Origin of the sequence: Streptomyces sp. NPDC050085 (genome assembly GCF_044460595.1) — a bacterium.
GTDB lineage: Bacteria > Actinomycetota > Actinomycetes > Streptomycetales > Streptomycetaceae > Streptomyces.
In genome coordinates, this window is record NZ_JBITJZ010000004.1 from 168,342 (window position 1) to 283,131 (window position 114,790).

A 114,790-nucleotide genomic window follows, 5' to 3' on the forward strand; every position below is an offset into this window, starting at 1 on the left:
GTCGACATCTCGTACGTGCCGGCGGCGAGGGCGCTCTCCCACAGGGCGCGCTCGGTGAGGTGAAGCAGTTCGGTCATGCCCTCAACCTAGCCGGGCCGCCCCTGACCGAGTCGGGCCGCCCGCAGGCGCAGACAGCGCTGTTCGGGCGCGCTGAGCGTGCCCGCGGCGGCCTCCTGAGAGGCGGCGCGGGCCGCGTCCCTGTCCCCCGCGCGCTCCAGCAGGTGCGCGCGGACGGCGGCGAGCCGGTGGTGTCCGGCGAGCGCGCCGGCCAGTTCGTCGGCCGCGGCGAGTCCGGCGGCGGGGCCGTGCACCATGGCGACGGCGACGGCCCGGCCGAGCGAGGCCATCGGGTCCCCGGCGGGCGCGACCCCGACCAGCAGGTCGTACAGGGCGAGGATCTGCGGCCAGTCGGTGTCCTCGGCGCGCCGGGAGGCAACCCGGATCAGCCGGCCGCGCGGCTTGTCCGGAATCCCGTCCGCGGGCCACTGCCGGGCGGCGGCGAGCACCGCGTCCTCGGCCGCGTACGGCGGTGGCGGTGGCGGTGTCAGCACACGTCGCCGCCGCCTTCCATGATCTGCCGGAGCACGATCGGGTACTGGGACGCGCCCTCGGGGCCCGGGCACTGCAGGACCCGCCCGGCGATCTCGGTGACGCGCTCCAGGCTCGCGCACTCCAACACCCAGTAGCCGCACAGGAGTTCCTTGGTCTCCGGGTACGGGCCGGCGCTGACCACGGGCCGCCCACCGTGTGCGGGCGGCTTCACCTGAGACGTCGGAGCGTCCCGAGCGCTCTCGACACCGCCCGCGCATCTTCTTCCCGGGTTCTTTCGGGGCCGGGTGACCGGGCCTCCAGTGTGGCAGCGGAGCGCTACCGCTTCCTGGTGTACCGGCGGACGATCACACCGTTGCCGAAGGTGCGGTTCTCTTCGAGCGAGAACGCTTCGAAGCTGTACTTGCGGCCGCCGAACATCGGCATGCCGCCACCGAAGAGCACGGGGTACGTCTTGATCACGAGCTCGTCGACCTCGTCCGCGAGCAGCCCGGCCAGCTGCGCGCCGCCACACAGCCAGATTCCCAACTCGCCGTCCTCCGACTTGAGTTCGCGGATCTTTCCGACGACGTCGTCGCGGATCAGCTCGACGTTCGGGTGCGGCGACTCGGTGAGGCTGCGCGTCGCGACGTACTCGCGCAGATGCCCGTACGGGCTGGTGAGGCCGGCGTCGAGGCCTACCTGATAGCTGGCGCGCCCCTGGATCACGGTGTCGAACTTCTTGTTCTCGACCCCCGCGATGCCGAAGGCCTCGCGGCCCGGGGTCGACAGGGTGTCGGGGTACTCGCCCATGAGGAACTCCAGGAAGTCCGCGTCGACGTAGGGCATGAACATGTTGCCGTCACCGGACTCGTCCCCGATGAAGCCGTCGATGGAGACGGCGACGAAGTACGTGAGCTTGCGCAAGCTGGTCTCTTTTCGTAGGTGACTGGTCCGTCGGGCACCCCCTGCGCCCGAACCACTTCAGTTATAGTGCTTCATCTGTAGTGGTTGCAAGGGGTTTACCGGGACGCACCCGGGACGGTGTGAGAGGAGTCGGGACGATGGTGAGGAATCCGGAGCGCAGAGCGGCCCTCGTGGACGCGGCCGTGGACGTGCTCGCGGCGGAGGGTGCGCGCGGTCTGACGTTCCGCGCGGTGGACACGGCGGCGGGCGTGCCGACGGGCACGTCGTCCAACTACTTCGCCAACCGCGACGACCTGCTCGCCCAGATCGACAGCTGGCTGCACGAGCGGCTCGCGCCGGACCCCGAGATCGTCGCGGAGCTGCTCGAGCGGCCCAGGAACCGGGCCCTGGTCAGGGCGTTCATGCACGATCTGATGGGCCGCGCCCAGCGCGACCGCACCGGGTTCCTCGCACTGATGGAGATGCGCCTGGAGGCCGGACGCCGGCCCGAGCTGCGCGCGTCCCTGATGAAGTCGCTGCGCGGCGACCTCGACGAGGGCATCGCCTTCCACGCCGCGTCCGGCCTGCCCGGCGGCGCCGAGGAGGTCACCCTGCTCTACCTGGGCATGCTCGGCCTGATCCTGGAACACCTCACGATGCCGGGGATGCTGGACGGTGCGATCCCGGGCGCGAGCGTGCCGGACGGTGTGGTGGAGCGGCTGGTGGAGCGGATCATCCCTGAGGGGTGAACGCGGGCCCGGTGATGCCGCCTGAGGGCGGGTGCCTCAACTGCCCTGCGGCTCCCGCCACATGGGCCACATCGTCGGACCGCCGGGGAGCTCGACCGCCGTACCGGTGAAGACGAAACCGAGCCGCTCGTACAGGGCCCGGCTGCGGGCGTTGCTGGCCTCCAGATATGCGGGCAGCCCCTCGCGGTCGCAGCGCTCCAGGACGGGCGCCATCAGCGCGGTGCCGAGGCCCTCGCCCTGCCGACCGGGACGTACGCCGATCATCCACAGGTAGACGTGCGCGCGGCCCACGGGATGCGCGGCGGCCGTCAACCGGGCTATCTGCTCGACCCGTTCGTTGTCGGGGTCGACGGCGGCGCGCAACTGAGCGGCGTCGTCGCCCTGTTCATCCTGCTCATCCTCGGTGTGCGGGGCGCCTTCGGTGTGCGGGTCACCCTCGACATGCGGGTCGCCCGGCATGTCCATCCACAGCGCGACGGCCGCACCGTCCTCGGCGAGGTCGATGTACCCCTCGTCGAACGTGATGTCGGTGAACGCCCCCATCAGGCCCGCGTGCCGGGCCCGCCGGTGCTCCTCCCCGGGGAACACCCAGCTGCTGACCGGGTCCTCCCGGAACGCCTCGTCGAGCAGCGCCACGACCAGATCCCGCTCGCCCCGCCCCGCTCTGCGCATCGCCACGCCCATCTCGGATCCCCCCTGGCCGATGCGGCCCAACTCGCTTGCCCTGTCCGGTGGTCGGCAGCCTAAGCGATCACTCCCGTACGCGGGCACGGGCCCCGCGCTCCGCCCGGATCGCGGCGGAATGCGGGGCCCGTGCCCGTGCCCGTGAAGGCGGTGCGGTGGAGCGCGGTCGGCTCAGCCGCCGGCCACGGTCTGGTGGACCTGGTCATTGCGGCTCATGGCCAGCTTGTCGAGCACCTTGGTCATGGCGTCCGGCACGGACCTCAACTGGGCCGTGTCGATGGGCTGGTTGACCTTGGCCATCGCCGGGACGTACGTCTCGGTGAGGTTGTCACCGCCGTCGGCGTGCGCGAGGGCAGGGGTGACGAGGACGGCAAGCGCGGCGGAGGCGACGACCCCGATGGTGGTGCGACGGGTGGACATGGGATTCCTTCCGGAAGGTGCGGGGGGGTTACGGCAATCGCGGCTGTTCTAGCGGCTGGACGATCGCCGCACCCCCCTATGGGCCTCCCGTGGGCGCGCCGGGCCCACTTCCCCGTCATCATCTCGTCGGGCCGGTACGCCCGGTCAGTCCTGCATCGCGAAGACCGCACCGGGAAGGTGCCCCGGGGCCCACCCGGGGGGCCACTCTGGAGAAGCCGTATGAGAAGCCTCCGCCAGGGAGGCCGTACGGGCAGCTCCCGCCGGAACGCCGGACCAGCAGATCCCGCCGGAATACCGGACCAGCAAGCCCCGCCAGAACGCCAGGCCAACAGGCCCCACCGGAATACCGCACCAGCAAGCCCCGCCGGAATACCGGAACGCCGGACCAGCAGATCCCGCCGCAGAAGCCACACCGGGAAGGCCCCGCCAAGAAGGCCGCGCGGGACGAGCCCGCCGGGAGAGCCCGCCGGGAGAGCCCGCCGGATTGCCGGGCCAGCAGGCCACACCGGGCAAGCCGCACAGGAAGACCTCGCCTGGGAGCCCGTACAGGAGGCCCCCGAGGCCACACGAGAAGCCCCCGCCGGAAAGGGCCTCAGTACCCGCGCCTCGTCACGAACTCCGCGAGGGAGAGCAGCCCGCCCGCCGCCTCCGGGACCGGGACCGCCTGGGCGAGGCGGTGCAGGGCCCGTGCCATCTGGTCCGCCGCCTGCTCCTGCGCCCAGTCACGCCCACCGGCGCGCTCGACGGCCAGCGCGATCGCCTCGAGCTCGGCCGCGGTCTCCTTGCCGGCGCCCGGCGGCCCGTACAACGCCGCCAGTTCGTCCGCCGCCGGGCCGCCGGAGGCCAGCGCCGCAACGACCGGCAGGGACTTCTTGCGTACGGCCAGATCGGCGCAGGCCGGCTTGCCGGTGCGGGCCGGGTCGCCCCAGATGCCGATCACGTCGTCGATGAGCTGGAAGGCGAGGCCCGCGGCCCGCCCGAACGCGTCGAGCGCCGCCACCTCCGCCTCGTCCGCGCCCGCGTAGAGCCCGCCGAGCGCGCAGGCACAGCCGAGCAGCGCCCCGGTCTTGGCCTCGGCCATGGTGAGCGTCTCCTCGAGGGAGACCTGTGCGGGGTCGCGGCGCTCCAGGGCTATGTCCGTGGACTGGCCCGCGCACAACTCCACGACACAGGCGGCGAGTCGGGCCGCGGCGGCCGGGGCCGCCGGGTGCGCGTCCTCGGCGAGCAGCCGCTGCGCCTGCGCCTGCAGGGCGTCGCCCGCGAGGATGGCATCGGCGTCCCCGAACACCGTCCACGCGGTCGCCCGGTGCCGGCGCGTGGCGTCGCGGTCCATCACGTCGTCGTGCAGCAGTGTGAAGTTGTGGGTCAGCTCGACGGCGGCCGCCGCCCGTACCGCCCGGCCCTCGTGCCCGCCGAGGGCCCGCGCCGCGGCCAGGACCAGGGCGGGCCGCACCGCCTTGCCCGCGTTCCCCGCGGCGGGTGTGCCGTCCGCGTGCTCCCAGCCGAAGTGGTACAGGGCGACGCGGCGTATGGACCCCGGCAGTGACTCGACCGCGCGCCGCAGCTCGGGGTCGACGAACGCCCGGGCCCGCGCCAGGATCGCCGACGCCTCGTGCGCCTCCGGTGCCCCCGGCCCCCTCTTCCCCGTTCCCTCGCTGTGCGCCCCGGCAGGCTCGACTGCCGCTCGCGTCTGTGTCGTTGAGGTCGGCTGCGTCATGGACTCACCCCGGTCAGGGCGCGGGCGGTGGCGGTTCCGCTGCTGCTGGGCGCGTACCCCTTCGGTGTACCCGCCCTTTCGGGCGGGGACACGACATTCCGGACGCGGTTCGTCACCGCCACCGGCCGATCTCGACGTTCTCCAGGACCCCCAGTGCGTCGGGCACCAGGACCGCCGCCGAGTAGTACGTCGTCACCAGGTACGAGATGATCGCCTGCTCGCTGATGCCCATGAACCGCACCGACAGGCTCGGCTCGATCTCGTCCGGGATGCCCGACTGGCGCAGGCCGATGACGCCCTGGTCCTCCACTCCCGTACGCATGCAGATGATCGACGTCGTCCGGGCGTCCGAGACCGGGATCTTGGCGCACGGGTAGATCGGCACACCGCGCCAGGTCGGGATGCGGTGCCCGCCCACGTCGATGCTCTCGGGGACCAGACCCCGCTTGTTGCACTCCCGGCCGAACGCGGCGATCGCCTTCGGGTGCGCCAGGAACAGCTTGGAGCCGCGCCGCCTGCTGAGCAGCTCGTCCATGTCGTCGGGTCCCGGCACTCCGTCGTGCGGCTGGATGCGCTGGTCGTACTCGCAGTTGTTGAGCAGACCGAACTCGCGGTTGTTGATCAGCTCGTGCTCCTGGCGCTCCTTCAACGCCTCGACGGTGAGCCGGAGTTGGTGCTCCGTCTGGTTCATCGGCTGGTTGTAGAGATCGGCCACGCGCGTGTGGATGCGCAGCACGGTCTGCGCGACGCTCAGCTCGTACTCGCGCGGCGCCGACTCGTAGTCGACGAACGTGCCCGGCAGGACCGCCTCGCCGACATGGCCCGCGGAGAGGTCGATCTCCTTCTCGCCGTACGTGTTCGCCCGCTGCGCCGGGATGGAGCGCAGCTGCCGGAGGTGGTCGCGCAGCGTCTCGGAACGCTCGGCCACCTGCTCGAGCTCACGGCGCGGCAGCGTCAGCACGGTGCACGCCGTCACCGCACGTGCCGTGTACTCCCAGATGCTCTCCGCGTCGAGCAGCGCCTGGTCACCGAAGTACGCGCCGTCGGCGAGGACGCCGAGCACCGCGTCGTCGCCGTACGGCCCCGTGCCGATCTTCTCCACGCGGCCGTGCGCGAGCAGGAACACCTCGTCCGCCTGGCTCCCGAACGAGGCGAGCACCTCGCCGGCCGCGAACTCCCGCTGCTCGCACCGCTCGGCCAGCTCGCCCAGGACGTCCAGGCCCTCGAAGTCCCGCAGCGCGGGCAGCTCCCCCAACTCCGCCGGAATCACCCGGACTTGATCGCCGGTCTTCACGAAGGTGATCCGCCCGTCACCGACCGAGTAGCTCAACCGCCGGTTCACCCGGTACGTGCCGCCCTGCACATCCACCCAGGGAAGCGTCCGCAGCAGCCAGCGGGAGCTGATCTCCTGCATCTGCGGCGCGGACTTGGTGGTGGTGGCCAGATTCCGCGCGGCGGCCGTCCCGAGGCTCTTCTGCTGCCCCGGCTGCTCCGCGCGGACCTCTTCGCCTACCGACATGTCTATGCCCTCCCGATCATGAACTGGCCTGGGCCCGCAAGCCTCCATCACCGGACGTGGCCGCGCCATTACACAAATGAGCGGGAATGGATCTCGTCCGGACGGGGCATTGGCGGCGTTTTCCGGAACTCGGGGCTCCCGGCGCGCGTTGATCGGAAAACGGCCGACGACAGACATCGACTGAGCGGAGTGAGGACCATGGCGGGCTTCCTGGACCGTGCCAAGGAGCAGGCGCAGCGCGGGATGGCGCAGGGCAAGCAGAAGCTGGACGAGGTGCAGGCGCAGCGCGCGGGCACCGACCTGCTCAAGAAGCTGGGCGCCGCGTACTACGCGGAGCGCAAGGGCAGCGGCACCCCCGAGGCCACGCAGGCGGCGGTGCAGGCGCTGGAGGCGCACATCGCGGCGAACGGGGACGGGTTCCTGCACAGCTGAGAGGCCCCTGGGTCCATCACCCCAGGTCGCCGGTGTCCGGAACGGCTCGCACGGGATCCGAACGAGTAGTCCCCGTAGGGCAGTTCCGGTACAAGCAAGCGGTACGAGACGGCACGCGACCGGCGGCCGTCGCGCCCGCGAAGGAGGCGGCCATGGCCCCACCCATGTCCGCGAGCAGCTTTCTCGCCGCGCTCAGGCACGAGGGACTGACGGTGGTCGAGGTCGGCGACTGGCAGCATCACAATCGCAACCACAAGGGGGCCTGGGGCCCGGTCAACGGCGTGATGATCCATCACACGGTCACCGAGGGCAGCGCGGCGACCGTCCGCATCTGTCGCGACGGGCACGCCGATCTGCCGGGACCGCTGTGCCACGGCGTGATCACCAAGGACGGCCGGGTGCACCTGGTCGGGTACGGGCGGGCGAACCACGCGGGCCTCGGCGACGACGACGTCCTGCGTGCCGTGATCGCGGAGAAGGCGCTGCCGCACGACAACGAGGCGAACACGGACGGCAACCGCCACTTCTACGGCTTCGAGTGCGAAAACCTCGGCGACGGCGAGGACCCCTGGCCCGCGGCCCAGCTGGAGGCCATCGAGAGGGCGGCCGCGGCGGTCTGCCGTCACCACGACTGGACGGAGCGCTCGGTCATCGGCCACCTGGAGTGGCAGCCCGGGAAGATCGACCCGAAGGGCTTCACGATGGCGTCGATGCGCGAGCGGATCAGGGACCGGCTGAAGTAGCCCGCGCCCGCACCAGGGCGCGACCACGGACCCGACGTGAGCGCGGGCCGTTGCGACGGGCACCCGGACACATGTCCGACAATGACCGGGTGCCCCACCCGACCACCGCCGAGTTGCTCCCGCGCCTGCCGTCGCCCCTCACCGCGATCGACGACGACCGCTTCACGCGGCACGGCGTACGCGTCCTCCTCAAGCGGGACGATCTGATCCACCCGGATCTGATCGGCAACAAGTGGCGCAAGCTCGTCCCGAACCTGGAGGCGGCCGGGGGCCGGGCGCTCGTCACCTTCGGTGGGGCCTACTCCAACCACCTGCGTGCGACGGCCGCCGCCGGCCGCCTCCTGGGCGTGCCCACGCTCGGCATCGTCCGCGGCCACGAACTCGCCGACCGCCCGCTCAACCCCTCTCTGGCCCGCTGCACGGCCGACGGCATGCGCCTGCACTTCGTCGACAGGTCGACGTACCGCCGCAAGGCCGCCCCGGACGTCCTGGCCGCGCTGCTCGAGGCCGCCGACGCCCGGGACGCGTACGTGGTCCCGGAGGGCGGCAGCAACTCCCTCGCGGTTCAGGGCTGTACGCGGCTCGGCCACGAGCTGCGGGGTCACGCGGACGTCGTCGCCATCGCCTGCGGCACCGGCGGCACGCTCGCCGGCCTGGCCGCCGGGCTCGCCCCCGACCAGCGGGCACTCGGCGTCTCCGTCCTCAAGGGCGGCTTCCTGACGGCCGAGATCCGTGCGCTGCAGGAAGCGGCGTTCGGCGGCCCGCGCGGCGCCTGGCACGTCGAGGACGGCTTCCATTTCGGCGGCTACGCGCGCGTGCCCACCGAACTCGCTTCGTTCGCCGAGGACTTCGAGGACCGGCACGGCGTCCCGGTGGAGCATCTCTATGTCGCCAAAATGCTGTACGCCCTTGTCGCCCTCACAGAGGCGAGCAGGTTCGCACCGGGCACGACGATCGCCGCGGTCGTCACAGGCGCCCCCTTCGGGGACGGCTGAGCGCGCTCAGTCGTCCACCTCCCGGTAGGCCGCGGCCTCCTCCAGGTCCAGCTTGCGCAGCAGCGTCCGCATCATCTCGTCGTCGATCCGCCGCTCGTCCCGCATCCGTACGAAGACCTCGCGTTCGGCCGCGATCGCTTCGCGCGCGAGCCTGCGGTAGGTGTCGTCGGCGGACTCCCCCGTCACCGGGTTGGGCTGGCCGAGCCGCTCCCACACGGAGTTGCGGCGCCGCTCGAGGACGGTGTGCAGACGGTCCTGGAGCGGCTGTGGCAGGCAGTTGCGCTCGTCCCGCATCAAGTCGTCCACGCGCTCCTCGGCGGCCGTGGAGGCGACGTTCTGCGCCTGCGCCTCGGCGAGCGTCTCGGCCTGCACGTCCCGGCCCGGCAGCTTGAGCGCCTTGATCAGCGGCGGCAGCGTGAGCCCCTGCACGACGAGGGTGCCGATGACGGTGGTGAAGGTCAGGAAGAGCACCAGGTTGCGCGCGGGGAACGCGTCGCCGTCGTCCATCTGGACCGGGATGGAGAACGCGACCGCCAAGGACACCACTCCGCGCATCCCCGCCCAGCTCACGATCAGCGGCCGCTTCCAGTCGGTGTCGCTCTCCCGTTCCCTGATGCGCGACGACAGCCACAGCGGCAGGTAGGTCGCCGGATACGACCACACGAAGCGGATCACGACCACGAGCACGAACACCGCGACCGCGTACCAGACGGCCTGGGCCACGCTGTACTCGCCGAGATCCGAGAGGACGACGCGCAGTTGGAGCCCGATGAGCGCGAACACCGACGACTCCAGGATGAACGAGACGACCTTCCACACCGCGGCTTCCTGCAGCCGCGTCTCGAAGTCGACCTGCCAGGACCGGTGCCCCAGATACAGGGCCACGGTCACCACGGCGAGCACTCCCGAGGCGCCTACTTGTTCGGCGGCGGCGTACGCGACGAAGGGGATGAGCAACGAGAGGGTGTTCTGCAGGATGGCCTCGGTGAGGTGCTTGCGCAGCCAGTGAAGCGGCACCATCAGCAGCAGCCCCACACCGACCCCGCCCACGGCCGCCATCAGGAACTCGCGGATGCCGCCGCCCCAGCTCGCGCCTTCGCCCACGGCCGCGGCGAGCGCGACCTTGTAGGCGGTGATCGCGGTCGCGTCGTTCACGAGGGACTCGCCCTGAAGGATGGTGGTGAGCCGCGACGGCAGCCCCACCTTGCGGGCGATCGCCGTGGCGGCGACGGCGTCCGGCGGGGCGATGACGGCGCCCAGGACGAGCGCGGCGGTCAGCGGCAGGTCGGGGATCAGCTCGTACGCGAGCCAGCCCACCGCCACCGTGGCGAACAGGACGTAGCCCACCGAAAGCAGCGCGACGGGCCGGATGTTGGCCCGCAGGTCGAGGTAGGAGCTCTCCAGGGCGGCGGTGTGCAGCAGCGGCGGCAGGATCAGCGGCAGCACGATGTGCGGGTCGAGCGTGTACTCCGGAATCTTCGGCACGTAGGACGCGGCCAGGCCGATCGCGACAAGAAGGAGGGGTGCCGGCACCGGCGTCCGGCGTGCCGCCCCCGCCACCGCGGCACTCGCCGCGACCAACCCCACCAGTGGCAATACGTCCATGACCAGCCTTCCGCCGTCCTCGTCGCCCCAGCCGACGTAACCTGGCCATCATGAACGAGTGCCCGCACGTCGACGCGCTGCCGCACCCCGAGCCCGCTCCGCTCAGTGAGACCTGTCTGGAGTGCCTGGCCGTCGGCAGTCACCCTGTGCAACTACGCCTGTGTCTGGTCTGCGGGCACGTCGGCTGCTGCGACTCGTCCCCGTACAAGCACGCGACGGAGCACCACAAGGAGACGGGCCATCCCGTGATGCGCACCTTCGAGCCTGGTGAGAGCTGGCGCTGGTGCTTCGTGGACGCGGTTCTCGTCTGATCCGGACGGTCGTGGGCCCCATCGGGGTTCGACCGACGGACGCCTGGGTACGTCAACCCGGCGCCCCCTCTTTCCAATTGGGCCCGCACACCCTCTAGCCACTGTCCGTACCCGTAGGCTTACTATGAGTGACAGCAACGGGCCGGGGGTCCCCGGGACAGGAAAGTCGGGCGCGCGGTAGCGTCACCGCAGATATATGTGGCGCATCACCCGGGGGAGCACCTCCGGAGCCCGAAAGTGCTTGTACCACCTTGGAGGTGAGGGTGTCCCAGTTCGCAGGCGAGCCCGGGAATCAGGACTTCGTGGAAGTCCGGCTGCCGGCTGCGGGTGCCTACCTGTCGGTGCTGCGGACGGCCACGGCCGGTCTCGCAGCGCGTTTGGACTTCACCCTCGACGAGATCGAGGACCTGCGCATCGCGGTCGACGAGGCCTGCGCGATCCTGCTCCAGCAGGCCGTCGCCGGCTCCGTGCTCAGCTGCGTGTTCCGGCTCGTCGACGACTCCTTGGAGGTGACGGTCTCCGCACCCACCACCGACGGCCGGGCCCCGGAGCGCGACACCTTCGCCTGGACGGTCCTCTCGGCCCTCGCGGGCCAGGTCGACTCCACGGTGGCCGACGACAAGACCGTCTCGATCAGCCTCTACAAGAAGCGCGGCGCGGGCCCCGGCCCGGCGTGAGGAACGGGGACGGTCCGGTGCGGGACGACAAGCGCGGCACACGGGATCTCCCGGCCGACGGCACGGACGGGGTGCGGCGGCTGGCCGCGGGCATCCCCGAGCAGCAGGCCCGGCCACATCCGGAAGACACGGCGGCCCCGGCGGCCGACGCTCCACAGCAGGCAGCGCCGGCTTCCGGGACCGAGCTTCGCGGGGGCCCTGGGGGATCGGACGCGCGACGGGCGGGATTGATGAGCGACCACCAGCGACACGGTGAGCACCACGGCCGGCACGATCCACAGGACCGCAGCGGTGCGCGTGCGATGTTCATCGAGCTGCGCACCCTGAAGGACGGCAGCCCGGAGTACGCGGAGCTGCGCAATCAGCTCGTGCGCATGCATCTGCCCCTGGTCGAGCACCTGGCCCGGCGCTTCCGCAACCGCGGGGAGCCGCTGGACGACCTGACGCAGGTCGCGACGATCGGCCTGATCAAGTCGGTCGACCGGTTCGACCCGGAGCGCGGCGTGGAGTTCTCCACGTACGCCACCCCGACGGTCGTCGGCGAGATCAAGCGGCACTTCCGCGACAAGGGCTGGGCCGTGCGCGTCCCGCGCCGCCTTCAGGAGCTGCGTCTGGCCCTGACGACGGCGACGGCCGAGCTGTCCCAGCTGAACGGCCGCTCCCCCACGGTCCACGAGCTCGCCGAGAAGCTGGGCATCTCCGAGGAGGAGGTCCTGGAGGGCCTGGAGTCGGCCAACGCGTACTCCACGCTGTCCCTGGACGTCCCGGACACGGACGACGAGTCCCCGGCGGTCGCCGACACCCTCGGAGCCGAGGACGAGGCGCTGGAGGGCGTCGAGTACCGCGAGTCGCTCAAGCCGCTCCTGGAGGACCTGCCGCCGCGCGAGAAGCGCATCCTGCTGCTGCGTTTCTTCGGCAACATGACGCAGTCGCAGATCGCCCAGGAGGTGGGCATCTCCCAGATGCACGTCTCTCGCCTCCTTGCGCGCACGCTGGCGCAGTTGCGCGAAAAGCTCCTCGTGGAGGAGTGAGCGCGCTTTATGCAGGCACGCTTTTCCGTACGCATATGAAGGCGCCCGGTGCGGTCATTGCACCGGGCGCCTTCATGTCGCTTGTCTGCACGCCTACTTGGGCCCTATTCGGGATCCTGCACACTGCCCGGCGTGCGAATGCCGAGCGCGCGCGTGGTCTCCCGATTGACGAGCATCACCAGCGCGACGACCGCCACCACGCCCAGCACGATCCCGGCCGGAATGGCCATGCTGTCGGCCTGCAGCAACGTGTAGGCGACGGGCAGGGCCATGATCTGCGTGATGATCGCGGGGCCGCGGCTCCAGCTCTTGCGCGCCAGCAGTCCGCGCGCGGCGAGCAGCGGCAGCAGGGCGAGCACGAGGAGCGTCACGCCGCCGGTGACGGCCTGCTCCGGGTTGTCGGGGTGTCCCGCGAGCCCGGCGACCAGCAGGTAGCCACCGGCCACGACGAGGGCGACCCCCTCGAACCCGGCCAGGGCAGCGGCGGCGGTCAGCCGGCCGGGGCGCGGGCCGTCTTCTTCGGAGGTGTCGGGGGTGGGGTTCTGCTCTGAGGTCACCTTTGCAGAGTAGCTCTCGCCCGCCGCGCCACCGCAGGCCGTACCCGGGGCACGCGCGCCCCGGACTCTTACCTGATCCCTACCTCGGTCTGGGCCGGATCAAGAGCGCTAGGTACTCTGCTTCGCATGCGTGCACTTCTTGTGGTCAATCCAGCGGCAACCACCACCAGTGAGCGCACGCGTGATGTCCTCATCCACGCCCTGGCGAGCGAGATGAAACTCGAGGCCGTCACCACCGAGTACCGCGGCCACGCCCGGGACCTGGGGCGCCAGGCCGCCGAGAGCAAGGACATCGAGCTGGTCGTCGCCCTCGGCGGCGACGGCACGGTCAACGAGGTGGTGAACGGGCTGCTGCACGGCGGCCCCGACCTCGACCGGCTGCCGGGCCTGGCCGTCGTCCCCGGCGGTTCCACGAACGTCTTCGCGCGTGCCCTCGGCCTGCCGAACGAGCCCGTGGAGGCCACGGGCCAGCTCCTGGACGCCCTGCGCGAGGGCCGCGAGCGCACGGTCGGCCTGGGCCTCGCCGCGGGCACCCCCGGCACCGAGGACGAGGCGGTGCCGTCCCGCTGGTTCACCTTCAGCGCGGGCCTCGGCTTCGACGCGGGTGTGGTCGGCCGGGTCGAGCAGCAGCGCGAGCGCGGCAAGCGTTCGACGCACGCCCTGTACGTGCGACAGGTCGTACGCCAGTTCCTCGGCGAACCGGACCGCCGGCACGGCACGATCACGCTCGAACGGCCGGGCGAGGACCCGGTCACGGATCTGGTCGTCTCCATAGTCAGCAACACGTCCCCGTGGTCCTTCCTGGGCAACCGGCCGCTGTATCCGACGCCCCAGGCGTCCTTCGACACCGGCCTTGACGTGCTCGGACTCAAGAAACTGTCGACCCCCGCGGTGACCCGCTACGGCACCCAGCTGCTGATGTCGACGCCCGAACGCGGGCCCCACGGAAAGAACGCGGTCACGCTCCACGACCTGACCGACTTCACCTTGCATTCGAAGGTGCCTCTGCCCCTTCAGATGGACGGTGACCACCTGGGGCTGCGCACTAGCGTGACGTTCACAGGCGTACGCCGTGCACTGCGTGTGATTGTGTGAGTGGAAGGGCCCAAAGTCCTTTATCTCGAACGTTTGGGCCAGCCTCCACCCCATGGAAGTACGGCTGTGACCTAGCCGACACCGAGGAATCAAAAAAAACTTTCCTGAAGGGGTTGTATCCGCCGCCGAGGTTTGCGAATCTCTACATGGCGCTCGGGACGGCCCGCAACATCGGCCCCACAGAGAGCCCGAATCCCCTCCTCAAAGCAACGGACCACCGTCGCGTACGTGACGTTCGGCCCTTCACTTGTTGAGGGATTCGTGAAAGCGTTCACATTCACAAGCAACCTGCACGTAATACCAAGGAGAGGTAGCAGCCATGGACTGGCGTCACAACGCCGTTTGCCGCGAGGAAGACCCCGAGCTCTTCTTCCCCATCGGCAACACCGGTCCTGCGCTGCTGCAGATCGAGGAAGCCAAGGCCGTCTGCCGCCGCTGCCCCGTCATGGAGCAGTGCCTGCAGTGGGCGCTCGAGTCCGGCCAGGACTCCGGCGTCTGGGGTGGCCTCAGCGAGGACGAGCGCCGCGCGATGAAGCGCCGCGCCGCTCGCAACCGGGCCCGTCAGGCCTCCGCCTGATTCCCCACCCCGTTCGAGCCTGAGCCCGGCGGCGCGTACAGCGAGTACGCATCTCCCGCCCCCGAGCCGCAGCGCGCAGTACCCCCGATGCTCCCCCAGGCTCAGCCCGGGACATGACCCGAGCAACGCGAGCAGTGAGCCCCGGACCGTCCAACGGTCCGGGGCTCACTGCTGTTTGCGTCTGCGCAGTGTCTACGCCTTTGGAGACGCGGCCACTCGTGGGGCCCTACTGGTGAGGCCCCACAAACAAGGCCCCTACTTGTGGGGGCGTACCGGGATGTCGAGCACGACCTGGGTGCCGCGCTCGGGTGCGGGCACCATGTCGAACGAGCCGCCCAACTCGCCCTCCACCAAGGTGCGTACGATCTGCAGGCCCAGGTTGCCGGCACGCTTCGGGTCGAAGTTCTCGGGCAGGCCGACGCCGTCGTCCTGGACGGTGATCAGCAGCCGGGCGTCCTTGCTGGTGCCGCCGCGGACGGCCGAGACCTCGACGGTGCCGGTGTCGCCCTGGCGGTAGCCGTGCTCCAACGCGTTCTGCAGGATCTCGGTCAGGACCATCGACAGCGGGGTCGCCACCTCGGCGTCCAGGATGCCGAACCGGCCGGTGCGCCGGCCCGTCACCTGCCCCGGCGAGATCTCCGCCACCATGGCGAGCACCCGGTCGGCGATCTCGTCGAACTCCACGCGCTCGTCCAGGTTCTGGGAGAGCGTCTCGTGCACGATCGCAATGGAACCGACGCGCCGGACGGCTTCCTCCAGCGCTTCACGCCCCCTGTCCGACTCAATGCGCCGGGCCTGCAGCCGAAGCAGCGCGGCCACGGTCTGCAGATTGTTCTTCACCCGGTGGTGGATCTCCCGGATGGTCGCGTCCTTGGTGATCAACTCGCGCTCGCGGCGCCGCAGTTCGGTGACGTCGCGCAACAGGACCAGCGAGCCGATGCGCGCGCCCTTGGGCTTGAGCGGGATCGCCCGCAGCTGGATCGACCCCTCCTCCCCCTCGATCTCGAACTCGCGCGGCGCCCAGCCGCTGGCCACCTTGGCGAGCGCCTCGTCCACCGGGCCGCGGGAGGGGGCGAGTTCGGCCGTGGTCCTGCCCAGGTGGTGACCGACCAGATCGGCCGAGAAGCCCAAGCGGTGGTACGCGGACAGGGCGTTGGGAGACGCGTACTGGACGACGCCGTCCGCGTCGAGCCGGATCAGACCGTCGCCCACGCGCGGGGAGGCGTCCATGTCCACCTGCTGCCCCGGGAAGGGGAACGAGCCGGCGGCGATCATCTGCGCCAGGTCGGAGGCCGACTGCAGATAGGTCAGCTCCAGGCGGGACGGCGTACGGACCGTCAGCAGGTTGGTATTGCGCGCGATGACACCGAGGACCCGCCCCTCCCTGCGTACGGGAATGGACTCGACCCGCACCGGGACTTCCTCGCGCCACTCGGGATCGCCCTCGCGCACGATGCGTCCCTCGTCGAGCGCGGCGTCCAGCATCGGGCGGCGGCCGCGCGGCACCAGGTGGCCGACCATGTCGTCCTGGTAGGACGTGGGGCCGGTGTTCGGCCGCATCTGCGCCACGGAGACATAGCGCGTGCCGTCGCGCGTGGGGACCCACAGGACGAGGTCGGCGAAGGAGAGGTCGGAGAGCAGCTGCCACTCCGAGACCAGCAGGTGGAGCCACTCGAGGTCGGAGTCACCGAGGGCGGTGTGCTGGCGTACGAGATCGTTCATGGAGGGCACGAGGCGAGCGTACCTGCCGGTCGATCGGGCCTCGAAAAGTCCCGAAAAGACCGACGGGCCGCGGCGCCGGGGGTCGGGACCCTCAACCCTTTCCCAGGCACCGCAGCCCTTCAGGTGCATCGGCTTCCAGGTGTGCGGTCCCGGGTGCCGATCGAGGATCCGGCGCAGTCAGGGCAGAGAGCGCGGTTCCTCTGTCCGTCCTCCTGTGCGGGGAGGACGGAGGCCTTCATGACGCATTGTGGACTAGACCATTCTCCGATGTCTATGCGTCGCCGGAGGTTTGTTGTCGTCTCTTCCTCCGACTCCTATGAGTCCTACGCCCTCCAAGGCGGGCGCGTCCACCCCGCATCCACCCCTATTCACGCACGCCCGTACCCGCCGGTTCACGCGCGGGCCAGGCCGTCATCGCGAGGTCGGCGATCGCCTCCAGCTCCGCCCGGCTCGCGCCGTCCCGCGACTGCTGCGACATGCCCTGGAAGACGGCCCCGACGAAACGGGCGAGCGCCGCCGGGTCCGTACGCTCCGGCAGTTCGCCCACGGCCACGCCCTGGCGGATCCGGTCCTCGATGGCGGCGAGGCTCGCGCCGCGCTGCTCGCGCAGGGCCTGCTCGACCTCGGGCGTCGTGCAGTTCGTCGCGGCGTGGATCACCAGGCAACCGTGCGGGTGGGCGGGGTCGGTGAACTCGTCGGCCGCCTCCCGCAGCAGCCGCTCGACGGCTCCGCGCGCCGTGGGCTCCTCGGTCAGGGCGCGGCCGGGCCGGGAGCCGTGGGTGATGCCGTAGACCCGCACGACCTCCTCGAACAGCGAGCGCTTGTCGCCGAAAGCGGCGTACAGGCTCGGGGCGCCGATGCCCATCTCGCGGGTCAGGTCGGAGACGGAGGTCGCCTCGTACCCGTTCTCCCAGAAGGCCCTCATGGCCTTCTCCAGGGCGGTCTCCCGGTCGAACGAACGGGGCCGCCCACGCTGCTTGGTCGCCATGGGGTGAATTCTATAGCGCCCACTAGAAAACGGGGGCGGGTGTGCGCTACGGTCATTTTCATAACGAGCGCTACAGATTTGAGGAGGGGCGTCGGCATGGGCGTACTCACGGGCAGGACGGCACTGGTCACGGGCGCGAGCCGGGGCATCGGGCGCGGCATCGCGGAGCGGCTCGGCCGGGACGGGGCGCGGATCGCGGTGCACTACGGGGTGAACGAGGAGGCGGCCAAGGACACGGTCGCCGCGATCGAGGCGGCGGGCGGATCGGCGTTCTCGATCGGGGTGGACCTCGGATCCCCGGGCGCGGCGCGGGAGCTGTGGGAGAAGTTCGACGCGCGGGCGGACGGCGTGGACATCCTGGTGAACAACGCGGGGATCGGTACGACGAGCGCTTTCGCGCAGATCGAGGAGCCGGAGTTCGACCGGCTCTTCACGGTGAACACCAAGGCACCGTTCTTCCTCACCCAGCTCGCGGCGGAACGGCTGCGCGACGGGGGCCGGATCATCAACGTCTCGTCCGGCGCCGCCCGCGTCACGGCGCTGCCGGACCTCATGCCCTACGCGATGACGAAGGGCGCGCTGGATGTCTTCACCCGCTACCTGGCCCGGGTTCTCGGCCCCCGGGGCATCACGGCGAACACGGTGGCACCGGGCATCGTCGACACGGACACGAACGCGGAATGGCTGCGGGGGAACGACGAGGCGTGGGCCGGGGCCGCGGCCCTGTCCGTCCTGGGCAAGGTGGGGACGCCGGCGGAGATAGCCGACGTGGTGGCGTTCCTGGCGTCGCCGGACGGAAGGTGGGTGACGGGCCAGTGGGTGGATGCGACCGGGGGGTCCTTGATCTGACCCATCGGGACCACCCACGCGCGGGACCGGGACCCACTCCCGGGCCCCCACTCACAGGCCTCTGGGGTGTCCTGGTCTGGGACTCGGGGGGCTCCAACCTCTGGGTCTCTTGGGTCTCTGGGTCTCTGGGACTCTGGGACTCTGGGTCTCGGCGACTAGGTGACTCCGGGCCACCGGGCCACCGGGCCACCGGGCTTCCGGGCTTCCGGGCTTCCGGGCTTCCGGGCTTCCGGGCTTCCGGGCTTCCGGGCTTCCGGGACACAGTGACGCGGTGACTCGGCGACTCGGTGACTCGGTGACTCGGTGACTCGGCGGCAAGGTCAGCCCGGGACACCGCCGAAGACGCCGAGACTCCGTGCTTACGTGACACCGGGACCTACGTGACACCGGGACCTACGTGGCACCGGAACCTACGTGACACCGGGCCACCTGGACCCGGCGACTACGTAAGTCTGGGACACCGGATCCTGGCGCCTCCGCGACACCGCAACCACCACCCATAGCCCCACCGTCAGCCGAACCCCGAGGCAAAACGCTGACACCAGGCGCCCGTCATGCAACACCTCCCCGAGCCGTGCCGAGCCCCAGCACCCAGCACCCAGCACCCAGCACCCAGCACCCAGCACCCACCCGAACCCCCACGACTCGGGCCCAGTCACAACTCCCGTTCCCGCGGAGCGGTCACCGCGTTTCCGTGACCTTCGCGAGAGCCCGCGGCGCGTCCGGGTTCTGGCCTCGGGCGATGGCCACCTCGTAGGCGAGCAGTTGGAGCGGCAGGATCTCCAGGAGCGGCTGCACCTCTTCCGCCACCCCGGAGGTCGGCAGGACGAAGCCGGCGCTGGCCCGGTCGACCTGGGCCTGGGGGCCGATCACCACGAGATCGGCGCCGCGGCCGCGCAGCCGGTCGAGCACGGGCTGGAGTGCCACACCGCCCTGACCGTCCGTCACGACGGCGATGACCGGGGAGATGTTGTCGACCATGGCGAGGGGTCCGTGCAGCAGGTCGGCGCCTGAGTAGGAGAGGGCCGGGATGTAGCTGGTCTCCATCAGCTTCAGGGCCGCTTCCTTGGCGGTCGGATAGCCGTAACCACGGGAGGTGATCACCATGCGCTCGGCGAAACGGTAGCGGGAGGCGAGCGTGCGGACCTCGTCCTGTCGGGCGATCAGGTCCGCGGCGAGGTCGGGCAGCACTCGGGCGGCCGAGCCGTCGCCTCCGCGCAGCCCCTCGACGAAGAGGTACAGCGCGAGCAGCGACGCCGTGTACGTCTTGGTTGCCGGGAGGGCCTTCTCCGGGCCGGCCAGGATGTCGATGTGGTGTTCGGAGACGGCGGCCAGCGGGGAGTCCGGGTTGTTGGTCACGGCGAGGGTGATCGCGCCGGCCTGCCGGGCGGCCTTGGTCGAGGCGACGAGGTCGGGCGAACCGCCGGACTGGCTGACGGTGATGACGAGGACGTCGCGCAGATCGGGCCGGGCGCCGTAGGCCGTGGTGGTGGACATGGAGGTGAGGCCGCAGGGCAGGCCGAGCTGGATCTCGAGGAGGTACTTGGCGTAGAGCGCGGCGTTGTCGGAGGTGCCGCGGGCCGTGAGCAGGACGAAGCGGGGGCCGCGGGCGGTGACCTGGCGGGCGGCCTCTTGGATGCGCGGGGCGCCGACGTCGAGGAGGCGGCGCAGGGCGTTCGGCTGCTCGCGGATCTCGCGGGACATGATCCGCCCGGGCCGCTCCTCCCCCACCTCCCCGCCCTGCCCCTGCCCCTGCCCCTGCCCCTGCCCCTGCCCCTGCCCCTGCGCACCCTGCTCCGGGTCCCGCTGCCCGGTCGGCGGCTGCTCGGAAGGCGGCTGCCAGGCCCGCCGGACCTGCGGGTCCTGTGGGGAGGGGGCGTCTGGCGTGGCGGACATGCGGGCACCTCCGGGTGAATGGGCGGGCCCGGACCCCGGCGGCTCGGGCGTCCACGGCCTTCTCCCACTGTGACCGCCGACGCCCGGATGCGCCCCCTCAACAGCACGGACCCGGCGCGAACGCAGCACGGGCACGGGGGTCGGTTCTCGCTCGACGTGCCGACGTGGAGTGCAGCGCGGAGCATGGACGCATCGGGTCCGTGGAGGGCCTGACCGGCAGAGGTCCGCTCTGCTAGATTGGTCTATACCACCGATCTCTTGCGGTTTTTCTCTCCTGAAGCTCCTCTGACCAGAAACGGCAGGCCCAGCGTGGAAGTTGTGATCGTTCCGGACGCCAAGGCGGGTGGCGAGATCATCGCCGAGGCCATGGCCCAGTTGCTGCGGCGCAAGCCCGACGCACTGCTCGGCGTGGCCACCGGCTCGACCCCGCTGCCCATCTACCAGGCGCTGACCGCCAAGGTGCAGGCCGGCGAGGTCGATGCCTCCAAGGCGCGGATCGCCCAGCTGGACGAGTACGTGGGACTGCCGACCGGGCACCCCGAGTCGTACCGGGCGACTGTGCTGCGCGAGGTCGTCGAGCCGCTCGGGCTCGGTGAGGGGTCCTTCATCGGGCCCGACGGCAGTGCCGAGGACGTGCAGGCCGCGTGCGTGGCGTACGACAAGGCGCTGGCCGAGGCGGGCGGGGTCGATCTGCAGCTGCTCGGGATCGGGACCGACGGGCACATCGGGTTCAACGAGCCGTGCTCGTCGATCGCGTCCAGGACCCGGATCAAGACGCTGACGCAGCAGACGATCACGGACAACGCGCGGTTCTTCGACGGGGATCTGAGCCAGGTTCCGCGGCACGTCATCACGCAGGGCATCGGCACCATCCTCGAGGCGCGACACCTGGTGCTGCTCGCCACGGGTGAGGGCAAGGCGGACGCGGTGGCGGCGACCGTCGAGGGGCCGCTGGCCTCCGTGGTGCCGGCGTCCGCGTTGCAGCTGCACCCGCACGCGACCGTCGTCGTGGACGAGGCGGCCGCGTCCAAGCTGAAGCTCGCGGACTACTTCCGTCACACGTACGCCAACAAGCCGCAGTGGCAGGGTCTTTAGGAATCCAGGCACGACAGGCACGGAGCCGGTCACCCCGGGCGGGGTGACCGGCTCCGTGTCGTGGTGACGGGCGGCGTCAGCCGCCGGTGATGACCTCCGCCGCGGCGACACCGCAGACGCGGGCCGCTCCGTGCGTGGCGATGTGCAGGGCGCCGCGCGGCGGAGCGCCGGGCACGCCCATTTCCACGACCACGGTGTCCGGGCGCGCGGCGAGCAGGGTGTCGAGGGCCGCGGCCATCCAGCCGTGGCGGTGCTCGTCGCGGACCACGGCCACGATGCGCTGCTCCCCCGCGGCCGCGAGGGCGGCGGTTCCGGCGTCCGGGCCCGTGTAGGAGCCGGTGGTGGTGCCGGGCAGCAGGCGCTGGAGTTCGGCGGCGACGCCCCAGGGGGTCTCGTCGCCGACCGCGATGTTGGCGACCGGCGAGAAGGCGGCGACGTGCACGGGCCCGCTGACCGGCGGGGCTGTGTCCTCGACGTCGCCGCGGGTCACGGTGATCGCGCGGCGGGCCGCGACCAGGCCGATCCCGTCGCCGGGCGTGCCCCCCGACGCGCCCGGCGCGGTCTCGGCGGGGCCCGCCGTCGTGGTCCACTCGGCGAGGGCGCGCACCCGGGCGGCGGCGTCCGCGAGCCGCTCCTCGGGCAGTTCGCCCGCGCGTACGGCGGCGACCAGGGCGTCGCGCAGCCGGGTCACCGTCTCCTCGTCGGCGAGCCCGCCGCCCACGCAGATGGCGTCGGCGCCGGCCGCGATGGCGAGGACGCTGCCGCGCTCGATGCCGTACGTCGAGGAGATGGCCTGCATCTCCATGCCGTCGGTGACGATCAGGCCGTCGTAGCCCAGCTCTTCGCGGAGCAGGCCCGTGAGGATGCGGCGGGAGAGCGTCGCGGGGCGGTCCGGGTCGAGGACCGGGACCAGGATGTGGGCGCTCATCACGGCCCGGCTGCCGGCCGCGATCGCCGCGCGGAACGGGGCGAGGTCGCGGGCGTGCAGCACGTCGAGGCCGACGTCGATGAGCGGCATGTCGTGGTGCGAGTCGACGCCCGTGTCGCCGTGCCCGGGGAAGTGCTTGGTGCAGGCGGCGACCCCGGCGGACTGCATGCCCTCGACGTACGCGGCCGTGTGGCGGGCCACGAGTGCGGTGTCGGCGCCGAAGGAGCGCACGCCGATGACCGGGTTGTCGGGGTTGGCGTTGACGTCGGCGGACGGCGCCCAGTTGAGGTTGACGCCGCACGCGGCGAGGCGGCGGCCGAGCTCGAAGGCGACCGAGCGCGTGAGCTCCACGTCGTCGACAGCGCCGAGCGCGTGGTTGCCGGGGAACGAGGAGCCCGTACGGACCTCGAGGCGGGTGACGTCGCCGCTCTCCTCGTCGATGGCGACGAGGATGTCGCCGCGTTCCGCCCTCAACTGAGCGGTCAGGGCGGCGAGTTGCTCGGCCGAGTGGATGTTGCGGCCGAAGAGGCCGACGGACGCGAGGCCCTCCCCGAGGCGGCGCAGCAGCCAGTCCGGCGCGGTGGTGCCGGTGAAGCCGGGCTGCAGGACGGTGAGCGCGTCGCGGGTCAGCGTGTCGGTGCCGCGGGTGACAGTGGTCATCGGGTGGCGTTATCCCTTCACGGCGCCGGAGGTGAGGCCGCTGACGGCCTTGCGCTGCAGGAAGACGAAGAGGATGAGGATCGGGATCGCGAAGATGGAGGCCGCGGCCATGGTCGCACCCCAGTCGTCGCCGAACTGGCTCTGGAACTGCGACAGCCAGAGCGGGAGGGTCTTCGCGCCCGGCTCCTTGTTCAGGACCAGGACCAGGGGGAACTCGTTCCAGGCCGTGATGAAGCCGAACAGCGACGTGGCCATCAGGCCCGGCGCGAGCAGCGGCAGGATCACCTTGACGAAGGCCTGCGGGCGGCTGCAGCCGTCGACCATGGCGGACTCCTCCAGCTCCTTGGGCACCGCGGCGACGTAGCCGCGCAGCGTCAGGACGGTGAAGGGCAGCACCATCACCATGTAGAAGAGGGTCAGCGGGACGAGGCTGTTCAGCATGTCGTTGTCCCGCACGATCATGTAGATCGCGATGACCATGACCTCCCACGGCGCCATCTGCGCGACCATGAAGACCAGGATCATGCCCTTGCGGCCCTTGAACCGCATGCGGGCGAGGGCGAACGACGCGAACAGGGCGATGACGAGCGAGAGCAGCACCGCGCAGACCGTGACGGTGACCGAATTGACCACCAGCTGCCAGAAGTTGGGCGCGTTGATCGCCGCGCTGAAGTGCTCGAAGGTGATGTCGGTCGGGAACCAGACCGGGTTCTCCGTGATGATGTCCGCGGTCGGCTTGAAGGCCGTCGAGAACATCCAGTACACGGGGAAGACCATCATCACGAACAGCACGATCGCCGTGGCGTTGGGCCAGATGCGGCCGAGCAGTGAGCGCTTCACAGCTCGTCCTCCTCTTGCTTGAGAACGATGCGGAGGTAGTACGCGGTGAGGATCAGCATGACCACGATGGTGAGCAGCGCGATCGCGGCGCCCATGCCGTAGTGCTGGTTGCCGACGCCTTCGACGAAGGCGTAGACCGGCAGGGTCTCGGTGAGGCGGTCCGGGCCGCCTTCGTTGATCGTGAACACCTGCGTGAACGCCTTGAAGACCCAGATGACCTCGAGGAACGTCGTGGCGTAGAGGAAGGGGCGCAGGAAGGGGAAGGTCACCGAGGTGAACTGCTTCCAGACGCCAGCGCCGTCCAGGGCCGCGGCCTCGTACAGCTCGCGCGGGATGGTGGTCGTGGCGGCGTACAGGTTGATCGCGACGAACGGGATCGAGCCCCAGACGATCAGCAGACCGATCACGAAGAACGTGGACAGCTGCGAGCCGGTCCAGTTGTAGTCGGCCATCGAGTGCCAACCGAGCTTGTCCAGCACCCAGTTGACGATGCCGAAGCGGGACGCGAACAGCCACTGGTAGACGGTCGACGACGCGACCACCGGCATCGCCCAGGCGAGCACGAGGCCCAGCAGGAGCAGCAGTCGCATCTTCTTGCCGAGGCGTGCGATCAGCAGCCCGACGAGCGTGCCCGCCACCATGATCACGACGACGTTGATCGCCGTGAAGACGATCGAGCGCAGCGTGACGCGCCAGAAGTCCTCGCCGGTGAGGATCTCCTTGTAGTTCTCTACGCCGTTCCACTCGGTGACGTGCTGGATGAGCTGGCCCATGTTGAGGTTCTGGAACGACAGCATGCCGTCCTTCACCAGGGGCCAGCCGAGGAAGATCGCCGTCACCACGAGGGCGGGGAGCAGCAGCAGGTACGGCACGGCGCCTGCCGCACCCTTCCGCCCGTCCCCCCGCGGCCCGGGTGCGCGACCGCTGCGCTGCCCGCCGGATGCGACCTTGTCGACCGCGTCCGCCGGATTGGTCTGCACTGCCATGCTCGCCATCTCTTCCAAAGCCGTACTGGGCAAAGCCGTACTGGGTCAATGCGTCGGGCCGGGGCGGCGGGCGGGGTCAGGACCCGCTCCGCCGCCCCGGCCCGGGCGACTACTGCTGCTGGCTCAGGCGCTTGTTGAGCTCGCCCTCGACCTGCTTGGCGGCGTCGGCCGGCGACTTACCGTTCAGGACCGCGGTCATGTAGGTCTTGATCGGGTTCGGCGGGTTCTCCACCGGCGCCCACTCCGGGATCAGCGGCGTGGTGCCACCGGACTTGGCGGCGGCGGGGGCACCGGCCTGTGCGGCCGGCTGGTCCTTGGCGTAGGACTCGAGGGCCGGGGACTTCGGGACCCAGCCCACCTCCTTGACCAGCTGGCCGTCGTTCTCGACGGAGAGCGCGACCTTCAGGAACTCCTTGGCCAGGTCCTGCTTCTTGGAGCCCGCGGCGACGGCGAGGTTGGAGCCGCCGAGGAAGACGCCCTCGGGCTTGTCGGCCGTCTCACCGGGGATGGTGAAGAAGCCGATGTCCTCCTGCTTGAGCTTCTTGGCCTGCAGCGCGGTGCCGGCCTCGTAGCCCATGGCGATGATCGCGCCGGTGTTGCCCTTGCCGAAGACGGTGGCCTGCTGCGGCGTGGCCTCGTCCTTGTCCTTGGGCGCCTTGGAGAAGGCCTGGTACTGCTTGTAGACGTCCATGGCCTTGGCGACCTTCGGGTCACCGAGGTTGGAGACCCACTTGTCGCCGTCCTTCTTCACGGGCTCGACGCCCTGGCCGACGAGCAGGCCGTCGAAGAAGTACCAGTTCTGGCCCGGCAGGTAGAGCGGCTCGGCCTTGGTCTTCTCACCGATCTTCTTGAAGTCGGCGAACAGCTCGGCACGCGTCTTGGGCGTGTCCGTGATGCCGGCTTCCTTCCAGATCTTCTTGTTGTACATGACCGTGCGGTTGCCGAAGTACCACGGCAGCGCGTACTGCTTGCCGTCGTAGATCGACGGCTTGTTGACCGCGTCCGCCCAGTCCTTGCCGATCTCGCTCTTGAGGTCGGACAGGTCGGCGAGGCCGCCTGTCTTGGCGTACGCAGGGGTCTGCGTGTTGCCGATCTCCAGGACGTCCGGCGGGTTCGACTCCGAGAGGGCCGTGGTGACCTTCTGCTGGATGCCGTTCCACTCCTGGACCTGGATGTCCAGCTTGGCCTTGGTCTTCTTCTCGAACTCGGCCTTGACCTTCTTGGTCCACTCCGGCGGGTTCGAGCCGGACATGGTCCAGACGGTCAGCGTCTGTCCCTTGTAGCCGTCGGCTCCCGCCTTGCCCCCACTGTCCTTGTCGTCGTCGCTGCCACAGGCCGCGATCGAGACCAACATGCCCGCGACGCCGATGGCCGCAATGAGCTTGCGCTTCACGTCACCCTCCTCAGGGATGCCAGCAACCCCCCACCCACAGCGACGCATACGACGAGTAGTGCTCGTGGGACTGGGACCCGGTCTCCGTTTAATGGTGTAGACCAGTACCGGGAGCTTGGCCCAGACCAATAGACGTGTCAAGGGTGGCCAAGAAAGGACTGTGCGTCCGTTATCGGAACGACACCCGCCCGCCGTGACAAGGGTGTTGGGCGTCCACGCGGATCGGTCCCGTCCGCCTCGGCCGCACCGCGGCGTGGACTAGACCAGACGGTCACCGGACGGTATAAGGAGGGATCACGGAGCGTGCGGGGTCTCCCCCGCAGCGAGCCGTGCCACGATGTGAGCCGTGGCCGATGGATGCGTCGGTCGCATCGGCACCGAAGCCGGGAAGGCGGAGCATGAGCACCGACGTCAGCAGTGCGGAGAACGAGAGCGGGGCGCCCGTCCGTACCGCACGCGTGCCCAAGTACTACCGCCTGAAGAAGCACCTCCTCGACATGACGGAGACCCTCCCGCCGGGTACGCCGGTACCGCCGGAGCGGACGCTGGCCGCCGAGTTCGACACGTCCCGCACCACGGTGCGTCAGGCGCTCCAGGAGCTGGTCGTCGAGGGCCGGCTCGAGCGCATCCAGGGCAAGGGCACGTTCGTCGCCAAGCCGAAGGTCTCACAAGCCCTCCAACTCACCTCGTACACCGAGGACATGCGGGCGCAGGGCCTGGAGCCCACCTCGCAGCTCCTTGACATCGGCTACGTCACCGCGGACGACTCGCTCGCCGGGCTGCTCGACATCACCGCAGGCGGACGCGTGTTGCGCATCGAGCGCCTGCGCCTGGCGAGCGGCGAGCCGATGGCGATCGAGACCACCCACCTTTCGGCCAAGCGCTTCCCGGCCCTGCGCCGCAGCCTCGTCAAGTACACGTCCCTGTACACGGCGTTGGCCGAGGTGTACGACGTGCATCTCGCCGAGGCCGAGGAGACCATCGAGACGTCGCTCGCAACGCCGCGCGAGGCGGGCCTGCTCGGCACGGACGTGGGCCTGCCGATGCTGATGCTGTCGCGGCACTCGATCGACGGCTCGGGCCAGCCGGTGGAGTGGGTGCGTTCGGTGTACCGCGGCGACCGCTACAAGTTCGTGGCGCGGCTCAAGCGGCCGATGGACTAGGGCGTGTCGGCTGGGGGGCCGGGGGTTACCCCCCGGGACAACACAGCGTGGCGCGGCTCGAGCGGCCGATGGACTAGGGCGTGTCGGCTGGGGGTCCGGGGGTTACCCCCGGGACAACACAGCGTGGCGCGGCTCGAGCGGCCCATGGATGAGCGACCCCGGGTCCAACTCGCCGTATCGCACACCGTGTTCGCGCTGTAGCGCACATCACCTTTCTGCCCTACGGTCCTCTCGTCGCCGCATGGACGGGAGGGCACACCCGTGCGTACCGCAACTCCTCGATCCCCTGGAAGATCCCCTCGAAGCATCGCGCTGTGGACCGTCGTCGCGCTCGTGGGCGCGGCCGGCTGGTCCGTGCTCGCGCTGTCCCGCGGGGAGGACGTCTCCGCCGCGTGGATGGTGGCCGCGGCCCTCGGGTCGTATGCCATCGGCTATCGGTTCTACGCGAAGTTCATCGCGTACAAGGTCCTGAAGGTCGACGCGAAGCGGGCCACGCCCGCCGAGCGCCTGAACAACGGGATGGACTTCCATCCGACCGACCGGCGCGTGCTGCTCGGCCACCACTTCGCCGCCATCGCCGGGGCCGGGCCGCTGGTCGGGCCGGTGCTCGCCGCGCAGATGGGCTATCTGCCGGGGACCATCTGGATCATCGTCGGCGTGATCTTCGCGGGCGCCGTGCAGGACATGGTCGTGCTGTTCTTCTCGACGCGGCGCGACGGGCGCTCGCTCGGGCAGATGGCGCGCGAGGAGATCGGCCCGTTCGGCGGGGCCGCGGCGCTGATCGCCACCTTCGCCATCATGATCATCCTGCTCGGGGTGCTCGCGCTGGTGATCGTGAACGCGCTCGCCGCCTCGCCCTGGGGCACCTTCTCCATCGCGATGACGCTGCCGATCGCCCTGTTCATGGGCTTCTACCTGCGCGTCCTGCGGCCGGGCCGGGTCAGTGAAGTCTCCCTGATCGGCGTCGCGCTGCTGCTGCTCGCGCTGGTCGCGGGGCGCTGGGTCGCCGAGTCGTCGTGGGCCGACACCTTCACCCTGAAGCCCTCCACCCTGGTCGTCTGGATGGTGGCGTACGGCTTCATCGCCTCCGTGCTGCCGGTGTGGATGCTGCTCGCGCCGCGCGACTACCTCTCCACGTTCATGAAGCTCGGCACCATCGTGCTGCTGGCGCTCGGTGTGGTGGTCTCGCTGCCGACGCTCAAGATGGACCCCGTCACCGACTTCGCCTCGCGCGGGGACGGGCCCGTCTTCGCGGGGTCCCTGTTCCCCTTCGTGTTCATCACCATCGCGTGCGGCGCGCTGTCCGGGTTCCACGCGCTGATCTCCTCCGGCACGACGCCGAAGATGATCCAGAAGGAGACCCAGATCCGGATGATCGGCTACGGCTCCATGCTCATGGAGTCGTCGGTCGCGATCATGGCCCTGGTCGCCGCCTCGATCATCGACCCCGGTCTGTACTTCGCGATGAACGCACCGTCCGGTGTCATCGGCACCACCGTGCAGTCCGCGTCCCAGGCCGTCGGCCACCTCGGGTACTCGATCTCGCCGGACGACCTCGCGCGAGCGGCCCAACGCGTCGAGGAATCAACCCTGTTGTCCCGTACGGGCGGTGCGCCGACCCTCGCCGTCGGCGTCTCGGAGATCTTCTCCAAGGTGACCGGCGGCGGCCTGCGCGCCTTCTGGTACCACTTCGCGATCATGTTCGAGGCGCTGTTCATCCTGACCGCGCTCGACGCCGGGACGCGCGTCGGCCGCTTCATGCTCCAGGACATGCTCGGCAACGTCTACAAGCCGTTCAGGAACGTGAGTTGGAAGCCCGGGCTCCTCCTCACCAGTGCCGTGGTGGTCGCCCTGTGGGGCTACTTCCTCTGGGTCGGCGTGCACGAGCCGCTCGGCGGGATCAACCAGCTCTTCCCGATCTTCGGCATCGCCAACCAGCTGCTCGCGGCCGTCGCCCTCGCCGTCTGCACGACGCTGCTCGTGAAGTCCGGGCGGCTCAAGTGGGCCTGGATCACCGGGGTTCCGCTCGCCTGGGACGCCACGGTCACCCTGACCGCCAGCTGGCAGAAGGTGTTCTCGTCCGACCCGCGCGTCGGGTTCTTCCAGCAGCGCGCGAAGTACCAGGACGCCATCGACGCGGGCAAGGTGCTGCCGCCCGCCAAGACCATGGACGACATGCACACCGTGGTCACCAACTCCACGGTGGACGGCGTCCTTTCGGCCGCCCTCGCCGTGCTCGTCGTCGTGGTCATCGCGGACGCGGCGCGGGTCTGCGTCAAGCACGTACGGGATCCGCTGTCCTCGAGGCTCAGCGAGGCACCGTACGTCGAGTCCCGGCTCGTGGCACCGGCCGGACTCGTCCCCACCCGGCGTGAGAAGGAGGAGGCGCGCGATGGCAGCGGCGTCGGTGCTGCTTCGGATGGTTAGACAGGTGCGCTGGTACGTAAGGGAGTTGACGGACGAATCGGCGTACGAGCGCTATGTCGCGCACGCGCGGGCAGCGCATCCCGGGACGTCGGTCGCCTCGCGGCGCGAGTTCGAGCGTATGCGGACGGACCGGCAGGAGACGGACCCGCGGCAAGGGTTCCGCTGCTGTTAGGGGCACGTCCGGCCCGACCGAGGCTCGTCCGTTATCCGGACAGGGGTTCCATAGAGCAAGACTCTCGCTTAGATTTCCCGCACGTTAAGCATGAGATAAGTGGGACCAGCGAGGGGACGGAGCCGCGTCATGTCTGATGCGCCAGCAGGTGCGCCTGAAGTGAAACCACCGGTGATCACGCCGGTGCGCGTGATCATCGCGATCTGTTTGGTCGCACCGTTCGTGGCGATGCTCTGGGTCAGCTCCTACGCCAAGATCGACCCGACGTTCATCGGGATCCCGTTCTTCTACTGGTACCAGATGCTCTGGGTGCTGATCTCGACCGCGCTCACGATGACCGCGTACAAGCTGTGGCAGCGCGACCAGCGCGGCCGTAAGTCCTCCCAGGAAGGGGCCGGCGCGTGAACGGCGGCGTCAACGGTGTCGCGCTCACCGTCTTCATCATCTTCTTCCTGGCCGTCACGGTCATGGGCTTCCTCGCCGCGCGCTGGCGCCGCTCCGAGAGCGACTCGCTCGACGAATGGGGCCTCGGCGGCCGCTCGTTCGGCACCTGGATCACCTGGTTCCTGCTCGGCGGCGACCTCTACACCGCGTACACCTTCGTGGCCGTCCCGGCGGCGATCTACGCGGCCGGTGCCTCCGGCTTCTTCGCGGTTCCGTACACGATCCTGGTGTACCCGCTGATCTTCACGTTCCTGCCGCGCCTGTGGTCGGTCTCGCACAAGCACGGGTACGTGACCACGTCGGACTTCGTCCGCGGCCGCTTCGGCTCCAAGGGCCTGTCGCTCGCCGTCGCGATCACCGGCATCCTCGCCACGATGCCGTACATCGCGCTCCAACTGGTCGGCATCCAGGCCGTGTTGGACGTCATGGGCGTCGGTGGCGGCGAGGGCACGAACTGGTTCGTCAAGGACCTGCCGCTGCTCATCGCCTTCGGCGTGCTGGCCGCGTACACGTACTCCTCGGGCCTGCGGGCCCCCGCGCTGATCGCGTTCGTCAAGGACACCCTGATCTACATCGTCATCGCGGTCGCCATCATCTACATCCCGATCAAGCTGGGCGGCTTCGACGACATCTTCGCCGCGGCCGGGAAGAAGTTCTCGCAGATCAACCCCGCGACGGACAAGCCGGTGGGGGCGCTCGCACCCGGCTCGACCGGTACGTGGACGTACGCGACGCTCGCCCTCGGTTCGGCCCTCGCGCTGTTCATGTACCCGCACTCGATCACGGCGACCCTGTCGTCCAAGAGCCGCGAGGTCATCCGCCGCAACACCACGATCCTGCCGCTGTACTCGCTGATGCTGGGCCTGCTCGCGCTGCTCGGGTTCATGGCGATCGCGGCCGGAGTGAAGGTGCAGAACGGGCAGTTGGCGATTCCGCAGCTGTTCGAGGACATGTTCCCCGACTGGTTCGCGGGTGTGGCCTTCGCGGCCATCGGCATCGGCGCGCTCGTGCCCGCCGCCATCATGTCCATCGCCGCGGCGAACCTCTTCACGCGCAACATCTACAAGGACTTCATCAAGCCCGACGCGACGCCCGAGCAGGAGACCAAGGTCTCCAAGCTGGTCTCGCTGCTGGTGAAGGTCGGCGCGCTCGCCTTCGTCCTGACCATGGACAAGACCGTCGCCATCAACTTCCAGCTGCTCGGCGGCATCTGGATCCTGCAGACCTTCCCGGCCCTGGTCGGCGGCCTGTTCACGCGCTGGTTCCACCGGTGGGCGCTGCTCGCCGGCTGGGCGGTCGGCATGGTCTACGGCACGGTCGCCGCGTACGGGGTCGCCTCGCCGACGCAGAAGCACTTCGGCGGCTCCGCCAAGGAGATCCCGGGCATCGGCGAGATCGGCTACATCGGCATGACGGCGTTCGTCCTGAACGTGGTCGTGACCGTCGTCCTCACCTTCGTCCTCAAGGCGCTCAAGGCCCCCGAGGGCGTCGACGAGACGTCGCCGTCGGACTACACGGCCGACGCGGGCGACAAGGGCGTGCAGGTCGAGCTGCCCACCGTGGGAGCGGGCGCGGGCCACTAGCGACACCGCTCAGCTCATGGGACAAGCCCCACCGACCGGTGGGGCTTGTCCTTTCTCGTCCGCTTACGGTGTTCCCGTAACCCACGATCAACGGAGGAACCATGGCCGCCGCCCCCATCGTCCTGGACAGCGACCCCGGCATCGACGACGCCGTCGCGCTGCAGTACCTGCTCGGCACCGGCCTGTGGGACCTCAAGGCGTACACGACCGTCGGCGGCAACGTGCCCGCCCCGCAGACCTTCCGCAACGGCCGGGCCCTCGCCCGCGCCTTCGGCATCGACGGGGACGTCTCCGTGCACCGGGGCGCGGGCCGCCCGCTCACCCGGCTGCCGTACGCGGCGGCCGGCGAGTTCCACGGCGCCGCCGGCCTCGGCGACGAGGTACTGCCGGACTCGGCCGTGCCCGAGCAGAGCGAATCCTCCACCCAGGCCCTGCTGCGCCTGTCGCGCGAGTACGAGGGCGAGCTCACCGTGTGCGCGACGGGCCCGCTGACGAACGTGGCGCTCGCGCTCTCCGAGGACCCGGACTTCGCGCGGCGCGTGAAGCACCTCGTCTTCATGGGCGGGGCGGCGGAGGTGCCGGGGAACATCACGCCGGTCGCCGAGTTCAACGCGTGGGCGGACCCGGACGCGGTCGACCTCGTCGTCTCCTCCGGCATCCGCTACACGATGGTCGGGCTCGACGCGACGCACGGCTGGCGCTTCGGCCCCGACGAGCTCAAGACCCTGGAGGCGGCGGGCGAGGGCATGGGACTCTCCGCCCGCCTGATGCGCTTCTACCTCGGCGCGTACGAGGAGACCGGAGGCAGCCCGCTGCACGACCCGCTGGCCGTCGGGGTCTGCGCCGACGAGTCGTTCGTCACCGCTGCCGAGGGCACGGTCGTCGTGGAGTGCGCCTCCGAACTCACCCGCGGCAAGACGGTGTTCATCCCCTACGACGCCGACTACCCGCGCCCGTACTACTCCGAGTCCCCGCTGGTCGCCGCGCGCACCGAGCACCGCGGCCGCATCGCGCTCGGCACCGGCCCGCGCAACTTCACCGAGGACTTCGTCGCCACGCTGCTCAAGTGGCCCTCGGCCGCATGAGCGGGAGCGTCGGCGTCCGGGGCGTACGGCCCGAGGAGTACGCGCGGCTCGGCGAGATCAGCGCCGCCGCGTATCTGGACAGCGGGCTGCTCGTGTTCGGCGAGGCCGACTGGTACGCGGCCGAGCTGCGGGACGTCGCCGCACGCGCCCGGCAGGCCGAGGTGCTCGTCGCCGTCCAGGGCGACGAGGTCCTCGGCGGGGTCACGTACGTGCCCGGGCACGACCATCCGTACGCCGAGCTCGCCCGGCCGGGCGAGGCCGAGTTCCGGATGCTGGCGGTCGCCGCCGAGGCCCGGGGACAGGGCGCCGGTGAGGCGCTCGTGCGGGCCGTCGTGGAGCGGGCGCGGGCGGCCGGCCTGGACGCCGTCGTGCTGTCGACGCAGCCCGTCGCGACCGCCTCGCACCGGCTCTACGAGCGCGTCGGCTTCGTCCGCGCCGCCGCGCGCGACTGGGCCCCGGTCCCCGAAGTGACGCTTCTCGCCTACGTCCTGGATCTGACGGCCTGACAGCCGTGGTACCGCCCGACGCGGCAGGCCGACACAAGATGTGGGCCTGCCACGAAGACCCGGCACAAGATGTATGCTCACTCTCGCCGTCACCACAGGGGAATCCGGTGCAAATCCGGAACTGTCCCGCAACGGTGAACGTACCCGCCCATAGCGGAGCGCGTACGTGAGTCCGATGACCTGCCGACGGCACGCCCGAACCGTCCGGTTCGGGCGTCGACGACGTCCGGGCCTCGCGGAATGGGCCGGTGACGACGGCGCCCCCGCGTGCCGCCCGAGCCACTTCCTCCCCGCAGGCCCCGAGCCGAGCGAGGGAGAGCCTCCACGTGACCATCGCGCCTGCTGATCCTGCCTCAGTGGTGACCGATGCCCCGGGCACCGCGCTGCTGCGCACCCTGACCGGGCTGACCGCCGACCTCCAGGGCGCCGACCCGGGCCGGGTCGCGGCCGCCGCGCTCCGGGGCCGCTCCGCGCGCGCCGACGAGGCCGAGCTGCGCGAACTCGCCACCGAGGCCGCCGCGGGACTCATCTCCGAGGACCCGGTCTACTCCCGGCTCGCCGCCCGTCTCCTCACGCTCTCCATCGCCGCCGAGGCCGCCACCCAGGGCGTCACCTCGTTCACCGGCTCGGTCGCAGTCGGCCACCGCGAGGGGCTGATCGCGGACCGCACCGCCGCGTTCGTCCGCGTCCACGCCGCGCGGCTCGACTCGCTCGTCGACACCGGCGCCGACGACCGCTTCGGCTACTTCGGCCTGCGCACCCTGTACAGCCGCTATCTGCTGCGCCACCCGATCACCCGCAAGGTCGTCGAGACCCCGCAGCACTTCATGCTGCGCGTCGCGGCCGGTCTGGCGGAGGACGAGTCGGCCCGCGCGCTCGACGAAGTCGCCGCCCTGTACGGCCTGATGAGCCGCCTCGACTACCTGCCGTCCTCCCCCACCCTCTTCAACTCCGGGACCCGGCACCCGCAGATGTCGAGCTGCTACCTGCTCGACTCCCCGCTGGACGAGCTCGACTCGATCTACGACCGGTACCACCAGGTGGCCCGGCTGTCGAAGCACGCGGGCGGCATCGGCCTCTCGTACTCCCGCATCCGGTCCCGCGGTTCGCTGATCCGGGGCACGAACGGGCACTCCAACGGCATCGTCCCGTTCCTGAAGACGCTGGACGCGTCGGTCGCCGCCGTGAACCAGGGCGGGCGCCGCAAGGGCGCGGCCGCCGTCTACCTGGAGACGTGGCACTCCGACATCGAGGAGTTCCTGGAGCTGCGCGACAACACCGGTGAGGACGCGCGCCGCACGCACAACCTGAACCTGGCGCACTGGATCCCGGACGAGTTCATGCGCCGGGTGAACGAGGGCGCCGACTGGTCGCTGTTCTCGCCGGCCGACGTGCCCGAGCTGGTCGACCTGTGGGGCGAGGAGTTCGACGCCGCGTACAAGAAGGCCGAGGCGGACGGGAAGGCCCAGAAGACCATCCCCGCCCGGGACTTGTACGGCCGCATGATGCGCACCCTCGCGCAGACCGGCAACGGCTGGATGACGTTCAAGGACGCCGCCAACCGCACCGCCAACCAGACCGCGGAGCCCGGCCACACGGTCCACTCCTCGAACCTGTGCACCGAGATCCTGGAGGTGACGGACGACGGGGAGACGGCCGTCTGCAACCTGGGCTCGGTGAACCTGGGTTCGTTCGTGGACACGACGACCGGTGACATCGACTGGGAGCGGCTCGACGAGACCGTCCGCACCGCCGTCACCTTCCTCGACCGCGTCGTCGACATCAACTTCTACCCGACCGAGCAGGCGGGCCGCTCCAACGCGAAGTGGCGCCCGGTCGGCCTCGGCGCGATGGGTCTGCAGGACGTCTTCTTCAAGCTGCGCCTGCCCTTCGACTCGCCGCAGGCCAGGGCGCTCTCGACGCGGATCCAGGAGCGCATCATGCTCGCCGCGTACGAGGCGTCCGCCGACCTCGCCGAGCGCAGCGGCCCGCTGCCCGCCTGGGAGAAGACCCGGACGGCGCGCGGCGTCCTGCACCCCGACCACTACGACGTACAGCTGACCTGGCCGGAGCGCTGGGCCGCGCTGCGGGAACGTATCGCCGCGGTCGGCATGCGCAACTCGCTGCTCCTCGCCATCGCGCCCACGGCGACCATCGCCTCGATCGCCGGTGTCTACGAGTGCATCGAGCCGCAGGTCTCGAACCTCTTCAAGCGCGAGACGCTGTCCGGCGAGTTCCTCCAGGTCAACTCGTACCTGGTGGACGAGCTCAAGGCGCTCGGCGTCTGGGACGCGCAGACCCGGGAGGCGCTGCGCGAGTCCAACGGCTCGGTGCAGGGCTTCACTTGGGTCCCCGAGGAGGTGCGGGAGCTGTACCGCACGGCGTGGGAGATCCCGCAGCGCGGCCTCATCGACATGGCGGCGGCGCGGACCCCGTTCCTCGACCAGGCCCAGTCGCTCAACCTCTTCCTGGAGACGCCGACCATCGGCAAGCTCTCCTCGATGTACGCGTACGCCTGGAAGTCGGGCCTGAAGACGACGTACTACCTGCGCTCGCGCCCCGCGACGCGCATCGCCCGCGCGGCCGCCCGCGCCACCGTCCCCGTCCAGGTGGCCGAGCCCGACGCGGTCGCCTGCTCCCTGGAAAACCCCGAGTCCTGCGAGGCCTGCCAGTGACCACCGAAAACCGTCCCAAGAACCTGCTCGACCCGGGCTTCGAACTGACCCTGCGTCCCATGCGCTACCCGGACTTCTACGAGCGCTACCGCGACGCCATCAAGAACACGTGGACGGTGGAGGAGGTCGACCTCCACTCCGACGTGGCGGACCTGGCCAAGCTCACGCCCGGCGAGCAGCACATGATCGGCCGCCTGGTCGCGTTCTTCGCGACGGGCGACTCGATCGTCGCGAACAACCTCGTGCTCACGCTCTACAAGCACATCAACTCCCCCGAGGCGCGGCTGTACTTGAGCCGCCAGCTCTTCGAGGAGGCCGTGCACGTCCAGTTCTATCTGACGCTGCTCGACACCTACCTCCCCGACCCGGAGGACCGCGCGGCGGCGTTCGCGGCGGTGGAGAACATCCCCTCCATCCGTGAGAAGGCCGAGTTCTGCTTCAAGTGGATGGACTCGGTCGAGAAGCTCGACCGCCTGGAGACGAAGGCCGACCGCCGCCGCTTCCTGCTCAACCTCATCTGCTTCGCGGCGTGCATCGAGGGCCTGTTCTTCTACGGTGCCTTCGCGTACGTCTACTGGTTCCGCAGCCGGGGCCTGCTCCACGGCCTCGCCACCGGCACGAACTGGGTCTTCCGCGACGAGACGATGCACATGAGCTTCGCCTTCGAGGTGGTCGACACCGTCCGCAAGGAGGAGCCCGAGCTCTTCGACGACGCGCTTGAGCAGCAGGTCACCGACATGCTGCGCGAGGCGGTCGAGGCCGAGCTGCAGTTCGGCCGTGACCTGTGCGGCGAGGGCCTGCCGGGCATGAACACCGACTCGATGCGCCAGTACCTGGAGTGCGTCGCCGACCAGCGCCTGCAGCGCCTCGGCTTCGCACCGGTCTACGGCTCGGAGAACCCGTTCTCCTTCATGGAGCTGCAGGGCGTCCAGGAACTGACGAACTTCTTCGAGCGCCGCCCGTCCGCGTACCAAGTCGCGGTCGAGGGCTCGGTCGGGTTCGACGAGGAGTTCTAGACCGGGGCTTCCCGATCCTACGAAGTCCAGGGCCCGGCGGTGTTCACACCGCCGGGCCCTGCTCGTACTGGCGCGCACGCCCCCGCGCGGCGCCCGGATCAGGCCGCCCGCCCATAAGCGGCGCGCAGGTCCTCCGCCTTGCGGGCCGCGCGGATCTGCCGGTCGATCCGGCGGTCGTGGGCCATTCCGTACAGGGAGGGGGCGGCGACGAGGAGGAAGACGAAGAGGACGGTGAGGTAGTTCATCGCTGTGTTCATGCCTCTACTTTCGCGCCGGACGACACTCCGCAGCAGTGGCAGTACTGTCACTGACCCTCGAATTACTGCCAACTCTGCGGCACACTGGACGACATGCTGAAGAACGTGGCCGCAGTGCTGCTCGACGGTGTCCATCCCTTCGAACTCGGCGTCGTGTGCGAGGTGTTCGGCCTCGACCGCAGCGACGCCGGGCTGCCCGTGTACGACTTCGCGGTCGCCTCGGTCGAGGGGCCCTCGCTCACCACGCACGTGCCCGGCATGACGGTCTCCACCCCGCACGGCCTCGAACGGCTCGCGGAGGCCGACCTCATCGCGATCCCCTCGGCGGGGCGGCGGTTCGGCCAGTACCCGCCGGAGCTGCTCGACGCGCTGCGGCAGGCGGTCGACCGGGGCGCACGCGTGCTCAGCCTCTGCGCGGGGGTGTTCGTCCTCGGCGAGGCCGGGCTGCTCGACGGCCGCCGGTGCGCGGTCCACTGGCGGTACGCGCACGAACTCGCCGTCACGTACCCGCGCACCCGGGTGGACCCCGATGTGCTGTACGTCGACGAGGGCCCGGTCATCACCTCCGCGGGCACGGCCGCCGGCATCGACGCCTGCCTGCACATCGTGCGCACGGAGCACGGCGCCGAGGTGGCCAATGCGATAGCCCGGCGGATGGTCGTGCCGCCGCACCGGGACGGCGGCCAGGCGCAGTACGTGGAGCGGCCGTTGCCCGCGGCGCGCTGCGACACCGTCGGCGAGGTGCTGGTGTGGATGGAGCAGAACCTGCACGCCCCGGTGACCGTGGAGGAGCTCGCGGCGCGGGCGCACATGTCCCCGCGCACGTTCGCCCGCCGCTTCCAGCAGGAGACGGGCACGACCCCGTACCGCTGGCTCCTTCGCCAACGGGTGCTGTTCGCGCAGGAGTTGCTGGAGGGCACGGACGAGACGGTGGACGCGATCGCCTACCGCGCGGGGTTCGGCAACGCGGCGGCGATGCGCCATCAGTTCATGAAGGCGCTGGGCACGACGCCCAACGCCTTCAGGAGGACCTTCCGGGTACGGCTCGCGAGCTAGGTCAGTCGCGGGCCGACAGCTTCAGCAGCGCCCGGCGCGGTTGCAGCGTGATCCCTATCCGCGGTGTTCCGTCCGTCTCCGCGACCGGGGTCACGCGCCACTTCTGCACCACGGCCCCCAGCACCAACGACAGTTCGGCCATGCTGAAGTGGTCGCCCGGGCACTTGCGGTTGCCGACGCTGAACGGCGCGTGCGCCGCGGGCGTGACGTCCGCGGCGCGCTCGGGCAGCCAGCGGTCGGGGTCGAAGGTGAGATGGTCGGCGAATGCACGCGGGTCGCGCTGCATGGCCAGCGGGCTGTAGACGATGTCCGAACCGGCCGGAATGCGATACCCGCCGAGCGTCGTGTCGACGACGGCAAGCCGCGTCAATATCCAGACGGCGGGGCGTATCCGCATCGCCTCGGTGAGGAGATTCCGCATATATGCGAGTTTCCCGAGGTCCGCGAAAGCGATCGGCCTGCCGCCCGTCACGGATTCCACCTCCTCGCACAACCGCCTTTCGTGCTCGGGGTGTTCGGCGAGAAGCTGGAACACCCATGTCAGGGTCTTCGCCACATTCTCGGCACCGGCGACGACGAGGGACACGACTTGGTCGTGCACCTCCTGCTCGTTGACCGTTTCACCATTCTCGTCGCGGTCCTCGAGCAATGCGGCAAGAAGGTCGTCCGGATTGCTTCCCGAAGCGGCCTGGGACCTGCGCTCGGTGATGATCTCGTCGACCAGGCGGTGCAAATCGGCCAGCGCGCTCTCGAATCGCCGATTGGCCGGCGAAGGCACTCGGTACAGCGGGCCGAAGGACAGGATCATCCTGCGGTACAGGCCCTCGAAGACCGTGTGCAGCGCCGCGCTGAGCCGGTCGGCCCGCTCGTCGATGGAGTCGACCCGGAGCACGGAGCGGGCGACGATGCGGGTCGCGGTGCGGAACACCTCGGCCGCCATGTCGACGGTCTGCCCGTCGTCGAAGCGGTCCGCCATGCGACGCGCCTCGTCCTCCATCACGGCCGCGTACTCATGGATCTTGTCCATCCTGAACGCGGGCTGGATCGCCCGGCGTTGACGCCGGTGCAGCGGGCCGTTGCTGGTTGCCACCCCCTTGCCGAGCAGCACCCCCATCGTGTCCCACAGCGGCCCGCCGACCAGAAAGTCCGGGCTCTTGAGCAGCTGTGCGACCAGCTCCGGGTCGCACACCGCGTACGCCTCCTTCGGCCCGAGCTTCAGCCGGACGACGTCGCCGCCGTCGCGCAGCCCGGCCAGGAAGCCGAGCGGGTCGCGCAGCAGGTTCCAGGCGTGGCCGAGCAGCGGCGCACCGCCGGGGGCGGGCGGCGGGGCCTGCGGCTCCGCGCCCGGCACCGGCGCCGGTGCCGGAAGGGTCGATTCGACGGTCATGCGCACTCACCTACTTGATCCGTCTGTTCGCTCATGTCACCCATGTCGCTCATGTCAGCGAGGTCGCCGAGGTCGGATCCGGCGTCGACGTCGGTGCCCGCGCCGGTGTCCGTGATGTACGGCGGTGTCGCCCGGTCGTCCCAGCTGTCCACCGCGTAGCGACCTGATTCGTGGTGGAACCAGTACACGGAACTGAACCAGTTCCGCATATTGCCGACGCACGACCTGATGGCCGTCGCGAGTTCGATGCCGTGTGGCCCGACATTTTCCGTCGCAATCGCCAGCTGTTCCACCTCCGCCTCTGCGGCGAGGAATTCCTGAATGGTTCCCTCGACCCTTCGGCGTACTTCCGTGATGGCCTCCTGGAGAGAAAGGCCTTCGTGTTTGATGAGGCTTATCCCGAGGTTGTGCAATTCCTCGCCCGCGAGTTCCTTGGGCAGGGAGCACAGGTCGTTGTACCAGGCGGCGAAATCCTGGCAGGCGAGCGCGGCCCGCACGAACGCCTCGTTCTTCCGCACCCAGGCCGGGAGTTCGTGCTGTGCGGTCGGCTCCAACAGATCGAGCCAGATCCAGTGCGCGAACGTATTCCGGCGCAAAGCGATGTACTCGTCGACGGTCGGCACGGCCCCCGTCATTCGGTTGTGGAACTCCTGGTCGTACGCGTCGATCACCTCGTGGAAGTGCCGCGCGAAGCGGACGTTCCACGTCCGGCTGAGCGAGCCGTACAGCCGGCCGACACTCTCCGCGAACGCCGCGACCAGCGGATCCTTGTGGTCCAGGTGAAGCTGTGGGGCTTCGGTGGCCGCGTGCAGCTGGACGGCGAGCCGCCGCCAGCTCGCCGTCCTTCCGTGGATCACGTCGCGGTCGTGCCGGTCGTCCCACACGAAGAACCACGCGCTGTAGTCGCAAATCGCGGACAGCACGTCGTTGGGCGCACCGATGTAGTAGCCAGCCATCAGGTCCGTGTAGCACAGACCATCGGCATATTTGGCGACCTTGTCGGCGGGCATCAGACGCTTTTCGAGCAGCCAGGACCGCGTCTTCTCCTGGAGCTTCGGCCAATACGGATGCAGATTGCGAGGAAACGCGTCCTCGATCACCGGAAGCGCCAGCGCCGGTGGGACCGCTGTCTGTGGATAAGCAGGCACGAAAAGACCCCTCTCTGCCGCCTGATGGCGTGCGCCCCTCCCGCAGTGCCGGGCGCGCGCCGTTGCGTATCCCCGCGCTTTCTATTCAGCACCACAACTGACCGTTCTGGGAACGGATTTGCTCCCCTCACTACCCCTGCCCGCCGGAATCGTCCCCTTACATGACCGAATCTGGGTCACGTTCGGCCGGTCCTGTTCGCACACGCGGCCTACGCGGTGTGGTCCGCGTACATACGAGAGCGGCGCCTGGCCGGAATCATCCGTACCAGGCGCCGCTCGACGCATCAACTGCCCAAGGGGGCTCAGGCGTTGGGGACCACTGGGTAGCGCGGGGTCCCCTCCTCCATCTGCTTCAGGGCGTTCTTCCGCTCGCGCTTCGAGAGCCGGTCGATGTACAGGTAGCCGTACAGGTGGTCCGTCTCGTGCTGCAGGCAGCGCGCGAAGTACCCGGTGCCGCGCACGGTGATCGCGTTGCCCTTCTCGTCCTGCCCGGTGACCACCGCGTAGTCGGGGCGGGCGAGTTCGGCGTACGCCGTCGGGACGGACAGGCAGCCCTCGTTGGAGTCGTCGAGGCGGCGCTGGTCGGCGGGCAGCTCCTGCAGGACCGGGTTGCACACGACACCGGTGTGGCGCACGCCCTCGTCGTCCGGGCAGTCGTAGACGAAGACCTTGCGGTCGACGCCGATCTGGTTGGCGGCGAGGCCGACGCCCTCGGCGGTGCGCTGGCTGGCGAACATGTCGTCGACCAGCTGGGCGAGCTCGGCGCCGAACTCGGTCACGTCCTTGCACTCCTTGTGCAGGACGGGGTTGCCGACAACGGTGATCGGCCGCGACGTGCCACGCTCCCGGTACGCCGCCTCGCGCGCCTCGCAGTCCTCGGTGTCGACGACGAAGCCCTCGTCGTCCACGGGGAGCACGCCCGGGGCGTTCTGCTGATCGGTGTCCTGCTGCGCCATGACGGACGTAAGCCTTCCTGGGAAATACGGGGAACCCTTACAGGGTACGGGGAGCTTGGCAGCCGCCCGTCAGGAGCGCCCCGTCAGGGGCGCGGGGAACGGCGCGAGCAACCACGACGAGTTCGCGGACAACAACGCACTCAACACACCTCTTCAAGATCCCGCCAGTCACGAGAATCCGGCGAATCCGCAACCCACCCGTCCAGCAACCCCCGGACCAGCGAAGCCGGCGCAGCCACCCCGCACTCGCGCTCCGGCACCCACAGCTGACCGTCGGTCCGGTGCCCGAGCGGCCCGGGGTGCCCCGGCTCGCTGTGGTCGTGCGGGTCCAGGTGCTGCTCGTCGCCCTCGTCGGACGGCATCCGCGACTCGGAGCACATCCGGCACAGCAGCCGCACCGAGGACGACCAGTCCTCGGCCGCGAACCCGGCGTCGGCGGCGAGCCGCTCCAGCGCGTCCCGATCGGCCTCCGTGGCGGCCTCGAGGAGCACGACCCAGGTCGGCACCGGCGACGGCGCCCACAGCTCGATCTCGTCGAAGACGGGGTACGAGTGCCCGGCCGCGGTGGTCCGCTCCCCGTGCGGCACCCCGTCGTGCAGGACGACCTCGCCCCAACGGCGCCCGGACGACGGCAGCGGAATGGACAGCACCTCGATCCGCGCGGGGTCCAGCCTGCGCCCCCACACGACCTCGGCCTCGCCCTCCGGCGACAGCCGCACGGCCGCGCTCCCGAGGTCCATGCCCGTCGGCTCGCCGGCGGCAGCGGCGCCGCCGGGCACCTTCAGCCCGTACGCCTGCCAGGCCCGCCGGGCCAGCGGCCAGTCCTGCAGGGCGGTGGCCGCGATCCCCACGTTCCACCAGTCAGGGGCACCGGTCTCCCGGTCGAGCAGCGCGACGGCCCGCAGGCCCGCGGTGCGCGCCTGCTCCCAGTCGTGCCGGAACTTGTGCAGCAGCGCGAGGTTGAACCACGACTCCGACAGCCACGGCTCCAGGTCGGCCGCACGGGTCAACAGGGCCCCCGCGTCCTCGTACCGACCATCGCCGATCAGCGTGAACGCACGATCCGTGGCCTGCCGCCACGAGGCGGAGGGCCGGTGCCGTCCCTTGCCGAAGATCCTCACGATTCCCGCCTGCCGATACTCGAGGCCTGTGCCCCCGGACACCCTCTTTGGTCGTTCCTTCGCATCCAACCACGTACGGTCGGACGCCCGCTCATTACCCATGGGTTACCCAGCCGACCCCAGGGCCAGACCCCTGCCCGCCCGTCTCCCACCACCGCCCTACCCGAGGCCCTTCGGGCCGCCCCTCATGTGCGTGACCACTCTGGCCAGGGCTTCCACGACCTCCGGCTGGTAGTCGTGGCCCGTGGCCAGACGCAGCCTCTCCAGGGCCGCGAGCGGCCCCTGGGGGCCCTCTTCCCTGGCCATTTCGTCGTACGCGTTCGCCGTCCGCACAATCCGTGCGGTGAGCGGCTGCTCACGGTAGGGATCCGCCTGCCGCTCCACGACCACGGCCACCTGTGCGTCCACTCCGGTCTGCCGTACGACGGCGCCCCCGAGCAGGGCGATCCGCCGCTGCTGGGCGGTGGGCAGCGCCGCGGTCGCCCCTTCCGCCACGGGGTCGACGAGCGACAGCTGCCCGATGTCGTGCATCAGCGCCGCGTACTCCAGAACGGTCAGATCCGGCCCGGAAAGCCCCAGGTCACGGCCGACGGCCCGGCTCAGCGCCGCGACCCGCAGGGCGTGCCCGTGCGGGGTGTACCCGGCGATCTCCGTGGCGCGGGCCAGCGAGGCGATGGTCTGGCGGTACGTGGCCTTCACCGCGGAGTAGCGCCGGAAGGCCAGTTGGGTGAGGAGCAGCGGCAGGCTGATGACGGGCAGCGCCCACAGACCCGCGACGGCGACCGCCAGCGCCATCACCGCTCCGGTCGCGCACACGGCGGACCCGATCCCGAGCATCGCCCGCAGCTCGTCACGGAGCAGCGGTCCGAACGGCCAGCCGGTGCGTGCGTACGCCATCGCCGCGGCGACCACGGCATCGCACAGCGCGGTCAGCGCGAGCAGCCCCGCGATGAGCAGCGCGTAGTACGCCCCGTCGCCGAACCACTCCTCCAACTTGCCCTGGTTGTACAGCGGTTGGAAGCACACCGCGGCGAACGCGACGGTCAGCACCCGGCGCGCCATGTGATCGAGCGAGGGCCCTTTCCCCCTGGCCACATGCGGTACGCACCCGACGAGCGCCCCCGCGACCCCCACGGCGACGACCTGCAGCACCCCGTGGTGGGTGGCCCGCCCGGCGTCCTCCCCGAGCAGCGCGTAGGCCAGCGCCCCCGCGGCCCCCAGCGGCGCGGGCTCCCGGTCCTCACCCCCACCCCACCGGGCCAGCTCGCCCACGGCAACGAGCACCCCGAAGGCAAGAGCAACCCCACGGTCGTCGAGCCCGTGCCAGGCGGTGCCGCCGAGGGCGGCAAGGGTCAGACCACCGGCGAGAAGGTAAACGGTCACTACCGCTGTGGGCAGGCGTTCCGCAGGGGGTCCCCCCGCGCCTTTAGGGCTGCGGGGGAGGAACGGGCGGGCACAGCCCCCGACCCCGGGCACCGGTCCACGAGGCCTCAGCCCCGTCACAGGCGGGCCGCCCCAGACACGGCCGCACCTTCGAGAAGCGGCACCACAGGCACGGCCTCGTCAGCGGTCACCACCGGATGCCACCCCTCCCGCCCGAGAACCCGCCCCAACGCCCCCACCATCACCGGATCGAACTGCGACCCGGCACACCGCTCCAACTCCGCGAGGGCGACCTCGACCGGCCGCGCCCTGGAATACGTACGGGTGGACGTCATCGCATCGAACGCGTCGGCCACCGCCACCACCCGCGCGAACTCCGGAATCTGCGCCCCCGCGAGCCCGTACGGATACCCGCTCCCGTCGAGCCGCTCGTGGTGGTGCAGGATCGCCGCCCGCGCCTCGCCGAGGAACCCGATCCCGCGCACCATCTCGTGCCCGTACTCCGGATGCAGCTGGATGACCTCGCGCTCCTGAGGCGTGAGGGGCCCGTCCTTCCTCAACAGGCGGGTGGGGACGCCGAGTTTGCCGACGTCGTGCAGGATTCCGGCGAAGCGGAGCACCTCCACCCGCTCCTCGGCCATGCCCAGCTCGCGGGCGATCATCATGGACGCCTGACCGACCCGCTCGCTGTGCCCGCGCGTGTACCCGTCCTTGATGTCGACGGCCTGCACGAGGGCCCGGATGGTGGCCTGGTGGGCGGCGCGCTCGCGCTGGTACTGGGCGAACACCCAGCAGGAGATGTACATCGGCAGCAGGACGAGCAGCGAGGCGACAGGGCCGTACGAACTCGCCCACAGGACGGCCATCAGCAGCCCCGCGAGCCCGTGCACGGCGACCGGCGCCAGCGAGCGCAGGAAGAGCCCGCGCCAGGCCCCGCGCAGCGGCACGCGCTCGGCGGCGGCGAGGATCCCCCCGTCGAGGACGGTCAGCGCGAGGCAGAAGGCGACGACGGCGGCGGCCACGGGCGCGAGCGCGGGGCCGAGGCGCGGCTCGGAGACGGCGGCGGGTCCGCCGAGCGCACCGAAGACCCGGGCCGACACCCAGACGGCGAGCGCGAGCTGGGCGGCCCGCCACAGCCGGCGCAGCCACATCGGCCGCTGCTCGACCCTGCCGAGGAGCGCCCCGGGCACGGCGACGAGCGCGGCGGCCGCGGGCGGCAGCAGAAACGCTCCTGCAAGGAGGACCGGGAAGAAGGTGCCCATGCCCTGGGGCGCGCGGCGGCCGATGATCCGGCACCGGCCCACCTGCCCGCAGCCCGCGTACACGCACGCGAGCAGCGCCACAGCGGGCCAGGAGGTGTCCGCGGAGAGGGCGGGGGCGGCGCACACGAGGGCGCCGCCGACCGTCAGGAGTACATACGCACGAGCCACCGGCGGAACCGCTCGCATGCCCAACTCCCTCCCCGTGGCGTTCAGTTCACGGAGAACAGAGATTAGGACGGGAGTCGCGCCGCCCGGGCGGCATCGGGGGGATTGCCGGGGCACAGGGCCCCGGATTAGCACGATCGGGTGAACCAGGTGGCGAACGGGGTGAACGCCCGCCAGCGATACGGAAGTTGCCCCGCAGGCGTCACGGACAACGCCGCGGAGGACACCGTCAGGCGAGAGGCGTGCCCTCGTCGGGCATCGCCTGCCCCGACCGGATGACGTCGATCCGCCCCATGACCTTGGCCCGCAGGTCACTCGGCACGTCGTCGTGTCCGCAGCACCGCTTGACCAGCTTCTTCACTGCCTGCTCGAGGCCGTACTTCTCCAGGCACGGGGAGCACTCCTCGAAGTGCACCTCGAACTTGGTGCAGTCGGAGTCCGGCATCTCATGATCAAGGAACTCATAGAGATGGTCGAGGACCTCACTGCAGTCCGTCTCGTGCGGCTCTCCGCAGCTCATGAGCCCGAGCCTTTCGCTTCGTCCGACTCTCCGGCGCCGGCCGGGACGAGCCCGCGGTCACGGGCGTAGTCCTCCAGCATGCCGCGCAGCTGGCGGCGTCCCCGGTGGAGCCGGGACATCACTGTCCCGATGGGTGTCCCCATGATGTCCGCGATCTCCTTGTACGCAAAGCCCTCTACGTCGGCGAGATAGACGGCGATGCGGAATTCCTCCGGGATCGCCTGCAGGGCCGACTTCACGTCCGAGTCGGGCAGGTGGTCGAGCGCCTGCGACTCGGCGGAGCGCAGACCGGTCGACATGTGCGACTCGGCGCGCGCCAGCTGCCAGTCCTCGATCTCCTCGGCGGCACTGCGCTGGGGCTCGCGCTGCTTCTTGCGGTACGAGTTGATGAAGGTGTTCGTCAGGATCCGGTACAGCCACGCCTTGAGGTTCGTGCCCTCACGGAACTGGTGGAACGACGCGTACGCCTTGGCGTACGTCTCCTGCACCAGGTCCTCGGCGTCCGCGGGGTTGCGCGTCATGCGCAGCGCGGCCGAGTACATCTGGTCGAGGAATTCCAGCGCGTCCCGCTCGAAGCGCAGATTGCGCTCGGCAGTACTCTCCGCGGGCTCCGGGCGCTCGTCCGCCTGGCCGTGTTCGGTCCCTGCGTCGGTCCCTGTGACCGGACCCACCTCCTCAAACGACGTCGTGCGACCCAAAGAGGTCACACCCGAATCGGAGGATAGACGACGATCCGGTCCGCCCGCCGCCCGAATAGGAGCGGTCTTGGCCGCGCTCAGCATGCTCCACTCCAGGTCAGGAGTGGTGCTGCGCTGCGGGCAGATGGTGGAACCCATGCGGCGGACTTCCTCTCGTACGAACTGTGTGCACCGACATCCGCCACAACAGTCGTCCGGTGCTCAACATTCCCTGGACTCAGCCGAGTGATCCGCTCCACTTCACGACGGCCCCGGTGAGCACCTCCAGGGCCTCCTCCTGAGTGATGTCCGCCCGCTTCGGCACGGCGAACCCGTGGTCCCCGAAAGGGACTTCGACGAGTTCGTACGCACCGGAGCCGGGGAACTCGGCCGGCTTGCCGAACGGGTCGTTGCCGCCCTGGACGACCAGGGTCGGCACCCCCGCGCCCAGCAGTTCCTCGGCGCGGGACTTCTCCGGCTTGCCCGGCGGGTGCAGGGGGAAGCTCAGCGCGAGCACGGCGGCGGCCCCGAGCTCCTCGGCCGTGCGGCAGGCGACGCGGGCCCCGGCGCTCCTGCCTCCGGCGATCACGGGCGGTCCGGCCGCGGCGAGGGCGGGCCAGATGCCCCGCCACCCGGCGTCGAGGGTCTTCGGCGCGGGGGCCACCTTCTTGCCGGCCATGCGCCAGGGCTGCTCCACGAGAGCGACGGTCACCCCGTGGGCGGGCAGCACCTCGGCGAGGGCCTGCAGGTCACGGGCCTCGATGCCGCCGCCCGCGCCGTGGCTCACCGCCAGGGTCAGGGCGGGCTTCTTCGCCGGGTGCCAGGTGATGCGGGCGTCGCCGGTCTCGGTGGGGACGGTTTCGGTTCGGGTCACGCGGACATGGTGCCCTGGAGCCTTGCCCGGACCCGTTCAGGCCTGTTCAGAACAGCGTGCCCTCCTCCGGGCCCTCCAGTTCCGTCAGGAGTTCGGGCCCGTTGTTGCGGACGTTGCTGACGGCCGTCGACACCGGGTACGCCCGCATCAGGCCCTCCGGCGGCGGGGCCAGCAGGCCGCGCAGGTCCGTCACGTCCGTGCGCGACGGGTCGAGCCACGCGTCCCAGCGGTCCGGGGTCAGCATCAGCGGCATGCGCGGGTGGATGTCCGCCAAGGAGCGCGGGCCCTCCTTCGGCGCGACCCCGAGCGGAGCGGTCTCCGCCTCCAGGGTGAGCACCGAGCACGTCACCCACCAGGCCAGCGGATGCTCGTCCGGCAGCGTGCGGTCGCGCCAGAACTCGTAGAGCCCTGCCATGGCGAACACCGATCCGTCCGCCGGCGTCACGAAGTACGGCTGCTTGCGCGGCCGCTTCTTCTTGCCCTCGACCTCGAGCTCGCGCTCCCCCGTCGCGGTCACCCACTCGTAATAGCCGTCGGCGGGGATGATGCAGCGCCGCGTGGTGAAGGCCTTCCGGTACGACGGCTTCTCGTGGACCGTCTCGGAGCGCGCGTTGATCATGCGGGCGCCGCCCTCGGGCGTCTTCGCCCAGGACGGCACGAGGCCCCACTTCAGCTTGCGCAGCTGGCGAACCGGACGCGGGTCATCGGCGTCTCTCACCGGACGGTCGAGTACGGCGTAGACCTCCTTAGTAGGTGCCACGTTGAAGTCGGGCTCGAACGCCTCCTCCGGCTCCCACTGCTCGACTTCAAAGACTCCTGCGAGATCCTCGGGCCTACGACTCGATGCATACCGTCCGCACATACGTGCCACAGTGCCAGAAGCAAGCCGCCCATCGAACGGGAGCCCGGAAACACATGGACGCCAGCCTCTGGGACCGCCTCGTCGGCACCCAGTCCGACCCCGATCAGTGGGTGGTGATCGCCACCGGCGTCGTCGCGCTCGCCGCGATCGTCCCGCACAGCATCTGGCGGCTCTCGCGCAACGCCATCACCATCGCCCACGAGGGCGGCCACGGCCTGATCGCCCTGCTGATGGGCCGCCGCCTCGATGGCATCCGGCTGCACTCGGACACCAGCGGCCTGACGGTGAGCCGCGGCAAGCCGCACGGCCTCGGCATGATCCTGACCGCGGCCGCCGGGTACACGGCCCCGCCGCTGCTCGGCCTCGGCGGCGCCGCCCTCCTGGCCAGCGGTCACATCACGCTGCTGCTCTGGCTGGCGACGGCCCTGCTGGTGGCGATGCTGGTGATGATCAGGAACGCGTACGGGGTGCTGACCGTCGTCGTCAGCGGCGGTGCCTTCCTGCTGGTCTCCTGGCTGGCGGGCCCCCAGGTCCAGGCGGCGTTCGCGTACGCGGTGGTCTGGTTCCTGCTGCTCGGCGGGGTGCGCCCGGCCTTCGAGCTGCAGTCGAAGCGGCGCCGTGGTGGCGCCGGGGACTCGGACGCGGACCAGCTCTCGCGCCTCACGCACGTCCCTGCGGGCATGTGGCTGTTCTTCTTCCATGCCGTCTCACTGTGCGCACTACTGGGCGGGGGTCGCTGGCTGCTCGGGCTGTGAACCTGTGAACAGGCCCGTCCTGTGGGGCGCACTAAAGTAAAGGCATGACCACGAACCCCGCGCACACCGCCCTGTGGCCCGCCCCTCTCGCGAGCGGAGCCGTCGACGCCACCGTTTCCGTGCCGGGGTCCAAGTCCGTCACCAACCGCGCTCTCGTCCTGGCCGCGCTCGCCGCGGAGCCGGGCTGGCTGCGCCGACCGCTGCGCTCCCGCGACACCCTCCTGATGGCGGGCGCCCTGCGCGCGATGGGCGTCGGCATCGAGGAGGGCGTCGGCCCCGACGGCTCCGGTGAGGCCTGGCGCGTGATCCCGGGCCAGTTGCAGGGCCCGGCCACGGTCGACGTGGGCAACGCGGGCACGGTCATGCGCTTCCTGCCGCCGGTCGCGGCGCTCGCCGACGGGCCGATCCGGTTCGACGGCGATCCCCGTTCGTACGAGCGTCCGCTGCACGGCGTCATCGACGCGCTGCGCGTCCTCGGCGCCCGGATCGACGACGAGGGGCGCGGCGCGCTGCCGCTGACGGTGCACGGCGGGGGCGCCCTCGACGGCGGTCCCGTCGAGATCGACGCCTCGTCCTCGTCCCAGTTCGTGTCGGCGCTGCTGCTGTCCGGGCCGCGCTTCAACCAGGGCGTCGAGGTCCGCCACACCGGCTCCTCGCTGCCGTCCATGCCGCACATCCGGATGACGGTCGACATGCTGCGCGCGGTCGGCGCCCAGGTCGACACCCCGGAGTCGGGCGGCGAGGCCGACGTGTGGCGGGTCACGCCGGGCGCGCTGCTCGGCCGGGACATCGTCATCGAGCCCGACCTGTCCAACGCCCAGCCGTTCCTGGCCGCCGCCCTGATCACCGGCGGCACGGTCACGATCCCCGACTGGCCGGCCCGCACCACGCAGCCCGGCGACGCGCTGCGCGACATCTTCACGCAGATGGGCGGCAGCTGCGAACTCACCGGGAACGGGCTCGAGTTCACCGGTTCGGGATCGATCCACGGCATCGACGTGGACCTGGGCGAGGTCGGCGAGCTGACCCCCGGCATCGCCGCCGTCGCGGCGCTCGCCGACGGCCCGTCCACGCTGCGCGGCGTCGCCCACCTGCGCCTGCACGAGACGGACCGGCTGGCCGCGCTCACCAAGGAGATCAACGAGCTGGGCGGTGACGTCACCGAGACGGCGGACGGCCTGCACATCCGCCCGCGCCGGCTGCACGGCGGGATCTTCCACACGTACGACGACCACCGCATGGCGACGGCGGGCGCGATCATCGGCCTGGCCGTGGAGGGCGTACAGATCGAGAACGTCGCGACGACCGCCAAGACGCTGCCGGACTTCCCCGACATGTGGACCTCGATGCTCGGGACCGACAGGCCGTAGGGGACACACCGCGATGCGCCGCTACAGCAAGAACACCGACGAGGACGACATCCGCCAGCGCCCCGGGCGCAAGGGCACGCGTCCCCGTACGAACATCAGGCCCAAGCACGAGGACGCGGCGGAGGGCATGGTCCTCACCGTCGACCGGGGGCGGCTCACCGTCCTCATCGACGGCACGCCCGTCCACGCCATGAAGGCCCGCGAGCTGGGCCGCAAGGCCGCCGTGGTCGGGGACCGGGTCGCCGTCGTCGGGGATCTGTCCGGCAAGAAGGACACCCTCGCGCGCATCGTCCGCATCGAGCCGCGCAGCTCGGTGCTGCGCCGCACGGCGGACGACGACGACCCCTACGAGCGGGTCGTCGTCGCCAACGCGGACCGGCTCGCCGTCGTCACCGCCCTCGCCGACCCCGAGCCGCGCCCGCGCATGATCGACCGCTGTCTGGTGGCGGCGTACGACGGCGGTCTCGAGCCCCTGCTGGTCCTGACGAAGTCGGACCTCGCCCCGCCGGACAAGCTCCTCGACCTGTACGGAGCACTCGACATCCCCTACGTCGTGACGAGCCGCGAGGAGCTGGAGGACGGCACGGCGGTCGCCCGGGTGCGCGAGCAGCTGGACGGGAAGATCACCGCGTTCGTCGGGCACTCGGGCGTGGGCAAGACGACGCTGGTCAACGCGCTGGTGCCGATCGACAAGCGGCGCAGCACCGGCCATGTCAACGCGGTCACGGGCCGCGGCCGCCACACCACCACCTCGGCGCTCGCCCTGCCGCTGCCGGACGACGCGGGCTGGGTGGTCGACACCCCGGGCGTGCGCTCGTTCGGCCTGCACCACGTGGACCCGTCGCGGGTCATCCACGCCTTCCCCGATCTGGAGCCCGGCACGGAGAACTGCCCGCGCGCGTGCAGCCACGACGAGCCGGAGTGCGCCCTGGACGCCTGGGTCGAGGAGGGCCACGCGGACCCGGCCCGGCTCTACTCGCTGCGCCGTCTGCTGGCCACGCGCGAGCGCCGTGAGGGCGACTGACCTCTGTCTTGTTTGCTGCCCCCGCGCTCCGGTAAAGGCATAATCGCACCAAGCCGGAACCAAGATCGATCAGTGGAACGCGGGAGGCACAACACATGGCGTGGCTGCTGGTCATCGTCGCAGGGATCCTGGAGACCGGTTTCGCCGTCTGTCTGAAGCTCTCGCACGGCTTCACCCGGCTGTGGCCGACGGTCGCGTTCGCCAGCTTCGCGCTGGGCAGTTTCGGTCTGCTGACGCTGTCCCTGAAGAAACTCGACGTGGGCCCGGCCTACGCGGTCTGGACGGGCATCGGCGCGGCCGGCACGGCGATCTACGGCATGGTCTTCCTCGGCGACGTCGTCTCCACCCTGAAGATCGTCTCGATCAGCCTGGTGGTGGCGGGAGTGATCGGCCTCCAGCTTTCGGGCTCGGCGCACTGAGACGCCCCGCAAGGGGCGCGGGGAACTGCGCGACCGGCCACGACGGACGCGCACGCGCCGACGCCACGGCCGGCACCGAGCTCTTGGGCGCACCGCTCAGACGACCTCCCGTACCCGGGCGAAGTGACAAGCGGCCCCGTGCTCCGAGGCCCCCGGAGCAGCAGGCACCTCCCCCGCACACCGAGCCCGCTCCGCCTCCCCCAACCCGGCATACACAAAGCACCGCCCCCGAAACCGGCACCCCGCAACCCGCTCGGTAGGGCTCGGCGGGTCCCCCGCCAACAGAATCCGCCCCCGCCGTCGATCCCGCTCCACGCCGGGATCCGGCACCGGCACCGCCGAAAGCAGCGCCTGCGTGTACGGATGCAGCGGCCGCTCGAAGACGTCCGCGACGGGGCCCGACTCCACGGTCCGCCCCAGGTACATGACGCTGACCCGGTCCGCGATGTGCCGGACGACGGACAGGTCGTGCGAGACGAAGAGGTACGCGAGCCCGAGCTCCCCCTTCAGCCGCTGGAGCAGGTTGAGCACGCCCGCCTGCACGGACACGTCGAGCGCGGACACCGGCTCGTCGAGCACCAGCAGCTCCGGGTCGACGGACAGGGCGCGGGCGATGCCGATGCGCTGGCGCTGCCCGCCGGAGAACTCGTGCGGGTAGCGCTCGGCACGGTCGGGGTCGAGCCCGACGAGTTCGAGGAGTTCGGGCCCGCGCCGCGCGGCCACGGCCCGCCCCGCGCCCTGGGCCCGCAGCGGCTCGGTGACGATGTCGCCGACGGGCATGCGCGGGTCGAGCGAGGCCATCGGGTCCTGGAAGACGATCTGCACGCGCCGCCGCACGGCCCGCCGCCCGGCGGGGTCGAGCGTGCTCACCGACTGCCCGAACAGCTCGATGTCGCCGCCCTCGGGCCGCTTCAGTTCGAGGAGTTCGAAGAGCGTCGTCGACTTTCCTGACCCGGACTCGCCGACCAGGGCGAGGGTCTCGCCGCGTGCGATGTCGAGGTCTACGCCGTCGACGGCGTAGACGCTGCCCACGCGCCGCTTGAAGGCGGAGCCCTTGTGGACGGGGAAGGTCTTGGCGAGGTCGCGCACCTTCAACACCGGTGCGCTGTCGGCCGGTTGCTCTCGGACGGGCGGAATCTCCGGCACCGGGAACACGTCCCGCGGCGCGGCCCCCGCCAGCTCCGACACCTTCAGGCACGCCGCACGGTGCCCCGCGCCCACCTCCCGCGCCTGCGGTACGCCCTTCTCGCACCGCTCGTCGGCCAGCGGGCAGCGCGCCGCGAAGGCGCAGCCGGGGCCCGACTCCCCTGCCCCGGGCGCCACCCCGGGCACGGGCACGAGCACCTCGGCGGCCCCGTCGATCCGCGGGACGGCGCCGAGCAGCCCCAGCGTGTACGGCATGCGGGGCGCCCGGAACACCTCGTCCACGGGGCCGCTCTCCACGACCCGGCCCCCGTACATCACGGCGACCCGGTCGGCCGTCCCGGCGACGACGCCGAGGTCGTGGCTGACCAGCACCACGGCGGCGCCGGTCTCGCGCTGAGCGGTGCGCAGCACGTCGAGGACCTGGGCCTGGATGGTCACGTCGAGGGCGGTCGTGGGCTCGTCGGCGACGATGACGTCCGGGTCGTTCGCGATGGCCATGGCGATCATCGCGCGCTGGCGCATGCCGCCGGAGAACTCGTGCGGGTAGGCGTCCGCCCGCTCGCGCGCCCGCGGGATGCCGACCAACTCCAGGAGTTCCACGGCCCGTTGGCGGGCCGCATCCCGTGAGACGTCCCGGTGGGCGCGGACGGCCTCGGCGATCTGGTCGCCGATCCGGTACACGGGCGTGAAGGCGGACAGCGGGTCCTGGAAGACCATGCCGATGCGCGCACCGCGCACCCGCGACAGCTCCCGGTCGGACGCGCCGACCAGCTCCTGTCCGTCGAGGCGTACGGAACCTCGTACGGAAGCATTGCCCGGCAGGAGTCCGAGGAGGGCGAGCGCGGTGGCCGACTTGCCGGAGCCCGACTCCCCCACGAGGCCGAGGACCTGGCCGCGCTCCAGGCTCAGGTCCACGCCGCGCACCGCGGCCTTTCCGTCGAACTCGACGTGCAGGTCGGTCACTTCAAGCAGCACGGCGCGCGCCCTTTCCCGAGGCGGTCGGGTCGAGCGCGTCGCGCAGCCCGTCGCCGACCAGATTCACCGCGAGGACGAAGACGATCAGCAGGCCCGCGGGGAAGAAGAACATCCACGGGTAGGTGATCGCGGCCCCGGTCGTCGACGCGATCAGCGTGCCGAGCGAGACGTCGGGCGACTGGACGCCGAACCCGAAGTAGGACAGGGCCGTCTCGCTCATGACCGCGCCGCCGACCGCGATGGTCGCGTCGATGATGAGGAACGAGGCGATGTTCGGCAGCACGTGCCGGCGGATGATCGTGAACGGGCCGACGCCCATGTACCGTGCCGCGCGCACGAATTCGCGTTCCTTGAGCGAGACCGTCATGGAGCGCACGACGCGCGCCGTGATCATCCAGCCGAAGACGGCGAGCAGTCCGACGAACGCGAACCAGCCGAGGCCCCGCAGCCGCGGCGAGACGATCGCGATGATGAGGAACGACGGGAAGACGAGCAGCAGGTCGACGAGGAACATGAGCGCCCGGTCGGCCCAGCCCCCGAAGTACCCGGCGCACGCCCCGACCAGCGCCGCGAGCCCCGTCGCGAACAGGGCCACGAGCACCCCGATGACCAGGGACTTCTGCAGTCCGCGCACGGTCTGCGCGAAGACGTCCTGGCCGATGCGGTTGGTGCCCCACCAGTGGTCGGGCGACGGCGCCTCGCGCAGCGCCGTGTAGTCGACCGTCTCGTACGACCATGAGGTCAGGTGCGGTCCGAGCACGGCGAGGGCGACGAGCAGGAGGAGGACGCCCGCCCCCGCGAGGGCGCTCCGGTTGCGCAGGAAGCGGCGCGCGACGACCGCGCCTCGGCCCCGGGGCCTGGCGACGGGCGGTGTCGTCTCAACAAGGGTGGCAGTCATGGCAGTTGGTCACTCAGGCGCGGCGGACGCGCGGGTCGAGGGCGGCGTGCAGGACGTCGGCGAGGAAGCCCGACAGGAGCACGACCACCGCGGCGAAGACGTTGACGGCGACGACGGAGTTGACGTCGTTCTTGCCGATGGAGGAGACGAACCACTCGCCCATGCCGTGCCAGCCGAAGATCGTCTCGGTGAAGGTGGCGCCGGTGAACAGCGCGAGGAAGCCGTAGGAGAAGAAGGTGGACATGGGGATGAGCGCCGTGCGCAGCCCGTGTCTGAGCAGGGCCGTGCGGTGCGTGAGGCCCTTCGCGCGGGCCGTGCGCAGATAGTCGGCGCCCAGGACGTCGAGCATCGCGGAGCGCTGGTAGCGGCTGTAGCTCGCGATCGCGCCGAGGGCGATGGAGACCGTCGGCAGCAGCAGGTGCACCGAGCGGTCCTTGAGGATCGGCCAGAAGCCGGAGTCGACGCCCGGGCTCTTCTCGCCGGTGAACCGGATGACGTCCGTGCCGGTCCGCTGGTTGAACCAGATCGCGCCGATCTTGAGCAGAACGGCCAGCAGGAACACGGGAGTCGAGAGCAGCGCGAAGGACGTGATCGTCAACGCCCGGTCGGACAGACGGTATTGGCGCACCGCCGTCCAGGCCCCGGCGAGGACGCCGAGCACGGTGCCCGCGATCGTGCCGAGCAGCAGCAGGCGCAGGCTCACCCCGATCCGCCGCCCGAACTCGGCGCTCACGGACGAGCCGTCGATGGTCAGCCCCAGGTCGCCGTGGACGGCGTGTCCGGCCCAGCTGAGGAAGCGGGCGGGCAGCGCCCTGTGATCGTTGACGCCGATCGCGGTCAGGTGGTGGTCGACGGCCGCCGGCGACAGCGGCGGCTGGCGGCCCTCGTAGTACGCGCGCGGGTCCAGGGCCAGCGAGGCGATCAGATACGAGAGGGCGATGGCGACGGCGAGCAGGACGACGTAGTAGCCGACCCGCTTGCCCAGATAGCCCCACACCTGTTCCGCCTCCATTTGTGCAGGTCATCGGCTTGTTGCAGTAAGCATGATCGCGACTTGTTGCCACATCATGAAGAGCGCATGTCATCTCCGGGGAACCCTTCCGCGGGCGTCGTCGACCGGCTTACGGTCACGCCGACCGCGGCCGCGGATCCGGCCGCGCACGACACGACGCGTACGACTCGTGCGACTCGTACAACCCGGAGGAAGACCCACCATGCGCAGAACCACCGTCACCGCCACAGCCGCCGCTGCCCTGTCGGCCACTCTGGTGCTCGCGGGCTGCGGCTCCTCCGACGACGGCAAGCCGGTGAAGAAGCAGGCGGCTCCCGCGGTCGACGGGCAGAACGTCAACGCCCGTCCGCTGAGCGACCTGAAGCAGGGCGGGACGCTGAAGATGGGCCTGTCGACGTGGCCCGCGAACTTCAACTGGAACACCCCGGACGGCTTCCAGGGCGACGCCACGGAGGTCGACGGGGCGCTGCTGCCCGACCTGTTCGACAACGACGCCAAGGGCGCGCAGCACATCAACCCGAACTTCCTCACCTCGGCGAAGGTCGTCTCCACCGAACCCCAGGTCGTGGAGTACGAGCTCAACCCGAAGGCCAAGTGGTCCGACGGAAAGCCGCTGAGCTGGAAGGACTTCGCCGCTCAGTGGAAGGCCCTGAACGGCCGGGACAAGGACTACGAGGCGGCCGTCACCGACGGCTACGAGGAGATCTCCAAGGTCGAGCAGGGCAAGGACGCGCACGGCGTCCGGATCACCTTCGACAAGCCGTACGCGGAGTGGCAGAACCTGTTCGACCCCGTGTACCCGGCGGCGTACATCGACACCCCGGAGAAGTTCAACACCGGGTGGACGCAGAAGCTCCCGGTCACGGCGAACGCCTTCAAGGTCAAGGAGATCGACAGGACGGCGCAGACCATCACGATCGTCCCGGACCCCGACTGGTGGGGCCCGAAGCCCAAGTTGGACTCGGTGGTCTACCGCATCGTCGACTTCACGGCGACCACCGAGGCGTATCTCAACAAGGAGATCGACCAGGCCACCGCGCTGCTGCCCGAGGACTACAAGCGTCTGGTGAAGGCGCCCGGCACCGACATCCGGCGCGGCGCCCGCTGGGACGAGGTGCACATCGCGCTGAACGGCGCGCGCGGCCCGCTCAAGGACGTCCGCGTCCGCCAGGCGCTCGGCAACGCGATCGACCGCAAGGGCATCAACACCGCCTTCAGCAAGGACCTCTCCTTCGAGCTGAAGCCGCTCGACAACCACCTCTTCATGCCCAACCAGGAGGGCTACCAGAGCAATTCGGGCGAGTACGGGAAGTACGACCCCGAGAAGGCGGGCAAGCTGCTCGACGCGGCCGGGTGGAAGTCGGCCGGTGCGGGCAAGCCGCGCACCAAGGACGGCAAGCAGCTCACGCTGGAGTACACGCTGAGCGCGGGCAGTTCGTCGGCGCAGGTCGACCAGGCGGAGCTGGTGCAGCAGCAGCTGGCCGCGGTCGGCATCAAGATCACGCTGAAGAAGGTCCCGGCGAACGACTACTTCACGAAGTTCGTGAACACCGGCAACTTCGACCTGACGAGCTTCCGCAACGTCGACGCGGTCTTCAAGAGCGTCGTCACCCCCACCTTCGTGCAGCCGCAGGGCAAGAACCTCTTCCAGAACTACGGCTCCATCGGCTCCCCGAAGATCGACGCGCTGCTGAAGAAGGCGCAGCAGACCGTCGACACGACAGAGGCGAACAAGCTCTACAACGAGGCCGACAAGGAACTGTGGAAGCTCGGCCACTCCATCGAGCTGTACCAGCGCCCGCAGATCGTCGCCGTCCGCTCGGGCCTCGCGAACTACGGGGCCGAGGGCCTCGCCAGCCGGGACTACACGAAGATCGGCTGGCTCAAGTAGCCCGCCCCTGGCGGACCGCCTCCCGCACGAGGCGCCCGACGCCGCCGTCCCCCGGCGGCACCATCACGCAGGACAGCGCGAGGCGCACCGCCAGCTCGCAGTCCCTGGCGAGCGCCTCCGACTCCGTCTTGGCCGCGCCGGCCGTGCCGAGCGCGGCCAGGGACCGGTCGCGTACGGCGGCGACGAGGTCGGCGGGGGCGGGCAGCGGCCCGTCCGCGCGGCGCTGCGCGGGCACGGCCGAGGACGACGGCACCGCGGACAGCGTCGGCGAGGGCAGCCGCTCGCTCCAGCAGCCGGTGAGCGCGGCCCGCACCAGCGGGTTGCGGCGGGCGCTGGCCACGGTCCACTCGGCGACGGTGTCGAGCCCGCCCTCGCGCAGCGCCCGGTCGACCCCGGCGAGATAGGCGTCGGCCTCGCGCCGCACGAGGGCTCTGGCCAGGCCCTCCTTGCTGCCGAACTCGTTGTAGAGGGTCTGCCGGGAGACCCCGGCGACCGCCGCGACGTCGACCATCCGCACCCCGCCCCAGGGCCGCCGGGCGAGCGCCGTGTAGGCCGCGTCCAGTAGGGATTCCCGCGCTGCAGGCATCGTCGCCTCCCCGGGCCGCCGGGACCGTACGGCTTGTTTCGCCAGAGTTGACGGGCTTGTCCGCACTGTCAATAGTCCGCGTGACCCCCCGGCCCCGGCCAGGGCCCTGTAGCAGCGGACCGAGCGCGATCGATACTGTGCACTCATGCCCGACTACCACGATGATCTGCGTCTCGCCCACGTCCTCGCGGACGCCGCCGACGCCGCGACGATGGACCGGTTCAAGGCTCTCGACCTGAAGGTGGAGACCAAGCCGGACATGACGCCGGTGAGCGAGGCGGACAAGGCGGCGGAGGAGCTGATCCGTGGCCATCTGCAGCGGGCGCGGCCGCGCGACGCGGTCCTCGGTGAGGAGTACGGCGTCGAGGGCACGGGCCCGCGCCGCTGGGTGATCGACCCGATCGACGGCACGAAGAACTACGTACGCGGAGTGCCGGTCTGGGCGACCCTCATCGCGCTGATGGAGGCGGGCGAGGGCGGCTACCAGCCGGTCGTCGGGGTCGTCTCGGCGCCGGCGCTCGGACGGCGCTGGTGGGCGGCCAAGGGCGCGGGCGCGTTCACGGGCCGCAGCCTGACCTCCGCGTCCCGGCTGCACGTGTCCCAGGTGAACCGCCTGTCCGACGCCTCCCTCGCGTACTCCTCACTGACCGGCTGGGAGGAGCAGGGGCGCCTCGACGGGTTCCTGGATCTGACCCGGGCCGTGTGGCGCACGCGCGGATACGGCGACTTCTGGCCCTACATGATGGTCGCCGAGGGCTCGGTGGACCTGGCCGCCGAGCCGGAGCTCTCCCTGTGGGACATGGCGGCGCCCGCGATCGTGGTGACCGAGGCGGGCGGCTCCTTCACCGGCCTCGACGGCCGCGCGGGCCCGCACAGCGGCAACGCGGCGGCGTCGAACGGACTGCTCCACGGCGAGCTGCTCAGCTACCTCAACCAGCGCTGACCGGCGGCTGTTCGCCGTGCACCGGCACTGACCAGGGGCGCGACCGAAGTTCTTACGATCTTTGGGCGCCCCTGAAGTCGCTTCACGCGCCCCCTTGTTGGTACTCCCTTTACCTGCAACTCTGAGAGTCCCCCCACTTGTGAACTTGTGAATCGCTTCACGCCGACCGTGCGGCGACCGGCAAGTGACTCCACAGGAAGGTGGCTCCATCCATGCTCGTCCGTGACGCCATGAGCACGATGGTCCTCACCATCGGACCCACCCACACCCTGCGCCAGGCGGCCCGCCTGATGTCCGCGCGCCGCGTCGGAGCGGCAGTCGTCCTCGACCCGGACGGCAGCGGCATCGGCATCCTCACCGAGCGCGACATCCTCAACTCCCTCGGCATCGGCCAGAATCCCGACTTCGAGACCGCCGACACCCACACCACGACCGACGTCGTCTTCGCGGCCCCGGCCTGGACCCTGGAGGACGCGGCCGAGGCGATGGCGCACGGCGGCTTCCGCCATCTCATCGTGCTCGACGGGCAGGAGCCGGTCGGCATCGTCTCCGTGCGCGACATCATCCGCTGCTGGGCGCCGTCGCGGCGGCACGCGGCGACCCTGACCGTCTGAGCCCGAGGGCCTCGAAGGAGCCCACGCAAAGAGGGCCGGCTCCCTCAGGGGAACCGGCCCTCCCGCCGTACGGCGGGCGCAGGGTGATCAGCCGCGAAGGGCCATGACCGCGGTGCTCACCCGGCGCTCACCGGGCTCAGTGACCGGCCAGGTCGAACCGGTCGAGGTCCATGACCTTGGCCCACGCCGCGACGAAGTCCTTCACGAACTTCTCCTTGGCGTCGTCGCTCGCGTACACCTCGGCGACGGCACGCAGCTCCGAGTTCGAGCCGAAGACCAGGTCGGCGCGGGTACCGGTCCACTTGACGGCACCGGACGCGTCGCGGGCCTCGAACTCGTCCTGCGCGGAGGAGGTCGACTTCCACTCGGTGCCCAGGTCGAGCAGGTTGACGAAGAAGTCGTTCGTCAGCGTGCCCGGCCTGTCGGTGAAGACGCCGTGCTTTGAACCGCCCGTGTTGGCGCCGAGGACGCGCAGACCGCCGACGAGGACGGTCAGCTCGGGCGCGCTCAGGTTGAGCAGGTTCGCCTTGTCGACCAGCAGGAACTCGGCGGGCAGGCGGTTGCCCTTGCCCGCGTAGTTGCGGAAGCCGTCGGCGACCGGCTCGAGCGCGGCGAACGACTCGACGTCCGTCTGCTCCTGCGAGGCGTCCACACGGCCCGCGGAGAACGGCACCTCGACGGCGACGCCGCCGTCCCTCGCCGCCTTCTCGACGGCCGCGGAGCCCGCGAGCACGACGAGGTCGGCGAGCGAGACCTGCGCGCCGCCCTTGGCGTTGAAGGACTCCTGGACGCCCTCGAGGGTGCGCAGGACCTGCGCCAGGTCGTCCGGGTTGTTGACCTCCCAGCCGCGCTGCGGCTCGAGGCGGATGCGGCCGCCGTTGGCGCCACCGCGCTTGTCGCTGCCGCGGAAGGAGGAGGCGGCGGCCCAGGCGGCGGAGACCAGCTGCGCGACCGTGAGGTCCGAGCCGAGGATCTGCTCCTTGAGCGCGGCGACGTCCGCGGCGCCGATGACCTCACCGGTGGCCTGCGGCAGCGGGTCCTGCCACAGCAGCTCCTCGGAGGGGACCTCCGGGCCGAGGTAGCGGACGACCGGGCCCATGTCACGGTGCGTCAGCTTGTACCAGGCACGGGCGAAGGCGTCCGCGAACTGGTCCGGGTTCTCGTAGAAGCGCCGCGAGATCTGCTCGTAGCTCGGGTCGAAGCGCAGCGAGAGGTCGGTGGTGAGCATCGTCGGGCGGTGCTTCTTGGTGGCGTCGAAGGCGTCCGGGATGACCTCCGGCGCGTCCTTGGCGACCCACTGGTTGGCGCCGGCCGGGCTCTGCGTGAGCTCGTACTCGTACTCGAAGAGGTTCTTGAAGAACCCGTTGCCCCACTGGGTGGGCGTCTCGGTCCAGGTGACCTCGAGGCCGGAGGTGATGGCGTCCTTGCCGACGCCCGTGCCGTACGAGCTCTTCCAGCCGAGGCCCAGCTGCTCCATCGGCGCGGCCTCGGGGTCGTCCGCCACGTTGTCCGCGGGACCGGCACCGTGGGTCTTGCCGAAGGTGTGGCCACCGGCGATGAGGGCGACGGTCTCCTCGTCGTTCATCGCCATGCGGCGGAACGTCTCGCGGATGTCGCGGGCCGCGGCGATCGGGTCCGGGTTCCCGTTGGGACCCTCGGGGTTGACGTAGATGAGGCCCATCTGGACCGCGGCGAGCGGGTTCTCCAGCTCACGGTCACCGGTGTAGCGCTCGTCGCCCAGCCACTCGGTCTCGGGACCCCAGTAGACGTCCTCGTCGGGCTCCCACTCGTCCACGCGGCCGCCGGCGAAGCCGAAGGTGTCGAAGCCCATCGTCTCCAGCGCGACGTTGCCCGTGAGGACGAAGAGGTCGGCCCAGGAGATGGACTGGCCGTACTTCTTCTTGACCGGCCACAGCAGACGGCGGGCCTTGTCCAGGCTCGCGTTGTCCGGCCAGCTGTTGAGCGGGGCGAAGCGCTGCTGACCGCCGCCGGCACCGCCGCGGCCGTCACTGATGCGGTACGTACCGGCGCTGTGCCAGGCCATGCGGATCATCAGCGGGCCGTAGTTGCCGAAGTCGGCGGGCCACCAGTCCTGCGAGGTGGTGAGCACCTCGGCGATGTCCTGCTTCACGGCCGGAAGGTCGAGGGAGTTGAACGCCTCGGCGTAGTCGAAGTCGCCGCCCAGCGGGTTCGCCACCGGCTGGTTCTTGGCGAGGATCTTCAGATTGAGCCGCTCCGGCCACCACTGGCGGTTTCCACCGCCCTGGGTCGGGTGCGCCGCACGACCGTGCGCGACCGGGCAGCCTCCCGTCCCCTCCGCCTTCGGGTCGGTGACGATTGCATCGTGATTCTCGGACATTGGGGGCCCTTCCGGAGTCGTCCTGTCGCTTGGCCTGAGCCGTTTGTGATCCTACAATGGACAATGTCTAAGTCAAGTAAGGCTCCAAAGTCACACCCGTTCGGGATCTAGGTCCCCTTGCTGTTAGGCTGGTTTTATGAGTGACCTTCTGGAACGACTGCGCGGACGCGGCTGGCGCATGACCGCGCAGCGGCGCGTCGTGGCCGAGGTCCTCGACGGGGACCACGTTCACCTGACGGCCGACGAGGTGCATGCCCGCGCCGTGGCCAAGCTGCCCGAGATCTCCAGGGCCACCGTCTACAACACCCTGGGCGAGATGGTTTCGCTCGGCGAGGTCATCGAAGTCGCCACGGACAAGCGCGCGAAGCGCTACGACCCGAACGCGCACCGTCCGCACCAGCACCTGGTCTGCGCCCAGTGCGGCCAGATCCGCGACGTCCACCCGACGGGCAACCCGCTGTCGACGCTCCCCGATTCCGAGCGCTTCGGCTTCACGATCTCGGACGTGGAGGTCACGTACCGGGGCGTGTGCCCGAACTGCGCGACGGTCTAGGACCTGTCCTAGCCACACCACGGTTCCGCAGTACTCCCGAAGGGGCCCGCACCGCAAGGTGCGGGCCCCTTCGCGTTGCCCCGCCCCGCCCTCCGTCCGCCGCCGCGCAACGGCCCACCCCCTTCCAGAATCTGACGACCCGTCATATTCTCGCGGGCGCCCACCACAACCCCGCACCCCGGAGGGCCCATGCACCCCAAGCTCCGCGCCCACGACCTCACCCGCACCTTCGGTGCCACCCACGCTCTCGGCCTCCTCGACCTCACGGTCGCCCCCGGCGAATTCGTCTGCGTCGTGGGCCCGTCGGGCTGCGGCAAGTCCACGCTGTTGCGCATCGCCGCGGGCCTGACCCGCCCCTCGACCGGCACCCTGGAGATCCGCACCGCCGATCCGCGCCCGGCCGCGATGATCTTCCAGGACTACGGCATCTACGACTGGAAGACGGTCCTGGCCAACGTCCGCTTCGGTCTCGACATCCAGAAGGTCCCGCGCCGCGAGGCGAACACCCGCGCACGCGACTGGCTGGGCCGCATGGGCCTGGCCGACTTCGCCGACGCGTACCCCTCCGCGCTCTCCGGCGGTATGCGCCAACGCGTCGCGATCGCCCGGGCGTTGGCGGTGGAGCCCGAGATCCTCCTCATGGACGAGCCCTTCGCCGCACTCGACGCCCAACTGCGCACGATCCTCCAGGACGAACTCCTCGAACTCACCCAGTCGACCCGGACCACCACCCTCTTCATCACGCACAGTCTGGAGGAGGCGATCGTCCTCGGCGACCGCGTCCTCGTGATGTCGGCCCGCCCGGGCCGGGTCATCGCCGAACGCCGCCCGCCGTTCCCCCGCCCCCGCACCGGAGACATCCGCTCCACCCCCGAATTCACCTCGCTCAAGGGCGAGTTGTGGGACCTGCTGCGCGGCGAGGTCAGCCAGGACCAGACGAACCAGGCGGTCCCGGCATGACGACGACCACGCCCGCCAAGACCACCGAGGACGTCCTGGTCCGCGCCCCGGGGCCGCAGGAACTCCATCCCGTCCGCACCCGCCGCAGGCGCCGCGCCCTCGAACTCGCCCTCGCGATCGCGGTCCCCCTCGCCCTGGTCCTCCTGTGGCAGCTGGCGGCCACCCAGTCCTGGATCGACGACCGCGTCTACCCCGCCCCGTCGACGATCCTCGCCGACGGCTGGAACCGGGCCGCCGACGGCGACCTGTGGCCGGACGTGTGGGCCACCCTCAAGCGCGTCCTCGCGGGCTACGCGATCGGCACCCTCGCGGGCTATCTCCTCGGCCTGCTCATGGGCTCGATATCCCTGATCCGTGCGGCACTGGAACCCCTCCTCGACGCCCTCTACGTCGTCCCGAAACTCGCCCTGCTCCCCGTCTTCCTCAACATGTTCGGCCTCGGCGAAGGCCCTCAGGTCGCACTCGTCGCAGCGACCGTCTTCTTCTTCGTATGGATCTCAACGATGGCGGCAGTGCTCTCGGTTCCCGCCGGCCACACAGACGCGGGACAGGTTTTCGGCGCGTCCCCGTGGCAGATGTTCCGCCACGTCCTGCTCCCCGCCTCACTGCCCGCGGTCCTGGTCGGCGCGCGCATCGCGGCGGGCGTCGCGGTCCTCGTGATCGTCGCCTCGGAGCAGATCGCCGCGACGAACGGCCTCGGCCACCTCATCTTCGACGCCCGCGCCCTCTTCCAGAACGACGTCATGTTCGTCGGCATCGTCTGCGTGGCCGTCCTCGGCGTCCTCTTCTCCGAACTGGTGCGCCTCGCGGGCCGGTTGCTCACGCCGTGGGCCCCGCGCGACCGCGGCCGCGGCCAGTCCTGACGCCGCCCCTCACCCGGTCCATCTTGTACGGAGGTTCCATGCGCACCAGAAACACGGGTACGGCCCTGCTCCTGACCGGCACGCTCATCGCCGCCGCGAGCGCCTGCGCCAAGAACGACACCCCGTCCGACACCGCCGCGAAACCCCGCACGATCAAGGCGGTCGACGGCTGCGGCAAGGGCAGCTGGACCGACCCGTCCGACCTCGCCCCCGACCGGAAGCCGGCCCGCTGCGCCAAGGGCGCCCCCGCCCCGGTCAAGCTCGCCAGGACCCGGAAGCTGACGATCGCGACGGGCACGCTGGCCGCCGAGTACGTGGCGCCCCTCGAAATGGCCGTCGAGAAGGGCGAGTTCAAGAAGGAGGGCCTGGATGTGACCTTGAAGGTCCTGCCGACCCCGGACGCCCTCCCCCTCCTGGCCAAGGGCGACATCGACGCCCAGTGGGCCGCGCCCGAGGCCGCCGTCATGAACGGCATCCTCGGCGGCTTCGACATCAAGTGGGTCGCGGGGAACTTCTCCCCCGACCCGAAGTCCAAGAGCGGCCTGTGGGTCCACCTGAAGGACGGGCAGAGCGCGGCCCAAGTCTCCATGGCGGGGCGGAAGATGGGCACGATGATCGGCAAGGGTTCCGTCATCTCGTACCCCATGAACACCGCGCTGGAGAAGCACGGCGGCGGCCTCGACAAGGTCCAGTTCCAGCAGCTCGGCTCCGCCGACGTGCTGACCGCACTGCAGAACGGCGGCGTCGACTCGGCCTGGCTGCTCGACCCGGTCTGGCGGAAGGTCGACGGCGACAAGAACTACGCGTTCCTCGGCGGCCAGCCCGAGGGCGAACCTCTCGGCGGCCTCCTCTTCGGCCCCAAGCTCCTCGACGAGGACCCGGACGCGGGCGTCGCGTTCCTGCGCGCGTACATCCGCACGGTGAACACGTACTTCGCGGGCGACTACAAGAAGGACCCGGCGTTCGTCACCGAACTGGCCGGCCTGCTGAAGACGGACAGGTCGGTCCTCGAGTCGACGCCGTCCCTGCGCATGGACTGGGAGATCCGCGGGGGCACCACGGACCGGCTGCAGGAGGCGTACAAGGCGGCGGGCGTCTCCAAGGGCGATCCGCTGCCCGAGTCGAAGACGGTGGACAGGAAGTTGTACGAGGAGGCGGTCGGCCACGTCTCCTGAGGTATCCCCCAGAACTCCTGAGGCATCCTCTGGAACATGAACGAGGCCCGGAACCTAATGGTTCCGGGCCTCGGACTTTCAGTAGCGGGGACAGGATTTGAACCTGCGACCTCTGGGTTATGAGCCCAGCGAGCTACCGAGCTGCTCCACCCCGCGTCGGTAAACACGACTCTACGGGATGCCTCCGACCAGCGCAAATCCGTTCCGCGGGGCCCGCTGCACCTAGGCGGTGAGCTCTTGGCGGAGCGCGTCCCGCAGACGTCCCGCCCGCTCGGCCACCTCCGCCGGCCCGAGCTCCACGGCCCGGCACGCCCACGTCTGGCCCTCGGCCAGGTCCCCGCGCCGCGCGCACAGCAGGGCGAGCCGGAGCGCCGCCCGGCCGTGCCCGTGCTCGGCGGCCCGGGTCCACCACAGCGCCGCCTCCGGCTCGCTGCCCTCGCGGGCGAGCAGCAGCCCGAGGTTGAACGCGCCGTTGCGCGAACCGGCCTCCGCGGCCTCGCGGTACCAGCGCGCCGCCTCGACGACGTCGCCGCGCACGGCGGCGAGCATCCCGACGCGGACCTGCGCCCTGCGGTGCCCGTGCTCGGCGGCCCGCTCGTACCACTCCTCGCACTCGCTCTTCACGGTGACGGGCTCGCCCAGCTCGTGCCGGGTCTCGGGCGGCCGGCGCACGTCGAGCAGCGAGGCCAGCCGGTAGGCCGCCTCCGGACTGCCGCCACCCGCAGCGCACCGCAGGTGTCGCTCGGCACTCTGCTCGTCGCCCTCGCGCAGGCGCGCGATACCGGCCTGCAGCGCGGCCTCCGTGTGCCCTCCTGCGGCGGCCCGCTCGTACCACTGGAGCGCCTTGAGGGCGGCCTCGTCCTCCTCGCGGCCCGCGTACAGGATGCCGAGGTTGAACGCGGCGTCGACGCTGCCCGCCTCGGCCGCCTTGGAGAACCAGGGCTCGGCGCCGACCGCGTCCCCGTTCTGCAGCAGCAGCACGGCGAGCGCGTTGGCCGCCTCGCGGTGGCCGGCGTACGCGGCCCGGCGGTACCAGCTCTCGGCCTGCGCGGTGCGCTTCTGCTCCGCGCACAGCAGGCCCAGGTTGTACGCGCCGTTGTTGTCGCCCGCGTCCATGGCGGCGCGGTACCAGCGCTCCGCGGTCTGCGTCTCGCCGCGCCGGGCGTGCAGCGCGCCGAGGGCATTGGCCGCGTTCCCGTCGCCGTCCTGGGCGGCGCGCAGCCACCACACGGCGGCGCTCTCCTCGTCCCCGGCGTCGCGCAGCAGGAACGCGAGGGCGCACGCGGCGCGCGGCTCGCCGTCCTTGGCGGACGTCAGGTACCAGCGCCCGGCCTCCTTGAGCTCGCCGCGCTTCTCCAGGATCGCGCCGAGGTGCAGTGCGGCCCGCCGGTGCCCGCGCGCGGCGGCCTGGCGGTACCACTGCTCGGACTCGGCGGCGTGCTCCTTGTCGTCGTCGGCAGCGGACGGGTCCGCCGCATCCTTGCGGTCCAGGGCACGGGCGAGTCGGTAGGCGGCCTCGCGATGTCCGCGCTCGGCGGCGACCCGCATCCAGCGCTCGGCGCCGACGTCGCTGCGGTGCTCCAGGAGGTCGGCGAGCGCGTACGCGCCGAGGGTGTGGCCCTGCTCGGCGGACTGGCGCAGCCAGTACTCGGCGGCGGGCTCGTCGCCCCGCTCGCGGAAGTGGCGGCCGAGGGCGTGCGCGGCCGGGGCCGAACCGGCGACGGCGGCGACGCGCCACCATCCGGCGGCCTCGTCCGCATAGCCGCGCTGGTGGAGCAGGACACCCAGATTGTTGGCGGCGGCCCGGTCGCCCGCGCCCGTGGCGGCACGCAGCAGGGGCTCGGCTCCGTCGAGATCTCCGCGGCGCAGCAGCATGGCGCCGAGGACGCTCATCGCCTCGACGTCGCCGGCCTCCGCGGCCAGCCGCTGGCGTGCTTCTTCTGCCGCCTCGCCCGGATCTCCCACCTCAAATGGGCCGGAAGGCTGCACAAACCGCCCTGTCTCCAACAGAGTTGCCTTGTCCCCCATAACGTCCATCGTCGCACCACCTGCAACCTGGGTACACCTGGTATACCGCAGCCATTGAGGTCACTTCAGCGTTTTGTCGACATGCCCACAGGGAGACAAGTGAAACACAGATCGCCCAACTCCCCCCGGGCGGAGCAGTCTTCGTACGTACTGAGTACGCACCGGGTACACACCTGATACGCGCTTCGCACATGCCAGTGGCTCGTGACGACCGGGGCTCGGACGCACCGAAGGCCCGGAAGCCTTAGCTTCCGAGCCTTCGATCACCAGTAGCGGGGACAGGATTTGAACCTGCGACCTCTGGGTTATGAGCCCAGCGAGCTACCGAGCTGCTCCACCCCGCGCCGTTGTGTTCAAACCGTACCACGGCGCGGGTGGGCTCCCGGTCAGCCGCCGGCCGACCCCTTCTTGCCGCTGTCCGCGTCGCCGCTCTTCCCGGTGTCCTTCTTGGCGTCCTTCTCCGCCTGCGTCTGCGCCTTCTCGGCGCGCTGGAGGGCGTCCTGCAGCTTGTCCTGCGCCTCGCCGTACGCGGCCCAGTCACCCGCCTTCATGGCCTTCTGACCGTCCTCGAAGGCCTTCTCCGCGTCCGCGAGCGCCGCCTTGACGGTGGAGTTCTCCGGTGGCTGTGTCGTGCCCCCACCGGGCTTCTCCGGCTCCGGTGTCGCTCCGTCGGCCTTGAAGGCCTGGTTGAGCGCCTCCGACAGGGAGTCGGCGAAGCCCATGTTGTCCCCGTACGAGACAGCGACCTTGCGCATCAGCGGGTACTCGGAGTTGCGTCCCTGTGCGTAGATCGGCTCCACGTACAGGAAGCCCTTGTCGAGTGGCACCGTCAGCAGATTGCCGTACAGGACCGTCGAGTCCGCGCCCTTCATGTCGCGCACCCAGTTCGCCACGGAGCCCGAGGAGTTGAGCTTGTTCTGCACCTGCTCGGGTCCTTGGACCTTGTCCTCGGTGACTCTCAGGAGTCTTATCGTCCCGTAGTCCTTGCTCGTGGCATCGGCATCAACGGCCATGAAGGCACGCAGGTTGGGCCTGCCACTGGGCGTGAACGTCGTCGTGAGCGAGAACTGCTGGCTGGTCTGACCCGGCATCTTCATGGACAGGTAGTACGGCGGAACCGCGCTGTTGTCCTTCTTGGTCGGGTCGTTGGGGACCTGCCAGGCGTCGGACGCGTTGTAGAACTGGTCCGAGTTCGTCACGTGGTACAGGCTCAGCAGCTCCCGCTGGACCTTGAACATGTCCTGCGGGTAGCGCAGGTGCTCCTTCAGGTCGGCCGGGATCGCGCTCTTGGGCTGGACCGTGCCGGGGAACGCCTTCTTCCAGGTCTTCAGGACCGGGTCCTCGTCGTCCCACGTGTAGAGCTTGACCTCGCCCGTGTACGCGTCGACGGTCGCCTTCACCGAGTTGCGGATGTAGTTGACCTGGTTCTGCTGGGTCACCACCGCCCGCTGGTTGTCCGCCTCGTTGAGGGAGTCGGCCGTGGTGTCGCCCAGCGTCGTACGGGACGCGTACGGGTAGCCGTTCGACGTCGTGTAGGCGTCGACGACCCACTTGATCTGGCCGCCGACGACCGTCGGGTAGGCGTCTCCGTCGATGGTCAGCCAGGGCGCGACTGCCTCGACGCGCTCCTTCGGCGTGCGGTTGTACAGGATCCGCGAACCGTCGCCGATGGCGCCCGAGTAGAGGATCTGCGGCTCGCTGAAGGCCACCGCGTACGCGGCGCGGTTGATCGGGTTCGAGAGGTTGACGCCGCTGTCGCCCTTGTAGCTCGTGGTCTTCTGCTGGCCGTCGTCCTGCTCGTAGTCCAGCTCCTTCTGCGGCCCGCCGACGATCGAGTACTGCGTCGTCTTCTCGCCGTAGTAGATGCGCTGGTTGTAGTCGCCGAGGTCACCGGTGGTCGGCAGGCCCGACTCGGTGAACGTCGGAGCGCCGTCCCCGGACGTCGACGTGCCCTTCGCCGTCACGGCACCGAAGCCGTGCGTGTACACGAAGTGGTCGTTGATCCAGTTGCGCTTGTCCAGCTTGCCGAGGTTCAGCTCGCGCAGACCGACGACGGTGTCCTGGCCGTTGTAGCGGTCCACGTCGAGGGTCGTCGGGAACTGGTAGTACTTCCGCTGCTGTTCGAGCTGCTGGAACGTCGGCGAGACGATGTTCGGGTCGTTCAGCCGGTAGCTGGCCGCCGAATCGGAGTCCGTGCGCTGCTTCTTGGTGTCGTCCGAGCCCTTGCCGCTGTAGTCGACCGGCGTCGCCTTGTCGATGCCGTACGCCTTGCGGGTCGCCTCGATGTTCTTCTCGATGTACGGGGCTTCCTTGGACTGCTCGTTCGGCTGCACCGTGAACTTCTGCACGATGGCCGGGTACAGGCCGCCGATCAGGATCGCCGAGAGCACCATCAGGCCGAAGCCGATGACCGGCAGCTGCCAGGTGCGCCGCCACAGGGTCGCGAAGAACAGGATCGCGCAGATGACGGCGATGCAGAACAGGATCGTCTTCGCCGGCAGATACGCGTTCGCATCGACGTACCGCAGGCCCGTCCAGTTGTCCGTCGCTTTGAAGTCGCTCGACTTCACGGCGAGCCCGTACCGGTCGAGCCAGTACGCGACGGCCTTCAGGGTCACGAACACGCCGAGCAGGACGGACAGATGGCCCGTCGCTGCCGCCGTCGCGCGCGCGCCCGGGCTGGTGATGCGCAGCCCGCCGTACAGGTAGTGCGTCAGCGCCGCGGCGACCAGGCCGATGACGGTGGCCGCGAACCCGAAGCCGAGCAGGAAGCGGTACCAGGGCAGGTCGAACGCGTAGAACGACACGTCCAGGTGGAACTGCGGGTCCTTCTGGTTGAAGGACACGCCGTTCACGAACATCAGCCAGGTGCGCCACTGGCTGGCGGCCGACGCTCCCGCGATCAGCCCGACCAGGGCGGTGATGCCGAGCAGCAGCCACCGCTTGAAGGGCGCGATGCCCATCCGGTAGCGGTCGAGGCTCTGCTGCTCCATCGACATGGCGCTCAGCGGCGGACGCAGCCGGTGCGCCAGCCAGATGTTCACGCCCACGGCCAGCGCCATGAGCAGACCGAAGACGAAGAACAGCCCGATCTTCGTCCACAGCGTCTTGGTGAAGACGGACGAATAATTGACCGATCGGTACCAGAGCCAGTCCGTCCAGAATCCGGCGAACATGACGAAGGCCATGCCGAGCACGGCCAGGACGCCCAGCGTCAGCAGCAGCGTCCGGGCCCGCCGGGACGGGCGGCCCACTCTGATCCGCGGCCCTGTCGGGCCTCCGCCGCGGTCCGGCATCTGGAAAGCCAAGGTGTGCACCTCGAAGTTCAGTAATCGATCGGCCGGGCCCCCGAGATCGCGGACCCATCACCTATGCAACTTACTCACGCTTTACTCAGTTCCCGGTTCGGGGGAGGAACGAGGCAGGATTGTGACCATGTCCAACACACCCATGGCAGCGAGCCCCCTCACCCGGGCCGTACTCGAGATCGACGAGTACGCCTCCGGCCTCGGCTGGGACCAGCCCGCTCGCCTCTTCGCCCTCGTCGACACGGCCGCGCTGCGCGCCCAGGAACCGGCTCTCGCCGCCCAGCTCGGTCTGGAGGGCGAGCAGGAGGCCCCCGGCCTCACCCCCATCGAGCAGGACGAGGTCCCCGCCGACAAGCCGCTGGACGAGTTCCTCGGCACCATCGCGTGGCCCGACGCCGTCGCGGGCTGCGCCCTGACGGTCGAGCGCCTCATGCTGCCGCCGTCCGCCGAGGCGTCCGTCCCCGAGGGCCTCAGCGGCAAGAAGCTCACGAAGTGGGTCGCCGAGCACCCGGACCGCCAGGAGGTCCGGATGACGGTCGGGGTGCTGCGCGACGGCACCCGTGACTCGGCGCTGCGCCTGCGCGAGAAGGACTCGCCGACCGAGGTCCTCACCGGCGGGGCCCTTGTACCCGGCCTCGCGGAGGCCTTGGCGGCGACGTTCGCCTAGTTCCGCCGTCTCGCGGTTTCGCGGTTTCGCCGCATGAGGTTTTCTTCGTCTACGTAGAGGGGCGCCACCGGGAGATCCCGGTGGCGCCCCTCTACGTAGTGCCGTGTTCCGACGCTCAGCCCTTGCTCGTGCACGTCTGCAGATCGGCGGTGTCACCGCTGCGGATGTCCTTGAGGGCGTCCATCGCGTCGTCGATGGTGTCCACCTTGACCAGCGTGAGCCCGTCCGGGGTGTCCTTGGCCGCGGCGGCGCAGTTGTCCTTCGGCGTCAGGAAGTACTGCGCTCCCTTGTCGCGGGCACCGACGGTCTTCATCTCGATGCCACCGATGGGGCCGACCTTGCCGTCGTCGTCGATGGTGCCCGTGCCGGCCACGAACTTGCCGCCGGTCAGATCGGTCGGCGTCAGCTTGTCGACGATGCCGAGCGAGAACATCAGGCCCGCGCTGGGGCCGCCGACGTCGGCGAGCTTGATGTCGATCTGGAACGGGAAGGTGTGGTCGGTCCCGGCCTGGATGCCGACGATGGCGCGTCCGTCCTCGGCCTTGTCCGTCTTGATCGTGACCGTCTCCGTACGGGTCGCCTCCTTGCCCTCCTTCTCGGCAGCGGCGGCCTCCTTGACGGGCACGATCGTGAAGACGACGTCCTCGCCGGGCTTGTGCTTCGTGACGAGCTTCGCGACGTCGCCCGGCTTGGTGACCTTCGTCCCGTCGACGGCCTTGATGACGTCACCGGCGTGCAGCTTGCCCTCCGCGGGGCTGTCCTTCACGACAGTGGAGACGATCACCCAGGACTTCACGGGGATGTTCAGCTCGTTCAGCGCAGCGACCTTGGCGCTCTCCTGGGACTGGCTGAACTCCTCGGCGTTCTCCTGCGAGGACTGTTCCTCGGTCTGGCCGTCCGGGTAGAGCGTGTCGTGCGGCACCACGATGCTGTCGTGGGCGAGCCATCCGTAGACGGCCGACACCAGGTTCATGTTGTAGTCGGCGCTCGTGACGCGGACCGTCGTCATGTTGAGGTGACCGGACGTCTCGTACGTCTTGTGACCGGAGATCTGGATCACGGGTTCGCCGTCGTGGTCCGCCAGCGTGTTCACCGTCGGGCCCGGGGACATCTCCGAGTAGGGCACCTTGATGAGTACCCCCGCGCAGAGCAGCGCGATCAGGATCAGGGTCGAGGCGAGCATCGTCGCGGTGCGGCGTGGCATGGAACGACAGTACGGGACGCCCCTGTCAACGCACCTGTGGGGCCGGGCCGTCCGAGGTCAGGTGCCCGAGTGGGACTTCTCCATGGCCTCACGGAAACGCGCGTAGCCACTGAGCTCGCTGACATCGCCCGTCTTGTGGCGATTGCGACCTGCCCAGGTGCCCCACAGTCCGGCGCCCACCGCAGCGACAACCGGAATCAGCAGCCACATGAGCGCTGCCATGCCGACCTCCCGACCCCATGAGCGACCGCAACTGACTGATCAGCAGATTAACCATCCGCAATGTCAACGCTCGCCGCAGGGGTGCGGTTACGCAACCGGAACCTCAGCAGGCCCCGACCCACTCTTCTGTCCCATCGGAGAAGCTCTGGTGCTTCCAGATGGGCACTTCGTGCTTGAGGTCGTCGATGAGCTTGCGGCACGCCTCGAAGGCCTCGCCGCGGTGCGGGCACGACACGGCGACGACGACCGCGAGATCGCCCACCGACAGATCACCGATCCGGTGGACGGCCGCCAGGGCGCGCACGGGGTAGTCGGCGACGACCTTCTCCGCGATGCGCCGCATCTCCGCCTCGGCGGTCGGATGGCACGAGTAGCCGAGCCGGTCCACGTCCGCCCCGCCGTCGTGGTTGCGCACGGTCCCCACGAAGAGCGTGGTGCCGCCCGCCGCGTCGTCCCCGACGGCCTGGAAGACCTCGTCCACGGAGAGCGGCGTCTCACGAATGGCGAGCAGCTTGATCGGGTCCTGCGCCGCCTGCTCACCGGGGTGGTCGTGCTGGGTGGGTGCCATGGACTCATCGTGCCGTACGCCGCCGACAACCGTGAATAGCGCTTTCGACCGGCACGCGCGCGTACCGGCTTGGAGTCTCCTACAACAGGGCTGCACGGGAAGGCCTCAGATGCGGCGGCGCGCCTTCCGGACCCGGCGCACGACGGCTGCCGTGCCGAGCAGTGCGACGGTCGCGCCCGCGGCACCGGCCGCCGTCGCGTCCTTGCGGCCGAGGCGTCGGCCGGCCACCGTGCGGCGGCCCGCGACCTCTTCGAGGAGCTCGGCGAGAACCTCCTCGTTCGTCCACTGCGGCCGCCATCCCGCGTCGTGCAGCCGGCTCCCGCTCACGACCCAGGGGTACATCGTGTAGGCGAGGTCCCCGGCCGGGGAGGGCGTCAGGCCGATGCGGTGCAGGCGCGCGGCCGCACCCAGCGCGACGGCCGAGGGCAGCTCCATGCGCCGGATGGCGCTGAGTTCCTCGACCTCCTCCTGCTCGAGCCAGCCGTCGCAGCCGACGGCGAGCTCCCCGTCGACCTTCTCGAGGACCGCGTACTCCAGGGCGCTGCACAGGTCGTCCACGTGGCAGAACTGCCAGGCAGGCCGTGAACCGGCCACCACCAGGAGGCGCGGTGACTCGAAGTACCGCGTGAGGGCCGTGTCCATGCCTCCTACGAGCACCGCGGGACGCACCACAGTGACGTTCAGGCCGGGGTGCGCGCGGGGTGCGCGGCGGGCGAGCCGCTCGATCTCCAGGAGGTCGCCGACGCCGGTGGCCTCCGCGGTGGCGCGCAGTTCCGCGTCCTCGGAGAGGGGAAGCTCGTTGTCGGCGAGCGCCCCGTAGACCATCGCGGAGGTGCACAGCACGACCCGGTGGACTCCGGCGGCGGCCGCGGCGGTGAGCACGGTCTGGGTGCCGCGGACGTTGTAGGCGGTGCGGGCCGCGGGGTCCGACTCCAGGTCGAGGTCGAGCGCCAGGTGCACGACGACGTCCGCGCCGCGCAGCTTCTCGGCGATGGCCGGATCCCGCACGTCCAGGATGTGCCACGTCGCGGACGCGCACTCGCCGCGCCGCTCGTCGATGGCGAGCACCTGCTTGATCTCCTCCGACGCGGCGAGCCGCTCGGTGAGCAGGGCGCCGATGCCGGACGCGGCACCGGTGACCGCGACCACGGGGCCTCGGACAGCCGGACTGGTTGAGGGGTTTCGCGCTGCGCGAACCTGCGGATCTGGGGAACTCACCGGGCGTCTCCAGCGGTTGTCTTCAGTACGTACGTGTATGACGCGTACGTACCAGGAGGCATCCATCCTGCCGCAGGCCATGAGTCGGCGAAGCACCGAGGCCCGATCCCGCCATGGTGTCTACGCTGGGTGTGTAGTCGGGCAGTCGCCGCCGGCGCAGAAACCGGTGGCCTTACCAGCCGAGGAATCCCGTGAGTGACACCCCATTCGGTTTCGGCCTTCCGCCGGAGGAGCCGGACGACGGCGACGAGGGCAAGAAGAAGGACCAGCAGGGCGGTGGCGGTCAGGGACCGGCCAACCCCTTCGGATTCGGGCTGCCGGGCATGCCCGGCGCGGGCGGTGTGCCGGGTGCCGGTGCGGACAACCCGTTCGCGGCGATGTTCGGCTCGATGAATCCGAACGACCTGGGGGCGGCCTTCCAGCAGCTCGGCCAGATGCTCTCGTACGAGGGCGGCCCGGTGAACTGGGACATGGCCAAGGACATCGCCCGCCAGACGGTCTCCCAGGGCACGCAGGACGGCGTGAAGGACGCGAGCGTCGGCCCCGCCGACCGCACCGCCGTCGAGGAGGCCGTGCGCCTGGCCGACCTGTGGCTGGACGACGCGACGTCGCTCCCTTCGGGCGCGGGTTCCGCGGTGGCGTGGAGCCGCGCCGAGTGGGTCGAGGCGACCCTCCCGGTGTGGAAGGAGCTCGTCGACCCGGTCGCCGAGCGCGTCGGCATGGCCATGGGCGATGTGCTGCCCGAGGAGATGCAGGCCATGGCGGGCCCGCTCATCGGCATGATGCGCTCCATGGGCGGCGCCATGTTCGGCTCGCAGATCGGGCAGGCCCTCGGCGTCCTCGCGGGCGAGGTCGTGGGCTCCACGGACATCGGGCTGCCGCTGGCCCCGGCCGGCAAGGCCGCGCTGCTGCCGCTGAACATCGAGGCCTTCGGCAAGGACCTCGGCGTCCCCAAGGAGGAGGTCCGCCTCTACCTGGCGCTGCGCGAGGCCGCCCACCAGCGGCTGTTCTCGCACGTGCCGTGGCTGCGCTCGCACCTGTTCGGCGCGGTCGAGGGGTACGCGCGCGGCATCAAGGTCGACACCTCGAAGCTGGAGGACGTGGTCGGCCAGTTCGACCCGCAGAACCCGGAGCAGCTCCAGGAGGCGCTGCAGCAGGGCATGTTCCAGCCGGAGGACACCCCGGAGCAGAAGGCCGCTCTCGCGCGCCTGGAGACCGCTCTGGCGCTCGTAGAGGGCTGGGTCGACGCGGTGGTCCACGCGGCCGCGAAGCCCCGTCTGTCGTCCGCCGACGCGCTGCGCGAGACGCTGCGCCGCCGCCGTGCGACCGGTGGCCCGGCGGAGCAGACGTTCGCGACGCTGATCGGTCTCGAGCTGCGTCCGCGCCGTCTGCGGGACGCCTCGCGCCTGTGGGCCTCGCTCACGGACGCGCGCGGGGTCGACGGCCGCGACGGCCTGTGGGCGCACCCGGACATGCTGCCGACGGCCTCCGACCTGGACGACCCGGACGGGTTCGTGCACCGCGAGCAGCTGGACTTCTCGGAGCTGGACAAGATGCTCGGCGAGGCGGCGAGCGGCACCGCCGAGAAGCCGAACCTCTCCAAGGACGACGAGTCCGACAACGACGGCAAGGACGACACCGACAAGTGAGCCTGTACGACGACGCGGTCCTCGTCCTCAAGGGGTACGAGGACCAGCCGGACCTGCGCCAGGCCTACCTGGACCACCTCGCCACCTACGGTGAGGCCGCGATGGGCAAGCCCTGCACCGCGGGCCACCTGACGGCGAGCGCTCTGGTGATCGACCCCACGCGCGGGCGCGTGCTGCTCACCCTGCACAAGAAGCTGCGGATGTGGCTCCAGATGGGCGGCCACTGCGAGCCCGGGGACCAGACCCTGGCGGCGGCGGCCCTGCGCGAGGCGACGGAGGAGTCCGGCATCGCGGGGCTCACGCTGCTGCCGGGCGGCCCGGTCCGGCTCGACCGGCACCCGATCCCGGGCCCGTGCACGCAGCACCTGGACACGCAGTACGCGGCGCTCGCCCCGGCCGACGCCACGGAGGCCATCAGCGACGAGTCCCTGGACCTGCGCTGGTTCCCGTACGACGAGGTCGCGGACGTCGCCGACACGTCCGTGGTCCGTCTGGTGGAAGCGACGCGGGCGCGCCTCTGAGCACCTGTGCATGTGTAAGGGGCGGGCGCCCATAGCGCCCGCCCCTTACACATGCATCTACATAGGGAGGTCAGTTCCAGGCGTTCCCCTGGTTCTGCCCGCGGGCCCCCTGCTGTCCCATCCCGTACTGCGCGGCGAGGCCGCTGCCGATCGCCGCGTTCTGCGGCGGCAGCAGCTCGCTGGGCTGGACGAGCGCGTAGCCCTGGCCCATGAAGCTGAGCTCCCAGCCCTCGCCGGTGTTGCCGCGGCGCCGCCAGACGCCCGAGGAGTGCGTCTGCGCCTGCATCTGGACCCTCAGCCCGTTCGACCAGGCGACGATGGCGTCCGCGTCGGCGTTGACGTACTTGTCGGGCGTGACCTGGAGCATCAGCGGCTGGCCTGACGTCATCAGGGCGACCTTGCCACGGCCGGTGATGTTGAGCTGGTACTTGCCCGAGCCGGAGATGCCGAACTGGCTGTCCACGGCGATGACTTCGTGGTGCAGTGACGAGTCCATCGCCAGTACGTAGCTGCTGTCGACGGTCAGTCCGTCCTGCTCGACATCCACTACGTGGATGTACTGGGCGAGGTTCGCCAGGTAGACGGTGCCCTGCCCGTGGCAGCGCATCAGGTCGAGGCCCTCGCCGGTGTGCGCGCGGGCGCGCCGCTGTCCCGACGTCTGGACCTCGCCGTCGAACTCCATCAGTCCCTGGTAGGCGACCATCGAGCCCTTGCGGGCGAGGATGTCGTCGTGGCCTTCGAGGGTGACCCGCAGCATCTGCGGGTTCTGCACCGCGTAGCGCTCCTGGGTCTGCTGCTCGGTGTATGCGAAAAGCGGGCTCTGCATGGTGTGTTCGCTCCCCCTCAGCCCCGTGCTCGGAGACGGTCGGTGCTGTCCTCACTGGGCTGTACGACGACGATGCCCTCCCCGGAGAAGCCCATCTGGTAGGCCTCGCCGCTGCCGCGCCCGATGAGCGAGCCGGCCCTGAAGCTGCGCTTGCCCTTCACCTTCAGGTTCGGTGACCAGGCGATGAGCGCGTCCGGATCGACGTACGTCTCGTCCTCGCCGCGACCGCAGTCGACGACGATGGGGGTACCGCGCGAGGTCAGGGCGACGTGCCCCTGACCGCTGATCTTGATGTTCCACAGGCCCTGCCCGGCGAACTTGGCCAGGCCCTTGACCCGCTCGACGCCCCACTGGAGGTGTGCGTCGAAGGCGAGCAGGTTGGTGCCGTTGACGGAGATCGAGTCGCCACCGAGGTTGATGACGACGACGTCCGCTCCGTAGTCGGCGAGATAGAGCAGGCCGTCACCGGTGCACTTCATAAGAGGCGCGCCTTCACCGGTGATCCATTCGCGTGCGACCTGGCGTACGGCGGGCGGGTTCGGCTCGTACTGGACGAAGCCTTCGTAGGCGACCATCGAGCCCACGCGCGCGAAGAGGTCGTTTCCGGTCTGCATGGCGACCTTCAGCATGTTGCTGCCGTGGTTCTCCATGCGGGCGGCTACCGGGGTCGGGGCGAAGCCCGCGAGCGGCTGGTTCATGACGGGCTCCCTCAGACCTCGTACGGCTGGACGACGATGAAGTTGCCGGGTGCGCCCCGGAACTGGAGGTTGACGCTCTCCCCGCTGTGGCCGGGATAGGCGTTGCGCCGCATCCGCACCTGGCTGGAGACGATCGCCTGTGCGGCCGCGGACCAGGCCACGACCGCGTTGCAGTCGGCGAAGGTCGTCGGTGTCACGGGCAGCACGACGGGCGTCCCGTGCGTCTTCACGACGACGGTTCCGGTGCCCTGGAACTGCATCACGAACAGGGCACCTCCAGGAATGCCGTGCCCCTCGATCCTGCGCACCTCGTGCTGAAGGCTCTCGTCGAAGGCGAGCACGTTCTCCGCGGAGACACAGATCGCGTCGCCCTGGAGCTCGATGGGGTGCAAGTAGGTCGCCTCTTCCGCGAGGAAGACCTGGCCGCGGCCCGAGCAGCGCATGAGCTGCATCTCCTGGCCGGTGGCGTTGCCCACGATGCGGCCGGCGAACCCGGCTCCCTTGTAGCCGAATTCGACCTTGCCCTGGTAGAGCACCATGCTGCCCTGCCGGGCGAGCACGGGCTGGTCGCCACCGGCGCCGAGGTCGACGCGGATCAGCTTCTTGTTCTGCGGCGTCCAGCGCTGTCCGGTGGGAGCCTCGCGGTACTTCTCCAGCGCGGCCGCCACACCGGGCGCGACGGCCTGCTGGGGCACGCCCTGCGGGGCGCCGTACGGGGAGGGGGCCGCGGGCGGCTGACCGTAGCCGGGGGGTGCGGTCGGCGTCTGCGGCTGGCCGTAGCCGGGCGGCAGGGGCGCGCTGCCCTGGCCCGGGACCTGCCCGAACTGGGGCTGCTGAGGCGGCTGTTGCGCGTATGGTGCGGGCGCCGGGGGCGGCGGCACCGTACCGGGCGGCGTGGACAGGGGCGCGACGATGGTCGGCGCCGCGTGCACGGGAGGGGCGGCCGGGGTGGGAGCGGGCGAGGGTGTCGGGCTCTGCGGCGGAGCGAAGTGCTGCGGAGCCGGAGCAGGCGCGGGTGCCGGTGCGGGTGCCGCCGGGGCACCGAAGGCGGGCGGCGCGGAGGTCTGCGCGGGTGGCGCGAATCCGGGGGACGCGGACTGCGGCTGCGCGGCGGGCTCCTCCTCGGCGACCTCGCCGCCGAAGTTCTTGAGCAGTGCGTCCAGGCCACCGTCGAACCCCTGCCCGACCGCGGCGAAGCGCCACACGTCCTTCAGGTAGAAGTCGCCGAGCATCACCGCACGTTCGGTGGAGAACTCGCCGCCGTGGAACGCGTACCGGGCAACCTCTTCCCCACCGGCGACGATGCGGATGTAGCCGGGCGCCACCTGCGACATCTGTCCCGCGCCGTCCAGAGTCGCGGTGAACGACAGCTTCTGGATGTGCGTGGGGATCTTTTCGAGTGTGACGCGGAACGACTCGGTGTCACCGGCCTGGGAACCGAGCAGCTGGACGGATTCCTCGGGCGTCTTGGGCTGGTTGAAGAAGACGAAGTACCGGTCGTCGGAGAGCCGTTCCTCGGCGTCGAGGCCGAAGCAACTGATGTCGAAGGTCAGTCCCGGGCCGCTGATCTGCACGCCGACGTACAGGTCCGTGCCCGCGGTGAGGTCACTGATCTTGGCCTTGTGGCCGCGTTGGAATTCCCTGGCCATGCGTAACGACCGTCCCCCATCCCGATGGTGATTGCGTCGCGCCAGGCTAACTGCAAACGCTGAGGGCGGAAGAAGTCGGTACAGCCCTGGTACAGAACCGTCCCAGAAGCCCCGTCACTCGCCGCGCGCGGCCGGCAGATGCGGCAGCCGGTCCGCGGCGACCACTCCTTCGAGGTAGCCGCGCGCCCGCTCGGTCCGCGGGTACGCCTCCAGAAGGCGCCAAAAACGCGGGCCGTGGCCGGGGACCAGCAGATGGGCGAGCTCGTGGACGAGCACATAGTCCACGACGTACTCGGGCATGCCCTGCAGTCGGTGGGAGAGGCGGATGCTGCCCTCTGCCGGGGTGCAGGAACCCCACCGGGTGTTCTGGTTGGTGACCCAGCGCACCGACGCGGGGCGGGCCTTGCCGTCGAGGTACTGCTCGGAGAGCCGCTCCGCGCGCTCGGCCAGCTCCGCGTCGCCCAGGACCCGTTTGCTCTCCTGCGCTGCGAGTTTGTCGAGCATGACGCTCACCCAGCGCTGCTCCTCGGCCTCCGACATCCGGGCCGGGATGAGGACCACGGTGCGATCGCCCTCGCGGTACGCGGAGACCGTCCTGCGGCGCCGGGCACTCCTGCGGACCTCGACCGCGCTCGCCCCCGGACCGCCTGGCGGCGGGCTGGTCGTGCTGCGCTGCGTGTTGGTGGCACGGTGCAGTGGGTCGGCGGGCACGCCCCGACGTTACCCGGTGGGCAGGGCGGAAGTCCCGCCTCCGGAACTGTTCGGTGCGGCCGCGCACCCCTACCGCTTGATTAGTACGACTATCACCCACCGCCTGTGGACAACCCGCATCACGGATCCGGCGGGACGGGCATGCTGGCCATCGATCGACCCGCCGGACAGGACGGCTGGCACAGCACGGGGGAAACAGCGATGCATCCGATCTTGAAGCCTGCGCTGCGGCGCGGCTGGCACGACCTGAACACGGTGCAGTTCGGGATGACACCGGCGCATGCGGTGGTGCTCGGTCCGGTCGACACGGCCACGGGCAGCTTTCTGACCCTGCTCGACGGGACGCGCGGCGTGCCGCTCCTGCGCGACGAGGCCCGGCGGATGGGACTGCCCGACGGACATGTGGACGCGCTTCTGGAGCGGCTGACCGGGGCGGGTCTCCTGGACGACACGACGGGCGGCGGCCGGCCCGCGGAAGCGCTGCGCAAGCGGACCCAGGTGATGGACCGGCTCCGCCCCGACCACGCCGCACTGACGGTGACCACCTCCGAACCGGCCGATGCCGTACGGATGCTGGCGGCACGGCACACCATGCGTGTGCAGGTCAGAGGGGCCGGTCGGGTGGGCGCTCTGCTCGCCTCGACCCTGGCCGCAGCCGGCGTCGGGCACGTCGATGTGCGTGACGGCGGCTGCGTCCAGCCCTGGGACGTATCGCCGGGCGGCCACCCGGCAAAGGCGGTGGGCGAGCGCCGGGACGTGTCGGCGCGTCACCAGGTGCGCAGCTTGGCGCCGGCCCGGCCCCCGCGCCCGGACCAGCGCAGGGCACGACCGGCGGCAGGCGAGCCGGAGCCGGGAGATCCGCCGCTCTCCCTCGTGATCATCGCCCCGCGCGACGGACTCGCGGTCCACTCCCCCGACCCGTCCGCCGTCGAGGACCTGGTCGCGGCGGGCATTCCCCATCTGTACGCGGGCGTGGTCGAGGCGACGGGAATCGTGGGGCCGCTGGTCCTGCCCGGCGGCACGGGCTGTGCGCAGTGCCTGCTGCTCGGTCGCACCGATCGGGATCCGACCTGGCCGCGGCTGCTCGCCCAATGGCGCTCGGGGCATGCCGCCCGGCAGGTGCAGGCGTGTGACGTGGGCCTGGCCACCGCGGTGGCGGGTCTCGCGGCGGCTCATGGACTGGCGTTCCTGGACGGGGAGTTGCCGTCGAGCACGGGAGCGCGCTGGGAGGCGTCCGCACCGGGATTCGACTGGCACGGCAGACCCGTGTGGCCACATCGGGAGTGCGGATGCGGTGCGGGTGAGAGAGGTAACGGGCAGGAGGTCTCCGTGGAGGAAGGGCCGCACGACACAATGGCGGGGTAGGCAATGGCTGTCGGCGTCACGGCGCCTGGGCACGCGCGGCTCGGCTGTCCGGCACTTGGAGGGGTGTATGTCTGATCTTCCCCGGAAGGCGGTTACCCGTACCGCCAAGCTGGCCGCACTACCGATCGGCTTCGCCGGCCGCGCGACCTGGGGTCTCGGCAAGCGCATCGGCGGCAAGTCCGCGGAGCTGGTCGGCCGGGAACTGCAGCAGCGCACGGCGGATCAACTGTTCAAGGTGCTCGGCGAACTCAAGGGCGGGGCGATGAAGTTCGGGCAGGCCATGTCCGTCTTCGAGTCCGCGCTGCCCGAGGAGGTCGCGGGTCCCTATCGGGCCGCCTTGACCAAGCTCCAGGAAGCGGCGCCGCCGATGCCGTCGCGCACGGTGCACACCGTTCTCCAGGAGCGCCTCGGCACTCAATGGCGCGACCTGTTCCTGGAGTTCGACGACAAGCCGTCCGCTGCCGCGTCGATAGGCCAGGTCCATCGTGCCGTGTGGCGCGACGGGCGCGAGGTCGCGGTGAAGGTGCAGTACCCGGGCGCGGGCGAGGCCCTGCTCTCGGACCTGACCCAACTGGGCAGGTTCGCCCGCCTGTTGGGGCCAATGATTCCGGGGATGGACATCAAGCCGCTGATCGCGGAGTTGCGCGACCGCGTCTCCGAGGAGCTGGACTACGCGCTGGAGGCACAGGCCCAGGAGGCACACGCCGAGGAGTTCGACGGCGACCCGGACGTCGTGGTCCCGCGGGTGGTGCACCAGTGCGAGCAGGTGCTGGTGACGGAGTGGATCGACGGGACGCCCCTCGCCGAGATCGTCAACGACGGAAGCCAGGAACAGCGGGACCGCGCGGGCCAGTTGCTGGCGCGCTTCCTCTTCTCCGGTCCGGCGCGCACGGGCCTGCTGCACGCGGATCCGCACCCGGGAAACTTCCGCCTGCTGCCGGACGGGAAGGACGGCTGGCGGCTGGGCGTGCTGGACTTCGGCACCGTGGACCGGCTGCCCGGCGGACTGCCCGACCCGATCGGCAAGTCCCTGCGGATGACGCTCGACGGCGAGGCGGTCGCGGTCTACGAGTTGCTGCGCGAGGAGGGCTTCGTCAAGGAGTCGATCGAGCTCGAACCGGACGCCGTGCTCGACTATTTGCTGCCGATCATCGAGCCCGCCCAGGTCGACGAGTTCCGGTTCACCCGCTCCTGGATGCGCAGCCAGGCGGCGCGGATCGCCGACCCCCGCTCCCCGGCCCACCAGTTGGGCAGGCAGCTCAATCTGCCGCCTTCGTACCTGCTGATACACCGGGTGACGCTGAGCACGATCGGGGTCCTGTGCCAGCTCGGCGCGACGGTGCGGCTGCGGGACGAACTGGAGGCGTGGGTACCGGGGTTCGTGGCCGAGGACGGAGCGGAGCCCGAGCCGGGCTCGGTCGCGCAGGCCTGACCGGCACCGGCCCGATCACCACCAGTCGGAGTCGAGCCGCCCTTCGATGGCCCTGATGTTCTCGCGGGCGCAGGCGTCACAGAAGTGGCGGCGGACTCCGCTCTCGACGGAGCACGTCCAGGTCAGCGGAGTTCCCTGGGCAGTCGTGCCGCACCGGGCGCACACGACGGTCGATCGGTCGGGTTGCTGCGCACAGTCCCCGTCAGGAAGAGACGTCACTCCGCGACGATAACTCCATGGACCGATGATCTTCGCGCACCACGCACCGCGGGGGCCGGTCCCTTCCGGACCGGCCCCCGCGGGAGCAGCCGCGCACTGTTGCGGCTCATGTCGGTGCTGTGCTGCCGACGGTCTGTTACTGCATGACGGCCATGGCGAGGGCGCGGCGGGCGCGCAGCGACGCGCGCTCGGCGCGGCGCTGCATCCGACGGGCCATCACCAGGCGCATGGCCTGGCGCTCGGCGTCGGCCTCGCGCTGTCGCTCGTGCATATGCGCACGGGCCAGGGCTTCTGGGATGAGTTGCATCTGGTGGGTCCTGTTCTGGCGCGAGTCGGTCGCACCGGACGTGGTGAAGTCTGGAATCGCGGAGCCGGCGGGCTCGCTCGTGGACGGCTTCATCGGGGCCTGCTTCTTGGGGTCGTGCGTCAGGGGGCGGTCGATCGTTCCTCGGATGCTCATGCCGCGACCGGGTTCTTGCGCGGACGGCCACGCGGCCGCTTCCGGGCCACGACGACACCCTGGACGAACAGCTCGCCACCCCAGACGCCCCAGGGCTCACGCCGCTCCTTGGCACCGGCGAGGCAGGCCTCGACCAGCGGGCAGGTACGGCAGAGGGACTTGGCGTACTCGACATCCGCCGGCGACTCCGCGAAGAAGACCTCGGGGTCGTAGGCACGGCAGGGGACGGGTACGCCGAGGTTCTCGATGGCGTCGTCGAGCGCGGTGAGCGCAGTCAGCGGGTTCAAGGTGGAGTCCTCCGTGGGGACGGGCGGGGGAAGAGGGTCTGAAGGCGGTACGGACGGGGCGTGCGCTTCGAGTTGCACGGTGTCGTCTTCCTCGTCTGGTCGTTCCGGCCGGTGGGCCGGGTGGCGGTGGTACCGGGTTCTTTTCTTGTCCCGAGGCCCCTTCGTTCTGGTCCCTCGGAAGATCGCTGGGTCTTCCGGGAAAACAGAAGGGCCGCGGATCCCGGGTGGGGTTCCGCGGCCCTGAAGGCGCCGGCCTGATCGTCGATCAGGCTGGATCACTCCAGGGTTCGAGCCCACGGAAGGCCCACATCGTGTGGTGCTGCGTCGTCTGCTTCCGGAATCCGGCACCGGCTGCCGCAAAGGCATAGGCCTGAGCCTGTGCATTCGCTACTGCTTCCGGTGCCTTCGTCGGTCGCTCATTGCCCTCGCGGATGGGAAGACCCGCGAGAGACAGACCGGACTCCGGACGCATGGCGCTGACGCCAGACAGACCGGTGCCCAGGTTCGAGAAGCCGAGCAGGCAGGAAGCGACGACCGAGCGATCGGTCATTTTCACGGTGCTGATGGAGCTGGTGTTGATGCTGATCACTGGAATCGCCTCCTCTCGGCGTCTTGGGGACCGGTGTGATCCGGTCCGACGGCTATCAAGTACAACACGAAACCAGGGCCTTCGAGAAGGACCGCTGCTCTCGTGCTTAAGAACCTATGGGGATTGCTGGGGCATGCGCAAACTATTTTTTCGACGAGTTTGCATCAGTCGCCCTCGCCGACTCCTCCAAGCTCATCGCCCACCACCTGACCTGCGCAGATGGCCAGCACGTCCGAGCCGTAGGCCCGAAACTTCCGTACGCCGACGCCCGGGATGCGGGACAGCTCGCCCTCGTCCTCCGGTGCCGCCTCGGCGATGGCGATCAAGGTCTTGTCCGTGAAGACGCAGAACGCGGGCTGCCCGAGGGCGCCCGCCGTGCGGGTGCGCCACTCGATGAGACGCTCGTACAGCCCCTCGTCCATGTCGGACGGGCAGTCCTCGCAGCGCATCAGTTTCATCTCGCCCGCTTCGAGGGTACGTCCGCACATCCGGCAGCGCGCCACCTTTCTGGCGCCTCTGCGGCGGGAGGGCTCCAGCGGCTCTGCCGCATCGGGCCTCGTCCCGTGCTCGATGCCACCTCGACCGCCGCTCGCGCCGCGCCCGACCGTGCCGGTGGAGCCCGGCCGCAACCCGTCGAGGAAGCGGCTGGGTCTGCGGCTCGCCCGGCCGCCGGGCGAGCGGGACAGCGCCCAGGACAGGCCGAGGTGGTGACGGGCCCGGGTCACGCCCACGTACAGGAGCCGCCGCTCCTCCTCGATCTGCTCGTCGGTCTTGGCGTACGTGATCGGCATCATGCCTTCGGCGAGGCCGACCAGGAACACGGCGTCCCACTCGAGGCCCTTCGCCGCGTGCAGCGACGCGAGCGTGACGCCCTCGACGGTGGGGGCGTGCTGCGCGTTCGCCCGCTCGTCGAGCTCGGCCACGAAGTCGGCCAGGGTCGCCGTGTCGTGGGACCGGGCGAAGTCCTCCGCGAGCCGGGCCAGCGCGGCGAGGGACTCCCACCGGTCACGAACGGCACCCGAGCCCGCGGGCGCTTCGGTCGTCCAACCCTCGCCGGACAGGACCGCCCTGACCTGGGAGGGCAGGTCGACGGCCTCGTCGAGGTCCGCGTCATTGCTTCCGAAGCGGGCCGCCGCGCGCAGCGAATGACCCGCCTTGCGCACCTCGGCGCGCTCGAAGAAGCGCTCGGCTCCCCGCAGCTGGTAGGGCACACCGGCGTCGGCGAGGGCCTGCTCGTAGATCTCCGACTGCCCGTTGGTCCGGAACAGGATGGCGATCTCGCCCGCAGAGACCCCGGAGGCGATCAGTTCGCGGATGCGGCGGGCCGCGCCTTCGGCTTCGGAGGGCTCGTCGACGTACTCGACGTAGACCGGCTCGGGTCCCGCCTCGCGCTGGGAGATCAGCTCGAGGCGGTGCTCCGCGGCTCGCCCGCTCGCTCGGGCCAGGACGCCATTGGCGAGGTGCACGACCTGGGGCGTGGAGCGGTAGTCGCGCACGAGCTTGACGACCGTGGCGCCGGGATGGCGGGTGCGGAAGTTGAGCAGGTGATCCGGTGTGGCCCCGGTGAAGGAGTAGATCGTCTGGCTTGCGTCGCCGACGACGCACAGATTGTCCCGATCGCCGAGCCACAGGTCGAGCAGGCGCTGCTGGAGCGGGCTGACGTCCTGGTACTCGTCGACGACGAAGTGCTGGTACTGGGCTCGGATCTGGTCGGCGATGTCGTGCCGGTCCTGAAGGATGCCGACGGTGAGGAGCAGGACGTCCTCGAAGTCGATGACCGTGCGGTCCCGCTTCAGCGTCTCGTAGCTGGCGTAGATCTGGGCGATCTCGGCGGGATGGCGGGGGCTCTCGCGCCCGGCCTTGTGGGCCGCGGCCGCGTAGTCGCCCGGGACGGTCTGGGTGACCTTGGACCACTCGATCTCCGCGGTCACGTCGCGCAGCTCACCGCGGTCCAGGCGCAGTCGGCAGGCCGCCGCGGCGTCGGCGACCAGCTGGATCTTGCGGTCGACGATGCGGGGCAGCTCACCGCCTACCGCCTTGGGCCAGAAGAACTGGAGCTGGCGCAGAGCGGCCGAGTGGAAGGTGCGGGCCTGCACTCCCCCGGCGCCCAGCTGGCGCAGGCGGCCGCGCATCTCGCCCGCGGCGCGGTTGGTGAAGGTGACGGCGAGGACGGTGTTCGGCTGGAGGATCCCCGCGCGCACGCCGTACGCGATGCGATGGGTGATCGCTCGCGTCTTGCCCGTGCCGGCGCCCGCGAGTACACACACCGGACCGTGCAGGGCCGTCGCCACGGCGCGCTGCTCGGGGTCGAGCCCGTCGAGCACCGCGTCGGCCGATTCCGGGACCTGCGGGAACAGGGTGGAGTGCGTTGCTGCTGTCACCCCGCCATGCTGCCAGGTCGGCGGGGACAGGTGCGTCACGTTGTCCACAGGTAGCCAGTGTTAGTCGTACTAATGCGGCCGACGTGCGGGAATGGTCGCCGCGTCGCGTACGTTCGACTCATTGCGAACACGCATCCCCAGCCACAAAGGAGCGCGAGGAACATGCCGGGCACTGTGACGATGTACAGCACCACGTGGTGCGGCTACTGCCAGCGGCTGAAGAAGCAGATGGACCGCGAGGGCATCGCGTACTCCGAGATCAACATCGAGCACGACCCGGAGTCGGCGGCGTTCGTCGAGAAGGCGAACGGCGGGAACCAGACGGTCCCCACCGTTCTGTTCGACGACGGCTCGACGCTGACCAACCCCTCGCTGGCGCAGGTCAAGCAGAAGATCGGCGTCTGAGTCCGCTACTCGGGGACGGTCACAGCGCGTCGCTGGGCTTCGGCAGGGGCTTGCCGTACCAGAGCTCGATCAGTCGGGCCGCAATCGAGATCCCGTAGGGAGGCATGACCTCCCCGGACTCGAATGCGGCCCGCAGGTCTTCGCGGGAGAACCAGCGGGCCTCGTGGATCTCGTCGCCGTCCACGTTGATCTCGGTGGACGTGGCGTGCGCCATGAAGCCGAGCATCAGGCTGGACGGGAACGGCCAGGGCTGACTGGCCACGTACTGGACCTCGCCGACGAGCACACCGGCCTCTTCGAAGACCTCACGGCGCACCGACTGCTCGATGGACTCGCCCGGCTCCACGAAGCCCGCGAGGGTCGAGAAGCGCCCCTCGGGCCAGTGCACCTGCCGGCCGAGCAGGATGCGGTCCTGCTCGTCCGTGACGGCCATGATCACGGCGGGGTCGGTGCGCGGGTAGTGCTCGGCCCCGCAGGCCTGGCAGCGGCGGATGTGGCCCGCGGCGGCGATGACGGTGCGTTCGCCGCAGCGGGAGCAGAAGCGGTGCAGGCGCTGCCAGTTCTCCAGGGCGACGGCGTGCACCATGAGGCCGGCGTCGCGCTCCGAGAGGAGCATGCCCGCCTCGCGCAGGCCGGCGGGGCGCGCGGACTGGTCCATGCGCCCGGGGAGCGTGTCCTTCTGGAGCGCGAAGTAGCTCACGCCGTCCTCGTCGGTGCCCAGGAAATAGCGGTGGGCCTCCGTGAGGGGCGCTTCAAAGGACGGCGTCATGACCAGTTCCGTCGCGCCGTCCGGTGTCTCGTCGATGAGCACCTGGCCACCCGAGACCACGAAGACACGGGTCGTGGGGTGGCTCCACGCGGCGGCGAGCCAGGCCTCGTCGAGACGGTGGTGCGCGGCACGGTCGATCCCGCTCGGCGCGGCGAGCGAGAGCGGTCGGCCGGCGGCGAGATCGGCGGTGCGGTCGGTCCAGATGGTCACAGGTGCTTCCAACTCCCCCGGTGGAATGGGTGGTTCGGCGGGCGGTTCAGCAGGACGTTCGGCAGGACGTGTGCGGGGTGCCTCGTTCAGTGTGCATCCGTCCAGCTCTCCGCGAGATCGCCCCACAAGTAGGCCGTGGTTTCGACGCCCTTCATAAGGAGGTCGAGTTCGACCTTCTCGTTCGGGGCGTGCCAGCCGTCGGAGGGGACGGAGATGCCCAGGAAGAGCACAGGTGCGTCGAGGACGTCCTGAAGGTCGGCCGCGGGGCCCGAGCCGCCTTCGCGCGTGAAGCGGATCTTCTGCTCGAAGGCGCGGCTCATGGCGCGGGCGACGGACTGCAGGGCGGGGTGGTCGAGCGGCGTCAGGCACGGCCGGGTGGCCGCGCCGAAGGTGATCGTGTGGCGGATTCCGGCGGGCAGCTGCTCGGCGACCCAGGCGGTGACGGCCTTCTCGATGTGGTCCGGGTCCTGCCCCGCGACCAGTCGGAACGACAGTTTGAGCATGGCCGAGGACGGCACGATCGTCTTGCCGCCGGGGCCTTGGTAGCCGCCCCCGATCCCGTTCACCTCCGCGGTGGGCCGGGCCCAGATGCGCTCCAGCGTGCTGTGTCCGGCTTCTCCGTACGTGGCGTGGGACTTCGCCGTACGCAGCCACTGCTCTTCGTCGAAGGGCAGCTCGGCGAAGAGCTCGCGCTCCCGGTCGGTGAGTTCGACGATGCCGTCGTAGAAGCCGGGCACGGCCACGCGCGCGTGCTCGTCGTGCAGCGCGGCGACGAGGCGGGCTGCGGCGGTCGCCGGGTTCGGGACGGCGCCGCCGAAGGAGCCGGAGTGGATGTCCTGGTCGGGACCGTGCAGCTCGATCTCGCAGTCGGCGAGGCCGCGCATCCCGGTGCACACCGTGGGGGTGTCCTCGGCCCACATGCCGGTGTCGGAGACGATCACGGCGTCGGCGGCGAGCCTCTCCTTGTGGGCCTCGACGAGAGCGCGGAAGTTCGGGGAGCCCGACTCCTCCTCGCCCTCGATCAGCAGCTTGAGGTGGACGGCGGGGGCGGTGCGCCCGGTGACGGCGAGGTGGGCGCGAACTCCAAGTGTGTGAAAGAACACCTGCCCCTTGTCGTCGGCCGCACCGCGCGCGTGGAGCCTGTTCCCGATGACGACGGGCTCGAAGGGCTCGGTGTCCCAGCCGTCCTCGCGGGCGGCGGGCTGGACGTCGTGGTGCCCGTAGACGAGGACGGTGGGCGCCTTCGGGTCGTCGGACGGCCACTCGGCGAAGACGGCAGGAGCGCCGGGCGTCTGCCACACCTCGGTGGTCGGGAAGCCGGTCGCGGCCAGCTGTGCGGCGAGCCAGTCGGCGCTGCGTCGCACGTCCGGGGCGTGCGCGGGCTGGGCGGACACCGAAGGGATCCGCAGCCATGCGGCGAGGTCGTCGAGGAACGCCTCACGGTGGTTCTCGACGTACGCACGGACGGTGCTGACGGCGCTGTCAACGGGCTTGCTCATGGTCACGAGCCTAGTCCCCCACCGGAGCATGCTTGTCCGGTGGCTCCTCCGCGGCCTCTCCCGGGGCCTGCGGTTCCTGCGTGAGCAGCCGCTCCAGCTCGGCCCGTCCCGGCAGCGTGCGGGGGCGGACCGTCTCTCCACTGCGTACGTACACGAAGACCGCGTCCACCGACTCCACGGGCACGCCCTGGTGCTCGGCCCAGGCGAGCCGGTAGACGGCGAGCTGCAGGGGGTCGGCGGTCTGCTGGTGACCGGTCTTCCAGTCGACGATCTCGTACGTCGCCCTGTCGCCGTCGCCCTCCTTGTAAACGGCGTCGATGCGGCCGCGCACGACGCGGCCCGCGATGGCCAGCTGGAAGGGGAACTCGACCCTGTAGGGCGTGCGGTGCGCGTACGGAGTGCGCTCGAAGGCCTCCTTGAGGGCCTCCAGGTCCCGCTCGTCGGCGATCTCCGCGTCGCTGCCGGGCAGCTCGTCCGGGTCCAGCATCGGCAGCCGCAGTTCCTCGAAGCGGGATTCGACCCAGGCGTGGAAACGGGTGCCCCTGCGGGCCGCCGGCTGGGGCGGGCGCGGCATGGGCCGGGCCAGCTCCTGGGCGAGCCCGTCGGGGTCAGCGGCCATGCGCAGCACCTGCGAGGCCGTGAGCGAGTGCGGCACCGGCACGTCGCGCACGCCGGCGCGGGCGCGCAGCAGCTCACCGGTGAGGGCGTCGAGATCGCGGTCCCAGGAGTCGACGGTGCGGGCCTCCTCCGGGGTGAACAGGTTCTCCGGGGCGGGGGTCGGGTGCGGGACGGCAGGGGGCGTGTGCGGAGGCTCGGGCACGCGCGCGTGGGGAGGGACTTCCGACGCCGGGTGCGGGAGCGAGGGGCGCTCGGCGGTCAAGCTGTCCCAGTCGTCGGGGAACTCCTCGTCCGCGTACGGCAGTTCGTCGTCGAGAGGTTCGTCCTCGGGCGGGGGCGGCCAGTCGGGGTCTTCGAAGGGCGGCTCGTCGTGGGATGCCGGATGCGGGTCCGTGTGGGCGTGGGCCCGCGGGGCGCTCGCGGCGCGCTCCAGGTGGGCGAGAACCGTGTCGGCTGCCGCGCGGCGACGGGCCAGGGACGCCTCGTCCAACGGCAGCGGCCAGGCGTGCTCGGCCGACGCCTCCTGGAGTGCCGGGTTCTCCTCTTCGTCGTCCGGTTCGTCCGCCCAGACCTCGATCTCGCCGTGCCCGGCGGCGCAGTGGTCGTACAGCGCCCGGAGGAAGTCGGACGGGCCGCGCTTCTTCTTCTGGGAGGGGCCCCACCAGTGGCCGGAGCCGAGCAGCAGGGTGCGCGGGCGTGTGAACGTCACGTATCCCAGGCGTAGTTCCTCGGTGCTCTGGTGGTCCTTCATGTCGGCGTGGAAGGCCTTCATGCCCCGGGAGTCCCACGCGTCGATGTCGGGCAGGGTGGCGGCGTCACCGCGCAGCTCGTGCGGCAGGACCTTGCCCTGGGCCGTCCATTTCTCGCGGCCCTGCGTGCTCGGGAACGTGCCGTTGACGAGTCCGGGAACGGCGACCACGTCCCATTCGAGGCCCTTGGACTTGTGGGCGGTGAGCACCTTCACCGTGTTCTCGCCGCCCGGTAGCGCGTTGTCGAGGCCCTTCTCGTACTGGGCCGCGGTGCGCAGGAAGCCGAGGAAGGCGAGCAGTGTCGCGGAGCTCTCGTTGGCGGCGAAGGACGCGGCGATGTCGAGGAAGTTGGACAGCGTCTCGCGCCGCCGGGCCGCCAACGCGTGCGGGGACGCGGAGAGTTCGACCTCCAGGCCGGTGACGGCGAGCACGCGGTGCAGAACGTCCATGAGGGGATCGGACAACGAGCGGCGCAGGTCGCGCAGTTCGGTGGCGAGCCGGGCGAAGCGCACGCGCGCGTCCGGCGAGAACGGCAGCCCGTCGTCGTCCCCGTCCGCCTCCACGGAGGTCTCCAGGAACGTGTCGAGCGCGTCCGCGAGCGATATCACCTCGGACGGGTCGACGCCTTCGACGGCCTCGGCCAGGCGCCGGTCCGGGTCGTCCTCGTCGCCTCCGCGCGCGTGGGAGACCAGGAAGCGGGCCCTGCGTCCCAGAAGGGCGAGGTCGCGCGCGCCGATGCGCCAGCGGGGGCCGGTCAGCAGTCGCACCAGTGACGCGTTGGCCCCCGGGTCCTGGAGGACCTCGCACACGGCGACCAGATCCGCGACCTCCGGGAGGTGCAACAGACCGGAGAGACCGACCACTTCGACCGGGATGTCGCGGGCGACGAGCGCGCCCTGGATCTCGGCGAAGTCGGTCGCGGTGCGGCACAGGACGGCGATCTCGCCGGGTGCCCGGCCCGTGGCGACGAGGTGGGCGATGGAGTCGGCGAGCCAGGCGATCTCCTCGCTGTGGGTGCGCAGGAGGGCGCAGCGCACGCTGCCTTCGCGCTCGGCACCGGGGGCGGGCCGCAAGGCCTCCACACCCGCGTGCATCGCGCGCAGCGGCTCCGCCAGCCCGTTGGCGAGGTCGAGGAGGCGGCCGCCGCTGCGGCGGTTCTCACTGAGGGAGAGGCGGCCGGCCGGGCTGCCGTCCGCGTACGCGAAGTGGCGCGGGAAGTCGTCGAGGTTGGCCACCGAGGCGCCGCGCCAGCCGTAGATCGCCTGGCAGGGGTCGCCCACGGCCGTCACGGCGTGGCCCGTGCCGCCGCCGAACAGGCCGGCCAGCAGGATCCGTTGGGCCACGGACGTGTCCTGGTATTCGTCGAGGAGGACCACGCGGAACTCGTCACGCAGGATCTCGCCGACCTCGGGCCGGGTGCTCGCGAGGGTGGCCGAGAGCGCGATCTGGTCGCCGAAGTCGAGGACGTCCCTGGCCCGCTTGGCCGCCCTGTAGTGGCCCACCAGCTCGGCCAGCTCCAGACGCGCGGCGGCGGCTTCGGGCACCTTCCGCAGCTCCGCGTTGCTGAGCTTGGCCTCTTCCAGCGTGCGCAGCAGTTCCTGGTCGTACGCGCGCAGCTCGGCGGGCTGTACGAGGTGTTCTGCCAGCTCGGCGTCGAGGGCGAGCAGGTCGCTGATCAGGTCGGCGAAGGAGCGGGTGAGGGCGGGGTACGGACCCGGCGCCTCGCGCAGCACGCGCGCGGCGAGCTGGAAGCGGGTGGCGTCCGCGAGCAGCCGCGTCGTGGGCTCCAGGCCGATGCGCAGCCCGTGATCGGTCAGGAGGCGACCGGCGAAGGCGTGGTACGTGGAGATCACGGGCTCGCCCGGGGGGTTGTCCGGGTCGATGGCCTCCGGGTCCGTGACCCCCGCCTTGACGAGGGCCTTGCGGACGCGCTCGGCGAGCTCTCCCGCCGCCTTGTTGGTGAACGTGAGGCCCAGGACCTGCTCGGGCGCGACCTGCCCGGTGCCCACCAGCCAGACCACGCGCGCGGCCATCACCGTCGTCTTGCCCGAGCCGGCCCCGGCCACGATCACCTGCGGGGCGGGCGGCGCGATGATGCAGGCCGTCTGCTCCGGGGTGAACGGGATGCCCAGCAGCTCCTTGAGCTGCTCGGGGTCGCTGAGGCGTGTGGTCACCTCATCGAGGCTAACCGGCCCCACTGACAGCGCCGGTCCGTTCCGGCGCAGCGGAGGCGCACGTCACTCCACGACGTGGTTGCCCTCGGGCCGGGCACTGCACGAGGCACGGAAGGCGCAGTGCGTGCAGTGCTGTCCGGTGGTCGGCGCGAACCGCTCGTCGAGGACCTTGCCCGCGGCGGTGGCGAGGAGATCACCGACCCACTCCCCCGCCTCCCCCTCGAGGGCGTCCTGCGACTGCACCTTGGGGAGCGTCTCGCCGCCGTCCTTCTTTGCGGCACCCTGGCGCAGCTGCACCAGCTCGGCGCCACCGGGGTGCGGACGGGCCCCGTCGAAGGGCTCGTCGACGGCGCCCTCACGCACGGCGAGCTGGTACACGGCGAGCTGTGGATGGTGGGCGACATCGGCCGCGCTGGGTGCCTGCTTGCCGGTCTTGAAGTCGACTACGTAGGCACGTCCTTCTGTGTCGCGCTCGACGCGGTCCATGGAGCCGCGGATGCGTACCTCGTAGGCGCCCGCTTCGAGGGTCACGTCGAAGTCGTGCTCGCTGGCCACCGGAACGCGGCCGGAGCGGTCCATGACGTGCCACTGGAGGAAGCGCTCGAGCGCCACGCGCGCGTTCTCCTTCTCTTGTGCCGACTTCCACGGCGCGTCGAAGGCGAGCGCGTCCCATACGGAGTCGAGGCGCTCCATGAGGACGGCGAGGTCGGCGGGGGTGCGTCCGGAGGCGACCTCGTCGGCCAGGACGTGCACGACGTTGCCGAAGCCCTGCGCGGCGGTCGCGGGAGCGTCGGCCTTGACCTCACGGCCCAGGAACCATTGCAGCGCACAGGTGTTGGCGAGCTGGTCGAGGGCGCTTCCGGAGAGCACGACGGGCTTGTCGCGGTCCCTCAGCGGGACCTTGCTCTCGGTGGGCTCGTACATGCCCCACCAGCGGTAGGGGTGAGCCGACGGCACCAGGGGTCTGCCGTCGTCGTCACTGAGCGCGGCGAGGCGGGCCAGACGCCTCGCCGCGGCCTCGCGCAGGGCGTCGGAGACCCGGGGGTCGACCGTGGTGGCGCGCAGTTCCGCGACGAGGGCCGCCACCGACAGGGGCCGGCGCGGGCGGCCGGTGACGTCCTTGGGCTCGATTCCGAGTTCGGTCAGGAACCGGGACGGCTGGTCGCCGTCGTCCGCGGGTGCCTTCACGGCTGTGACGACCAGTCGCTCCCGCGCGCGCGTGGCGGCCACGTAGAAGAGGCGTCGCTCCTCGGCCAGCAGGGCGCCGGGTGTGAGGGGTTCGGCGAGACCGTCACGGCCGATGCGGTCGGCCTCCAGGAGGGAGCCACGGCGACGCAGATCGGGCCACAGACCTTCCTGCACGCCCGCGACGACGACCAGGCGCCACTCGAGTCCCTTGGAGCGGTGTGCGGTCATCAGGCGCACCGCGTCGGGGCGTACGGCCCGTCCGGCGAGGGTGTCGGCAGCGATGTCCTGGGCTTCCAGCTCCTCCAGGAAGTTGCGGGCGCCGCGGCCTCCGGTGCGCTCCTCCGCGCGCGAGGCGAGGGCGAACAGGGCGCATACGGCGTCCAGGTCGCGGTCCGCGTTGCGCCCCGCCGCGCCCCCGCGGCGGGCGGCACGCTCCAAGCGCTGCGGCCAGGGCGTGCCGTTCCACAACTCCCAGAGTGCTTCCTCCGCGGTGCCGCCGGCGTCGAGCGTCGCGCGGGCCTTGGCGAGGAGTGCGCCGAGGCGCTGCGCACCGCGCGCGTAGGCGGGCTCGTGCAGGGCGAGCCGCTCGGGCTCGGCGAGGGCGCGGGCCAGCAACTCGTCGGAGGGCGGCGGCAGATGGTTGCCCGCGGCGCGCTCCTCCTCGCGCAGGGCGCGTCCCAGGCGGCGCAGGTCCGCGGCGTCCATGCCGGCCAGCGGCGAGGCAAGGAGCGTGAGCGCCGTCTCGGTGTCGAACCGGACCTCTTCCTCCGAGCCGTCCTCGACCGGGCCCTGTGCCACCGCCTTCAGAGCGGTCAGCAGCGGCGCGACCGCCGGCTCGTGGCGCAGCGGCAGGTCGTCGCCGTCGATGTCCAGAGGGACACCGGCCGCCGTGAGCGCGCGCCGCACCGCCGGAATGCTTCGCGTGCCCGCGCGCATCAGGACGGCCATGTCGCTCCAGGGGACGCCGTCCTCCAGGTGGGCGCGGCGCAGGATGTCAGCGATGTTGTCGAGCTCGGTCCCGGACGTCGGGTACGTGTAGACCTCGGTCCGGCCCCCGTCCCGTACGGGCGTGAGCTCACGATGGGCGCGCACCTTGTCGGCCGGCAGCCGGGTCAGCGGCATCCGGCGGGTGATCCGCCGGGTGGCCTCCAGGAGGGAGGCTCCCGAGCGGCGGGACGTGGTGAGCACCTCGACCGGCGCGGGTGTGCCGTCCGCGCGCGGGAAGTCGTCGGGGAACTCGAGGATCCCGTTCACGTCGGCGCCGCGGAACGTGTAGATCGACTGGTCGGGGTCGCCGAACGCGACCAGGGTGCGCCCCGCGCCCGCCAGCGCGTGCAGCAGCCGCACCTGGGCCGGGTCGGTGTCCTGGTACTCGTCGACGAACACGGCGTCGTACTGCGCGGCGAGCTGGTCGGCGACCTCCCGGCGGTGCGCGAGGAGCACGGCGCGGTGCACCAACTCGGCGTAGTCGAGCACGCCCTGCGCGTCGAGGACGTCCAGGTACTCGGCGAGGAACGTGGCCGCCGCGCGCCAGTCCGGGCGGCCGATGCGGCGCGCGAAGGCGTCCAGGGCCGCGGGGCCCAGGCCCAGCTCGCGGCTGCGGGCGAGGACCGCGCGCACTTCGTCGGCGAAGCCGCGTGTGGTGAGGCAGGCGCGCAGTTCGTCGGGCCAGCGGACGTGGGCGAGCCCGGCCTGCTCCAGATCGATCTGTCCCGCGAGCAGTTCCCGTACGACGACGTCCTGCTCGGGACCGGACAGCAGGCGCAGCGGCTCGGCGAAGAGGTCCGCGTCCTGATGGGCGCGTACCAGCGCGTAGCAGAACGAGTGGAAGGTCGTGGCCTGTGGGGCGCGGGCCGCTCCTATGCGCAGCGCCATGCGGTCACGCAGTTCGACAGCGGCCTTGCGGCTGAACGTGAGCACAAGGATGCGCTCGGGTTCGGTGCCCTTGGCGATCCGCGCGGACACGGCCTCTACAAGGGTCGTGGTTTTGCCCGTCCCCGGTCCGGCAAGGACGAGCAGGGGCCCGTGGCCGTGGTCAACCACCGCACGCTGGGGTGCGTCAAGACGAGGGGGGTCCACGGGAGTCGGCGACGTACGCACCAGTCGATACGCGCCCGGGATCCCCTGTCGAACCTGGTGGTGCGACGGGTGCCGGGTGGACGAAGAGGAGCTCACGTGGATCGCTGGTCCTGGTGGGTGTGCTGGTGATCGAAGTGCTGTCCGCGCGAGGCGGTGACGACGGGGTGAAGGAGGTGTCTGCCATCGACGGTGCCGTCGACGCTACGCCGTCGAGTGTGGCGGAAGCCGGGCTTCCGATGCCTCTCTCGCGCCGCCTCCGTCACAGGTGTGCCCTGTCTCACGAACGGACACGGTCGTGGCGGAGTGCCCCGGCGGCCCCTTTTCCCCCGTACGGGCCACCGGCACCCCGCCCGCGCGCGGGATGGCCGAAGCTGTCAATTGTGAGCTTCCGTACGCGTCCGGCCGTCCCAGCGCGCCCGCTTCATGTCGAGGCGCGGCAGGTGGCCCTCCGCGGTGCGGGAAGCCTCGCGCAGCGGCGTGCTCTCCTCGCGGTAATGACCGAGGGCCCGCAGCTCGTGGCCGGGGAGCAGCACCCCGTCCGCACGCACGACGCGCCACCAGGGCACGGCACCCCCGTAGAGGGCCATCACCCGCCCCACCTGGCGCGGCCCGCCCTCCTCCAGCCACTCCGCGACGTCCCCGTACGTCATGACCCGCCCGGGCGGAATCAGTTCGGCGACCTCGAGGACCCGCTCCGCGTAGGCGGGCAGTTCTCCCGCCGACTCGCTCTCCTCGCTCATCCGGCCCATCCTGCCCCACGGCACCGACAACATGGAGGGACGTACAGGGAGCGCTCTGGAGAGACGTACAAGAAGGCGCTTGTCCGCGACTTCGCGCTCCTCGAATGCACCCTGATGCCCTCCTATCGCGATGGGACATGCCACCATCGTGCGGGCGGTGACTGGTGATACGAGATCAAGAAGAGACGACGGAGCAGAGCGTGCACCCCGACAAGGCGGAGGGCACCTCTGTGACACCGGCGCGCCCTGAGGAAGCGGCCGAGGAGGCCGTCGAGGAGAAGCACGAGCAGCCGCTGCACGATCCCGACTGCGTCGACCTGGACGCGCACACCGAGCGGGTCGACGGTGACGAACCGTTGCTCCCCGCGCGCGTGCACCGCCCTTCCGACCTCATGCGGCTGCTCGCCGGGCTGCTCGCGATCGCCGTACTGCTGGCCATCGCCGCGTTCGCGCACGCCACGACCTCCGGCTTCGCCCAGGACATCAACAAGGGCACCGAGCAGGCTCCTGACCTGCTGACCAAGCTCGCGGGTTTCGCCTCCAGCATCGCCATCCTGCTCGTCCCCGTCGCCTTCGCCATCGAGCGGCTCATCAAGCGCGACGGGCTGCGGATCGCCGACGGCGTGCTCGCCGCCGTCCTCGCGCACGGCGTGACTCTGGCGACCGACCTCTGGGTCGCCAAGGCCGCACCCCAGTCCATCCAGGACGCGCTCACCAAGGTGTCGCCCGGAGACATCCACGCACTGACCGATCCGGTGCACGGCTACCTGGCGCCCGTCATCGCCTACATGACGGCTGTCGGCATGTCCCGGCGACCACGATGGCGTGTCGTCCTGTGGGTGGTGCTGCTGCTCGATGCCTTCACCATGCTGGTCACCGGGTACACGACGCCGTTCTCGATCATCCTGACGATCCTCATCGGCTGGACCGTCGCCTACGGAACGCTGTACGCCGTCGGCTCGCCCAATGTGCGCCCTACAGGACAGACATTGCTGGCCGGTCTGCGGCACGTCGGCTTCCACCCGGTCAACGCGGCCCGGGAAGAGGCCCACGAGGGCGCCACGGAGAACGGCGACCGGGGGCGGCGCTACTTCGTCACCCTGGAGGACGGTCCGCCGCTGGACGTCACCGTCGTGGACCGCGAGCAACAGGCGCAGGGCTTCTTCTACCGCGTGTGGCGGCGTCTCACGCTGCGCGGCATCACCCAGCGCCGCAGTCTGCAGTCCCTGCGCCAGGCCCTGGAGCAGGAGGCGCTGCTGGCCTACGCGGCCATCTCGGCCGGGGCGAACGCGCCGAAGCTGATCGCCACCTCCGAACTCGGTCCCGACGCCGTGATGCTCGTGTACGAGCACATCGGCGGACGCTCCCTGGACGCGATCCCGGAGAAGGAGATCACCGACGAGCTGCTGCGCGACACCTGGCACCAGGTGCAGTCGCTGCAGTCCCGGCGGATCGCGCACCGGCGGCTCGCCGGCGACGCGATTCTGGTGGATCGTTCCGGCACGGTGATCCTCACGGATCTGCGCGGCGGTGAGATCGCGGCCGGCGACCTGGTGCTGCGCATGGACATCGCGCAGATGCTCACCACGCTGGGCCTGCGGGTGGGAGCCGAGCGCTCCGTGGCGTCGGCGGTCGGCGTCCTCGGACCCGACACGGTGGCCGACTGCCTGCCGCTGCTGCAGCCGATCGCGCTCACGCGCTCCACCAGGGCGACGTTGCGCAAGCTCGGCCGGGAGAGGGCCCAGCGTGAGCGCGAGGCCGTCCTGGAGGCGTCCAGCAAGGCGAAACAGCTGCGCCTGGAGGAGGCCGCGGAGGCCAAGGGCGAGACGTCCGTGCGGGCCGAGAAGAAGTCCGAGAAGAAGTCGGAGAAGGCCGAGCGACAGGCCGAGAAGCGGGCCATAGACGTGGCCCTCGACGAGGCCCGCGAGGAGGATCTGCTCACCCAGATCCGCCATCAGGTGCTGCGCATCCGCCCCCAGGCGCCGGTCGAACCGGCCCGTCTGGAGCGCATCCGGCCGCGCACCCTGATCAGCTTCATCGCCGGTGCGATCGGCGCGTACTTCCTGCTGTCGCAGCTCACGCACATCGACTTCGGCACCATCGTCGGCGAGGCCCAGTGGGGCTGGGTCGGCCTCGCGGTGGTGTTCTCCGCGCTCAGCTACGTGGCCGCGGCGATGAGCCTGCTGGGCTTCGTGCCCGAACGCGTGCCCTTCATGCGGACCGTCGCGGCGCAGGTCGCCGGATCGTTCGTGAAGATCGTGGCTCCCGCGGCGGTCGGCGGTGTGGCGCTCAATACGCGCTTCCTGCAGCGTTCGGGCGTCCGGCCCGGCCTCGCGGTCGCGAGCGTGGGTGCCTCGCAGTTGTTCGGCATGTGCAGCCACATCGTGTTGCTGCTGACCTTCGGCTACCTGACGGGGACGGAGAAGACGCCCTCCTTGTCGCCGTCCCGTACGGTCATCGCGGGTCTGCTGACGGTCGCGGTGCTCGTCCTTGTAGTGACGTCGATCCCGTTCCTGCGGAAGTTCGTCGTCACGCGTGTGCGTTCGCTGTTCGCCGGTGTCGTGCCGCGCATGCTCGACGTGCTGCAGCGCCCCCGGAAGCTGCTCACCGGCATCGGCGGCATGCTCCTGCTGACGGCCTGCTTCGTGATGTGCCTGGACGCCTCGATCCGCGCCTTCGGCGACGACACGACGAGCCTCAGCCTGGCGAGTGTCGCGGTGGTCTTCCTCGCCGGCAACGCACTGGGTTCCGCAGCGCCGACCCCCGGTGGCGTGGGCGCTGTCGAGGCGACACTGACGGTGGGTCTGATCGCGGTCGGCCTGCCCAAGGAAGTCGCGGCTCCGGCGGTGCTGCTGTACCGACTGCTCACCCTGTGGCTGCCCGTTCTGCCGGGGTGGCTGTTCTTCAACCACCTGTCCCGCAAGGGCGCCCTCTAGCGTCCGGCCGCAGCTACGGGCAGCCCCTTTGGGAAAGGCTTTGCACAGCGGCCGGAGAGCGGTTTCCCAACGGGCAGCTCCTACAAGCGATTTGGTTGCGTGACCACGGTCCCTAGTGGTGGGACTTTCGTCCCGCGGGCCGCGTTCGGCACGGACGTAACGTGATCCGGTGGGCCCAGGTGTGCCCGGCAGGGAGTGCGCGTCATGCGTTCAGTGATCATCATCGGGGGCGGCATCAGCGGTCTCGCCGCGGCATGGGAGCTGCGTGGGCACGCCCACGTCACCGTCCTGGAAAGCGCCCCGCAAGTAGGCGGCCAGATGCGTTCCGCGTACGTCGGTGGCGTGGCGGTCGACGTCGGTGCCGAGTCGCTGACGGCCCTGCGCCCGGAGGCGATCGGCCTCGCCCGCGAGGTGGGCCTCGGCATGGCCCTGCGTGATCCCGCGCGCGCGGGCACCGTCGTCTGGTCCGACGGGGCACTGCGGACCTTCCCCGCGCGCCATGTGATGGGCATCCCCGTCGATCCGGCCGCGCTCGCCGGCTCCGGCCTGCTGTCCGACGACGGCGTCGACCGGCTGTGCCAGGAGGAGGCCCTGCCCGCGCACACCGTCGAGGGCGACGTGCCGGTCGGCGAGTACCTCACGCGGCGCATCGGGCGGGAGGCCGTCGACCGGCTCGTCGCCCCGCTCGTCGGAGCCCGTGACGGCAGCTCGGCCGACCGTCTGTCGCTGCGGGCGGCGCTGCCGCGGGTCGCGGCGGTGGCCGACCACGGCGGATCCGTGATCGGAGCGCTGCGCTCGGTCCGCGGCGCGACACCGTCCCAGGGCGCACTCGCGCAGGGCCTGGACGGCGGGCTGAGCCGACTGCCGCGCGCGGTCTCGGAGGCCTCCGGGGCCCTCGTACTGACCCGCACGCGCGCGCGGGAGCTGCAGCGCACGCCGTTCGGCCGCTGGCGGGTCGTCGCGGCCACCGGCGACGGGCCTCTCGTCATGGAGGCCGACGCCGTCATCTGCGCCCTGCCCGCACAGGCCGCCGCGGCACTGCTGCGCCCGCACGCCCCGGCCGCCGAGACCGAGCTCGAGAGCATCCGGCACGCAGGGACGGCCGTGGTCACGCTGGGCTTCTCACGGGCCTTCATGCCGAAGGGCGGCCCTCAGGGCAACGGCTACGTCGTACCGCAGGTCGAAGGGTGGGCCACCCGGGAGGTCACCTACTTGTCCAACAAGTGGCAGCACCTCGCCGCGGCCGAACCCGGGCTCTTCTTGTTGCGCATTTCTCTGGGCCACATGGAAGAGGAGCAGCGACTGGCCGTCCCCGACCGGCACTTGGTCCGACAGGCCGTCATGGAACTGCGGCAGGCAGCGGGCACGCTCGGCGAACCGGTCGCCTCACAGGTGACGCGCTGGGAGAGCGCACTGCCGCAGTACGACGTCGGTCACAAGGAGCGTGTCACCAGGATCCGCAGTGCCGTCCGGGCACTGCCCGGCGTCGACGTGTGCGGCGCCGCCTATGAAGGCGTGGATGTCGCGGCCTGTGTGGCCACGGGCCGGGCAGCGGCGCGCCGCGTCCTGGCCGAGGCCGCCTGAGCGCGTCTCACCCGCACAGCCCGCAGCCCGAGCGCAGCGCACCGGGCCGCCGCAGGATGGACGCATGCCCAATCCGCCCCGGCCCCGCGCCGCCGCTCTGGCCGTCACCGCTGCTCTGCTGTCCGTCTCCCTTGCGGCCTGCAGCGACTCCGAAGAGGCCGTGGACCTTCCGTCGCAGAGCCTGAGCTGGAAGGACTGCCCCGCACCTTCGGAGTCCGAGGGGGGCGGCGCCGCCCCCTCTCCGCTGCCCGGCGGCGCCGAATGGCAGTGCGCCACCATGAAGGCACCGCTCGACTGGGACAAGCCCAAGGGCGACACGATCGACCTCGCGCTGATCAGGGCCGAGGCGAGCGGCGACAAGGACAAGCGCATCGGTTCGCTCATCTTCAACTTCGGCGGCCCGGGCGGCTCCGGCGTCACCTCGCTGCCGGCGTTCGGCACCGACTACGCGCAGCTGCGTACCCGCTACGACCTGGTCAGCTTCGACCCGCGCGGGGTCGGCCGCAGCGCGGGCGTCGAGTGCGAGGACGACCAGCAGCTCGACGAGTACTTCCAGCAGGACTCCACGCCCGACGACACGGCGGAGCAGACGAAGCTCGTCGACAACATCAAGGCGTTCAACGGGGCCTGCGACAAGCACTCCGGCAAGGTCCTCCCCCACGTCCGCACCACGGACGCGGCCCGCGACATGGACTTGATGCGGCAGGTGCTCGGCGACGACAAGCTGCACTACTTCGGCATCTCGTACGGCACCGAACTCGGCGGCGTCTACGCTCACTTGTTCCCCAAGAACGTGGGCCGCGCCGTGTTCGACGGCGTCGTCGACCCCACGCAGGACCCGGAACAGAGCTCGCTCGGCCAAGCCAAGGGCTTCCAGCTCGCCCTCGACAACTACGCGAAGGACTGCACGTCGAAGGTCGAGGACTGCCCGGTCGGCGACACGCCCCAAGAGGTCAAGGACAAGATCGCCAAGCTGCTCGAGGAGCTCGACGACAAGCCGATCCCGGGGATCTTCCCGCGTGATCTGACCCAGACGGCCGCGACCAACGGGATCGCGCAGTCCCTGTACTCGCAGGACTTCTGGGAGTACCTCACCGAGGGACTCCAGCAGGCGTACGACGGGGACGGCAAGATCCTCATGCTGCTGTCCGACTCGATGAACGGGCGCAACGAGGACGGCAAGTACAGCAACATCCAGGCCGCCAACGTCTCCATCAACTGCGCCGACGACAAGCCGCGCTACACGACCGCGGACGTCGAGGCGAAGCTGCCGGAGTTCCGTGCGGCGTCCCCCTTGTTCGGGGACTACCTGGCCTGGGGCATGCTCGGCTGCACCGACTGGGCCGTCGACGGCGCCGCCGACCATCCCGACGTCAGCGCCGCCGGGTCGGCCCCGATCCTCGTCGTCGGCAACACCGGGGACCCGGCCACGCCGTACGAGGGCGCGCGGAAGATGGTGGACGCGCTGGGCGACGGCGTGGGGGTCGAGCTGACGTACAAGGGCCAGGGGCACGGCGCGTACGACAGCGGAAACAAGTGCGTGCACGGCGCCGTGAACGGCTATCTCCTCGACGGGACGGTCCCGAACGAGGGAACGACTTGTTCCTGATCGCGGAGTTATCCACAGGCCGGAACGGATGTCGACGGGGCCTCCTACGATGGCTTGACTGTCTTTCGAACGGGGGCAGTTGAGGGGGGAGGTGCCATGGCACCGAAGAGGACGCGTGCCCGCACGGGCGCACGCACACGTGCGGGAACAGGGGTCCGCACCGTCGCGCTGTCGGCAGCGGTCGTGCTGGCGGCCGGGCTGGTCTCGGGCTGCAGCGACGCGGGCGGCACGGGCAGCACGGGCGATCCGAAGCCATCGCCGTCGGGCAGCGGCGCCTCGCGATCGGCGGCCCCGACTCCGTCCCGCGCGGCCGCGCTGCCCCCTCTGCCCTCGGCGCTCACCACCCAGCGCCTCGACTGGGGCCGTTGCCGGGCGACGGCGAAAGCTCCCGCGCCGGGATCCGACTGGCAGTGCGCGACGCTCAAGGCGCCCCTCGACTACGCGAAGCCGACCGGGCCGACCATCGACGTCGCTCTGATCCGCGCCAGGGCCAGGGAAAGCGGCGGCCGGCGCATCGGCTCGCTGCTGTTCAACTTCGGCGGCCCGGGCGGCTCCGGCGTGGATCTGCTGCCCGCCTTCGCCCCGCAGTACGCGAAGCTGCGGGAGCGCTATGACCTGGTCGGGTTCGACCCCCGCGGAGTCGCGTCGAGCGAGGGAGTGCGGTGCCGCAGCGACAAGGACACGCAGGCCGCCGAGTCCGTCGACCTCACGCCCGACACCGCCGCGGAGGAGAAGGCGTATCTGAAGGACGCCACCGACTTCGGTCGGGGCTGCCGGAAGGTCGGCGCTCTGCTCGCGCACGTGTCGACCAGCGAGGCGGCTCGCGACATGGACCTGATGCGCCAGGCGCTCGGGGACGACGAGTTGCACTACATGGGCGTCTCGTACGGCACCGAACTGGGCGGAATCTACGCCCACTTGTTCCCCGGCAAGGTCGGCCGGCTCGTCCTGGACGCGGTCGTCGACTCCACGGCGGGCCGTGTCGGGCAGGCCGAGAACCAGGCGCGTGGATTCCAGCGCGCACTCGACAGTTACTTCACGTCTCGCGGGAAGGACCCGAAAGAGGGCTCGCGCGAGATCACTTCTCTCCTGAAGCGGCTCGACACGAAACCGCTGCCCACAGCGGGCAGCCGCGTGCTGAACGAGTCGCTCGCGACTACCGGTATCGCGGTCACCCTGTACAGCAAGGACAGTTGGCCCGCTCTGACGAGGAGTCTGCGGGACGCGGAGAGCGGCGACGGCACCGCGCTGCTCGCGCTCGCCGACGCGTACAACGACCGTGACGCAGCCGGGCGTTACGGCACGGCGAGTCACTCACAGCGCGCGATCGCGTGCCTCGACGACAAGGCGCGGCCCACGGTGGCGCAGACGAAGGCACGCCTTGCGGCGTTCCGCAGGTTGTCCCCCGTCTTCGGGGAGTACATGGGCTGGGACACTGCGGGCTGGTGCCACGACTGGCCGGTGCCGGGCCAGTGGAGCGATCCGGACGTCAGTGCGCCGGGGGCGGCTCCGACGCTGGTCGTGGGCAACACCGGGGATCCGGCGACTCCTTACGAGGGCGCCCGGCGCATGGCCGACGAGCTGGGCCGGGGCGTCGGCATCGAGCTGACGTGGAAGGGCCAGGGCCACGGGGCCTACGGCTCCGGCAGCTCCTGCGTCGACTCGACGGTGGACGCGTATCTCCTGGAGGGTCGAATACCGCAGGACGGCAAGGTGTGTTCCTGACGGTGGACGGCCCCGGCCGCCGAGGAGCCCTCGACATGCCGGACGGGCCCCGCGCGCAGTGCGCGAGGCCCGTCCGGGAAGGTCACAGCCGAGCGGCGTCCGGGCAGACCGGTCCGCGGGGCGGCTAGTAGACCGGCTTGTCCGGCTCGATCTGGTTGACCCAGCCGATGACGCCGCCGCCGACGTGCACGGCGTCCGCGAAGCCCGCGGACTTCAGCACGGCGAGAACTTCCGCACTGCGGACACCCGTCTTGCAGTGCAAGACGATCTTCTTGTCCTGCGGCAGACCCTCCAGGGCGGTGCCCATGAGGAACTCGTTCTTGGGGATCAGCTTGGCGCCCGGGATGGAGACGATCTCGTACTCGTTCGGCTCGCGGACGTCGATGATCTCGATGTTCTCGCCGTCGTCGATCCACTCCTTGAGCTGCTTGGGAGTGATCGTCGAACCGGCGGCCGCCTCCTGGGCCTCCTCGGACACGACGCCGCAGAAGGCCTCGTAGTCGATGAGCTCGGTGACGGTCGGGTTCTCGCCGCAGACCGCGCAGTTGGGGTCCTTGCGGACCTTGACCTGGCGGTACTGCATCTCCAGGGCGTCGTAGATCATGAGGCGGCCGACCAGCGGATCGCCGACGCCGGCCAGGACCTTGATCGCCTCGGTGACCTGGATGGAGCCGATGGACGCGCACAGCACGCCCAGGACGCCGCCCTCGGCGCAGGAGGGGACCATGCCGGGCGGCGGGGGCTCCGGGTAGAGGCAGCGGTAGCACGGGCCGTGCTCGGACCAGAAGACCGAGGCCTGGCCGTCGAAGCGGTAGATGGAGCCCCACACGTAGGGCTTGTTGAGCAGCACGCACGCGTCGTTGACGAGGTAGCGCGTCGCGAAGTTGTCCGTGCCGTCGACGATCAGGTCGTACTGGCTGAAGATGTCCATCACGTTCTCGGCTTCGAGCCGCTCTTCGTGAAGGACCACGTTCACGTACGGGTTGATGCCGAGGACCGAGTCCTTCGCGGACTCCGCCTTGGAGCGGCCGATGTCGGCCTGGCTGTGGATGATCTGGCGCTGCAGGTTCGACTCGTCGACCTCGTCGAACTCGACGATGCCCAGCGTGCCCACGCCGGCCGCGGCCAGGTACATCAGGGCCGGGGACCCGAGGCCGCCGGCGCCCACACAGAGCACCTTGGCGTTCTTCAGCCGCTTCTGCCCGTCCATCCCGACATCGGGGATGATCAGGTGGCGGGAGTACCTGCGGACCTCGTCTACGGTGAGCTCAGCAGCTGGCTCGACCAGGGGTGGCAGCGACACGGGGACTCCGTTGGTCGGTATCTACGTACGGTTGTTCCGTCTGTAACACTGCCACGCCCTCCTTCATTCCGAGACACCAGGTCCGATACGCGAGACGATCTCGTCCCAGTAACCGGGCATCGACTCCCAGGGGTCACTCACGCCCCCGCGGTCCGTGCGATCCGTGAAGTAGATGGTGCCCGCGCCCTGCCAGCGCGCGATGCGCAGCGCCTCGTCGAGGTGGCCTCGGGGCATCCCGTGGACGAAGTGGCAGAACCGCTCGGGCGGATACTCGGCGGTCCACTCCGCGACCTGCGACCAGCGGTAGTCGCTCCAGGGGCCGGAGAAGGTCACCAACTGGTCGGCGGTCTCGGCGTATCCGGGGTACGGGTGGGTTCCGTGACCGAGCACGATGTACGCGTCGTTGACCAGCGCGCGCAGGGTCGTCACCGTGCGCCTGACCTCCGGGAGCACGGCCCGCTCAGTCGGACAGCGGTCGAGGCTGAAGCCGTCGACCTGGTACCAGTCGAGGAAGCGGTGGGCGTCCGAGACGAGTTCGCCGAAGGAGCGGGCGCCGTAGGTCATGTCGACGTGACCAAGGACACGCACGCCCGCGTTCCGCAGGCGGCCTGCCGCCTCCAGGCAGTGCGGGTCGGGGCGGGCGCCCGGACCATTGGCGACATTCAGGACAACCCAGTGCAAAGGCGTTGCCGGGCGGGTGAGTTCGGCCCACTCCGCGGGGGCGACGAGGGGGTGCGCGAAGCCCGGGATGCCGAAGCCGAGGCGTACGTCGGTGCTCGACAGGCCGGTCGCGGTCGGAGTCAGATACGGCATGCCGCCTCCATCCAGATGTCGGCGAGGGACTCTTCGAGATTGATGCGGGGACGCCAGCCGAGCCGGTCGCGGGCCGTGCGCACATCGGCCTGCTGCCAACTGCCGCAGCCGTCCGGGTACGGATATCCGGCGGCCTGCGGTCCCGGCATCCCGTGGTCGGATTCGGAGCGCGGGTGGCCGATGGATTGCCGGATCGCGACCGGTGGCGTGTCGAGTTCGTGGAGGGCGCCGCCGAACCCGGCGACCCGGGCGAGCACGGCCGCGGCGTCGCGCAGCCGGACGGCTCGGCCCGAGCCGATGTTGATGACGCCCTGAGCGGCGGAGAGGGACGCGGCGTGCACGGCGCGTGCGACATCGCGTACGTCGATGAAGTCGCGCTGGGCGCCGAGGCCGCCGAGCTTCAGTTCGCCGTCACCGGCCTGCATCGCTCGACGCATGGCCTCGGCGAGCCGGCCGAGCGGGGAGCCGGCCGGGGTGCCGGGCCCCGCGGGCGAGAAGACGCGCAGGACGACGGCGTCGAGGCCGGAGCCGAGGACGAGTTCGGTGGCGGCGAGCTTGCTGACGCCGTACGGGCCGCCGGGCCGCGGCACGGCGTCCTCGGCGGTGGACGAGCCCGGCTGCGAGGGGCCGTACTCGGCGCCGCAGCCGATCTGCACCAGGCGCGCGCCGCAGCCGCTGCGGCGCAGGGCCTCGCAGATGGTGGCGACGGCCACGGTGTTGTGCCGGGTGAGGTCGCGGGCGCCGCCTCGCGTGGCTCCCGCGCAGTTGATGACCACTCCGGGGTGGACGGCGTCCAGGAAACGGGTGAGCGCGCCCGGGCTGCCGGTGGCGAGGTCGAAGCGAACGTCGGCGTCGTCGCCCCGGCCGAGCGCGGTGAGCTGCACGGCGGGATCGGCCAGGAGGCGGTCGGCGACGAAGCGGCCGAGGTATCCGTTGGCTCCGATCAGCAGGACCCTCATCGGACGCCTCCCGGGGTTCGCGCTCCGCGCGCTGCGCGCCGTGCGCGCTGACCTTGGGTGTCGCGCTGCCCGTGAGGCCCGGAGTATCCGGCGTATCCGGCGTATCCGGTGCCTCCGGGAGGAGGGGTGGTCATCTGGCGTTCTCCTTATGGGTGTTGCCGTGAGTCGTCGATCGGGCCCGCGGTGTCGGCCCCGCGGGCGTGGGGTGGTCCTGGTCATGCGACGGGCGATGAGGTCCGCCCGGTCGCGGGGTGCGCGGTGGTCAGGGCGCACTCCCTGCGGTGCCGTCGGCGCTCGCGTGGGCGGAGGCCCGGGTCAGCGTGCGGGTGGCGTGGACGAGCAGGGTCAGGGCCGCGGCGCCGCAGGCGAACCCGGGGACGGCGCCCGCGCCCATCGCGTCGACGGCTGCCTCGACGGGTGCGCCCAGGGCGTCGCAGCCGGGCAGCCGTCCGGCGAAGACGGACGCGACGGCCAGCGCTTCGACGGCGGCGGCGGATCCGAGTACGACGGACGGGGCGTGTGTGCGCCCGTGGACGGTGAGGAGGCGGGCGAGCAGCAGCAGGACGCCGAGGGTGCCTGCTCCGGCGTAGTCCATGTCCTGGTCGAGTGCGGCCCCGGACAGACCGAGCAGGGCGGCCAGGACGAGGGCGAACAGGGCGACGGCGCCGAGGAGCAACGGCCGTACGGACATGGCGAATTCGGCGAGTCCACGGCTGGTGGCGAGACGGCGGCGGGCTCCCGTGGCGTAGAGCCGGGCGCACCAGGCGGCGGGGGCCACGGCAACGGCGAGCGCGAGAAGGGGGGCGGTGTCCGGGGACCAGGATTCGTCGGGGCCACCGGCCAGGGCGGCGTTCAGCAGGCCGTCGCCGAGCAGGGCGTAGACGAGCAGCCACCACACCCACAGGCGGGTGGCGGGGGCGGGCGGTCCGTCGCCCGCGCGCAGCGGGCCGTGGCGCAGGGGCGTGCGCAGGGCAGCGGCGACGGCGAGTGCTCCGCCGGTGCCGACGGCCAGTTGGGCGGTGCCGTTCGGCGCGGCGGCGAGGGCGAGCAGGCTCAGGGCGCAGACGGCGCCCGGCAACAGTGCGAGCCCCGCCCAGGCGCCACGCACTCCGGTCTCGGGGGCCGGGGGCGCGACCACGGGCTCATCCGGTTCGCCGTTGCGCGGCACACGGGCGTACATCTCCTCTGCGAGCGAGAAGACGTCCTTGTGGCGGAAGCGGGCCGCAGTGCGGTCCGTCACGCCACGGGCCTCGAGCCCGGCGGCGATCTCCAGCGGGTCGACGGCTCGCTCGCACAGGTCGCGGTGCCGGTGCATCAGGACCTTGACGGGGTCGGCGCCCGAACGGCGGTTGGGAGAAGGGGGGTTGGAAGCACGGGAGTTGGAAGTACGGGCGTTGGGGATGCGGAGGGTGGTGGCGGCGCGCTCGGCAGGCCCCTGGCCCGGGGTCGCGCGCCCTGCGGCCGGACTCCCGGCGCTCGCCGACCCCTTGGCGGCACGGCCTGTGGCGGCGCGATCCGTGGCAGCACGGCCTGCGACGGAGGCGCCCGCGACCAGAGCACCCGCGGCGGGGGCGCCAAAAGCCCGCGCTACATCACGCACCGCTTCACCATCGTCCGCTACGCCATCGCCCGCTTCACCATCGCCCGCATCCTCCGGGTCACTCCCGAAGGGACCTCCAAGGGGATCCCCCAGAGCGCCCTCGGCCTTCCACGCTCCGGGTTCGCGCAGCAGTTCCTCATCGGAGTCGCCGGACAAGTCACGGTCGAAATCCGCCTGTTCATCGGCCAGGGGGAACTCCAGCGCCTGCGCCGACCCGGCGCCCCACGCGCCGGCACTCACCGGCACCCGGGGCACGTCCGCCCCGCCGCCGGACCTGCGTCCCGTACCGTCACGCCCGCTCATGCGTCACCCTCCCCACAGCCCTGCACCACTCCGGCCAGCTGCTCCCGCTCGCCACCGCCGGCCCGCTCGCCGCCGCCGGCCCGCTCGCCACCGCTGCCGCGCCGGCCACCGCTGCCGCCCTCATCGCTCCTGTCACTGCTCTCACTGCTCTCGCTGCTCTCACTGCTGCCACTGCCGTCCGCGGCCCAACTCGGCGTCCCGATAGCAGCGGAGCGGCCGGCGAGCCATGAGCCGCCGATGCCGCCGGTGGTCGCGGCCGTCCACCGCCCCGGCACATGGGCCTCGGGCGGATGGGAGAACGGGCGGGGTTCACCGGCGCCGTCGACGTCCTCCCGGCGGACCGGGCAGTGCGAGACGATCTCCAGGTAAATGCCGCGAAATGCCGCGACGTTCTGTTCGACGGTGAACAGCTCGAGGGCCCGCGCACGAGCCGCGGCACCGAGCCGCTCACGGCGCTCCGGGTCGCGCAGCAGGGCCACGCACGCCTCGGCGAGCGCGCGCGGGTTGCGCGGCGGGACGACGAGCCCGGTGCCGCCGATGACCTCGACGACTGCTCCGACGTCGGTGGACACCGTCGCGCGCCCGCAGAACATGGCCTCGACCAGGCTGATCGGGAAGCCCTCGACGACGCTGGACAGGACGACGACACTGCCCGAGCCGTAGACGGCGGCGAGATCGGGGGCCTCGGGCCCGCCGAGCTCCTCGAAGGAGACCGGGTTCTCGCCGACGGCGTGGATCCCCTCGGCCTCGTCGGGGAAGAGCTGCGCGGCCAGGGCCTTGCAGTGCCCGAGATAGACCTCGGCCTCCCGATCACCCCCCGATCCAGAACCAGCACCGGACCCAGAACCAGCACCGGACCCACCAGCACCGGCTCCACCAGAACCGGACCCGCCAGAACCCGCTCCACCAGAACCGGACCCGGCCCCCGCAGGCAACGCCCCCACGATCCGCAACCGCGCCTTCGGCTCCTCCTTGCGGATCTCGGCGAAGGCGTGCAGCAGGGAGATGAGGTCCTTGGACGGATCGATCCGCCCGACCCAGACGAGGGTGTCCGGCTCCCCCGGCTCCTCGCGCTCGCCGACCTCGGCGAACCGCGTGGCCTCCATGCCGGGGTGGACGGTGCGCAGCTTGGCACGGTCGGCGCCGCACCGCTCCTGCCAGCGCCGCGCGTGCGCGTTGCCCGGCGTGATCACGGCGGCCTGCCGGTAGACCTCGGCGGCGAGCAGCCCGTGGAAGGAAGCGAGGAGCGCGCGCACCGGCGCGCTCAACTCGGCGTCGCCCGCGGCGATGTAGCGGGCGCGCAGCTGGACCCCGTACTCGGTGACGAGCAACGGGACGCCGAAGAACCGCTTGGCGATCAGCCCTGGCAGGGCCGCCGCCCCGCCCGACGTCGCGTGGCACAGGTCGACGGAGCCGAGCCCGCCTCCTCCCTGGAACCCGTCGCCACCGGAAGCGTCTTCGTACCAGTCCAGCGACAGGGGGCGCAGTGCGCGCTCCACCTGTCCCGCGAAGGTGAGCAGATCGGGCACGCGGGCGGCGCGGGCACCGCGCAGGGCGCCGGGCGCGCGACAGGCGCGCTCCAGGATGCGCACGGCGGCCTCGGAGCGGAGCGAGGGGCCCAACGCGCCCTCGTCGCGCGCGAGTTCGGCGAGTCCGTACAGTGCCGCGGCGAAACGGTCCGCCTCCGCCCCGGACTCGCTCCCCTCGTAGCCGGACCCGAGGACGACGGCCGCCGCCAACTCCTCGTACAGCGAGGCGAACAGGCGCCGCGCCCGGCGCCCGAGTCCGCCGCCGCGGACCGCGCCCTCACCGCCAAAGCCCCCGGAGGCGGCTGGCCCTCCAGTCCACAGGGGCGCGGTCCGCACCCGGCTGACCTGCGGGGGCAGTTCGAGCCAGCCCGCGTCCTCCTGCTCCTGGCTGCGGCTGAGCGCGTAGACGTCGAACTCGTGCTGCTCGAGCCCGCGCACGAGCCGGTCGCACCAGAGTCTGGCCTCACCGCTCACATACGGATAGCCACCCTCGGTCAGCAGTCCGATGCGCACGCTTACACCCCCGATCTCCCTTGTGGGGAGCCGCCGTTGACCCGGCGGCTCGCAGCGGGACGAACGTATGCGGACATGCCGGTGGCGCGATGGACGGTTGTCCATCGCGCCACCAAAAGGGGTGAACGGTCGTAACTTTCCCGTGCGCGTGACGTTCTGTCGCGCTAAGAGATCAAACCGCTACGGAAAGCTACGGAGTGTCAACCCTTGGGATAGACCCAGGGGTTGGGCTTGCACGTGATCCCGCCGAAGGTCAGGAACTTGGTCTGCTGCTGCATGACGGGCGCGAGGGCCCCGTCCTGCGAGCAGGTCACGTGGTTGTAGCCGAGCCGGTGGCCGACCTCGTGGTTGATGAGCATCTGCCGGTACGGGTGCATGGAGCGGTCGCCGAGCACGTCGTCGTACGTCTTCGAGCCCTGCGCCCAGCGATAGGCGTTGATCATCACGCGGTCGGTGGCGGCCGAGTCGCACGACACGTTGTCCTCGGTCGTGTCGAGGCCCGACATCTTGCACCACTTGGCCGTGGTGCCCGGGCTGGCCAGCGTGATCACGAACTGCGGCTTGCCCGAGGAGATCCGCTCGAAGGTGCGCGCGCCGTCGTGCGCCCAGCTCCGGTTGTCGTTCAGGGTCTTCTGCACCGCCTGGGCGAACAGCTCACCGTCGAGGCCGAGCCCCTTCTCCACGTCGATGCGGTAGCGGATCTTCTCCCCGCGCCCGGGCGCCTTCTCGAACCCGGGGATCGCCTCGAACTTCCCCGAGGCCTGCAGCTTCTCGGCCAGCGGGTACTTCTTGCTCATCTTCTGCTCGTACGTCGCCGGGGCGGCCTGGGCCGTCTGCGACGGGGTGGCCCGGTCGTCCGAGCGGGAGGCCGCGTCGCCGTCGGCGCGCGCTCCATCGGCGGACTGTGCGTGCACATCGCCGGAGGAGCCGCTGCCCCCGTCGGTGACCTGCCCGGCGACGATCACGGCGAGCACGGTGGTGACCGCCGCGGCGGCGATGCCCGTGAAGGTCAGCCCCTTGCCGCGCTTGCCGCCGCCCTGCGCCGGGGGCGCCTCGGCGGAAGCGGGCGGCGCCTCGTCGTCCCAGTCGGAGACAGCGGCGTACGGATCATCGCCCGCGCCCCCGCCGAAGGCGTCGACGTACTCCTGCCGCGGCCTCGGCCGCGGGACCAACGGCGGTCCGGCCTGCGCCGTGAAGCCGCGCCCGTCGCTCCCGGAACGATCACTCCTGGAACGGTCGCTCCCGGAGTAGTCGCTCGCGGAACGGCCGGAGCCCCCGGGCTCGCCCCAGCCGCCGCC

At 70.7% G+C, this 114,790-nt stretch carries 98 protein-coding genes, 2 tRNA genes, 3 pseudogenes and 1 riboswitch (2 of these 104 only partly in view); of the genes and pseudogenes, 42 read left to right on the forward strand and 61 right to left on the reverse strand.

Translation table 11 applies throughout. The annotated features are described in order from the left end of the window. The 4 genes and pseudogenes from ACIBUY_RS16860 to ACIBUY_RS16875 form a co-directional block, all read right to left on the reverse strand. Window positions 1-77, reverse strand: a pseudogene (locus ACIBUY_RS16860) (DUF952 domain-containing protein); its annotated part reaches 241 nt to the left of the window's first position; the annotation flags it as partial. A gap of 9 nt (window positions 78-86) precedes the next feature. Then, window positions 87-551, reverse strand: coding sequence for a hypothetical protein (locus ACIBUY_RS16865; RefSeq protein WP_399152929.1), 465 nt, complete (start codon window positions 549-551; stop codon window positions 87-89). Beyond that, window positions 545-742: pseudogene (locus tag ACIBUY_RS16870) on the reverse strand (YciI family protein); the annotation flags it as partial. The gene ACIBUY_RS16865 and the pseudogene ACIBUY_RS16870, both read right to left, overlap by 7 nt. Before the next feature lie 125 nt (window positions 743-867). Beyond that, on the reverse strand, window positions 868-1,455 hold the full coding sequence (locus ACIBUY_RS16875; protein WP_399152930.1) for a dihydrofolate reductase family protein: 588 nt from the start codon (window positions 1,453-1,455) through the stop codon (window positions 868-870). A 137-nt stretch (window positions 1,456-1,592) separates the two neighbouring features. Between ACIBUY_RS16875 and ACIBUY_RS16880 the strand changes: the two genes are divergently transcribed. Next, window positions 1,593-2,183 (forward strand): TetR family transcriptional regulator, encoded by a 591-nt coding sequence (locus ACIBUY_RS16880; protein WP_365562918.1) that lies wholly within the window; start codon window positions 1,593-1,595, stop codon window positions 2,181-2,183. Between the two features lie 36 nt (window positions 2,184-2,219). Here the strand turns inward: ACIBUY_RS16880 and ACIBUY_RS16885 are convergent, their stop codons facing one another. The 4 genes from ACIBUY_RS16885 to ACIBUY_RS16900 form a co-directional block, all read right to left on the reverse strand. Further along, window positions 2,220-2,867, reverse strand: a complete 648-nt coding sequence (locus ACIBUY_RS16885; RefSeq protein ID WP_399152931.1) for a GNAT family N-acetyltransferase — start codon at window positions 2,865-2,867, stop codon at window positions 2,220-2,222. Between the two features lie 171 nt (window positions 2,868-3,038). Continuing rightward, window positions 3,039-3,287, reverse strand: coding sequence for a hypothetical protein (locus ACIBUY_RS16890; RefSeq protein WP_399152932.1), 249 nt, complete (start codon window positions 3,285-3,287; stop codon window positions 3,039-3,041). A 592-nt stretch (window positions 3,288-3,879) separates the two neighbouring features. Next, a complete protein-coding gene (locus ACIBUY_RS16895) occupies window positions 3,880-5,004 on the reverse strand; it encodes a family 2 encapsulin nanocompartment cargo protein polyprenyl transferase (RefSeq protein ID WP_365562909.1) in 1,125 nt (374 codons plus the stop codon). A 112-nt stretch (window positions 5,005-5,116) separates the two neighbouring features. Next, window positions 5,117-6,523, reverse strand: coding sequence for a family 2B encapsulin nanocompartment shell protein (locus ACIBUY_RS16900; protein WP_365562906.1), 1,407 nt, complete (start codon window positions 6,521-6,523; stop codon window positions 5,117-5,119). Between the two features lie 198 nt (window positions 6,524-6,721). Between ACIBUY_RS16900 and ACIBUY_RS16905 the strand changes: the two genes are divergently transcribed. The 3 genes from ACIBUY_RS16905 to ACIBUY_RS16915 all read left to right on the forward strand — a co-directional run bounded on the left by ACIBUY_RS16905 (window position 6,722) and on the right by ACIBUY_RS16915 (window position 8,693). Further along, complete coding sequence (locus ACIBUY_RS16905) at window positions 6,722-6,955, forward strand: hypothetical protein (protein WP_365562904.1); 234 nt, start codon at window positions 6,722-6,724, stop codon at window positions 6,953-6,955. A gap of 152 nt (window positions 6,956-7,107) precedes the next feature. Next, a complete protein-coding gene (locus ACIBUY_RS16910) occupies window positions 7,108-7,698 on the forward strand; it encodes an N-acetylmuramoyl-L-alanine amidase (RefSeq protein WP_399152933.1) in 591 nt (196 codons plus the stop codon). Between the two features lie 71 nt (window positions 7,699-7,769). Further along, a complete protein-coding gene (locus ACIBUY_RS16915; RefSeq protein ID WP_399152934.1) occupies window positions 7,770-8,693 on the forward strand; it encodes a 1-aminocyclopropane-1-carboxylate deaminase/D-cysteine desulfhydrase in 924 nt (307 codons plus the stop codon). A gap of 6 nt (window positions 8,694-8,699) precedes the next feature. Here the strand turns inward: ACIBUY_RS16915 and ACIBUY_RS16920 are convergent, their stop codons facing one another. Further along, entirely contained in the window at window positions 8,700-10,298 is a 1,599-nt protein-coding gene (locus ACIBUY_RS16920) for a Na+/H+ antiporter (RefSeq protein WP_365562896.1), read from the reverse strand. Between the two features lie 50 nt (window positions 10,299-10,348). Here ACIBUY_RS16920 and ACIBUY_RS16925 point away from each other — a divergent pair, with 50 nt between their 5' ends. The 3 genes from ACIBUY_RS16925 (at window position 10,349) to ACIBUY_RS16935 (ending at window position 12,317) form a co-directional block, all read left to right on the forward strand. Continuing rightward, on the forward strand, window positions 10,349-10,609 hold the full coding sequence (locus tag ACIBUY_RS16925) for a UBP-type zinc finger domain-containing protein (protein WP_365562894.1): 261 nt from the start codon (window positions 10,349-10,351) through the stop codon (window positions 10,607-10,609). Between the two features lie 263 nt (window positions 10,610-10,872). Next, on the forward strand, window positions 10,873-11,286 hold the full coding sequence (locus ACIBUY_RS16930; protein WP_365562892.1) for an anti-sigma regulatory factor: 414 nt from the start codon (window positions 10,873-10,875) through the stop codon (window positions 11,284-11,286). Further along, window positions 11,283-12,317: an RNA polymerase sigma factor SigF gene (locus ACIBUY_RS16935; RefSeq protein ID WP_365562889.1), complete on the forward strand. Its 1,035-nt coding sequence runs from the start codon at window positions 11,283-11,285 to the stop codon at window positions 12,315-12,317. Before ACIBUY_RS16930 ends, ACIBUY_RS16935 begins: the two co-directional genes overlap by 4 nt. A 104-nt stretch (window positions 12,318-12,421) precedes the next feature. On the opposite strand, the gene ACIBUY_RS16940 is transcribed toward ACIBUY_RS16935, so the two are convergent. Next, window positions 12,422-12,874, reverse strand: coding sequence for a hypothetical protein (locus tag ACIBUY_RS16940; protein WP_365562886.1), 453 nt, complete (start codon window positions 12,872-12,874; stop codon window positions 12,422-12,424). A 126-nt stretch (window positions 12,875-13,000) separates the two neighbouring features. Between ACIBUY_RS16940 and ACIBUY_RS16945 the strand changes: the two genes are divergently transcribed. Further along, window positions 13,001-13,969, forward strand: a complete 969-nt coding sequence (locus tag ACIBUY_RS16945; protein WP_365562883.1) for a diacylglycerol kinase family protein — start codon at window positions 13,001-13,003, stop codon at window positions 13,967-13,969. A gap of 319 nt (window positions 13,970-14,288) precedes the next feature. Then, window positions 14,289-14,546 (forward strand): WhiB family transcriptional regulator, encoded by a 258-nt coding sequence (locus tag ACIBUY_RS16950; protein ID WP_016639615.1) that lies wholly within the window; start codon window positions 14,289-14,291, stop codon window positions 14,544-14,546. 255 nt (window positions 14,547-14,801) lie between these two features. On the opposite strand, the gene ACIBUY_RS16955 is transcribed toward ACIBUY_RS16950, so the two are convergent. Both ACIBUY_RS16955 and ACIBUY_RS16960 read right to left on the reverse strand, forming a co-directional pair. Further along, complete coding sequence (locus ACIBUY_RS16955; RefSeq protein ID WP_365562880.1) at window positions 14,802-16,277, reverse strand: PAS domain-containing sensor histidine kinase; 1,476 nt, start codon at window positions 16,275-16,277, stop codon at window positions 14,802-14,804. Window positions 16,278-16,632: 355 nt separating this feature from the next. Beyond that, window positions 16,633-17,256 carry a TetR/AcrR family transcriptional regulator gene (locus ACIBUY_RS16960; RefSeq protein WP_365562877.1) on the reverse strand — a complete coding sequence of 208 codons (624 nt, stop codon included), beginning with the start codon at window positions 17,254-17,256 and terminating at the stop codon, window positions 16,633-16,635. A 96-nt stretch (window positions 17,257-17,352) separates the two neighbouring features. Between ACIBUY_RS16960 and ACIBUY_RS16965 the strand changes: the two genes are divergently transcribed. Further along, the gene (locus tag ACIBUY_RS16965; protein WP_365562874.1) at window positions 17,353-18,105 is read left to right on the forward strand and encodes an SDR family oxidoreductase; all 753 of its coding nucleotides are present in this window, start codon (window positions 17,353-17,355) and stop codon (window positions 18,103-18,105) included. 681 nt (window positions 18,106-18,786) lie between these two features. Here ACIBUY_RS16965 and ACIBUY_RS16970 read toward each other — a convergent pair. After that, window positions 18,787-19,809, reverse strand: coding sequence for an SIS domain-containing protein (locus ACIBUY_RS16970; protein ID WP_365563290.1), 1,023 nt, complete (start codon window positions 19,807-19,809; stop codon window positions 18,787-18,789). Between the two features lie 501 nt (window positions 19,810-20,310). On the opposite strand from ACIBUY_RS16970, the gene nagB reads away from it, so the two are divergent. Beyond that, window positions 20,311-21,096 (forward strand): glucosamine-6-phosphate deaminase, encoded by a 786-nt coding sequence (gene nagB / locus ACIBUY_RS16975; protein WP_365562871.1) that lies wholly within the window; start codon window positions 20,311-20,313, stop codon window positions 21,094-21,096. Window positions 21,097-21,172: 76 nt separating this feature from the next. Here the strand turns inward: nagB and ACIBUY_RS16980 are convergent, their stop codons facing one another. The 4 genes from ACIBUY_RS16980 to ACIBUY_RS16995 form a co-directional block, all read right to left on the reverse strand. Next, window positions 21,173-22,684, reverse strand: a complete 1,512-nt coding sequence (locus ACIBUY_RS16980) for a glycoside hydrolase family 3 protein (RefSeq protein WP_365562869.1) — start codon at window positions 22,682-22,684, stop codon at window positions 21,173-21,175. Between the two features lie 9 nt (window positions 22,685-22,693). Next, on the reverse strand, window positions 22,694-23,524 hold the full coding sequence (locus ACIBUY_RS16985) for a carbohydrate ABC transporter permease (RefSeq protein WP_365562867.1): 831 nt from the start codon (window positions 23,522-23,524) through the stop codon (window positions 22,694-22,696). Beyond that, window positions 23,521-24,510, reverse strand: coding sequence for a sugar ABC transporter permease (locus ACIBUY_RS16990; protein ID WP_365562865.1), 990 nt, complete (start codon window positions 24,508-24,510; stop codon window positions 23,521-23,523). Before ACIBUY_RS16990 ends, ACIBUY_RS16985 begins: the two co-directional genes overlap by 4 nt. A 109-nt stretch (window positions 24,511-24,619) precedes the next feature. Then, window positions 24,620-25,903: an extracellular solute-binding protein gene (locus tag ACIBUY_RS16995; RefSeq protein ID WP_399152935.1), complete on the reverse strand. Its 1,284-nt coding sequence runs from the start codon at window positions 25,901-25,903 to the stop codon at window positions 24,620-24,622. Window positions 25,904-26,301: 398 nt separating this feature from the next. On the opposite strand from ACIBUY_RS16995, the gene ACIBUY_RS17000 reads away from it, so the two are divergent. From ACIBUY_RS17000 to ACIBUY_RS17040, 9 genes are all read left to right on the forward strand, one after another. Then, window positions 26,302-27,066 (forward strand): GntR family transcriptional regulator, encoded by a 765-nt coding sequence (locus ACIBUY_RS17000; protein ID WP_365562860.1) that lies wholly within the window; start codon window positions 26,302-26,304, stop codon window positions 27,064-27,066. 261 nt (window positions 27,067-27,327) lie between these two features. Beyond that, window positions 27,328-29,493, forward strand: a complete 2,166-nt coding sequence (locus tag ACIBUY_RS17005; RefSeq protein WP_399152936.1) for a carbon starvation CstA family protein — start codon at window positions 27,328-27,330, stop codon at window positions 29,491-29,493. After that, window positions 29,486-29,665, forward strand: a complete 180-nt coding sequence (locus tag ACIBUY_RS17010) for a YbdD/YjiX family protein (protein ID WP_365562855.1) — start codon at window positions 29,486-29,488, stop codon at window positions 29,663-29,665. Before ACIBUY_RS17005 ends, ACIBUY_RS17010 begins: the two co-directional genes overlap by 8 nt. Before the next feature lie 129 nt (window positions 29,666-29,794). Beyond that, window positions 29,795-30,070 (forward strand): DUF3311 domain-containing protein, encoded by a 276-nt coding sequence (locus tag ACIBUY_RS17015; protein ID WP_365562852.1) that lies wholly within the window; start codon window positions 29,795-29,797, stop codon window positions 30,068-30,070. Next, window positions 30,067-31,692: a monocarboxylate uptake permease MctP gene (mctP, locus tag ACIBUY_RS17020; RefSeq protein WP_365562850.1), complete on the forward strand. Its 1,626-nt coding sequence runs from the start codon at window positions 30,067-30,069 to the stop codon at window positions 31,690-31,692. The genes ACIBUY_RS17015 and mctP overlap by 4 nt, the downstream gene beginning before the upstream one ends. Before the next feature lie 101 nt (window positions 31,693-31,793). Continuing rightward, the gene (locus tag ACIBUY_RS17025; protein WP_365562848.1) at window positions 31,794-32,777 is read left to right on the forward strand and encodes a nucleoside hydrolase; all 984 of its coding nucleotides are present in this window, start codon (window positions 31,794-31,796) and stop codon (window positions 32,775-32,777) included. After that, window positions 32,774-33,283, forward strand: a complete 510-nt coding sequence (locus ACIBUY_RS17030) for a GNAT family N-acetyltransferase (protein ID WP_365562846.1) — start codon at window positions 32,774-32,776, stop codon at window positions 33,281-33,283. Before ACIBUY_RS17025 ends, ACIBUY_RS17030 begins: the two co-directional genes overlap by 4 nt. 71 nt (window positions 33,284-33,354) lie before the next feature. Beyond that, window positions 33,355-33,467, forward strand: a riboswitch (cobalamin riboswitch). 142 nt (window positions 33,468-33,609) lie between these two features. Beyond that, complete coding sequence (locus ACIBUY_RS17035) at window positions 33,610-35,958, forward strand: ribonucleoside-diphosphate reductase subunit alpha (protein ID WP_365562844.1); 2,349 nt, start codon at window positions 33,610-33,612, stop codon at window positions 35,956-35,958. A 59-nt stretch (window positions 35,959-36,017) separates the two neighbouring features. After that, a complete protein-coding gene (locus tag ACIBUY_RS17040; RefSeq protein WP_399153170.1) occupies window positions 36,018-36,974 on the forward strand; it encodes a ribonucleotide-diphosphate reductase subunit beta in 957 nt (318 codons plus the stop codon). Window positions 36,975-37,072: 98 nt separating this feature from the next. On the opposite strand, the gene ACIBUY_RS17045 is transcribed toward ACIBUY_RS17040, so the two are convergent. Continuing rightward, window positions 37,073-37,231, reverse strand: coding sequence for a hypothetical protein (locus ACIBUY_RS17045; protein WP_399152937.1), 159 nt, complete (start codon window positions 37,229-37,231; stop codon window positions 37,073-37,075). 93 nt (window positions 37,232-37,324) lie between these two features. On the opposite strand from ACIBUY_RS17045, the gene ACIBUY_RS17050 reads away from it, so the two are divergent. Further along, window positions 37,325-38,287, forward strand: a complete 963-nt coding sequence (locus tag ACIBUY_RS17050) for a helix-turn-helix domain-containing protein (RefSeq protein ID WP_365562838.1) — start codon at window positions 37,325-37,327, stop codon at window positions 38,285-38,287. Window position 38,288: 1 nt separating this feature from the next. On the opposite strand, the gene ACIBUY_RS17055 is transcribed toward ACIBUY_RS17050, so the two are convergent. From ACIBUY_RS17055 to ACIBUY_RS17100, 10 genes are all read right to left on the reverse strand, one after another. Continuing rightward, window positions 38,289-39,674, reverse strand: coding sequence for a cytochrome P450 (locus tag ACIBUY_RS17055; RefSeq protein ID WP_365562836.1), 1,386 nt, complete (start codon window positions 39,672-39,674; stop codon window positions 38,289-38,291). Further along, window positions 39,671-40,774 (reverse strand): multidrug MFS transporter, encoded by a 1,104-nt coding sequence (locus ACIBUY_RS17060; protein ID WP_365562833.1) that lies wholly within the window; start codon window positions 40,772-40,774, stop codon window positions 39,671-39,673. The genes ACIBUY_RS17055 and ACIBUY_RS17060 overlap by 4 nt, the downstream gene beginning before the upstream one ends. A 350-nt stretch (window positions 40,775-41,124) precedes the next feature. After that, window positions 41,125-41,778, reverse strand: a complete 654-nt coding sequence (gene def, locus ACIBUY_RS17065) for a peptide deformylase (protein ID WP_365562831.1) — start codon at window positions 41,776-41,778, stop codon at window positions 41,125-41,127. A gap of 140 nt (window positions 41,779-41,918) precedes the next feature. Then, complete coding sequence (locus ACIBUY_RS17070; RefSeq protein ID WP_365562829.1) at window positions 41,919-42,899, reverse strand: hypothetical protein; 981 nt, start codon at window positions 42,897-42,899, stop codon at window positions 41,919-41,921. A gap of 159 nt (window positions 42,900-43,058) precedes the next feature. Next, the gene (locus tag ACIBUY_RS17075; protein ID WP_399152938.1) at window positions 43,059-44,282 is read right to left on the reverse strand and encodes an HD-GYP domain-containing protein; all 1,224 of its coding nucleotides are present in this window, start codon (window positions 44,280-44,282) and stop codon (window positions 43,059-43,061) included. 116 nt (window positions 44,283-44,398) lie between these two features. After that, a complete protein-coding gene (locus tag ACIBUY_RS17080; protein ID WP_399152939.1) occupies window positions 44,399-45,730 on the reverse strand; it encodes an HD-GYP domain-containing protein in 1,332 nt (443 codons plus the stop codon). Window positions 45,731-45,938: 208 nt separating this feature from the next. Next, window positions 45,939-46,229, reverse strand: a complete 291-nt coding sequence (gene rsrA, locus ACIBUY_RS17085) for a mycothiol system anti-sigma-R factor (RefSeq protein ID WP_365562823.1) — start codon at window positions 46,227-46,229, stop codon at window positions 45,939-45,941. After that, on the reverse strand, window positions 46,226-46,900 hold the full coding sequence (gene sigR, locus ACIBUY_RS17090; protein ID WP_365562820.1) for an RNA polymerase sigma factor SigR: 675 nt from the start codon (window positions 46,898-46,900) through the stop codon (window positions 46,226-46,228). The genes rsrA and sigR overlap by 4 nt, the downstream gene beginning before the upstream one ends. A 244-nt stretch (window positions 46,901-47,144) precedes the next feature. Then, the gene (locus ACIBUY_RS17095; RefSeq protein WP_399152940.1) at window positions 47,145-47,780 is read right to left on the reverse strand and encodes an alpha/beta family hydrolase; all 636 of its coding nucleotides are present in this window, start codon (window positions 47,778-47,780) and stop codon (window positions 47,145-47,147) included. A 46-nt stretch (window positions 47,781-47,826) separates the two neighbouring features. Next, window positions 47,827-48,642 carry an SOS response-associated peptidase gene (locus ACIBUY_RS17100; protein ID WP_399152941.1) on the reverse strand — a complete coding sequence of 272 codons (816 nt, stop codon included), beginning with the start codon at window positions 48,640-48,642 and terminating at the stop codon, window positions 47,827-47,829. 53 nt (window positions 48,643-48,695) lie between these two features. On the opposite strand from ACIBUY_RS17100, the gene ACIBUY_RS17105 reads away from it, so the two are divergent. From ACIBUY_RS17105 to ACIBUY_RS17120, 4 genes are all read left to right on the forward strand, one after another. Continuing rightward, window positions 48,696-49,397 carry a M50 family metallopeptidase gene (locus ACIBUY_RS17105; RefSeq protein WP_365562811.1) on the forward strand — a complete coding sequence of 234 codons (702 nt, stop codon included), beginning with the start codon at window positions 48,696-48,698 and terminating at the stop codon, window positions 49,395-49,397. Between the two features lie 44 nt (window positions 49,398-49,441). Beyond that, window positions 49,442-50,767: a 3-phosphoshikimate 1-carboxyvinyltransferase gene (aroA, locus tag ACIBUY_RS17110; protein WP_365562809.1), complete on the forward strand. Its 1,326-nt coding sequence runs from the start codon at window positions 49,442-49,444 to the stop codon at window positions 50,765-50,767. A 13-nt stretch (window positions 50,768-50,780) separates the two neighbouring features. Beyond that, complete coding sequence (gene rsgA / locus ACIBUY_RS17115) at window positions 50,781-51,791, forward strand: ribosome small subunit-dependent GTPase A (protein ID WP_365562806.1); 1,011 nt, start codon at window positions 50,781-50,783, stop codon at window positions 51,789-51,791. Window positions 51,792-51,886: 95 nt separating this feature from the next. Beyond that, on the forward strand, window positions 51,887-52,210 hold the full coding sequence (locus ACIBUY_RS17120) for a DMT family transporter (protein ID WP_399152942.1): 324 nt from the start codon (window positions 51,887-51,889) through the stop codon (window positions 52,208-52,210). Between the two features lie 96 nt (window positions 52,211-52,306). Here the strand turns inward: ACIBUY_RS17120 and ACIBUY_RS17125 are convergent, their stop codons facing one another. The 3 genes from ACIBUY_RS17125 to ACIBUY_RS17135 are packed head-to-tail and all read right to left on the reverse strand — an operon-like array spanning window position 52,307 to window position 56,226. Then, complete coding sequence (locus ACIBUY_RS17125; RefSeq protein ID WP_399152943.1) at window positions 52,307-54,331, reverse strand: dipeptide ABC transporter ATP-binding protein; 2,025 nt, start codon at window positions 54,329-54,331, stop codon at window positions 52,307-52,309. Further along, window positions 54,321-55,229 carry an ABC transporter permease gene (locus tag ACIBUY_RS17130; protein ID WP_365562799.1) on the reverse strand — a complete coding sequence of 303 codons (909 nt, stop codon included), beginning with the start codon at window positions 55,227-55,229 and terminating at the stop codon, window positions 54,321-54,323. The genes ACIBUY_RS17125 and ACIBUY_RS17130 overlap by 11 nt, the downstream gene beginning before the upstream one ends. A gap of 13 nt (window positions 55,230-55,242) precedes the next feature. Next, window positions 55,243-56,226 carry an ABC transporter permease gene (locus ACIBUY_RS17135; RefSeq protein ID WP_399153171.1) on the reverse strand — a complete coding sequence of 328 codons (984 nt, stop codon included), beginning with the start codon at window positions 56,224-56,226 and terminating at the stop codon, window positions 55,243-55,245. A 217-nt stretch (window positions 56,227-56,443) separates the two neighbouring features. Here ACIBUY_RS17135 and ACIBUY_RS17140 point away from each other — a divergent pair, with 217 nt between their 5' ends. Next, window positions 56,444-58,132: an ABC transporter family substrate-binding protein gene (locus tag ACIBUY_RS17140; RefSeq protein ID WP_399152944.1), complete on the forward strand. Its 1,689-nt coding sequence runs from the start codon at window positions 56,444-56,446 to the stop codon at window positions 58,130-58,132. Here ACIBUY_RS17140 and ACIBUY_RS17145 read toward each other — a convergent pair. Next, complete coding sequence (locus tag ACIBUY_RS17145; protein WP_365562794.1) at window positions 58,125-58,718, reverse strand: TetR/AcrR family transcriptional regulator; 594 nt, start codon at window positions 58,716-58,718, stop codon at window positions 58,125-58,127. The genes ACIBUY_RS17140 and ACIBUY_RS17145 overlap by 8 nt on opposite strands. Before the next feature lie 145 nt (window positions 58,719-58,863). Here ACIBUY_RS17145 and hisN point away from each other — a divergent pair, with 145 nt between their 5' ends. Then, window positions 58,864-59,661 (forward strand): histidinol-phosphatase, encoded by a 798-nt coding sequence (gene hisN, locus ACIBUY_RS17150; protein WP_365562793.1) that lies wholly within the window; start codon window positions 58,864-58,866, stop codon window positions 59,659-59,661. A gap of 212 nt (window positions 59,662-59,873) precedes the next feature. Further along, complete coding sequence (locus ACIBUY_RS17155; RefSeq protein ID WP_365562791.1) at window positions 59,874-60,275, forward strand: CBS domain-containing protein; 402 nt, start codon at window positions 59,874-59,876, stop codon at window positions 60,273-60,275. Between the two features lie 136 nt (window positions 60,276-60,411). Here ACIBUY_RS17155 and katG read toward each other — a convergent pair whose 3' ends face one another. Then, a complete protein-coding gene (gene katG / locus ACIBUY_RS17160; RefSeq protein ID WP_399152945.1) occupies window positions 60,412-62,634 on the reverse strand; it encodes a catalase/peroxidase HPI in 2,223 nt (740 codons plus the stop codon). A gap of 136 nt (window positions 62,635-62,770) precedes the next feature. Here katG and ACIBUY_RS17165 point away from each other — a divergent pair, with 136 nt between their 5' ends. The 4 genes from ACIBUY_RS17165 to ACIBUY_RS17180 all read left to right on the forward strand — a co-directional run bounded on the left by ACIBUY_RS17165 (window position 62,771) and on the right by ACIBUY_RS17180 (window position 66,185). Then, window positions 62,771-63,187 (forward strand): Fur family transcriptional regulator, encoded by a 417-nt coding sequence (locus ACIBUY_RS17165; protein ID WP_399152946.1) that lies wholly within the window; start codon window positions 62,771-62,773, stop codon window positions 63,185-63,187. Between the two features lie 189 nt (window positions 63,188-63,376). Beyond that, complete coding sequence (locus ACIBUY_RS17170; protein WP_399152947.1) at window positions 63,377-64,147, forward strand: ABC transporter ATP-binding protein; 771 nt, start codon at window positions 63,377-63,379, stop codon at window positions 64,145-64,147. After that, entirely contained in the window at window positions 64,144-65,010 is an 867-nt protein-coding gene (locus tag ACIBUY_RS17175) for an ABC transporter permease (RefSeq protein WP_399152948.1), read from the forward strand. The genes ACIBUY_RS17170 and ACIBUY_RS17175 overlap by 4 nt, the downstream gene beginning before the upstream one ends. A gap of 38 nt (window positions 65,011-65,048) precedes the next feature. After that, window positions 65,049-66,185, forward strand: a complete 1,137-nt coding sequence (locus tag ACIBUY_RS17180) for an ABC transporter substrate-binding protein (protein WP_365562777.1) — start codon at window positions 65,049-65,051, stop codon at window positions 66,183-66,185. Window positions 66,186-66,267: 82 nt separating this feature from the next. On the opposite strand, the gene ACIBUY_RS17185 is transcribed toward ACIBUY_RS17180, so the two are convergent. The 4 genes from ACIBUY_RS17185 to ACIBUY_RS17200 form a co-directional block, all read right to left on the reverse strand. Beyond that, window positions 66,268-66,341, reverse strand: a tRNA-Met gene (locus ACIBUY_RS17185). Between the two features lie 66 nt (window positions 66,342-66,407). Next, the gene (locus tag ACIBUY_RS17190) at window positions 66,408-68,222 is read right to left on the reverse strand and encodes a tetratricopeptide repeat protein (RefSeq protein ID WP_365562774.1); all 1,815 of its coding nucleotides are present in this window, start codon (window positions 68,220-68,222) and stop codon (window positions 66,408-66,410) included. Window positions 68,223-68,483: 261 nt separating this feature from the next. Further along, window positions 68,484-68,557: transfer RNA gene (locus ACIBUY_RS17195), tRNA-Met, on the reverse strand. 42 nt (window positions 68,558-68,599) lie between these two features. Continuing rightward, complete coding sequence (locus ACIBUY_RS17200) at window positions 68,600-71,509, reverse strand: UPF0182 family protein (RefSeq protein ID WP_365563282.1); 2,910 nt, start codon at window positions 71,507-71,509, stop codon at window positions 68,600-68,602. A 139-nt stretch (window positions 71,510-71,648) separates the two neighbouring features. On the opposite strand from ACIBUY_RS17200, the gene ACIBUY_RS17205 reads away from it, so the two are divergent. Continuing rightward, the gene (locus tag ACIBUY_RS17205) at window positions 71,649-72,188 is read left to right on the forward strand and encodes a PPA1309 family protein (protein ID WP_365562772.1); all 540 of its coding nucleotides are present in this window, start codon (window positions 71,649-71,651) and stop codon (window positions 72,186-72,188) included. 115 nt (window positions 72,189-72,303) lie between these two features. On the opposite strand, the gene ACIBUY_RS17210 is transcribed toward ACIBUY_RS17205, so the two are convergent. From ACIBUY_RS17210 to ACIBUY_RS17225, 4 genes are all read right to left on the reverse strand, one after another. Further along, window positions 72,304-73,392, reverse strand: a complete 1,089-nt coding sequence (locus tag ACIBUY_RS17210) for a PDZ domain-containing protein (RefSeq protein WP_399152949.1) — start codon at window positions 73,390-73,392, stop codon at window positions 72,304-72,306. A gap of 57 nt (window positions 73,393-73,449) precedes the next feature. Then, entirely contained in the window at window positions 73,450-73,614 is a 165-nt protein-coding gene (locus tag ACIBUY_RS17215; protein WP_365510886.1) for a hypothetical protein, read from the reverse strand. 103 nt (window positions 73,615-73,717) lie between these two features. Then, window positions 73,718-74,182, reverse strand: coding sequence for a molybdenum cofactor biosynthesis protein MoaE (locus tag ACIBUY_RS17220; RefSeq protein ID WP_365562765.1), 465 nt, complete (start codon window positions 74,180-74,182; stop codon window positions 73,718-73,720). 105 nt (window positions 74,183-74,287) lie between these two features. Next, on the reverse strand, window positions 74,288-75,400 hold the full coding sequence (locus ACIBUY_RS17225) for an SDR family oxidoreductase (RefSeq protein WP_365562762.1): 1,113 nt from the start codon (window positions 75,398-75,400) through the stop codon (window positions 74,288-74,290). A 191-nt stretch (window positions 75,401-75,591) separates the two neighbouring features. Between ACIBUY_RS17225 and ACIBUY_RS17230 the strand changes: the two genes are divergently transcribed. Both ACIBUY_RS17230 and ACIBUY_RS17235 read left to right on the forward strand, forming a co-directional pair. Beyond that, window positions 75,592-77,049, forward strand: a complete 1,458-nt coding sequence (locus tag ACIBUY_RS17230; protein WP_365562758.1) for a zinc-dependent metalloprotease — start codon at window positions 75,592-75,594, stop codon at window positions 77,047-77,049. Next, window positions 77,046-77,570, forward strand: a complete 525-nt coding sequence (locus ACIBUY_RS17235; protein ID WP_399152950.1) for an NUDIX hydrolase — start codon at window positions 77,046-77,048, stop codon at window positions 77,568-77,570. Before ACIBUY_RS17230 ends, ACIBUY_RS17235 begins: the two co-directional genes overlap by 4 nt. Window positions 77,571-77,640: 70 nt before the next feature. Here the strand turns inward: ACIBUY_RS17235 and ACIBUY_RS17240 are convergent, their stop codons facing one another. The 4 genes from ACIBUY_RS17240 to ACIBUY_RS17255 all read right to left on the reverse strand — a co-directional run bounded on the left by ACIBUY_RS17240 (window position 77,641) and on the right by ACIBUY_RS17255 (window position 81,454). After that, window positions 77,641-78,396: an AIM24 family protein gene (locus ACIBUY_RS17240; RefSeq protein ID WP_365562753.1), complete on the reverse strand. Its 756-nt coding sequence runs from the start codon at window positions 78,394-78,396 to the stop codon at window positions 77,641-77,643. 17 nt (window positions 78,397-78,413) lie between these two features. Beyond that, window positions 78,414-79,094, reverse strand: coding sequence for an AIM24 family protein (locus tag ACIBUY_RS17245; RefSeq protein WP_365562750.1), 681 nt, complete (start codon window positions 79,092-79,094; stop codon window positions 78,414-78,416). A gap of 11 nt (window positions 79,095-79,105) precedes the next feature. Continuing rightward, window positions 79,106-80,743 (reverse strand): TerD family protein, encoded by a 1,638-nt coding sequence (locus tag ACIBUY_RS17250; RefSeq protein WP_399152951.1) that lies wholly within the window; start codon window positions 80,741-80,743, stop codon window positions 79,106-79,108. 114 nt (window positions 80,744-80,857) lie between these two features. After that, complete coding sequence (locus ACIBUY_RS17255) at window positions 80,858-81,454, reverse strand: M48 family metallopeptidase (protein WP_365562746.1); 597 nt, start codon at window positions 81,452-81,454, stop codon at window positions 80,858-80,860. Window positions 81,455-81,655: 201 nt separating this feature from the next. Here ACIBUY_RS17255 and ACIBUY_RS17260 point away from each other — a divergent pair. Both ACIBUY_RS17260 and ACIBUY_RS17265 read left to right on the forward strand, forming a co-directional pair. Then, window positions 81,656-82,881, forward strand: a pseudogene (locus ACIBUY_RS17260) (ThiF family adenylyltransferase); the annotation flags it as partial. 5 nt (window positions 82,882-82,886) lie between these two features. Further along, a complete protein-coding gene (locus ACIBUY_RS17265) occupies window positions 82,887-84,251 on the forward strand; it encodes an ABC1 kinase family protein (protein WP_399152952.1) in 1,365 nt (454 codons plus the stop codon). A 15-nt stretch (window positions 84,252-84,266) separates the two neighbouring features. On the opposite strand, the gene ACIBUY_RS17270 is transcribed toward ACIBUY_RS17265, so the two are convergent. The 5 genes from ACIBUY_RS17270 to ACIBUY_RS17290 form a co-directional block, all read right to left on the reverse strand. Continuing rightward, on the reverse strand, window positions 84,267-84,470 hold the full coding sequence (locus ACIBUY_RS17270; protein WP_365562738.1) for a hypothetical protein: 204 nt from the start codon (window positions 84,468-84,470) through the stop codon (window positions 84,267-84,269). A 136-nt stretch (window positions 84,471-84,606) separates the two neighbouring features. Then, window positions 84,607-84,930 carry a hypothetical protein gene (locus tag ACIBUY_RS17275; RefSeq protein WP_365562735.1) on the reverse strand — a complete coding sequence of 108 codons (324 nt, stop codon included), beginning with the start codon at window positions 84,928-84,930 and terminating at the stop codon, window positions 84,607-84,609. Beyond that, a complete protein-coding gene (locus tag ACIBUY_RS17280) occupies window positions 84,927-85,295 on the reverse strand; it encodes a WhiB family transcriptional regulator (RefSeq protein ID WP_365562732.1) in 369 nt (122 codons plus the stop codon). The genes ACIBUY_RS17275 and ACIBUY_RS17280 overlap by 4 nt, the downstream gene beginning before the upstream one ends. 187 nt (window positions 85,296-85,482) lie before the next feature. Beyond that, window positions 85,483-85,806: a hypothetical protein gene (locus ACIBUY_RS17285; protein ID WP_365562729.1), complete on the reverse strand. Its 324-nt coding sequence runs from the start codon at window positions 85,804-85,806 to the stop codon at window positions 85,483-85,485. Between the two features lie 164 nt (window positions 85,807-85,970). Further along, the gene (locus ACIBUY_RS17290; RefSeq protein WP_365562726.1) at window positions 85,971-88,187 is read right to left on the reverse strand and encodes an ATP-dependent DNA helicase UvrD2; all 2,217 of its coding nucleotides are present in this window, start codon (window positions 88,185-88,187) and stop codon (window positions 85,971-85,973) included. Window positions 88,188-88,349: 162 nt separating this feature from the next. Here ACIBUY_RS17290 and ACIBUY_RS17295 point away from each other — a divergent pair, with 162 nt between their 5' ends. Next, complete coding sequence (locus ACIBUY_RS17295) at window positions 88,350-88,592, forward strand: mycoredoxin (RefSeq protein ID WP_365562723.1); 243 nt, start codon at window positions 88,350-88,352, stop codon at window positions 88,590-88,592. Window positions 88,593-88,611: 19 nt separating this feature from the next. Here ACIBUY_RS17295 and nudC read toward each other — a convergent pair whose 3' ends face one another. The 5 genes from nudC to ACIBUY_RS17320 all read right to left on the reverse strand — a co-directional run bounded on the left by nudC (window position 88,612) and on the right by ACIBUY_RS17320 (window position 98,618). After that, window positions 88,612-89,571: an NAD(+) diphosphatase gene (nudC, locus tag ACIBUY_RS17300; protein WP_365562720.1), complete on the reverse strand. Its 960-nt coding sequence runs from the start codon at window positions 89,569-89,571 to the stop codon at window positions 88,612-88,614. A gap of 86 nt (window positions 89,572-89,657) precedes the next feature. Then, a complete protein-coding gene (locus ACIBUY_RS17305) occupies window positions 89,658-91,070 on the reverse strand; it encodes a dipeptidase (RefSeq protein WP_365562717.1) in 1,413 nt (470 codons plus the stop codon). A 10-nt stretch (window positions 91,071-91,080) separates the two neighbouring features. Continuing rightward, window positions 91,081-94,611, reverse strand: coding sequence for a UvrD-helicase domain-containing protein (locus tag ACIBUY_RS17310; RefSeq protein WP_399152953.1), 3,531 nt, complete (start codon window positions 94,609-94,611; stop codon window positions 91,081-91,083). A gap of 63 nt (window positions 94,612-94,674) precedes the next feature. Then, window positions 94,675-97,974, reverse strand: a complete 3,300-nt coding sequence (locus ACIBUY_RS17315) for an ATP-dependent helicase (RefSeq protein ID WP_399152954.1) — start codon at window positions 97,972-97,974, stop codon at window positions 94,675-94,677. A gap of 278 nt (window positions 97,975-98,252) precedes the next feature. After that, window positions 98,253-98,618: an MGMT family protein gene (locus tag ACIBUY_RS17320; protein WP_365562708.1), complete on the reverse strand. Its 366-nt coding sequence runs from the start codon at window positions 98,616-98,618 to the stop codon at window positions 98,253-98,255. Between the two features lie 200 nt (window positions 98,619-98,818). Between ACIBUY_RS17320 and ACIBUY_RS17325 the strand changes: the two genes are divergently transcribed. From ACIBUY_RS17325 to ACIBUY_RS17340, 4 genes are all read left to right on the forward strand, one after another. Beyond that, complete coding sequence (locus ACIBUY_RS17325) at window positions 98,819-101,554, forward strand: lysylphosphatidylglycerol synthase domain-containing protein (protein ID WP_399152955.1); 2,736 nt, start codon at window positions 98,819-98,821, stop codon at window positions 101,552-101,554. A gap of 204 nt (window positions 101,555-101,758) precedes the next feature. Continuing rightward, window positions 101,759-103,138: a protoporphyrinogen oxidase gene (hemG, locus tag ACIBUY_RS17330; RefSeq protein WP_399152956.1), complete on the forward strand. Its 1,380-nt coding sequence runs from the start codon at window positions 101,759-101,761 to the stop codon at window positions 103,136-103,138. Window positions 103,139-103,202: 64 nt separating this feature from the next. Then, window positions 103,203-104,747 carry an alpha/beta hydrolase gene (locus tag ACIBUY_RS17335; protein WP_399152957.1) on the forward strand — a complete coding sequence of 515 codons (1,545 nt, stop codon included), beginning with the start codon at window positions 103,203-103,205 and terminating at the stop codon, window positions 104,745-104,747. 96 nt (window positions 104,748-104,843) lie between these two features. After that, window positions 104,844-106,472: an alpha/beta hydrolase gene (locus ACIBUY_RS17340; RefSeq protein WP_399152958.1), complete on the forward strand. Its 1,629-nt coding sequence runs from the start codon at window positions 104,844-104,846 to the stop codon at window positions 106,470-106,472. A gap of 124 nt (window positions 106,473-106,596) precedes the next feature. On the opposite strand, the gene moeZ is transcribed toward ACIBUY_RS17340, so the two are convergent. The 6 genes from moeZ to ACIBUY_RS17370 form a co-directional block, all read right to left on the reverse strand. Then, a complete protein-coding gene (gene moeZ, locus ACIBUY_RS17345) occupies window positions 106,597-107,775 on the reverse strand; it encodes an adenylyltransferase/sulfurtransferase MoeZ (RefSeq protein ID WP_365562692.1) in 1,179 nt (392 codons plus the stop codon). 63 nt (window positions 107,776-107,838) lie between these two features. Beyond that, on the reverse strand, window positions 107,839-108,588 hold the full coding sequence (locus tag ACIBUY_RS17350; RefSeq protein WP_365562690.1) for a spherulation-specific family 4 protein: 750 nt from the start codon (window positions 108,586-108,588) through the stop codon (window positions 107,839-107,841). Further along, a complete protein-coding gene (locus ACIBUY_RS17355; protein WP_365562687.1) occupies window positions 108,576-109,547 on the reverse strand; it encodes an NAD-dependent epimerase/dehydratase family protein in 972 nt (323 codons plus the stop codon). The genes ACIBUY_RS17350 and ACIBUY_RS17355 overlap by 13 nt, the downstream gene beginning before the upstream one ends. A 262-nt stretch (window positions 109,548-109,809) precedes the next feature. Continuing rightward, window positions 109,810-111,147 (reverse strand): hypothetical protein, encoded by a 1,338-nt coding sequence (locus ACIBUY_RS17360; RefSeq protein WP_399152959.1) that lies wholly within the window; start codon window positions 111,145-111,147, stop codon window positions 109,810-109,812. 299 nt (window positions 111,148-111,446) lie between these two features. Beyond that, on the reverse strand, window positions 111,447-113,492 hold the full coding sequence (locus ACIBUY_RS17365) for a DUF3492 domain-containing protein (protein WP_399152960.1): 2,046 nt from the start codon (window positions 113,490-113,492) through the stop codon (window positions 111,447-111,449). Window positions 113,493-113,692: 200 nt separating this feature from the next. Next, window positions 113,693-114,790: the 3' portion of a DUF3152 domain-containing protein gene (locus ACIBUY_RS17370; protein WP_399152961.1), read on the reverse strand. Its footprint extends 201 nt past the window's final position; only the last 1,098 of its 1,299 coding nucleotides appear in the window; its start codon lies off the right edge, out of view; it ends in the stop codon at window positions 113,693-113,695.

Coding starts and splice junctions, on each gene's coding strand:
- ACIBUY_RS17165 (WP_399152946.1), top strand. CDS start 62,771: ATGAGTGACCTTCTGGAACGACTGCGCGGACGCGGCTGGCGCATGACC.
- ACIBUY_RS17205 (WP_365562772.1), top strand. CDS start 71,649: ATGTCCAACACACCCATGGCAGCGAGCCCCCTCACCCGGGCCGTACTC.
- ACIBUY_RS17350 (WP_365562690.1), bottom strand. CDS start 108,588: ATGCCGTATCTGACTCCGACCGCGACCGGCCTGTCGAGCACCGACGTA.
- ACIBUY_RS16880 (WP_365562918.1), top strand. CDS start 1,593: ATGGTGAGGAATCCGGAGCGCAGAGCGGCCCTCGTGGACGCGGCCGTG.
- ACIBUY_RS16885 (WP_399152931.1), bottom strand. CDS start 2,867: ATGGGCGTGGCGATGCGCAGAGCGGGGCGGGGCGAGCGGGATCTGGTC.
- rsgA (WP_365562806.1), top strand. CDS start 50,781: ATGCGCCGCTACAGCAAGAACACCGACGAGGACGACATCCGCCAGCGC.
- aroA (WP_365562809.1), top strand. CDS start 49,442: ATGACCACGAACCCCGCGCACACCGCCCTGTGGCCCGCCCCTCTCGCG.
- ACIBUY_RS16925 (WP_365562894.1), top strand. CDS start 10,349: ATGAACGAGTGCCCGCACGTCGACGCGCTGCCGCACCCCGAGCCCGCT.
- ACIBUY_RS17175 (WP_399152948.1), top strand. CDS start 64,144: ATGACGACGACCACGCCCGCCAAGACCACCGAGGACGTCCTGGTCCGC.
- ACIBUY_RS17295 (WP_365562723.1), top strand. CDS start 88,350: ATGCCGGGCACTGTGACGATGTACAGCACCACGTGGTGCGGCTACTGC.
- ACIBUY_RS17335 (WP_399152957.1), top strand. CDS start 103,203: ATGCCCAATCCGCCCCGGCCCCGCGCCGCCGCTCTGGCCGTCACCGCT.
- ACIBUY_RS17200 (WP_365563282.1), bottom strand. CDS start 71,509: ATGCCGGACCGCGGCGGAGGCCCGACAGGGCCGCGGATCAGAGTGGGC.
- ACIBUY_RS17145 (WP_365562794.1), bottom strand. CDS start 58,718: ATGCCTGCAGCGCGGGAATCCCTACTGGACGCGGCCTACACGGCGCTC.
- ACIBUY_RS17105 (WP_365562811.1), top strand. CDS start 48,696: ATGGACGCCAGCCTCTGGGACCGCCTCGTCGGCACCCAGTCCGACCCC.
- ACIBUY_RS17080 (WP_399152939.1), bottom strand. CDS start 45,730: ATGCGAGCGGTTCCGCCGGTGGCTCGTGCGTATGTACTCCTGACGGTC.
- ACIBUY_RS16920 (WP_365562896.1), bottom strand. CDS start 10,298: ATGGACGTATTGCCACTGGTGGGGTTGGTCGCGGCGAGTGCCGCGGTG.
- ACIBUY_RS16960 (WP_365562877.1), bottom strand. CDS start 17,256: ATGGCGACCAAGCAGCGTGGGCGGCCCCGTTCGTTCGACCGGGAGACC.
- ACIBUY_RS16915 (WP_399152934.1), top strand. CDS start 7,770: ATGTCCGACAATGACCGGGTGCCCCACCCGACCACCGCCGAGTTGCTC.
- ACIBUY_RS16895 (WP_365562909.1), bottom strand. CDS start 5,004: ATGACGCAGCCGACCTCAACGACACAGACGCGAGCGGCAGTCGAGCCT.
- ACIBUY_RS17000 (WP_365562860.1), top strand. CDS start 26,302: ATGAGCACCGACGTCAGCAGTGCGGAGAACGAGAGCGGGGCGCCCGTC.
- ACIBUY_RS16980 (WP_365562869.1), bottom strand. CDS start 22,684: ATGACCACTGTCACCCGCGGCACCGACACGCTGACCCGCGACGCGCTC.
- ACIBUY_RS16945 (WP_365562883.1), top strand. CDS start 13,001: ATGCGTGCACTTCTTGTGGTCAATCCAGCGGCAACCACCACCAGTGAG.
- ACIBUY_RS16890 (WP_399152932.1), bottom strand. CDS start 3,287: ATGTCCACCCGTCGCACCACCATCGGGGTCGTCGCCTCCGCCGCGCTT.
- ACIBUY_RS17355 (WP_365562687.1), bottom strand. CDS start 109,547: ATGAGGGTCCTGCTGATCGGAGCCAACGGATACCTCGGCCGCTTCGTC.
- hisN (WP_365562793.1), top strand. CDS start 58,864: ATGCCCGACTACCACGATGATCTGCGTCTCGCCCACGTCCTCGCGGAC.
- ACIBUY_RS17245 (WP_365562750.1), bottom strand. CDS start 79,094: ATGAACCAGCCGCTCGCGGGCTTCGCCCCGACCCCGGTAGCCGCCCGC.
- ACIBUY_RS17265 (WP_399152952.1), top strand. CDS start 82,887: ATGTCTGATCTTCCCCGGAAGGCGGTTACCCGTACCGCCAAGCTGGCC.
- ACIBUY_RS17100 (WP_399152941.1), bottom strand. CDS start 48,642: ATGTGCGGACGGTATGCATCGAGTCGTAGGCCCGAGGATCTCGCAGGA.
- ACIBUY_RS17215 (WP_365510886.1), bottom strand. CDS start 73,614: ATGGCAGCGCTCATGTGGCTGCTGATTCCGGTTGTCGCTGCGGTGGGC.
- ACIBUY_RS17250 (WP_399152951.1), bottom strand. CDS start 80,743: ATGGCCAGGGAATTCCAACGCGGCCACAAGGCCAAGATCAGTGACCTC.
- hemG (WP_399152956.1), top strand. CDS start 101,759: ATGCGTTCAGTGATCATCATCGGGGGCGGCATCAGCGGTCTCGCCGCG.
- ACIBUY_RS17340 (WP_399152958.1), top strand. CDS start 104,844: ATGGCACCGAAGAGGACGCGTGCCCGCACGGGCGCACGCACACGTGCG.
- def (WP_365562831.1), bottom strand. CDS start 41,778: ATGGCGCAGCAGGACACCGATCAGCAGAACGCCCCGGGCGTGCTCCCC.
- ACIBUY_RS17140 (WP_399152944.1), top strand. CDS start 56,444: ATGCGCAGAACCACCGTCACCGCCACAGCCGCCGCTGCCCTGTCGGCC.
- ACIBUY_RS16910 (WP_399152933.1), top strand. CDS start 7,108: ATGGCCCCACCCATGTCCGCGAGCAGCTTTCTCGCCGCGCTCAGGCAC.
- ACIBUY_RS17190 (WP_365562774.1), bottom strand. CDS start 68,222: ATGGACGTTATGGGGGACAAGGCAACTCTGTTGGAGACAGGGCGGTTT.
- ACIBUY_RS17275 (WP_365562735.1), bottom strand. CDS start 84,930: ATGAGCATCCGAGGAACGATCGACCGCCCCCTGACGCACGACCCCAAG.
- ACIBUY_RS17120 (WP_399152942.1), top strand. CDS start 51,887: ATGGCGTGGCTGCTGGTCATCGTCGCAGGGATCCTGGAGACCGGTTTC.
- ACIBUY_RS16905 (WP_365562904.1), top strand. CDS start 6,722: ATGGCGGGCTTCCTGGACCGTGCCAAGGAGCAGGCGCAGCGCGGGATG.
- ACIBUY_RS17045 (WP_399152937.1), bottom strand. CDS start 37,231: ATGAACACAGCGATGAACTACCTCACCGTCCTCTTCGTCTTCCTCCTC.
- ACIBUY_RS17305 (WP_365562717.1), bottom strand. CDS start 91,070: ATGAGCAAGCCCGTTGACAGCGCCGTCAGCACCGTCCGTGCGTACGTC.
- ACIBUY_RS16900 (WP_365562906.1), bottom strand. CDS start 6,523: ATGTCGGTAGGCGAAGAGGTCCGCGCGGAGCAGCCGGGGCAGCAGAAG.
- ACIBUY_RS17015 (WP_365562852.1), top strand. CDS start 29,795: ATGTCTGATGCGCCAGCAGGTGCGCCTGAAGTGAAACCACCGGTGATC.
- ACIBUY_RS17155 (WP_365562791.1), top strand. CDS start 59,874: ATGCTCGTCCGTGACGCCATGAGCACGATGGTCCTCACCATCGGACCC.
- ACIBUY_RS17055 (WP_365562836.1), bottom strand. CDS start 39,674: ATGACCGTCGAATCGACCCTTCCGGCACCGGCGCCGGTGCCGGGCGCG.
- ACIBUY_RS17030 (WP_365562846.1), top strand. CDS start 32,774: ATGAGCGGGAGCGTCGGCGTCCGGGGCGTACGGCCCGAGGAGTACGCG.
- ACIBUY_RS17010 (WP_365562855.1), top strand. CDS start 29,486: ATGGTTAGACAGGTGCGCTGGTACGTAAGGGAGTTGACGGACGAATCG.
- ACIBUY_RS17050 (WP_365562838.1), top strand. CDS start 37,325: ATGCTGAAGAACGTGGCCGCAGTGCTGCTCGACGGTGTCCATCCCTTC.
- ACIBUY_RS17240 (WP_365562753.1), bottom strand. CDS start 78,396: ATGCAGAGCCCGCTTTTCGCATACACCGAGCAGCAGACCCAGGAGCGC.
- ACIBUY_RS17210 (WP_399152949.1), bottom strand. CDS start 73,392: ATGCCACGCCGCACCGCGACGATGCTCGCCTCGACCCTGATCCTGATC.
- katG (WP_399152945.1), bottom strand. CDS start 62,634: ATGTCCGAGAATCACGATGCAATCGTCACCGACCCGAAGGCGGAGGGG.
- ACIBUY_RS17320 (WP_365562708.1), bottom strand. CDS start 98,618: ATGAGCGAGGAGAGCGAGTCGGCGGGAGAACTGCCCGCCTACGCGGAG.
- ACIBUY_RS17170 (WP_399152947.1), top strand. CDS start 63,377: ATGCACCCCAAGCTCCGCGCCCACGACCTCACCCGCACCTTCGGTGCC.
- rsrA (WP_365562823.1), bottom strand. CDS start 46,229: ATGAGCTGCGGAGAGCCGCACGAGACGGACTGCAGTGAGGTCCTCGAC.
- ACIBUY_RS17040 (WP_399153170.1), top strand. CDS start 36,018: ATGCGCTACCCGGACTTCTACGAGCGCTACCGCGACGCCATCAAGAAC.
- ACIBUY_RS16965 (WP_365562874.1), top strand. CDS start 17,353: ATGGGCGTACTCACGGGCAGGACGGCACTGGTCACGGGCGCGAGCCGG.
- ACIBUY_RS16950 (WP_016639615.1), top strand. CDS start 14,289: ATGGACTGGCGTCACAACGCCGTTTGCCGCGAGGAAGACCCCGAGCTC.
- ACIBUY_RS17025 (WP_365562848.1), top strand. CDS start 31,794: ATGGCCGCCGCCCCCATCGTCCTGGACAGCGACCCCGGCATCGACGAC.
- ACIBUY_RS17220 (WP_365562765.1), bottom strand. CDS start 74,182: ATGGCACCCACCCAGCACGACCACCCCGGTGAGCAGGCGGCGCAGGAC.
- ACIBUY_RS17180 (WP_365562777.1), top strand. CDS start 65,049: ATGCGCACCAGAAACACGGGTACGGCCCTGCTCCTGACCGGCACGCTC.
- ACIBUY_RS17130 (WP_365562799.1), bottom strand. CDS start 55,229: ATGACTGCCACCCTTGTTGAGACGACACCGCCCGTCGCCAGGCCCCGG.
- ACIBUY_RS16970 (WP_365563290.1), bottom strand. CDS start 19,809: ATGTCCCGCGAGATCCGCGAGCAGCCGAACGCCCTGCGCCGCCTCCTC.
- ACIBUY_RS16990 (WP_365562865.1), bottom strand. CDS start 24,510: ATGGCAGTGCAGACCAATCCGGCGGACGCGGTCGACAAGGTCGCATCC.